At 38.4% G+C, this 97,031-nt stretch carries 85 protein-coding genes, 3 tRNA genes and 3 pseudogenes (1 of these 91 only partly in view); 61 read left to right on the top strand and 30 right to left on the bottom strand.

What is annotated here, in order from left to right; translation table 11 throughout:
• Positions 1 to 345 carry the start of a hypothetical protein gene (locus HDT10_RS05710; RefSeq protein WP_290881001.1) on the bottom strand. The gene continues 510 nt to the left of window position 1, outside the view, so only the first 345 of its 855 coding nucleotides appear in the window; its start codon is at positions 343 to 345; its stop codon lies off the left edge, out of view.
• A gap of 377 nt (positions 346 to 722) precedes the next feature.
• Between HDT10_RS05710 and HDT10_RS05715 the strand changes: the two genes are divergently transcribed.
• The 5 genes from HDT10_RS05715 to corA all read left to right on the top strand — a co-directional run bounded on the left by HDT10_RS05715 (position 723) and on the right by corA (position 5,544).
• A complete protein-coding gene (locus HDT10_RS05715) occupies positions 723 to 1,808 on the top strand; it encodes a flagellar basal body P-ring protein FlgI (RefSeq protein ID WP_290881004.1) in 1,086 nt (361 codons plus the stop codon).
• A gap of 10 nt (positions 1,809 to 1,818) precedes the next feature.
• Complete coding sequence (locus HDT10_RS05720; RefSeq protein ID WP_290881005.1) at positions 1,819 to 2,151, top strand: rod-binding protein; 333 nt, start codon at positions 1,819 to 1,821, stop codon at positions 2,149 to 2,151.
• Positions 2,148 to 3,167 (top strand): HAMP domain-containing sensor histidine kinase, encoded by a 1,020-nt coding sequence (locus HDT10_RS05725; protein ID WP_290881007.1) that lies wholly within the window; start codon positions 2,148 to 2,150, stop codon positions 3,165 to 3,167. The genes HDT10_RS05720 and HDT10_RS05725 overlap by 4 nt, the downstream gene beginning before the upstream one ends.
• Positions 3,168 to 3,298: 131 nt before the next feature.
• Positions 3,299 to 4,510 carry a phosphoglycerate kinase gene (locus HDT10_RS05730; protein ID WP_290881008.1) on the top strand — a complete coding sequence of 404 codons (1,212 nt, stop codon included), beginning with the start codon at positions 3,299 to 3,301 and terminating at the stop codon, positions 4,508 to 4,510.
• A gap of 80 nt (positions 4,511 to 4,590) precedes the next feature.
• A complete protein-coding gene (corA, locus tag HDT10_RS05735; protein WP_290881011.1) occupies positions 4,591 to 5,544 on the top strand; it encodes a magnesium/cobalt transporter CorA in 954 nt (317 codons plus the stop codon).
• A gap of 63 nt (positions 5,545 to 5,607) precedes the next feature.
• Here the strand turns inward: corA and HDT10_RS05740 are convergent, their stop codons facing one another.
• The 5 genes from HDT10_RS05740 to HDT10_RS05760 all read right to left on the bottom strand — a co-directional run bounded on the left by HDT10_RS05740 (position 5,608) and on the right by HDT10_RS05760 (position 10,026).
• A complete protein-coding gene (locus HDT10_RS05740; RefSeq protein ID WP_290881012.1) occupies positions 5,608 to 6,195 on the bottom strand; it encodes a thioredoxin family protein in 588 nt (195 codons plus the stop codon).
• Positions 6,196 to 6,243: 48 nt separating this feature from the next.
• Positions 6,244 to 6,855, bottom strand: coding sequence for a recombination protein RecO (recO, locus tag HDT10_RS05745; protein ID WP_290881015.1), 612 nt, complete (start codon positions 6,853 to 6,855; stop codon positions 6,244 to 6,246).
• Positions 6,856 to 7,196: 341 nt separating this feature from the next.
• Positions 7,197 to 7,766, bottom strand: coding sequence for a manganese efflux pump (locus HDT10_RS05750; protein WP_290881016.1), 570 nt, complete (start codon positions 7,764 to 7,766; stop codon positions 7,197 to 7,199).
• 3 nt (positions 7,767 to 7,769) lie between these two features.
• The gene (locus HDT10_RS05755; protein WP_290881019.1) at positions 7,770 to 8,555 is read right to left on the bottom strand and encodes a thiazole synthase; all 786 of its coding nucleotides are present in this window, start codon (positions 8,553 to 8,555) and stop codon (positions 7,770 to 7,772) included.
• 25 nt (positions 8,556 to 8,580) lie between these two features.
• A complete protein-coding gene (locus HDT10_RS05760) occupies positions 8,581 to 10,026 on the bottom strand; it encodes an NAD(P)H-hydrate dehydratase (RefSeq protein ID WP_290881021.1) in 1,446 nt (481 codons plus the stop codon).
• A gap of 91 nt (positions 10,027 to 10,117) precedes the next feature.
• Between HDT10_RS05760 and HDT10_RS05765 the strand changes: the two genes are divergently transcribed.
• The 9 genes from HDT10_RS05765 (at position 10,118) to trpB (ending at position 19,562) form a co-directional block, all read left to right on the top strand.
• Complete coding sequence (locus tag HDT10_RS05765; protein WP_290881024.1) at positions 10,118 to 10,570, top strand: hypothetical protein; 453 nt, start codon at positions 10,118 to 10,120, stop codon at positions 10,568 to 10,570.
• A 74-nt stretch (positions 10,571 to 10,644) separates the two neighbouring features.
• Positions 10,645 to 11,361, top strand: a complete 717-nt coding sequence (gene pyrH / locus HDT10_RS05770) for a UMP kinase (protein ID WP_290881027.1) — start codon at positions 10,645 to 10,647, stop codon at positions 11,359 to 11,361.
• Between the two features lie 17 nt (positions 11,362 to 11,378).
• Positions 11,379 to 11,597, top strand: coding sequence for a DNA-directed RNA polymerase subunit omega (locus tag HDT10_RS05775; protein WP_290881030.1), 219 nt, complete (start codon positions 11,379 to 11,381; stop codon positions 11,595 to 11,597).
• Between the two features lie 52 nt (positions 11,598 to 11,649).
• Positions 11,650 to 13,797, top strand: a complete 2,148-nt coding sequence (locus tag HDT10_RS05780; RefSeq protein WP_290881032.1) for a RelA/SpoT family protein — start codon at positions 11,650 to 11,652, stop codon at positions 13,795 to 13,797.
• Between the two features lie 15 nt (positions 13,798 to 13,812).
• Positions 13,813 to 15,027 (top strand): tyrosine--tRNA ligase, encoded by a 1,215-nt coding sequence (gene tyrS / locus HDT10_RS05785; protein WP_290881035.1) that lies wholly within the window; start codon positions 13,813 to 13,815, stop codon positions 15,025 to 15,027.
• A 17-nt stretch (positions 15,028 to 15,044) separates the two neighbouring features.
• Entirely contained in the window at positions 15,045 to 16,133 is a 1,089-nt protein-coding gene (locus HDT10_RS05790; RefSeq protein WP_290881038.1) for a nitronate monooxygenase, read from the top strand.
• A complete protein-coding gene (locus tag HDT10_RS05795) occupies positions 16,130 to 17,344 on the top strand; it encodes an N-acetylmuramoyl-L-alanine amidase (RefSeq protein ID WP_290881040.1) in 1,215 nt (404 codons plus the stop codon). Before HDT10_RS05790 ends, HDT10_RS05795 begins: the two co-directional genes overlap by 4 nt.
• 9 nt (positions 17,345 to 17,353) lie before the next feature.
• Positions 17,354 to 18,187, top strand: coding sequence for a hypothetical protein (locus HDT10_RS05800; protein WP_290881042.1), 834 nt, complete (start codon positions 17,354 to 17,356; stop codon positions 18,185 to 18,187).
• 172 nt (positions 18,188 to 18,359) lie between these two features.
• Positions 18,360 to 19,562: a tryptophan synthase subunit beta gene (trpB, locus tag HDT10_RS05805; RefSeq protein ID WP_290881045.1), complete on the top strand. Its 1,203-nt coding sequence runs from the start codon at positions 18,360 to 18,362 to the stop codon at positions 19,560 to 19,562.
• 120 nt (positions 19,563 to 19,682) lie between these two features.
• Here the strand turns inward: trpB and HDT10_RS05810 are convergent, their stop codons facing one another.
• From HDT10_RS05810 to HDT10_RS05820, 3 genes are all read right to left on the bottom strand, one after another.
• On the bottom strand, positions 19,683 to 19,820 hold the full coding sequence (locus HDT10_RS05810; RefSeq protein WP_290881046.1) for a hypothetical protein: 138 nt from the start codon (positions 19,818 to 19,820) through the stop codon (positions 19,683 to 19,685).
• Between the two features lie 63 nt (positions 19,821 to 19,883).
• Positions 19,884 to 20,018 carry a hypothetical protein gene (locus HDT10_RS05815; protein ID WP_290881048.1) on the bottom strand — a complete coding sequence of 45 codons (135 nt, stop codon included), beginning with the start codon at positions 20,016 to 20,018 and terminating at the stop codon, positions 19,884 to 19,886.
• Positions 20,002 to 20,859: a zinc ABC transporter substrate-binding protein gene (locus HDT10_RS05820; RefSeq protein ID WP_290881049.1), complete on the bottom strand. Its 858-nt coding sequence runs from the start codon at positions 20,857 to 20,859 to the stop codon at positions 20,002 to 20,004. Before HDT10_RS05820 ends, HDT10_RS05815 begins: the two co-directional genes overlap by 17 nt.
• A gap of 65 nt (positions 20,860 to 20,924) precedes the next feature.
• On the opposite strand from HDT10_RS05820, the gene HDT10_RS05825 reads away from it, so the two are divergent.
• The 22 genes from HDT10_RS05825 (at position 20,925) to HDT10_RS05930 (ending at position 41,928) form a co-directional block, all read left to right on the top strand.
• A tRNA-Arg gene (locus HDT10_RS05825) sits at positions 20,925 to 21,001 on the top strand.
• Positions 21,002 to 21,051: 50 nt separating this feature from the next.
• Positions 21,052 to 21,738 (top strand): TIGR00730 family Rossman fold protein, encoded by a 687-nt coding sequence (locus HDT10_RS05830; RefSeq protein WP_290881050.1) that lies wholly within the window; start codon positions 21,052 to 21,054, stop codon positions 21,736 to 21,738.
• A 119-nt stretch (positions 21,739 to 21,857) separates the two neighbouring features.
• Positions 21,858 to 23,045, top strand: a complete 1,188-nt coding sequence (locus HDT10_RS05835; protein WP_290881053.1) for a replication-associated recombination protein A — start codon at positions 21,858 to 21,860, stop codon at positions 23,043 to 23,045.
• Positions 23,042 to 23,716 (top strand): 3-methyladenine DNA glycosylase, encoded by a 675-nt coding sequence (locus HDT10_RS05840; RefSeq protein WP_290881055.1) that lies wholly within the window; start codon positions 23,042 to 23,044, stop codon positions 23,714 to 23,716. Before HDT10_RS05835 ends, HDT10_RS05840 begins: the two co-directional genes overlap by 4 nt.
• Positions 23,717 to 23,725: 9 nt before the next feature.
• Positions 23,726 to 25,117 (top strand): M20/M25/M40 family metallo-hydrolase, encoded by a 1,392-nt coding sequence (locus tag HDT10_RS05845; RefSeq protein WP_290881059.1) that lies wholly within the window; start codon positions 23,726 to 23,728, stop codon positions 25,115 to 25,117.
• A 61-nt stretch (positions 25,118 to 25,178) separates the two neighbouring features.
• Complete coding sequence (locus tag HDT10_RS05850) at positions 25,179 to 26,051, top strand: peptidyl-prolyl cis-trans isomerase (RefSeq protein ID WP_290881061.1); 873 nt, start codon at positions 25,179 to 25,181, stop codon at positions 26,049 to 26,051.
• A 20-nt stretch (positions 26,052 to 26,071) separates the two neighbouring features.
• Positions 26,072 to 26,596, top strand: a complete 525-nt coding sequence (locus HDT10_RS05855; protein ID WP_290881064.1) for an META domain-containing protein — start codon at positions 26,072 to 26,074, stop codon at positions 26,594 to 26,596.
• Positions 26,597 to 26,671: 75 nt separating this feature from the next.
• Positions 26,672 to 27,475, top strand: a complete 804-nt coding sequence (locus tag HDT10_RS05860; RefSeq protein WP_290881068.1) for a spermidine synthase — start codon at positions 26,672 to 26,674, stop codon at positions 27,473 to 27,475.
• Positions 27,472 to 28,080 carry a dephospho-CoA kinase gene (gene coaE, locus HDT10_RS05865; RefSeq protein ID WP_290881071.1) on the top strand — a complete coding sequence of 203 codons (609 nt, stop codon included), beginning with the start codon at positions 27,472 to 27,474 and terminating at the stop codon, positions 28,078 to 28,080. Before HDT10_RS05860 ends, coaE begins: the two co-directional genes overlap by 4 nt.
• Positions 28,081 to 28,124: 44 nt before the next feature.
• A tRNA-Ala gene (locus HDT10_RS05870) sits at positions 28,125 to 28,200 on the top strand.
• Between the two features lie 4 nt (positions 28,201 to 28,204).
• Positions 28,205 to 28,281 (top strand) — tRNA-Arg (locus HDT10_RS05875).
• 395 nt (positions 28,282 to 28,676) lie between these two features.
• Positions 28,677 to 29,759, top strand: coding sequence for an efflux RND transporter periplasmic adaptor subunit (locus HDT10_RS05880; RefSeq protein ID WP_290881073.1), 1,083 nt, complete (start codon positions 28,677 to 28,679; stop codon positions 29,757 to 29,759).
• Positions 29,760 to 29,775: 16 nt separating this feature from the next.
• Positions 29,776 to 32,901 carry an efflux RND transporter permease subunit gene (locus HDT10_RS05885; RefSeq protein WP_290881075.1) on the top strand — a complete coding sequence of 1,042 codons (3,126 nt, stop codon included), beginning with the start codon at positions 29,776 to 29,778 and terminating at the stop codon, positions 32,899 to 32,901.
• A complete protein-coding gene (locus HDT10_RS05890) occupies positions 32,894 to 34,318 on the top strand; it encodes an efflux transporter outer membrane subunit (protein ID WP_290881078.1) in 1,425 nt (474 codons plus the stop codon). Before HDT10_RS05885 ends, HDT10_RS05890 begins: the two co-directional genes overlap by 8 nt.
• A gap of 136 nt (positions 34,319 to 34,454) precedes the next feature.
• Entirely contained in the window at positions 34,455 to 35,375 is a 921-nt protein-coding gene (locus tag HDT10_RS05895) for a branched-chain amino acid transaminase (RefSeq protein ID WP_290881081.1), read from the top strand.
• Between the two features lie 9 nt (positions 35,376 to 35,384).
• Entirely contained in the window at positions 35,385 to 36,470 is a 1,086-nt protein-coding gene (locus HDT10_RS05900) for an SPFH domain-containing protein (RefSeq protein WP_290881084.1), read from the top strand.
• A gap of 10 nt (positions 36,471 to 36,480) precedes the next feature.
• Positions 36,481 to 37,179 carry a bifunctional phosphoribosyl-AMP cyclohydrolase/phosphoribosyl-ATP diphosphatase HisIE gene (gene hisIE, locus HDT10_RS05905; protein ID WP_290881086.1) on the top strand — a complete coding sequence of 233 codons (699 nt, stop codon included), beginning with the start codon at positions 36,481 to 36,483 and terminating at the stop codon, positions 37,177 to 37,179.
• Between the two features lie 28 nt (positions 37,180 to 37,207).
• The gene (locus HDT10_RS05910) at positions 37,208 to 37,732 is read left to right on the top strand and encodes a DUF2393 family protein (protein WP_290881090.1); all 525 of its coding nucleotides are present in this window, start codon (positions 37,208 to 37,210) and stop codon (positions 37,730 to 37,732) included.
• A gap of 2 nt (positions 37,733 to 37,734) precedes the next feature.
• On the top strand, positions 37,735 to 38,682 hold the full coding sequence (pdxA, locus tag HDT10_RS05915; protein ID WP_290881093.1) for a 4-hydroxythreonine-4-phosphate dehydrogenase: 948 nt from the start codon (positions 37,735 to 37,737) through the stop codon (positions 38,680 to 38,682).
• A gap of 96 nt (positions 38,683 to 38,778) precedes the next feature.
• Positions 38,779 to 40,119, top strand: coding sequence for an Asp-tRNA(Asn)/Glu-tRNA(Gln) amidotransferase subunit GatA (gene gatA / locus HDT10_RS05920; RefSeq protein ID WP_290881214.1), 1,341 nt, complete (start codon positions 38,779 to 38,781; stop codon positions 40,117 to 40,119).
• Positions 40,120 to 40,129: 10 nt separating this feature from the next.
• Positions 40,130 to 41,581 carry an IMP dehydrogenase gene (gene guaB / locus HDT10_RS05925; protein ID WP_290881095.1) on the top strand — a complete coding sequence of 484 codons (1,452 nt, stop codon included), beginning with the start codon at positions 40,130 to 40,132 and terminating at the stop codon, positions 41,579 to 41,581.
• A gap of 11 nt (positions 41,582 to 41,592) precedes the next feature.
• On the top strand, positions 41,593 to 41,928 hold the full coding sequence (locus tag HDT10_RS05930; RefSeq protein WP_290881098.1) for a hypothetical protein: 336 nt from the start codon (positions 41,593 to 41,595) through the stop codon (positions 41,926 to 41,928).
• On the opposite strand, the pseudogene HDT10_RS05935 reads toward HDT10_RS05930, so the two are convergent.
• From HDT10_RS05935 to rpmE, 14 genes and pseudogenes are all read right to left on the bottom strand, one after another.
• Positions 41,925 to 42,611: pseudogene (locus tag HDT10_RS05935) on the bottom strand (R.Pab1 family restriction endonuclease). The gene HDT10_RS05930 and the pseudogene HDT10_RS05935 sit on opposite strands and share 4 nt — an antisense overlap.
• A gap of 26 nt (positions 42,612 to 42,637) precedes the next feature.
• On the bottom strand, positions 42,638 to 43,690 hold the full coding sequence (locus HDT10_RS05940) for an N-6 DNA methylase (protein WP_290881101.1): 1,053 nt from the start codon (positions 43,688 to 43,690) through the stop codon (positions 42,638 to 42,640).
• Entirely contained in the window at positions 43,690 to 43,812 is a 123-nt protein-coding gene (locus HDT10_RS05945) for a hypothetical protein (RefSeq protein ID WP_290881104.1), read from the bottom strand. The genes HDT10_RS05940 and HDT10_RS05945 overlap by 1 nt, the downstream gene beginning before the upstream one ends.
• Before the next feature lie 114 nt (positions 43,813 to 43,926).
• Positions 43,927 to 44,502, bottom strand: coding sequence for an Hpy99I family type II restriction endonuclease (locus tag HDT10_RS05950; protein ID WP_290881106.1), 576 nt, complete (start codon positions 44,500 to 44,502; stop codon positions 43,927 to 43,929).
• The gene (locus HDT10_RS05955) at positions 44,493 to 45,308 is read right to left on the bottom strand and encodes a site-specific DNA-methyltransferase (protein WP_290881108.1); all 816 of its coding nucleotides are present in this window, start codon (positions 45,306 to 45,308) and stop codon (positions 44,493 to 44,495) included. Before HDT10_RS05955 ends, HDT10_RS05950 begins: the two co-directional genes overlap by 10 nt.
• 103 nt (positions 45,309 to 45,411) lie before the next feature.
• The gene (gene ilvD, locus HDT10_RS05960; protein ID WP_290881111.1) at positions 45,412 to 47,106 is read right to left on the bottom strand and encodes a dihydroxy-acid dehydratase; all 1,695 of its coding nucleotides are present in this window, start codon (positions 47,104 to 47,106) and stop codon (positions 45,412 to 45,414) included.
• Between the two features lie 165 nt (positions 47,107 to 47,271).
• Positions 47,272 to 47,772 (bottom strand): hypothetical protein, encoded by a 501-nt coding sequence (locus HDT10_RS05965; protein ID WP_290881113.1) that lies wholly within the window; start codon positions 47,770 to 47,772, stop codon positions 47,272 to 47,274.
• Between the two features lie 24 nt (positions 47,773 to 47,796).
• The gene (locus HDT10_RS05970; protein WP_290881115.1) at positions 47,797 to 50,292 is read right to left on the bottom strand and encodes a heavy metal translocating P-type ATPase; all 2,496 of its coding nucleotides are present in this window, start codon (positions 50,290 to 50,292) and stop codon (positions 47,797 to 47,799) included.
• Between the two features lie 11 nt (positions 50,293 to 50,303).
• Positions 50,304 to 51,515: an LL-diaminopimelate aminotransferase gene (locus tag HDT10_RS05975; protein WP_290881117.1), complete on the bottom strand. Its 1,212-nt coding sequence runs from the start codon at positions 51,513 to 51,515 to the stop codon at positions 50,304 to 50,306.
• A 19-nt stretch (positions 51,516 to 51,534) separates the two neighbouring features.
• Entirely contained in the window at positions 51,535 to 52,386 is an 852-nt protein-coding gene (locus tag HDT10_RS05980) for a hypothetical protein (protein ID WP_290881120.1), read from the bottom strand.
• A complete protein-coding gene (locus tag HDT10_RS05985; protein ID WP_290881122.1) occupies positions 52,380 to 53,309 on the bottom strand; it encodes a hypothetical protein in 930 nt (309 codons plus the stop codon). The genes HDT10_RS05980 and HDT10_RS05985 overlap by 7 nt, the downstream gene beginning before the upstream one ends.
• Entirely contained in the window at positions 53,296 to 53,982 is a 687-nt protein-coding gene (rlmB, locus tag HDT10_RS05990; RefSeq protein ID WP_290881125.1) for a 23S rRNA (guanosine(2251)-2'-O)-methyltransferase RlmB, read from the bottom strand. The genes HDT10_RS05985 and rlmB overlap by 14 nt, the downstream gene beginning before the upstream one ends.
• A 33-nt stretch (positions 53,983 to 54,015) precedes the next feature.
• Positions 54,016 to 54,849 carry a 16S rRNA (cytidine(1402)-2'-O)-methyltransferase gene (gene rsmI / locus HDT10_RS05995; RefSeq protein WP_290881128.1) on the bottom strand — a complete coding sequence of 278 codons (834 nt, stop codon included), beginning with the start codon at positions 54,847 to 54,849 and terminating at the stop codon, positions 54,016 to 54,018.
• 18 nt (positions 54,850 to 54,867) lie between these two features.
• The gene (gene rpmE / locus HDT10_RS06000; protein ID WP_138123170.1) at positions 54,868 to 55,071 is read right to left on the bottom strand and encodes a 50S ribosomal protein L31; all 204 of its coding nucleotides are present in this window, start codon (positions 55,069 to 55,071) and stop codon (positions 54,868 to 54,870) included.
• 139 nt (positions 55,072 to 55,210) lie between these two features.
• Here rpmE and hisS point away from each other — a divergent pair, with 139 nt between their 5' ends.
• Positions 55,211 to 56,515 (top strand): histidine--tRNA ligase, encoded by a 1,305-nt coding sequence (gene hisS / locus HDT10_RS06005; RefSeq protein ID WP_290881133.1) that lies wholly within the window; start codon positions 55,211 to 55,213, stop codon positions 56,513 to 56,515.
• Positions 56,516 to 56,586: 71 nt separating this feature from the next.
• Here the strand turns inward: hisS and HDT10_RS06010 are convergent, their stop codons facing one another.
• Complete coding sequence (locus HDT10_RS06010; protein ID WP_290881136.1) at positions 56,587 to 56,733, bottom strand: hypothetical protein; 147 nt, start codon at positions 56,731 to 56,733, stop codon at positions 56,587 to 56,589.
• 323 nt (positions 56,734 to 57,056) lie between these two features.
• Here HDT10_RS06010 and HDT10_RS06015 point away from each other — a divergent pair, with 323 nt between their 5' ends.
• Complete coding sequence (locus HDT10_RS06015) at positions 57,057 to 58,136, top strand: hypothetical protein (RefSeq protein ID WP_290881138.1); 1,080 nt, start codon at positions 57,057 to 57,059, stop codon at positions 58,134 to 58,136.
• Positions 58,137 to 59,978 carry a hypothetical protein gene (locus tag HDT10_RS06020; RefSeq protein WP_290881140.1) on the top strand — a complete coding sequence of 614 codons (1,842 nt, stop codon included), beginning with the start codon at positions 58,137 to 58,139 and terminating at the stop codon, positions 59,976 to 59,978. It begins immediately after the preceding gene.
• 110 nt (positions 59,979 to 60,088) lie between these two features.
• Here HDT10_RS06020 and HDT10_RS06025 read toward each other — a convergent pair whose 3' ends face one another.
• Positions 60,089 to 60,715 (bottom strand): superoxide dismutase, encoded by a 627-nt coding sequence (locus HDT10_RS06025; protein WP_290881143.1) that lies wholly within the window; start codon positions 60,713 to 60,715, stop codon positions 60,089 to 60,091.
• Between the two features lie 155 nt (positions 60,716 to 60,870).
• On the opposite strand from HDT10_RS06025, the gene HDT10_RS06030 reads away from it, so the two are divergent.
• The 15 genes and pseudogenes from HDT10_RS06030 (at position 60,871) to HDT10_RS06100 (ending at position 81,592) form a co-directional block, all read left to right on the top strand.
• Positions 60,871 to 62,628 carry a saccharopine dehydrogenase family protein gene (locus HDT10_RS06030; protein ID WP_290881145.1) on the top strand — a complete coding sequence of 586 codons (1,758 nt, stop codon included), beginning with the start codon at positions 60,871 to 60,873 and terminating at the stop codon, positions 62,626 to 62,628.
• Between the two features lie 55 nt (positions 62,629 to 62,683).
• Complete coding sequence (locus HDT10_RS06035) at positions 62,684 to 63,193, top strand: restriction endonuclease (protein ID WP_290881148.1); 510 nt, start codon at positions 62,684 to 62,686, stop codon at positions 63,191 to 63,193.
• Positions 63,194 to 63,277: 84 nt separating this feature from the next.
• Positions 63,278 to 66,002, top strand: a pseudogene (locus HDT10_RS06040) (DNA methyltransferase).
• Between the two features lie 4 nt (positions 66,003 to 66,006).
• Positions 66,007 to 66,366, top strand: a complete 360-nt coding sequence (locus HDT10_RS06045) for a hypothetical protein (protein ID WP_290881149.1) — start codon at positions 66,007 to 66,009, stop codon at positions 66,364 to 66,366.
• Positions 66,356 to 67,356, top strand: a pseudogene (locus HDT10_RS06050) (virulence RhuM family protein). The gene HDT10_RS06045 and the pseudogene HDT10_RS06050 overlap by 11 nt, the downstream one beginning before the upstream one ends.
• A complete protein-coding gene (locus tag HDT10_RS06055; protein ID WP_290881152.1) occupies positions 67,349 to 70,219 on the top strand; it encodes a DEAD/DEAH box helicase family protein in 2,871 nt (956 codons plus the stop codon). Before HDT10_RS06050 ends, HDT10_RS06055 begins: the two are co-directional and overlap by 8 nt.
• Before the next feature lie 79 nt (positions 70,220 to 70,298).
• A complete protein-coding gene (locus tag HDT10_RS06060; protein WP_290881153.1) occupies positions 70,299 to 73,283 on the top strand; it encodes a DEAD/DEAH box helicase family protein in 2,985 nt (994 codons plus the stop codon).
• The gene (locus HDT10_RS06065) at positions 73,273 to 75,138 is read left to right on the top strand and encodes a site-specific DNA-methyltransferase (protein ID WP_290881155.1); all 1,866 of its coding nucleotides are present in this window, start codon (positions 73,273 to 73,275) and stop codon (positions 75,136 to 75,138) included. Before HDT10_RS06060 ends, HDT10_RS06065 begins: the two co-directional genes overlap by 11 nt.
• 41 nt (positions 75,139 to 75,179) lie before the next feature.
• A complete protein-coding gene (tcmP, locus tag HDT10_RS06070) occupies positions 75,180 to 76,250 on the top strand; it encodes a three-Cys-motif partner protein TcmP (protein ID WP_290881158.1) in 1,071 nt (356 codons plus the stop codon).
• On the top strand, positions 76,250 to 77,050 hold the full coding sequence (locus tag HDT10_RS06075; protein WP_290881161.1) for a phage Gp37/Gp68 family protein: 801 nt from the start codon (positions 76,250 to 76,252) through the stop codon (positions 77,048 to 77,050). Before tcmP ends, HDT10_RS06075 begins: the two co-directional genes overlap by 1 nt.
• Positions 77,051 to 77,119: 69 nt before the next feature.
• Positions 77,120 to 78,535, top strand: a complete 1,416-nt coding sequence (gene cysS, locus HDT10_RS06080) for a cysteine--tRNA ligase (protein ID WP_290881163.1) — start codon at positions 77,120 to 77,122, stop codon at positions 78,533 to 78,535.
• 28 nt (positions 78,536 to 78,563) lie between these two features.
• Positions 78,564 to 79,361, top strand: a complete 798-nt coding sequence (locus HDT10_RS06085; RefSeq protein ID WP_290881165.1) for a sulfite exporter TauE/SafE family protein — start codon at positions 78,564 to 78,566, stop codon at positions 79,359 to 79,361.
• A 133-nt stretch (positions 79,362 to 79,494) separates the two neighbouring features.
• Positions 79,495 to 80,547 carry a hypothetical protein gene (locus tag HDT10_RS06090; protein ID WP_290881168.1) on the top strand — a complete coding sequence of 351 codons (1,053 nt, stop codon included), beginning with the start codon at positions 79,495 to 79,497 and terminating at the stop codon, positions 80,545 to 80,547.
• Positions 80,544 to 81,062 (top strand): hypothetical protein, encoded by a 519-nt coding sequence (locus tag HDT10_RS06095; RefSeq protein ID WP_290881170.1) that lies wholly within the window; start codon positions 80,544 to 80,546, stop codon positions 81,060 to 81,062. The genes HDT10_RS06090 and HDT10_RS06095 overlap by 4 nt, the downstream gene beginning before the upstream one ends.
• Positions 81,059 to 81,592: a hypothetical protein gene (locus HDT10_RS06100; RefSeq protein WP_290881173.1), complete on the top strand. Its 534-nt coding sequence runs from the start codon at positions 81,059 to 81,061 to the stop codon at positions 81,590 to 81,592. The genes HDT10_RS06095 and HDT10_RS06100 overlap by 4 nt, the downstream gene beginning before the upstream one ends.
• On the opposite strand, the gene HDT10_RS06105 is transcribed toward HDT10_RS06100, so the two are convergent.
• Positions 81,593 to 82,117 (bottom strand): phospholipase D-like domain-containing protein, encoded by a 525-nt coding sequence (locus HDT10_RS06105; protein ID WP_290881177.1) that lies wholly within the window; start codon positions 82,115 to 82,117, stop codon positions 81,593 to 81,595.
• Positions 82,118 to 82,205: 88 nt separating this feature from the next.
• On the opposite strand from HDT10_RS06105, the gene HDT10_RS06110 reads away from it, so the two are divergent.
• From HDT10_RS06110 to HDT10_RS06130, 5 genes are all read left to right on the top strand, one after another.
• Positions 82,206 to 83,960, top strand: coding sequence for a hypothetical protein (locus HDT10_RS06110; RefSeq protein WP_290881179.1), 1,755 nt, complete (start codon positions 82,206 to 82,208; stop codon positions 83,958 to 83,960).
• 5 nt (positions 83,961 to 83,965) lie between these two features.
• On the top strand, positions 83,966 to 84,580 hold the full coding sequence (gmk, locus tag HDT10_RS06115; RefSeq protein WP_290881181.1) for a guanylate kinase: 615 nt from the start codon (positions 83,966 to 83,968) through the stop codon (positions 84,578 to 84,580).
• A gap of 73 nt (positions 84,581 to 84,653) precedes the next feature.
• A complete protein-coding gene (carB, locus tag HDT10_RS06120) occupies positions 84,654 to 87,914 on the top strand; it encodes a carbamoyl-phosphate synthase large subunit (RefSeq protein WP_290881184.1) in 3,261 nt (1,086 codons plus the stop codon).
• On the top strand, positions 87,911 to 88,456 hold the full coding sequence (locus tag HDT10_RS06125; protein ID WP_290881186.1) for a hypothetical protein: 546 nt from the start codon (positions 87,911 to 87,913) through the stop codon (positions 88,454 to 88,456). The genes carB and HDT10_RS06125 overlap by 4 nt, the downstream gene beginning before the upstream one ends.
• Positions 88,457 to 88,460: 4 nt before the next feature.
• A complete protein-coding gene (locus HDT10_RS06130; RefSeq protein WP_290881188.1) occupies positions 88,461 to 88,916 on the top strand; it encodes a hypothetical protein in 456 nt (151 codons plus the stop codon).
• Here HDT10_RS06130 and metA read toward each other — a convergent pair.
• From metA to flgE, 4 genes are all read right to left on the bottom strand, one after another.
• On the bottom strand, positions 88,903 to 89,790 hold the full coding sequence (gene metA, locus HDT10_RS06135) for a homoserine O-succinyltransferase (protein ID WP_290881190.1): 888 nt from the start codon (positions 89,788 to 89,790) through the stop codon (positions 88,903 to 88,905). The two genes, HDT10_RS06130 and metA, sit on opposite strands and share 14 nt — an antisense overlap.
• An 8-nt stretch (positions 89,791 to 89,798) precedes the next feature.
• Entirely contained in the window at positions 89,799 to 91,097 is a 1,299-nt protein-coding gene (locus tag HDT10_RS06140) for an aminotransferase class V-fold PLP-dependent enzyme (protein ID WP_290881192.1), read from the bottom strand.
• Positions 91,098 to 91,481: 384 nt separating this feature from the next.
• The gene (locus HDT10_RS06145; RefSeq protein WP_290881195.1) at positions 91,482 to 93,533 is read right to left on the bottom strand and encodes a Cache 3/Cache 2 fusion domain-containing protein; all 2,052 of its coding nucleotides are present in this window, start codon (positions 93,531 to 93,533) and stop codon (positions 91,482 to 91,484) included.
• Between the two features lie 164 nt (positions 93,534 to 93,697).
• On the bottom strand, positions 93,698 to 95,947 hold the full coding sequence (gene flgE, locus HDT10_RS06150; RefSeq protein ID WP_290881197.1) for a flagellar hook protein FlgE: 2,250 nt from the start codon (positions 95,945 to 95,947) through the stop codon (positions 93,698 to 93,700).
• 390 nt (positions 95,948 to 96,337) lie between these two features.
• Here flgE and HDT10_RS06155 point away from each other — a divergent pair, with 390 nt between their 5' ends.
• Positions 96,338 to 96,460: a hypothetical protein gene (locus HDT10_RS06155; RefSeq protein WP_290881200.1), complete on the top strand. Its 123-nt coding sequence runs from the start codon at positions 96,338 to 96,340 to the stop codon at positions 96,458 to 96,460.
• 59 nt (positions 96,461 to 96,519) lie between these two features.
• Positions 96,520 to 97,031, top strand: a 512-nt coding sequence (locus HDT10_RS06160; RefSeq protein ID WP_290881203.1) for a filamentous hemagglutinin N-terminal domain-containing protein, incomplete at its 3' end; no start/stop codon positions are given.

Genomic DNA, 97,031 nt, shown 5'->3' on the forward strand with positions numbered 1-97,031 from the left:
ACCGACCGTATGCGTTATTTGCGACTCGCTGGACTCTTCAATAATGCCACGAAAAATAGTAAATTTTGACTTTATATCTGTCTTAACTTCCTCGCAAAAGCTCTTTTTATCGGGTTCTTTTGTATTGACTTGTATATCACTAGAATCTGTTTTTTTAGATTCAAGGATAAAGAGTGAGATTGCCTCACCATTCTCACCTTGTTCAAAATCTACTTCCAATCCATCTAGGCTATACTCATTTGCGTTTGCAAACTTGGATAAGTTTTGAATCTCATTTAATTTAAAATTATATCGTTTGCCATCTTCTGCCCTCAAGATTCCTTCTGCTAAGATTATACCTTTCATCAAATACCTTATTTAAGAAATTAAATGCGCCATTTTAGCATATTGTACAATGGACAATCCCTCAAAAAACCTGCTATAATTGCGAAACTTTATTAAGGAGAGTAAATGAAAAAGTTTTTAGTTTTGTTGGGAATTTTAGGCTTAATGTTTGCATTGAATGCGTGCAAAGGAAATGACTATCAGCACCCTTCCCACCGCAGTGGTCAGACAAAATAACTCCGAGTCAAGACTTTGGGATTCTACTACTAGAATCCTTAAGTTCGCAAACAAATTTTCTCAATCAATCCAAAATGAAATGACAAATTGATATAAAGTAATTGTGGAATAAAATTTGCTTCATCTGTTAATAGTTTAAGCGAGAAAAGGATATTCAAGCAATGAAACGACTTCATAAGATTCCAATGATTTTAGGCGCATTAATGCTCTTTGTCATTCCCTCTTTGGGTGCAAAAGTGGGTGATTTGGTTAATGTTGTAGGGGTGCGGGATAACCAACTCATTGGCTATGGCTTGGTTGTAGGTCTTAATGGAACAGGGGACAAAACAACTGCGACTTTTACAATGCAATCTATTTCAAATATGTTAGAAAGCGTCAATGTTAAGGTTGATCCTAATGATATTAGCTCAAAAAACGCCGCCGCGGTAATGGTAACGGCGAAACTGCCGGCTTTTGCAAGACAAGGCGATAAGATTGATATTGTCGTTTCTAGTATTGGAGATGCGAAATCCTTAGAGGGAGGCACTCTTTTGCTTACGCCTCTTAGTGGTTTAGATGGTAGAATCTATGCGGTGGCGCAAGGTGCGGTTGGAATCGGGGGTAAAAGTGAGAGAGGCGGGAGCGCAAACCATCCTCTTGCAGGAGTATTGCCCAATGGTGCTACGGTGGAGAGAGAAGTAAGCTATGACCTTTATAATAAAACACACGCAACCTTAAGCCTAAAAGAATCTCATTTCCAGAATGCAGTGCGCATTCAAACGCGGATTAATGCGACTTTCCCCAATCCACAAAATACAGAGGAATCCCAACAATCTCCTATTGCAACCGCAGTAGATCCTCGCACAATCAAATTACAACGTCCGCAAGAAATGAGTATGGTAGAGTTTTTGGCTCGTGTGCAAGAGATTGAGGTAGATACAATCAAAGAAGACAGAATCATTATTAATGAACGAACAGGAACGATTATTGCTGGTATGAGCGTAGAGGTTTCTCCTGTGGTGGTAACACATAATAACATTACAATCAAAGTAAGTAATGAACCAAACAATGACCCAGAGGCTGTTGATATGGGTAATGGTGCGACCTTTAGTGCGCAAGGTGCAATGGTAACAAGCGAAAACAACCCAACGATTTCAAGCGTAACGCGCGCATTGCAACGTATGGGAGCGACACCTAAAGATGTGATTGCGATTTTAGAAACAATGAAAAAAGCGGGCGCATTCAATGCGGACTTAGAGATTATATAAGGAGTTTCAAATGAATCTTGATTTTAATGGAATCGGTGGGGGATATTCTAAGGAGTTATTAGACGCGGCGAAATCAACGCCAAACATTATCAAAACTGACGATGATTCAAGACTTAGAGAACAAACCGATGCCTTTGAGGCGTTGATTATCAAAAATATGCTTGATACAGCTTTAAAAATGGACGAATCTCTTTTCCCTAAAGCTCCCGGACACGATATTTATGAGTCTATGTATCGTGATACTTTGGCAGATAGTTTAAGCGGAAGCTTTGGCTTTAGCGATTTACTTTATGATTATCTCAAAGATTTACAGGGCAAACAAGGCTTTAAGGGCGAAATGTGATAGACCAAAACTTGCTAGAATCTCTAAGTAGCAGTGATAAAGAATCCTTTGCAAAAGGCTTAAAGGAACTTATCACTCAAACTTATGAGGTAGAAAAAGAGTTTGTGGAGTTAAAAGCTCTTTTTGAAGAGGTTTTAGATGTTTTGCCAACTGCTGTTTGGGTATTAGAGCAAGAGGGTAAGATTTTTTATCAAAATAGCCTTGCGAGTGAGATTCCAGAGTTATTAGAAAAGCTTGATTTATCACAAAACAATCGACAAGAAATTGAGTTAGAATCTTTTGAAGAATCCAAAGTTTATTTGGTGCAAGCCAATCAAAAATTAAACAAACTGATTATTTCTGCCACAGATATTACAAGTGAAAAACGGCGCGAAAGGCTTGCTTCAATGGGGCAAATTTCTGCGCATTTAGCCCACGAAATTAGGAATCCTGTCGGTTCTGTGGCTCTTCTTGCTTCTACGCTTGCCAATCGTGTGGAGTTAAAAAACAAAACGCTCGTGCTAGAGATTAAAAAATCCATTTGGAGAGTGGAACGCATTGTGAAAGCGACTTTGCTATTCTCTAAAGGCGTGCATTGCAATAAGGCAAGAATCAATACCCAAAATATTGAAGACGAACTAAACGAAGCATTAGGGTATTATACTTATTCTAAAAATATTGACTTTCTTTTCAATTTTAAATGCGATTCCTTTGAGGCAGATTTTGACTTGCTTTGTATCGTGCTTCAAAATTTCTTATTTAACGCCATTGACGCAATAGAAGAAAGCGAAGATGAAAAGGGAATCATAGAGATTTGTTGCGTCAAAGATTCGCAAAATGCAATTTTTAGGATTTATGATAGTGGCAAACCAATTGAAAATCCAGAGATTCTTTTTGAACCTTTTAAAAGCACGAAGTTAAAAGGAAATGGTTTAGGGCTAGCGTTATCCTTGCAAATCATTGAGGCACACGGGGGTAGAATCTCTTTAATGGAGGGGGATAGAAAAGGGTTTGAAATCATTATCCCGCAATCTTAAGAAACCTTAAACGCGTAAAATTTGCACACTTTATTGAAAAATTAAATTTTGTTATACTTTTGTGCGGATATACAATAGGAATTAAGGCTTTTTGAGATAAAATTCTTTACTACACCAACAAAAGGGCAAAGATGGGCGATAATAATATTCAAAAAATGCAGAATGTAAAGAGTTTGCGTGAAGTCAATGTCAAAGACAAGCGCGTTTTGATTCGTGTAGATTTTAATATTCCAATGGATAGTGAATTAAATATTAGCGATGATACAAGAATCCGTGAGGCAATCCCAACGATTAATTACTGCATTGATAATGGGGCAAAATCCATTATTTTAGTGAGCCATTTAGGACGTCCGAAAGGCAGAAGTAACGAATTTTCATTGAAGCATATTTTGAAAAGATTGGAAAGGCTTTTATCCAAAGATGTTGTTTTTGTAGATCATTTAGACAATGCGCAAGTTACCTTAAATACATTGGTTGATGGCAGCATTGTTTTATTGGAAAATATCCGATTCTATGAGGGGGAGGAAAAAAACGAACCAGAATTATCACAAAAACTTGCTAACCTTTGTGATATTTATGTCAATGACGCCTTTGGGACAGCACACCGCAAGCATTCTTCTACTTATGGAATCGCAAATTATGCGAAAGAAAAAGTAGCAGGTTTATTGCTTAAAAAAGAAATTGATTCTTTTGCAATTGCGCTTTCAAATCCTTTGCGCCCTTTATTGCTTATTGTTGGCGGCTCGAAAGTTTCTTCAAAACTCACGCTTTTGAAATCCATTTTAGATGTAGTGGATAAAATTATTATTGGTGGGGCGATGAGCAATACTTTCCTAAAAGCAGTAGGCTACGATATGAAAAATTCCTTGATTGAAGAGAATTTATTAGAGGAAGCACGGAGTATTTTAAGAAATGCCAAAGAAAAAGGCGTGAAAATTTATTTGCCTGTGGATGTGGTTTCGACCAATGATTTAAAAGAACCTAAGGAAATCAAAATTAGCCCTGCACAAGATATTCCAGATGGTTTAATGGCGGTAGATATTGGACCTGCGACCGTGAAACTTTTTAATGAAGTCATTCGGGATTGTGAGACGATTATTTGGAATGGACCATTGGGCGTCTATGAGAATCAGAAATTTTCTCGGGGGACTTTTAGCATCTCCCATACAATCGCGGATACTTACTCGTATAGCGTGATTGGAGGAGGTGATACGGCAGATGCAGTGGATAAAGCAGGGAATAAAGACGGAATGAGCTTTACCTCCACAGGTGGGGGCGCAAGCCTAGAATTGCTTGAGGGTGCAGTATTGCCTGCATTTGAAGTATTGGATAAGAGAGTGTAAAATGGGAGAACCCCCTACGAAAAGAATGCGCTAAAGGAGATTCATAAGTCTCCTTTAGTTTTTGAAATTAGAGGTAGATTATGAATCTTTTTATTAAACGTAATGGTATGGTGGTAAGGGAAAGCATACAAGCTGTTGAAGCGGTGCAAGTAGATGCAGATATACTTTGGATTGATTTGTTGCACCCAACGGCACAAGAGATAGCTTATATTTCTAAAACATATTTGTTGGACATTCCAACCAAAGAAGAGCGAGAGGAAATTGAGGAATCCTCACGTTATTGGGAAAATAGTGAAACAGTAACGATTAACACTTACTTCTTAACACGTCCAAGTGAGGGAAATATCTTACATAACGAAACAATTACCTTTTTGATAACACATAATATTCTTTTTACTGTGCGGTATAGTGAGTTTAAGGTATTTGATGAAATCCAACAACGTGTGCTTGCAAGTCCTAAAAACTTTGAAGATGGGTTTGATTTGATTTCTAAAATTTTTGAATTGCGTGTAGAAAAAGATGCGGATATGCTAGAGAGTATCGCAAAGCAAACGCGTCTATTGCGCCGCTCTGTTGTGTTTGATAAGAAGTTAGGCGATGAAATCTTAGAGAATTTGTCCGTTTTGCAAGAAATGCACTTGAGCTTGCGTGATAGCTTGTTTGATAAAAGACTTGCGATTGCTGCATTGTTACGCACACGCAAGACAGATGTAGAGGTGAAAAAAGATTTAGGAATCGTGCTAAAGGACATTAACTCCCTTGTGGATTTTGCTAATGTCAATATGAATATTTTGGATAATATCCAAACGCTTTTCTCCAACCAAATCAACATTGAGCAAAACAAAATCATCAAGATTTTTACAATGGTAACCGTAGGAATGATGCCACCGACATTGATTGCTACGATTTATGGAATGAACTTTAAATATATGCCAGAGCTAGAATGGACTTACGCATATCCTGTGGTTTTGGTCATAATGATTATTTCCACGATTATTCCTTTTGTTTATTTCAAAAAGAAAAAGTGGATGTAAAAGAGGCAAGAGGGGAGGGCTAGGCTTTGGAATCCTTAAGATTGCTATAAAGATTAAAGCCCTCTACACTCCTATTTGTTTCCAATAAATTTGCAATTCTTGTGCGATTGTTTTAGAATCTTTGTCTTGTAGTGTCGGATTCGTTAAAAATTCCAAAGTCGCTAAAAGACGGTTTTTGGGCATAAAACCGGGATAAATAAACAATTCTTTCCCCTCCTTGCTTAAAAAAACAAGCGTGGGAGTAGGTTTAATATTATATTTTAAAGCCAAATCCGTGGTGCTTAAGGTTTGATTGAGGAAATCAACTTGATGTGTTTTGGTGTAACTCATATTAATATAATAAGAGGCATAATTAGCTTTTAAAAATTCTTTAATTTCGTGATTTTCTTTGATGAGATTCTTTAATCTATCGCAATACACGCAACCATTTGCCGAAAAAACTAGGAAATAAGGGAGATGTTGGCTTGTGATTTTGCTCGTTTCTAAAAATACATCAGAAACTTCCGCATAAGAGTTTCTATCTATATTCTCCATTGCCAATAATTGCTCTTTGGTATTGTTTGTGCCACTAGAGATAATCTCTTTGCCTACCTCTCCCTCACACGCGCTAAAAACTAATGAAATGCAGATGAGAAAATACAATTTTTTCATTTTTAATTCCTTATATTGATGTGCAATTATAGCCAAAAACGCCCATTTTTACATTCCTTGCATTAAGAGATTCCATAGATTATCCACTTCTATTTCCTCTAAAAACTCTCCTTGAAAAGCAAGCCATTGTGCAATGTGTGCTTGATTAAATGTCGCACCTTGCATACATTCCTTGTGCCCGCAGACTAATCCCCTGCCCAAGATAATTTCATTTTGCAAGGGTTGTTCGCAAATCAAGCAAGTTTGTAGTGTGTTGCCCCTCCCTTCAAAGTGTAACAATTTGGCGTATAGATTAAGAATCGCACGTTTGGGATTTTCCCTTTCTAGTCGCTTTGTGCCTTCTTCTAAATGTTCAAAATAGAAAGAATCTAAGCTCGTAATGTCCCTTAAGTGCGCATTTAAAAGGCTTAAGTATTGTTGCCAAAAATACCTTTTTTGTGTGTGTCTCTCCCAATCAAAGTTTAAATGGATTGGTTCTCTTAGTCGTCCAATCTCGCGCAAATCTTGCTCTATGGTAAAGTCAATTTTATGCCCTAAATGCACGACACTATGACGCGCACCATAGAATCTATAAAGTGTATAAAGTTGGCTTGATGTTAAGATTTTTACGAGTAAATCTTCTTCGCGCACGCGTAAGGTGTGTAGAATATAGCCTTGCAAAATCCGCCTTTGTAAAAATAGATGAGATTGTAGCATAAAATAAGAATTTTCATTGAATTTTATTTGCCATAAAAGACATAATGCAGTGTGTATTGTGCGGATTTCGCTTCTATTGATAATTCTATGGAATTTCCCAAAATACTTTGATTTAAATAAATTTTCTAAGTGATTCTATTTTGCAATTTTTATCCAAAGTACCCAAAGAAAGCAAGATTTAAGATTCTTTGGAAAGATTTGTCAGTATGGGATTCTAAGTTATGGATTGCCACGACTTGATAATCAAGCCCCATAATAGCATAAGATTAGATAAATTTGCTAAATGCTACGAATTGCAAGTGATTTTAAGTGTATAAAGTATGCTCTAAAAGCACTTTAAATCCGAGCAGAATCAAAATACACCCTGCACTGATTTCTAAAATACGTGTAGGGAATGTCGCGAAAGTCTTGCTCAAGATATAGGCGATGAAAACACAGATAAAGGTAACAATGCCAATCCAAGACGCACTACTAATCAAAGGGATATTTTGTGAAAATATCAGCACGCCCGCTGCGAGTGCGTCTATACTCGTTGCCACTCCAATGATGAGCAAAACCAATAATGAAAGGCTTTTTTGTGCTTGTTCCTCATCGTTGGAATTAGAATCCTTAATGATTTTTAGCCCTAAAGCTAAAAAGACGACAAAAGTAATCCAATGGTCAAATGTATCTGCAAAATGTGAGAATCTCTCATTGGCAAGCCATAGCATAGTCCAGCCAAGAATTGGCATTAGTGTCTGAAAAAATGCAGTAACGAATGCGATTTTTAATCCGTTTTGAATGCGCCATTTTTCGTATAATCCATAGGAAAATGCGACAACACACGCATCTACTGCAAGCGTAATTCCAAGTAAGAGAATCTCTAAAGAAACCATTGATTAAGAAAGATTCGCAAGTCCCTCTGTGGGAGAGCTTGCAGTCGCATAAGGTTTTTTGGGGATTCTGCCTGCAAGATAGCTTGCGCGTCCCGCACGCACCGCATCACGCATAGCTTGCGCCATAAGAATCGGATTTTTTGCCTGTGCAATGGCAGTATTCGTAAGTACGGCATCTGCTCCAAGCTCCATTGCAATCGCAGCGTCTGATGCACAGCCCACACCTGCATCTACAATCACAGGCACTTGGATTGCTTCTTTAATGAAACCGATATTGTAGCGATTCTGTATGCCAAGCCCACTACCAATAGGTGCGGCAAGTGGCATTACTGCGCTTGCTCCGGCATTTTCTAAATGCTTTGCCATAATTGGGTCATCATTACTATAAGCCAACACGCAAAAGCCATCTTTTGCAAGAATCTCACAAGCTTTGAGTGTTTCTAGTACATCGGGATAAAGTGTTTTTTGTGTATCGCCAATAATTTCTAGCTTAATAAAATCAATGCCAGTGGCTTCACGCGTGAGGCGAAAGAGCGCAATAGCTTCTTGTGCATTGGTGCAACCCGCAGAATTTGGCAAAAATTGAATCTTGCTTCCCTTGAAATAATCTAGCAAGTTTTCTTCTTTGGGATTCGTGATATTGACGCGCCTAATGGCAACGGTGATGATTTCTGCTTCAGAAGCTTTTGTGGCGTCAAAAGTCGTTTGAAAGTCTTTGTATTTGCCACTACCCACAATCAGGCGGCTTTGAAAGGTTTGCTTTCCGATTCTTAAAAGATTATCATTCATAAAGGATTCCTTGTTGTGTAAAATCTTAAATATAGCGGATTTGCTCAATTAAATCAAGGGGATTAAGCGAAAAGTCGTTGCAATTTTTCATAATCTCTTGCGCACAAAAGCTATGTAGCAAAACACCATTAATAGCCGAATCTAGTGGGGTGTAGCCTTGCGCTAAAAGTCCGCCAATGATTCCAGCTAACACATCGCCACTACCACCTTTGGCTAAGATATTTGTGCCAAAGGGATTAATATAAACTTCTTTGCCTTTGCAGATGAGTGTATTTGCACCTTTTAGCACTAAAACGCTATGGGGATAGGCTTGGCAAAACTCTAAGGCATAAGCAATTCTGTCTTGTTGCAAATCTTGTGTGGAGAGAGTGGCGATTTTTAATGTCTTTAAAATCTGTGTAAATTCTTTGGGGTGGGGCGTGAGAATGATTTGTTTGTGATTTGAAAGAATCTCTAAAAATTCAGAATGATAGAAAATATCCGCGTCAAGCAGTAAGGGAATATTCTGCGATAAATGCGAGAGGAAGCGCGGCAATGGATTCCCAATCCCTAATCCCATACCAAGTAAAATGGCATTTGTATTGTGCGGAATCTCTCTTGGATTCATTAGGCTAAAGGGTAGATTGGGGATTTTCTCTTCGGAAATGACGCTTACGAGCCCAGCCCCGCTTCTAAGCCCTGCAAGCGCGCTTAGAATCCCTGCTCCTGTTTTCTCTCCCGCATAGACGCATAAATGTCCAAAATCTCCCTTGTTGGTGTTTTGTACGCTTCTATGCGGTGCGATAAAATCACTTCTTTCTAATAATTTCAAAGGAGAATTGGGAGCAAAAACCTCCGCGCTCACGCCTAAATCTATCAAATGCACTTCGCCTACAAAGTCTTTTGCCAAATCGCAAAAAAGTGCGCACTTCAATGCCCCCATACTCAAAGTAAAGTCAGCCTTGAAAGCGGTTTTTCCACCAAGCGCACCAGATTGTGAGATTCCGCTTGGAATATCGCAGGCGATTTTGATTGCGTTGAGTTTGTTTAAAGTCTGCAAAATTTTCGTGGTTTCTAAGTCTAGTTCCCCCCTAAAGCCTGCACCAAAGATTCCATCAATCACAAGATTAAATGTTTCTGTCGTCTTTAAGGATTTGAGGAATCTTAAATTGATTTTGGAATTTGACTTTAATGTCTCTAGCCGTTTGAGTTGCATTGCGCATAGGGGGCTTTTTGTGCTTTTGGGTAAAAAGATAGAGACTTCACAGATTCCGCAGAGCATTCTTGCAAGAGCCAAGCAATCCGCACCATTATCGCCACTCCCGCATACAAACAATATTTTTAGTTTTTTTGTGGAATCCGTCAAAAAGCGACTTTTGATAAAATCGCACATTCCTCTTGCGGCATTTTCCATAAGTAATTCTGGGGGTAGATAGAAATGTTCTGTCGCATAGTGGTCTAATTCGCGTGTGTTGAAAAAGAGATTTTTCATTTTGGATTCCTTGAAAAAATGTAAAACTTTTGGAATCTTAACAAAATATGCTATAAATTCAATGTTAAAAAATATTTTATAAAAGATTTTTATGATTTTTAAGAGCGTTTTTTTAACTTTCTATCTTGTCCTTTTTGTGTCTTTTTGTCTTATAGGTTGTAAGGAAGATGAGAAGTCAAAAACAAACAAAGACAAAAACGCGACATTAGAAAATAATGCGACAAGTTTTTTAAATTCCAAGACAAAAGAGGAAGAGATTTCGCAAGAATCTCCTTTGCAACAACAACTAAAAAAGAATCTCAAAAGTCATTTAAATGATTTGAGTAGAGAACTACAAGATAAAAATTTAAATCATTTGCAATTAGAGCAAAACACAGGAATGCAAAAGCATATAGAGCGTTTTGAGAGTTTGCACGGGCGCAAAGACATTCCCAAGAATCATTCTTCGCAAGAGAGTTTGAATCAAAAAATACAAAAAGCCTATAACTTTCAGCAAGAGAGGATTGAGGAATTGCGTCAAAAAAATGATGAAATTAGCAAATAGCACGAAATTTACTAGATTATTAAGTAAGTTTTGATTAAAATTACAAATTTTGAAATTCAATTAAGGGCGAGTGTATGGCAAAACGCGTTTTGGTTAAATATTCTGGTGAGGCATTGTCTGGAGAGAGTGGCTTTGGGATTGAGAGCGGGATTTTGGACTATCTTACAAGAGAGATTAAAACACTTGTGGAGGCTGGAATTGAAGTTGGAATCGTTATTGGAGGCGGGAACTTTATTCGTGGAGTGAGTGCGTCTAAAGGGGGTTTGATTCGGCGCACAAGTGGAGACTATATGGGAATGCTCGCCACGGTGATTAATGGGGTGGCAATGCAAGAAGCATTAGAGTATTATGGTTTAGATGTGCGTGTGCAGAGTGCATTAGAGATTAAGGAAGTTTGCGAAACTTACATTAATAGACGCGCGATTCGGCATTTAGAAAAAGGGCGCGTAGTGATTTTTGTAGCGGGCACAGGGAATCCCTTTTTTACGACAGATACCGCAGCGACTTTACGCGCAGTAGAAATCGGCGCAGAAATGATTATCAAAGCAACAAAAGTTGATGGGGTGTTTGACAAAGACCCGGCAAAATTTGAAGATGCGAAAATGTTGCAACAAATCAGTTATGACCAAGCTTTAAAAGATAATATCAAAGTAATGGACGATACAGCTATTGCGCTTGCTAAGGATAATACACTTCCAATTGTAGTATGCAATATGTTGCGTGAGGGAAATTTACTTAAGACTATTCAGGGTGATTCTAACGCCGTGTATTCTAAAGTTTCTAACGATTAATCAAAGAAAGGAAAAAGATGAGAATTGAAGAAATAGCCTCTAAAGCACTAGAGCAGGTGAATGGTGATAGATATTTATTGTCAAATATTTTATTTACGAGAATTGATGAATTAAGTCGTGGAGCAAAACCGCTTGTAAATAAAGACATTAAAACCGACAAACTTTCTGATATTGCGTTGCTTGAAGTCGCAGAGGGCAAAATCAGCTTAGATAAAATTGAGGAATCGCAAAATTAATCTTGCAATGCAATGTAGTAAAGACTTTAAGAATCAGGCAAAAAGGTAAAATTTGGAATTTTTAAAACAAGTTGCAGAAATCACAAGCCCTAAAGCAGCGTTAGAATTGTTGTATTCTATGGTGGAGGAAACGCCAAATATCCAAAATGCAGTTGCCTTTGCCACACAGGCGCACGAAGACCAAAGGCGGAGAAGCGGTGAGCCTTATATTGTGCATCCTTTGCTTGTCGCGTGCATTGTAGCGTATTTTGGCGGAGATGAGGTGATGGTGAGTGCAGCACTTTTGCACGATGTCGTAGAGGATACAGAATGGACATTGGCAGACATTACGCGAGATTATGGCGAGGATATTGCTTCTCTTGTAGATGGTCTTACAAAGATTGTAGCGATTCGTGCAGAGGAATTGCCTGCCTCACATTCTAATGAAAAACTTGTTGTCGCAGCGTTGAGTTTCCGTAAAATGTTAATTACTTCAGTCAAAGATGTGCGTGTGCTTGTCGTGAAGCTTTGCGACAGACTACATAATATGCTGACACTTGGTGCTTTGCCACCCAACAAACAAAGAAGAATCTCGGAAGAAACGCTCGTTGTTTATGCGCCAATTGCTCATCGCTTGGGGATTTCTTCTTTGAAAAATGAATTAGAAGACCGCAGCTTTTATTATATTTTTCCTCAAGAATACCGCAAGATAGACGACTATTTTTTAAGCCATAAGCAAACGATTCAATTAAAGCTTAATGCCTTTATCCAAAAGGTGAGAAAGAGCCTTGTGCAAGAGGGAGTGCCAGAGGGTGATTTCAGCATCGCAAGTCGGATTAAACGACATTATTCCATTTATCTAAAAATGCAGCGTAAAGGGATTTCTATTGATGAAGTCTTGGATTTGTTGGCAATTCGTGTGATTGTAAAAACCCCTTTGGATTGTTATAAGATTTTAGGAATCCTGCATTTGAAGTTTAAGCCTATTATGTCGCGTTTTAAAGATTATATTGCCTTGCCTAAAGAAAATGGTTATCAAACGATTCATAGCACTTTGTTTGACGATTCGGCTATTTTTGAAGTACAGATTCGCACAGAGGATATGCACAAAAGTGCAGAATATGGAATCGCAGCACATTGGAAATATAAAACCGGTGGCAATAGCGGTCCTAGCCTTGATTGGCTGAATAAATTGCAGTTTCAAAATAATTCCATTGAGGAATTTTATGAATTAGTGAAAAATGATTTATATCGTGAAGATATTGTTGTTTTTTCGCCTGATGGAGATAATTATTCTTTGCCTATTGGGGCGGTGGTGTTGGATTTTGCCTATGCGGTGCATACAGAAGTGGGAAATCGTGCAAAAGAAGCTTATGTGAATAATCAAAAATCCTCCTTGCTAACGACATTAAAGAGCGGAGATATTGTCAAAATCATCACCGCAAAAGATACGATTCTGCGATGTTCTTGGATTGATGCGGTTAAGACTTCACGCGCAAAAAGCCAAATCAAAATGAATTGCGCAACGCGGATTAAGGAGATTGAACGCAAAAGCGCAATTAACATTATTGCAACTATTTTTGGCAAAAGCGCGGAAGAGATTGAGCAATTTATCCAGCAAAATGATTTAGAAGACACGATTTATCGTGCAACGACAGATGTCGGATTCTTAAAAGATGTCAAAAATCGTATCAAAAATTATTATAAGCGCAACGCAGGATTCCTAGAGCAAATCAAATTTAGAATTTTAAAGCTTAAGGAATTGCATTTTGATAATCTCATCATTGAGACAAACCACACGATTAATCAAGCCGTGTTTGATTATTGTTGCCACCCAAAGTTTGGCGATTCTATTATTGCGTTTAAAAGTGGTTCTAAGGCTTTTGTGCATCATAAGCTTTGTGAGCGGGCGTATTTGGAGATTCAAAAGGGTGTTAAGATGCTTTATATAGATTGGCTAGAGGACAAGTTGCACACTTATAAACTCATTATTGCGCTAGAAAATCAAAAGGGCGTGTTAGCCAATTTCCTAACTTTTCTAGCCAAGCACGACATTAATGTCTTGGGTGTGGAGCTAGGCTCGCAAAAAAGCACTTATGCAACCCACTGTGAATTGCGTTTTGAATCCAGCATCGCGGATATTAAAGAGCTCAAAAGTTTGTTTGGTAATAATTATAAAATCATAGAAGTGCAAGCACTCAAAGATGCGTATGCAGATTAAGAGATAGGAGTAGGTATGAACTTAGAATCGCAAATCAATCTTGCCTTAGAAGAAATTAGACGCGGCACACAAGAGATTATCGGGTTTGAATATATCAAGGATTTAGTCGGTGCATATTTCAAAGAGGGAAAGACTTTTAGTGTCAAGGCAGGTTTTGACCCGACTGCTCCAGATTTGCATTTGGGGCATACGGTGCTTTTGCAAAAGCTTGCAACTTTTCAAAAATATGGTGCAAAGGTTTATTTTCTCATTGGCGATTTTACAGGAATGATTGGCGACCCAAGCGGCAAGAGTGAAACGCGAAAGCCTTTAAGCAAAGAGCAAGTGCTCGCCAATGCAAAAACTTATCAAGAACAAGTAACCAAAGTGCTAGATAGAGACAAAATGGAAATTGTCTTTAACTCTTCGTGGTTAGATAAGCTTGGCACACGCGGAATGATTGAACTAGCGGCAAAATTTTCAGTTGCTAGAATGCTAGAACGTGATGATTTTGAAAAACGTTTCAAAAGTCAAAGCCCCATTAGTATTGTGGAGTTTTTTTATCCTTTGTTGCAAGGTTACGATTCTGTGGCATTAAATTGCGATATTGAATTTGGCGGAACAGACCAAAAGTTTAATTTGTTAATGGGAAGACAATTACAACGTGCGTATGGGTTGGATAAAGAGCAATCTGTCGTAATGGTGCCATTACTTGAGGGACTAGATGGAGTGCATAAAATGAGCAAAAGCTTAGGAAATTATGTCGGAATCACCCAAGAACCAAAAGAAATGTTTGGACGACTTTTGAGTATTTCCGATGAGTTAATGTGGCGATATTATGAATTGCTTAGCGCAAAAAGCCTACAAGAAATAGAATCCTTAAAGCAAGGTGTGGCAAATGGTAACTTGCACCCCAAGGCAGTCAAAGAAGATTTGGCAGTAGAGATTATCACTCGTTATTATGATGAAGAGCGTGCATTGAATGCCAAAGAGGAATTTGCAAGAGTATTTGCCAAAGAAGAATTACCAAGCACGATGCCAAAGTTTGATAAGCCCGATGGAATTTGGATTGCACAGCTTTTAAGCGAATGCGAACTCTGTGCGTCAAATTCGGAAGCCTTACGATTAATCAAGCAAGGCGGCGTGAAGTTAAATAGTGAGAAGATTGAGGATTCTAAGTTAAATTTAAGTAAAGGTGAATATATTTTGCAAGTCGGCAAACGCAAATTTGCTAAAATTATCATTCAATAAATTTCAAAAGGAAAAATATGCCACGCACATTAAAAGCACTTAAAATCGGAAAATACACCATTCCTTTACCTATCGTTCAAGGAGGAATGGGAGTAGGAATTAGCTGGGATAATCTCGCAGGTAGTGTGTCTAAATGCGGTGCTCTTGGCATTGTTTCGTGCGTGGGCACAGGATACTACAAAAAGAGTGCGTTTGTGCAAAAAGTGGTTAAGCATAGACCTTTTGATACATTGAATTTTTATTCCAAAGAATCTTTGATAGAGATTTTTAAAAATGCGCGTAAAATTTGTGGCGAGAATCCTTTAGGGGCAAATATTCTCTATGCGATTAATGAGTATGGACGTGTAGTCCGAGATGCTTGTGAAGCAGGTGCAAATATGATTATTACGGGTGCTGGATTGCCTACGAATATGCCAGAATTTACAAGCAACTTCCCCAATGTTGCCTTGATTCCTATTGTTTCTTCAGCCAAAGCCCTCAAGATTCTTTGTAAGCGATGGGAAGGACGTTATCAACGTATCCCCGATGCAGTCATTGTAGAGGGACCGCTTAGTGGTGGGCATCAAGGGTTTAGTTATGAGGATTGCTTCAAGCCCGAACATCAGTTGGAAGCCATTGTGCCTGAAGTGCTTGAAGAGAGTAAAAAATGGGGAGAGATTCCTGTGATTGCCGCAGGTGGAATTTGGGATAGAAGCGATATTGATAAAATGTTGGATTTAGGGGCAAGTGGAGTGCAAATGGGGACGCGATTTTTGGGAGCTAAAGAGTGTGATGCAAGATATTATAATGAACTAATGTTAAGAGTTAAAAAAGAAGATATTGAGCTGATAAAATCTCCTGTTGGTTATCCTGCACGTGCTGTGATTACAGGTATCATTAAAGAATTGCGTGAGGGGCGTCCCCCAAAAATAGCTTGTATAAGCAACTGCGTAGCCCCTTGTAAAAGAGGTGTAGAAGCCAAAAAAGTAGGATATTGTATTGCTGATGGTTTGGGAGATGGTTATTTGGGGGATTCCGTAAATGGATTATATTTCACAGGTTCTAATGGTTATCGGATTGAGAAAATCCAAAGTGTGCAAGAAATCTTAGATGAATTAAGCCAATGATTAGAATTTTTATTATCTTTTGCTTATTTTGTGGTGGATTATTCGCAGAGGTTAAAATTCTCTCGGTTCAACAACTGCAAAATGGTATTGCATTGAATTTTGATAAAAATGTTAAGAAAACAGATTTTAAGGATTTTTTACTACAAAACAAAGAAAAATTGCGCTATGTTTATGATATAGAATCACAACTACAAGGGAGTGCTAGGGTTTTTGAATTTCAAGGAGATGTGCAGATTAAGGTTGCGCAAAATTCTCAAGAAAAAGTGCGTTTAGTCATCACGAGTTCCAAGCAATTAAGTATTGATTTAAAGACAAATAAAAAACAAGCAATCTTTACGATTCCTAATGCGAAATTACCCCAGAGTGATTTTTCTATTGCCTCGCTTTTTGAACCACAAGCTTCCGATAAAAAACCCCCATTAGAATCGCAAAATAAGTTAAATCCAAAGCCCGTAGAATCCCAAAAGACAAGCACCAAAAAAGAAGAAAAAAAACCGCAGCCAATCAAAGTCGCTTCCAATCAAAATAAAAATAATCAAAGCAAAATGATAGTGATTGACCCCGGACATGGAGGCAAAGATTGTGGAGCAATGGGTGTCGATAAAGTATGCGAAAAAAAGATAGTGCTCAATATTGGGAAACATTTGCGTGATGAATTAAAAAAACGCGGTTATAGAACCTATATGACGCGTGATAAAGATGTATTTATTGGATTGCGACAAAGGACAAATTTAGCCAATAATAAAAATGCTGATTTATTTATTTCAATTCACGCAAATGCGATTCCAGAAAATAGAGCAAAATTTGAGGGTGTAGAGAGTTATTTTTTATCCACTGCTAGGAGTGAGCGAGCCAAAAAGGTTGCCGCATTAGAAAACAAAGACGACACGGAGGGAATGAATTATTTTTCTAAACAATCTTTTTTAAATACCCTCAATACGCAACGAATCGTAGCTTCTAATCGTTTGGCGATTGACATTCAATATGGTATGTTGCAATCCTTGCGCTCTAAATATAAAATTGTAGATGGGGGCGTGCGTGAAGGTCCTTTTTGGGTGCTTGTAGGGGCTGTTATGCCTTCGGTTTTGCTTGAAGTAGGCTATATTACACACCCAAATGAAGGGAAGCGACTAAACCAAATAGCTTTTCAAAAAACTATTGCCAAAGGTATTGCCGATGGCGTAGATGGTTATTTTCAAAAAAATCCCTAAAGGTTGATAATGCGAAAAATCACGATTCCTCACTTAGTATTTTCATCTCTCTATTTCATCTTAGCACTTTTTACTATTTTAATGTTAGCATTGACGAGTTTTACTCCAGACTTTAAGCATATGTTTCGGCTAACCACGCAACCCTTTGGAGTATATTTTGGAATCAGTACAATCTTGCTTACCTGTGGCGTTATTGTGAGTCTTTTTAATATCGTGCGCATTTATTATAGCCATTTGCCAAAATTATATAGTGCAATGATTAGCTTTGCATTATTGGTGTTTGTATTATTGCTTTATTATGAGCTTTTTGTAATGCGTAGGACTTATTTTGAACCTTTTTCCTTTGAGGATTCTTTGAAACTCGTGCAAGAAGACGCCTTTTCTAAAAGTTTATATCAAATGTTTGTAGATTATGCTTGCTATATTCTTTTTGTGATTTGTCCCGCAGCAATTTATTTATTGAATCTTTCTTTTGATAAAAGTATTAAGTTTGGTAAAATCTTGCAGCTCACGCAACCAAGTTTTAATGTAATGATGGGTGTTTTATTTGGTTTTGCAGTTTCGCCTTTTTTTAAAAGTGGCATAATGGGATATTTTGATTTGGCATTATTGGTTTTGGGACTTGGATTAATACTGTATTGTTGCGTTAAGAGAAGTAGATATTTTGATTCTTATGAGCTGTTTAACCTCTTTTTGCTCTTAGTATGCGTGCTGATTATTATGTTTTCTTCTCATAGTTTTGTCGATGGCGAATCGTATTTTGAGGTGCGCAAGGCATTTTATGCGTTAGTTTTGTTTGGTTGGTGTAGTGTATGGATGATGAAGCTTACGATTCGACGTTAAGTTTGATTTCAAAATTTCTTTGTTAGAATAAACTAATATTAAAAAGGAGGATAGATGCAATCAAGTTTAAAACTTATTCCCTCTTTTGTCTTCGCTATTTGGTGGGGCAGTCGCCCCTAATTTTATTCTTCTTAGTCTAATCTTTCATATTTTTATTTTTAAAGGATATTCAATGAACAAACCTTATTTAAAGCAATTTCCAGATGAAAATGGATTTTTTGGAAAATTTGGAGGAAGTTTTGTGCCAGATTCTATTAAGCAAGCAATGGACGAAATCAATGTAGCTTATAATTTGATTGCACAAAATAGTGATTTTATTGCAGAGCTTCGCAAGATTCGGGAAACTTTTCAAGGACGTCCAACACCGATTTATTTTGCCCATAATTTGACAAAAAAATATGGTGGTGCAGGGATTTATTTAAAAAGAGAAGATTTAAATCACACCGGCGCACACAAATTAAACCATTGTATGGGAGAGGCACTGCTTGCGAAGTTTATGGGCAAAAAGAAGCTGATTGCAGAAACAGGAGCAGGGCAACACGGGGTGGCTTTGGCGACAGCAGCAGCATATTTTGGATTGGAATGTGAAATCCATATGGGAGAAGTAGATATTAAAAAAGAACACCCTAATGTAGTGCGTATGAAAGTCTTAGGCGCAAAAGTGATTCCGGTTACCTTTGGCGCAAAAACGCTCAAAGAAGCGGTGGATTCTGCCTTTGAATCTTATTTGAAAGACCCGAAAAACACAATGTATGCGATAGGTTCTGTCGTAGGTCCGCATCCTTTTCCTAAAATGGTACGAGATTTTCAGGCGATTGTAGGTGTGGAATCGCGTGAGCAGTTTTTAAAAATGACGGGAGAGCTCCCCGATATTGTATGCGCTTGTGTGGGGGGAGGAAGTAATGCAATGGGAATCTTTAGCGGCTTTATTGAAGATGCAGTAGAACTTGTGGGTGTCGAGCCTCTAGGCAAGGGAAGCGCGCTAGGAGAACACGCGGCGTCTTTAAGATATGGAAGTGAGGGCATTATGCACGGATTTAACTCTATAATGTTAAAGGACAAAGGCGAAGAGCCAGCCCCTGTGTATAGTGTCGCAAGCGGTTTAGATTATCCAAGCGTGGGACCAGAACACGCGTATTTGCACAGCATTGGACGCACAAAAGTCGCCACGATTAGTGATAAGGAAGCTATTGATGCGTTTTTTATGCTTAGTAAAAATGAGGGGATTATTCCAGCCATTGAGTCTAGCCACGCATTGGCTTATGCTCTCAAAGTCGCTCCAGATTTGAAAGGACAAAAGATTCTAGTGAATTTAAGCGGTCGTGGAGATAAAGATATAGACTTTGTCGTAGAAAATTTTGGTTATGGGGAGTGATAAGGAATCGCTAGTTTGCGATTCCGTTGTAAAACCTAAAGTATGCTACATTATAGATTTGCACGGTGAGTGCCTCGCACATACACCTTTAACGAGAATTGGCAATGATGAATTTTAAGCTTAAATTGCGTTTTCTATCATATCATTGCGAGGCAAAGCCGAATTTGCTACTTGCGTCATTGCGAAGCCTTTGTAAAAAGGCTGTGGCAATCCATAACTCTGCATACATTGCAGATTCAACTGATTCCATTGATCCAAAATCTCGCCCTTAACTTTAAGGATTCCAAAGATTCCATTGTTTTATTTTTCTAAGGTTCAATATTATAGATTGCCACGCATTTTTTCCAAAATGCTCGCAATGACAGAGTAGTAGAATCGTGAATAGTGTTTCATTGTAGATTGCCACGATTCACAAGTTGCGCGTAAAGATATAGAGATTCTATTCTGTGAGCGCATTTTCCCTTAAGGTTCTAGCAAACTTTAAAAGATTCTCACCCCAAGGAGTTTGCAGTGGCGAAAAGAATCCAAGCTGCGCACCACTTTCTTTTGCGATAAATTCTGCGGCTTTGGTAGAAAATTCAGGTTGGGCAAAAATTATCTTAAGTTTATTTTCTTTGATGGTTTGAATGACTTTAATCATTTCCTGCATTTTTGGGCTTTTTCCCTCAATCTCAATAGAAATTTCTTCTAAATGATAATCTCTAGCAAAATATCCAAGCATTGGGTGAAAGACTACAAACTTTTGGTGTTCTTCTAGGGCACTTAAAATCTGTTTGAGTTGTGTATCGGTTTGGTTGATTTCTGTAATTAAAGCTTGATAGCCTTTTGTATAGTCTGCCTTTGGGTCTAAGGCTTGCAGGGCTTTGTAAATATTGCTTGCAATTTGTTTGGCATTTTGAGTAGAGAGCCAAATATGTGTGTCCCCTTCTGTGTCAAAATCCTCATCATTTTTTGTGTGCGAATGAGAGGAATGAATCTTTGCGATTCCTAAACTATTATCGTAAATTTCCATTGTTTTGTTTTGTGCTTTAAATCGTGGAAGCCAAATCTTTTCAAACTCAATCCCAATGCCAAAATAGGCTAGTGCAGAATTAAGATTCGCAACATCTGAAAATTTTGGTTCAAAATCGTGCGGATTGATGCCAGATTGAATCAGAGAGAGCACTTCATATTTATCCCCCGTGATTTTTTGCACAAATTCTTGCTGCATAGGAACACTTACGACAATAATTTGTCTTGGCTCTTTGCAAAACACAATTTGACTTAAGAAGAGTAGAATCCAAAACGCATTTTTCACTATTACTCCTTTTAGTAATTATTAAATTTTTTTGGGATACTATTATATATTATTTTTTTGCAAATGCGTTCATAGCTCAATTGGATAGAGCATCAGACTTCGGATCTGAGGGTTGGGGGTTCGACTCCCTCTGAGCGTACCACTACGACTTTCTTAACATTTATCAATCTAACAATATAAAAAGGCTAAATTATGGATTTAGGTGCATTAGAAATAGAAATCAAAGAGGGATTAAAAACTTTAGAAAATTTAGAAAATATCATTACGATTTTCGGTGGAGCGCGTATCAGTAGAGAGAGTAAGGATTATCAGTCGGTTGTGAAGTTGGCGCGAAAACTTGCAGCAGAGGGTTATTCTATTATGACAGGTGGAGGACCTGGTATTATGGAAGCAGCGAATCGTGGGCTTATAGAGTATAAAAAAGATTTAGAATGTGGCGCGTTTGGCAAAAGTCAGCCTTGCAATCTTGAGGATTCAAAGGCAAATCCTCCGAGCGATTCTATTGTTTCTATTGGCTTAAATATTAGACTGCCTTTTGAACAGCAGATGAATCCTTATGTGGAAGTGCCACTAGAATTTCAAAATTTTTTTAGCAGAAAGTTAGTTTTTAATTATAATTCTACTGCATTTATTGTAGCAGTTGGAGGCTTTGGAACTTTAGATGAATTAAGCGAAGTTTTGGTGCAGATTGCCACAGGCAAACACAAAGAGATTCCGGTGATTCTCTATGGCAAAGATTATTGGAGAGGATTTATCCAATGGCTAAAAAAGGCAATGTTGAGAGCCGGCGCAATCTCTAAAGAGGAATTAAAATTAATCCAAGTTGCAAATAAGCCCAAACAGGTTTTAAAAATTTTAAAAAATAATCAAAAGAAATAGCTCTGTGTTAAAATACAGGGTTATCTAAGCCATACATCATAAAAAGCACCATAAATGCAGCGAAAATCCCAAGCAACAAAGGAATGAACTTTGACATACTTTTCCTTAAAAGAATAAAAATGAAAGACTTAGCATACAATAAAAGACCTAAAAGTTTTCAAGATTTTATTGGACAATCACATCTTTTTGGAGAAAATGCACCCTTTATGCGTCTTATTTTGACGCATAAGATTCCGCATAGCTTTTTTTTCGGACCTCCTGGAAGTGGCAAAACAAGTGCGGCAATTTTGATTGCTAAAACAATGGATTTCCCCTTTTATTCTCTGAATGCTACGAATTTTAAAGCAGAGGATTTGCGTGGGATTTTGAAAAATTATCAAAATACCCTACAAAAACCCCTCATTTTCATTGATGAAGTGCATCGCCTCAATAAAACGCAACAAGAAATGCTCTTGCCTATTATGGAGAATCATCAGGCTTTACTTTTGGGTGCTTCCACAGAGAATCCTTATTTTGCACTCACTCAAGCGATTCGTTCGCGTTCTATGGTGTTTGAATTTTATCCTTTAAATAAGGAAGATTTAGAAAAAATTTTAGAATCCTATTCGCTTAATGCAGAGGTGAAAGACTTTCTTGTCCAAACGAGCGGTGGAGACGCTAGGGCAATGCTGAATCTGTTAGATTGTGCATTAGCCACAGAATTACCTTTAAATGTAGAATTATTGGAATCTTTTCGTAAAACTTCATTGAGTGGCACAAGTGAATTAGATACACATTATAATCTCATTTCCGCAATGATTAAGAGCATTCGGGGAAGCGATGAAAATGCAGCTATTTATTATCTTGCGCGTTTGATTGCAGGGGGAGAGAATCCAGAATTTATTGCGCGCCGCCTCGTGATTTTAGCAAGCGAGGATATTGGTAATGCTAATCCTAATGCGCTCAATTTGGCTAATTCTACGATGCAAAGCGTGGCAAAAATTGGCTATCCCGAAGCAAGAATTATTTTGGCACAATGCGTTATTTATCTTAGTTGCTCTCCTAAGTCCAATAGTGCTTATAAGGCAATTGATGCTGCAATATCTTATGTGGAGAAGCACCCAAATGAGCCGATTCCACCGCATATTTTGCAATTTCACAAAAACTACCTTTATCCTCATAATTTTGGGGGTTGGGTGGAGCAGAAATATTGGGATAAAGATTTGGAGTTTGTGCAATGGCTTCCCAAAGGTTTTGAGAAAACTTTGAAAGAATGGTTAGACAAAATTAAGGGAAAGGTAGCCAAGGTAGAATCGGAAGAGCAATGAGAATCGCGAGTAGTTACGAGTTATTAGAGCATCTTAAGTCTCAAAATTTATTACCAAATATGGACAAAAACATTTCTGCAGCAGAGTTAGAATCTCTCAAAGAGATTTGGTGGTGGCCTAATGCCTTGAGCTTTGAAGTGATTATTGGAGCGATTCTAGTGCAAAATACGCGTTGGGAGCAGGTTTTTGTCGCACTAGAGAGGTTGAAAGTCAAGGGTTTATTGGATTTAGAAGTTTTAAGCGAAGTTTCATTAACCCTTTTGCAAGATTCAATCCAAAACATTGGATTTTATCGTCAAAAAGCAGTAAGAATCCAGAGGATTTGTCAGAATATTTTAAAGGATTTTGGAGATTATGCAAGCTTTTGTGCGCAAGTTTCAAGGCAATGGCTCTTAAGTCAAAAAGGGATTGGCTTAGAAACTTGTGATGCGATTTTATGCTATGCTTTAGGAAGAGAGGTAATGGTTGCAGACCATTATACTTATAAATTACTCCAAACTTATGGCTATACTTTAGAATCTTATGAGGGTTTGCAAGATTGGTTACAAGGTGGAGTCATAGAAAATTACGATAAAGTTTGCGCGCTTTATGGCTTTAAAATCCCAATAAATTTGCTATTTGCAAGATTTCACGGAAAGATTGTAGAGTATTGCAAAAATCATAAAATTTAAGGAAAGATTGTGCAAAAATATGAAAATTTTGAACCCCTAAAGGTATTTTTGGAAATTTGTGCGATTCCGCACGCAAGCTTTAAAACAGAGTTGCTCAAAGAATGGATTATCCAAGAAGCGCGAAAATTCGGGGCAAATGTGCAGTGCGATAATACGGGTAATGTGCTTTGCACGAAAGGTTCTCCTAAACTATGCTTACAAGGGCATTACGATATGGTTTATGTAGGAGAATCTGCGAAGTTTCAAGTCAAACCAAAGTTTGTCAAACGTGAGGGCAAAGCATTTTTGTGCGCAGAGGATTCTAGTTTGGGGGCGGATAATGGAGCGGCTTTAGCCTGTATGTTGCTTGCTTTGAGGGATTGTCAGCACATAGAATGCTTATTTACGATAGATGAGGAAGTGGGAATGCTAGGTGCGAGGGAGATTGCATTGACTCTCCAGTCTCCTTATATGCTAAATTGCGATAGTGAGGAGATTAGCGAAGTGGTGTATTCGTGTGCGGGAGGGTATGATTTGGAATGCAAGGCAAGATTCAAAACTCTCCCAATCCCTAAGGATTGCGAATTGATAGAAATCTATACACAGGGATTTGTTGGCGGACATAGTGGGATTGAAATCCACAAGGGGATTCCTAATGCAATCATAGAATTAGCCAAGGTGGCTAAAGCCTTAGTAGAATGTGGCGCACTTATCATAGAGTTTTTGGGAGGTGAGAAAAGAAACTCTATCCCTGTTAATGCGACTTTATTAATTGCGATTCCACAGAGCCAAATCATACAATGTAAGGAAGTGATAGAGAGAATCCAAACGCGAAAATTAAAAGATTCTGCATATTTTGAAATAACACCAATCAAGCTAGCACAGCTCAATGCAGAAAGGCAAAGATATTTTGATATGTGTCCGCTATTAGAGGCACTTTTGGGCATACAAAATGGTGTCATCGTTGCCGATAAAGGTGAGCCGATTCTCTCAAGCAGTCTTGGAATCCTGCAACAAACATCTAAAGGCGAGGAAGTGCAGGTGCATTTTATCGCAATGGGACGCGGCAATCAAGAATCTTTAATGCAAGAAAATATTACAAAGGAAAAAGAGAAGTTGCGAGCATTGGGGTTTGATGTGGAATTGCTAGATTATTATGCCCCTTGGGAAAGAGAAGAAAGCGAACTATTAAATGTAGTTTGGGAGATTGTTAGTAAGCATAATCCTAAGGCAAAGCTAAAAAGCATTCACGCAGGGCTTGAATGTGGAATTTTGAAGCAAAAATATCCTGCAATCAGTTTTGTCTCTATTGGTCCTACGATTTTACATCCACATTCTGTCAAAGAAGAAATGGATTTAGAAAGTTTTGTGCAATTTGAGAAGATTTTAAAAGAAGTCTTAAAAAGATTCCAAGCATTTTAGTGAAATCCTAAAGAGATTCTGCTAAAATTACGCGAAATTTAGATTGCATAGGAAATCCCAAATGATAAAAAATCAATGGAATTTAAACTTTTTCTGTCCGCTTGTCTGCTTTGGTGTCTTGATGTTCCATTCTAGTTTGTTTGCCGCCCCCTCCCTTGTCAATGGGATTGCATTTTTTGTAAATGATTCTCCTGTTACTCTAATGGAAGTATATAGGATACAGCAACGCGATAAGGTTTCGCAACAGGTTGCGATAGATTTATTGATTAATGACCGCTTGCATAGAGAAGAAATTGACAAGAGAAAAATTGTCATTAACGAAATTGAGATTCAAGATGAGATTGCACGAATCGCAAAACAAAATAAAGCAACATTGGAACAGGTTAAAAGTTATATTATAGGTAATGGTGGGAATTGGGAACATTATAAAGAAGAAATCAAACGCAATTTGCAAAAAAGAAAACTTTACCAGTCTATTACACAAGAGGGCTTAAGAATGGTAGATGAAAAGGAGCTAGAGAATTATTATTCTACTCATAGGCAAGAGTTTTCTATCCCTCAAAGCATTGAAGTGGTAAAGTATTTTAGCAAAGATGCACAAGCACTTGAAAAAGTCGTCCAGAGCAATGGCAAAGTGATTCCAAGCAGTGTGCAAAAAACAAATGAAGTATTGCAGACGATAGAGTTGCATCCCCAAATTGTCCAAGCTTTCACACAAGGGGCGGTGGGTAGATTTACGCCAATTTTTCCGATTTCTGATGAATTTGTTGTTTTTGTGATTAAATCCAAAAATAATCCCGCTCTTTTGCCTTATGAGAACGTGCGCAATGTCGTGATGCAAAAAATTATGGAACAAAAAGAGGATTATTTGATTTATGAGTATTTTGAGAAGTTACGTTCTAATGCAAGAGTAGATGTTGTGCGTTTAAATTAAAGAGATAAGGTTATTTAAAAATGAAAAGAGTTTTTAAAATAGGGGAGTTTTGTATGGTGATGAGTGCGGTTGCAGGTGTGTTTATGGGTTGTGCAGGGAATTCTATCACACCCAATGAGCCGAAGTTTTCTCAATGCTATAACCAAGAAACCAACACGGCTAAAAATTGTGAAACAATGAACTTCAAGGAGCTTTTAGAATCTAAAGAAGAGTGGAAAATCCATTCCTATCATTTCAAGGGCAATACGATTACTTTAGAAAAACAAGTAGAGAACTCCCCGATTTTGCGATTCCATAATCAAGAAATCAATGGCACATTGGGGTGCAATCAGTTTTTTGGAGGCTATTTAATAGAGGGTAATCATTTCAATCCAATCAATATTGGAATGACGCGCAAAATGTGCGAGCCTAAAACAATGGAACACGAAGACACTATGGTGCGGAATTTTTTAAATACTCCTACGAAAATTCTTGTTGTAGAGGAAGTTAAGGGAATGAGTAAAATTTTCTTTATCGGCAAAGATTTCTATATAGTCTTAAATTAAAAGCATAAGTTTAAAGATATTTTTACCAAAATTACAATAGGCTTTAGATTTTAAGATTAATGAAAAAGGCAAAGTATGTGGATTACGAAATCCTATAATGATAAATTCCAACAAGAATATAAAATAGAGCGTAAATTACACGAAATTAAGGGCGAAAGGCATACTTTAGAGCTTTTTAATTCTGAAGCATTTGGCGAGATTGCTTTGCTAGATGAGGGAATGTTGCTTCAGAATATGCTTTGTGTACAAAGTGAGTTTTTGGCGCATCTTCTAGCTTGTTCGCATAAGTTCCCTAAACGCGTGCTGATTGCAGGAAGTTTCAACCTAGAAATTGCGTTTGAATTTTTACGTCATCAAAATTTATATGTAGATTTTTTGCAATTTGATTTGAAAGTATTAGAATCATTAGTTAGCTTTTTGCCCCATTATAAAGAAGTAATGGAATCCCCATATTTCACACTGATTCCACAACAAAGCAAGGAATTTTTAGAGCAAAACTCAAAGGAGAGCAAAGCAAGTTATGATATTGTCTTGCTCTTAGATTCTAAGCAAAATGCTCAAGACTACCAAATGCTTTTAGATGAAAAAGGAATTTTGATGATAAAGTCCCCACAGATTTTATTAGAAACTTTGGAAGTCAAGAAATTATTAGAATCCTTAGGAGATTTTAGGGTTAAAATGCCGTGTTTTGCACCTTTGTCTCTTCTGCAAGATTGCTATATTTTTGCCTCTAAACTCTACCACCCCACAGCAGATATTCAGTTGCAACGCGCGGATATGCTAGAGGGTTTGCAGTATTATCACGCAAATTTGCATTTGAGTGCATTTACCTTGCCAAAATCTGTCAAAACTGCACTCTTGGGAGTGGCTAAAAATTGAGTTTCACGCACGCTATTGCTTTAAGCGGTGGAATCGCAAGCGGTAAGAGCACGGTGGCTTCCCTGCTTAAACTCTATGGATATTGTGTGATTTGTGCAGACCAAATTGCACATAGGGTATTAGAAACTAGCGCGAAAGAAGTGCTTGAAGTGCTTGGCGATGGAATCTTAAATTCTAACCCAAAGGATTCTGCCAAGATTGACCGCAAAAAGCTAGGGGCGATTGTCTTTGCCGATAAGCAAGAAAGAGTGAAATTAGAATCCATTTTGCACCCAAGAATCAAAGAGGAAATCACATTGCAAGCACAAGTGCAGGAAAGCAAAGGGATTCCATATTTTATTGATATTCCCTTATTCTTTGAAACAAAGCATTATCCGATTTCACATTCTTTGCTGATTTATACGACAAAAGAATTACAGCTTGAACGTCTTAAAGAGCGTAATGGTTTGAATGAACAAGAAGCACTAAGCCGTATAGAATCGCAAATGCCGCTAGAAGATAAACGCGCAATGGCGAGTTATGTGATTGATAATTGTGGCACTTTAGAAGAATTGCAAAACGCAGTAGAAATTTATCTGCACTCTTTGCAGGAGCTTAAAACTTGATTTAAGCTTTGTTTGTTATAATTGCGCCCTTTAAGTCAAGTGTAGGGGTGTTAGCTCAGCTGGGAGAGCGCAACGCTGGCAGCGTTGAGGTCAGGAGTTCGAACCTCCTACACTCCACCATTGTGCGTCCGTAGCTCAGCTGGATAGAGCAACAGGTTGCGGTCCTGTAGGTCGGGGATTCGAATTCCTCCGGGCGTACCACTCTCTATTTCTTACTTGAGATTAGACTTCCAAATCATAATGGAATTTCTTTTGCAAATCTTTAATTTTTTAAGCTCATCATCTCAATAAAGCCAAGCAGATTTAAGCTTGATTTGTTTGATTAAGATAAATTTTGTGTGCGCGAGAATCTTGCTAAAAATCACAATTTATTTTTTGTTATTTATGGAATGTATCATCTTGAAAGAAAAATAAATAATGAAAGTAGTAAAATCTAATATCAGAAAATACTCTACTTTTTATTTTTTTTTAATTTTTTTTGGTTAGAATCATTTTTCCATATATTGTGTAATACTTAAATTACATACATTTTAGAAATAGTAACGAGGCGTAGAATAAGATTCTATGGCTTTGGAATCAAGTTTAAGTGAGAGAAAATGAAAAATTATCTAAAAATAGTCTCCAAGTTGTCTTTTGGTATGCTTTGTGGTGTCGTATTATTAATGGGTTGTTCTAAGGAAAATAATAATGCGCAGCAGCAAAATATGGCAATGCCTGTCAGTACATATAGTGTCAAAAAGCAAGATGTGCCTATTAATTTTGAATATCCCGCGAAGCTAACGAGTTTGCAAAGCGTCGGAATCTATGCACGCGTGGAGGGGGTTTTATTAGAACAACATTTTGTTGAGGGTGGATTGGTTCAAAAGGGTGAGAAACTCTTCAAGATTGAGCCCGACAAATACCAAGCAGCAGTTAATATGGCACAAGCAGCTTTTAAAGCCGCACAACGTGATTGGATTAGAGCACAAAAACTTTTCAAAAACAAAGCACTTAGCCCAAAAGAATATGATTCTGCGCAATCTGCGTATGAAAATGCACGTGCAAACTTAGATACTGCAATGATTGATTTAAATTATACCAATGTCATCGCAACTGCAAGTGGTAAAATCAGTATGAAACGTTATGATATTGGGGATTTGGTAGGCAAAGCAGGTGCGGATAATCTGCTTACAACGATTACGCAATTAGACCCAATCCACGCAGAATTTTCTATTCCAAGCAATGATTATTATTTCTTGCGCACTTTGGATTATGAAAATGTCAAGGTAATTTATCTGCTTCCTGATGGCACGCCTTTTGATAATCTTGGCAAAATGGATTTCATTGATAGTGTCTTAGAGGCAAGCACGGCGACAATTAAAGCACGTGCAATTGTAGAGAATCCCGAGCATTTGCTAGTTCCAGGAGAATTTTCACGCATTCGTTTAGACGGAATTATTGCAAAGGATTGCATTGTGATTCCACAAGTTGCGTTAATGCAAGACGCTAAAGGAAGTTTTGTGTTTAAAGTTGTAGAGGGCAAAGCCCAGCCAACCCCTGTGGTTTTGGGCAATAATGTTGGTAATGATGTTGTTATTAAAAGCGGTCTAAATGACGGGGACATCATCATTACGAACAATTTGATTAAATTGCGTCCGGGTGCTCCTGTAACTCCGATGAATCAAGCACCAAAGCCTTAAAAGAAAGGGTTTTGTAATGTTTTCTAAATTTTTTATTGAACGTCCCGTTTTGGCAATGGTAATGTCTATTATCATTGTGATTTCTGGGGCTTTATCCGCTTTTTCTTTGGCGGTTGAGGAATATCCTCAAGTAACGCCTCCACAAGTTGTTGTGAGTGCGACTTATCCCGGTGCGAGTGCAGAAGTGATTTCTAGCAGTGTTGCGAGTGTGCTTGAAAATAGTATCAATGGGGTAGAGAATATGATTTATATGCAGAGTTCTTCTACCTCTAGTGGCTCTTTGAGTATTAATGTATATTTTACCAATGAGACAGACCCAGACCAAGCCGCAATCAATGTCAATAACCGCGTCCAAGCAGTATTGAGTAAATTACCTCAAGAGGTGCAAAGATATGGTGTAACCGTGGATAAAAGAAGTTCCACGATTCTAGCGGTGTATGCCTTGTTTTCTGATATGCCTAATCAAGATGAAACTTATATTGCAAACTACGCTTCTATCAATATCTTAGATGAGTTGAAGCGCGTGCCGGGTGTAGGGGATGCGACTTTGTTTGGTTTGCAAGAATATTCTATGCGTATTTGGCTTGCACCAGATAAATTGCTTAAATACAATCTTACGCCATCAGAAGTGATTGGATTAGTTCAAGAGCAAAACTCGCAATTTGCCGCAGGATACTTTGGGCAAGAACCAATGCAAAATAATTTGGAATTTACTTATAGTGTAACGACAAAGGGACGTTTTAGTGATGTAAAAGAGTTTGAGGAGATTTTGATTAAGACAAACGAAGATGGTTCTGCCTTGCGTCTTAAGGATATTGCGCGGATTGAGTTAGGGGCAGAGGATTATAGCTTGAGCGAATATTACAAAGGCAAGCCTGCTATCGCCTTTGGTGTCTTTTTGCAACCCGGAGCAAACGCACTTAATGTTGCAGATGGTGTGTCCGAAAGATTAAAGGAACTATCAAAAGATTTCCCCGATGGTTTGCAGTATGCGATTTCGTATGATACAACCCAATTCGTGAAAGTGTCTATTGGAGAAGTGATTAAAACTTTCGTAGAGGCAATTCTCCTTGTTGTGATTGTCATTTATTTCTTCTTGCAAAACTTTAGAGCCACGATTATTCCTGTGATTGCAGTGCCTGTTTCCATTATCGGCTCTTTTGCAGGAATGTATTTGTTAGGATTCTCTATCAATTTGCTTACGCTTTTTGGGTTGATTCTTGCGATTGGAATCGTAGTAGATGATGCGATTATCGTAATTGAGAATGTGGAGCGGCTCATTCATACCGAAAAACTCCCTGTAAAGCAAGCCACGATTAAGGCAATGGAGGAGATTCAAAGCCCGGTAATTGCGATTGTATTAGTACTCTCCGCCGTGTTTATCCCTGTGGCATTTATCGGAGGATTTTCGGGAGAAATCTATAAGCAATTTGCCGTAACGATTGTTATCTCTGTAATTATTTCTGGATTCGTTGCTTTGACTTTGACACCTGCGCTTTGCGTTTCGATTCTTAAAACCAAAGAGCCTAAGCCTTTTTATATCGTCAAGCGATTCAATGATTTTTTTGATTGGCTTACACATAAATTCACCGACAAAGTTGCGCACACGATTCGGCGTGGAAGTTTATATGTGATTCTTTTTGTGGGGCTTCTTGCTATCACCGTTGGACTTTTTACGCGTGTGCCAAGCGGGCTCGTGCCATCAGAGGATAAGGGAACATTATTAGTTTCTATGCAGCTTCCGCCCGCGACAGCATTGAATAAAACTTCACAAATGGCGAATTTCGTAGGCAAAACTGCAATGGATAATCCAAATATAGAGGGGATTATGACACTAGCGGGTTATGATATTCTCTCTAGTGCGGTAAAAAGCAACGCGGGGACAGCTTTTGTCAAACTAAAAGATTGGAAAGAGAGAAAAAAAGCCGAGCAACACTCTCAAGCCTTAGCAGGTTCAATGACAGGGCAATTAATGCAATATCCGAGTGCAATTATCTTTGCACTCAATCCCCCACCCATTATGGGATTGAGTTTGACGGACGGGTTTGAAATGTATATTCAGAATCGCACAGGAGCTTCAACAGAGGAATTACAGAAAAACACTCAACTCGTGCTAGAGGCTGCGGCAAAACGTCCAGAGCTCACAGGTGTGCGCACGACTTTGAGTGTGAATGTGCCACAATATCATGTGGATTTAGATAGAGAAAAAGCCAAAGCAATGGGTATCAATATCAATGATGTCTTTACAACGCTCCAAGCGACTTTCGGGTCGTATTATGTCAATGATTTTAATCTTTTTGGGCGCACTTATAAGGTAAATGTGCAGTCAGAAAGCCCCTTCAGAGAAACGCCAGAGGATTTGCGCAATGTCTTTGTGCGCTCTAACAACGGAGAGTTGGTGCCTATTAGTGCGCTTGTGCGGTATGAGCGCGTGATTGGTCCAGATATTTTAGAGCGATTCAATCTTTTCCCAGCGGCAAAACTTATGGGAGATGCGACACAAGGTTATTCTTCAGGTGATGCGTTAGCCGCAATTGAACAAGTCGCAGAGGAAGTTTTACCAGAGGGGTATTCTGTGGCGTTTTCGGGAAGTTCTTATCAAGAGAAAGCAACGAGTGGAACAGGAACGATTGCATTTATTTTTGGGCTTGTTTTTGTTTTCTTGATTCTAGCGGCGCAGTATGAACGATGGTTGATGCCTTTAGCGGTAGTTACCGCTGTGCCTTTCGCGGTATTTGGTGCGATTTTAGCAACTTGGCTTAGAGGGCTCAATAACGATATTTATTTCCAAGTTGGATTAATTACTCTGATTGCTTTAGCGGCAAAAAATGCGATTTTGATTATTGAGTTTGCAATGCAAGCAAGAGAGCACGAGGGAAAAGACATTTACGATTCTGCGGTAGAAGCAGCGCGATTGCGATTCCGTCCTATCGTAATGACTTCACTTGCTTTTACGATAGGGGTTTTTCCTCTTGTGATTAGTAGCGGTGCGGGGGCGGCAAGTCGCCACGCGATTGGAACGGGAGTTGTAGGCGGAATGCTTGCGGCGACTTTCATTGCGACTTTCTTCATCCCGCTATTTTATACTTATTTTGCGAGACTTAGCGAATTTATCGCAACTTTTAGGAGCAAACATGATTAGGGTTTCTAAAATTTGTTTTTATTTTATCTTGCTTGGTATTCTAGGAAGTGGGTGTTCGCTTTCGCCTACCTATGTGCAGCCACAAACAAACTTGCCAGATTCTAAGGAAGCAATAGAATCTGCGGAAGAAATAAGAATTTCACAGAAATGGTGGGAGGATTTTGGAGATGATACTCTCAATCGTTTTGTAGAAGAGGCATTAAGAAACAATTATGATTTGCTTGTCGCTATGCAAAGAGTAGAGCAAGCGCGTAGTCAGTGGAGCTATGCAAGAAGCGACCGTTATCCTAGCATTGGTGTGCAGGGGGAGGGAACAAAGAATCGCAAAAACCAGGCACAAAGACAATTAGAAAATTATAATAACTTTTCTTTAAGCGCGATTCTAAACTATGAAATTGATTTGTGGGGTAGGGCAAGAGATGCCGATAGAAGAGCCCTAGCGCAATTATTTGCAATCAAAGCAAATCGTGATATGGTGCGTTTAAGCCTCGTAGCCAATGTTGCGGAAAGTTATTTTGGAATCCTAACGCTCAATAATCAGGTGCAAATCTCCAAAAACACTTTAAAAAGCCGAGAGGAAAATTACGAATATCGTAAAAAAGAGTTTGATGTAGGTAAAATTTCAGAGATTGATATGCAGCAAGCCAAGTCTGAAATGGCGAGTGTGCGTGCGCAGTTGCAAAGTCTTTTAATGGAACAAAATTCTGCTCAAAGTGCATTTTTGATTCTACTTGGACGTGATGGCGCGGGTGTGTTTGCTAATGAGATTCCAAAAGAACCGCGTCCTTTGCCTAATTCTCCTAGTGTGGGAGCAGGCTTGCCCTCTACTATCTTGGAGAAACGACCAGATATTGAAGCGGCAGAGCAGAATCTCAAAGCAGCCAACTTTAATATTGGAATCGCTAGAAGTGCTTATTTTCCAACGATTTCATTAACAGGGTTGTTTGGCTATGTCAGTCCGCAACTGAATGAGTTGATAAGAACCTCTAATTCTACTTGGAACTTTGGGGGAAATTTCGTTGGGAATTTGCTTGATTTTGGGCGTACAAGTGCAAATGTAGATTTAGCCAAATCGCAATATGAAGAGATGATTTTGAATTATGGACAGACTTTGCGTATAGCGTTTGGTGAAGTAAGAGAAAGTTTGTTTAACTACCAAATGACGGGCGAAAAATTGGTGAGTTTGGACGAACAAGTTTTGGCGTTAAAACGCACATTGGAGCTTGCAAATTTGCGCTATGAGGAGGGATACACGAGTTATCTTGAGGTGCTCAATACACAAAGCTCGCTTTTTGGTGCAGAGCTAAACCAACAAAGTGCAAAGTTAGAGACTTTAAGTGCTGCTATCAATCTCTATAAAGCCTTTGGTGGTGGTTGGGATAAAGAAACTTATCAAGAAGACCAAGTAGAAGATTGACTTTGCTTTGAGATTCCAAAGAAAGAATCTTAAAGCAGGATTCTGCAAGATTGGATTGCCTTGTCATTTTTTTAAGCAAGATTTTGTTATGCTATTTGCCCAAAAAGCAATTTGTTTAAATATTTAGGAGTTTATAATGAACGAAGCAAAATCAATTTGGATGGATGGAAGATTAGTTCCTTGGAAAGAGGCAAATGTCCATATTTTAACCCACACGCTACATTATGGAAATGGTGTATTTGAGGGCACTAGAGCTTATAAAACCGATAAAGGTATGGCGATTTTTCGTTTGCGTGATCATACGAAGCGGCTTTTAAACTCTGCTAAAATTGTCGCAATTAGTGATATTCCTTATAGTCAAGAGGAGATTGAGAAAGCACAGATTGAGCTTTTAAAGGACAATCATTTCACAAGCAATACTTATATTCGCCCTTTGATTTATCTAGGTTATGGTGTGATGGGGGTTTATCACAAAAAAGCCCCCGTGAAAGTGGCGATTGCTGCGTGGGAGTGGGGCGCATATCTTGGAGATGAAGGACTAGAAAAGGGGATTCGTGTCAAAACTTCTTCCATAGTGCGAAATCCTGCCAAATCACTTTTTGGTAAGGCAAAAGCGTGTGGAAATTATCTTAATTCCCAAATGGCAAAATTTGAAGCCATTGAGTGCGGTTATGAAGAGGCTTTGCTACTTGATGATAATGGAATGATTGCAGAGGGAAGCGGCGAATGCTTTTTCATCGTGCGCAATGGACGCTTGATTACCCCTCCAAGTGATAGCGTGTTAGAATCTATCACGCAAGATTCTGTGATACAAATTGCAAAAGACTTAGGAATTGAAGTAGAAAGACGCAATATTACACGTGATGAAGTCTATATTGCAGAGGAGGCGTTCTTCACGGGAACAGCCGCAGAGGTTACGCCGATTTGTGAATTAGACGCACGCGTGATTGGAAGTGGCAGACGAGGGGAAATCACACATAAACTTCAAAATGCGTTTTTTGATGTGGTTTATGGGCGCAATGAAAAATACGCTCATTGGCTCACTTACATTCATTAAAGGTTGTGTATGCCGATTGATTTAAATGAACATCTAAGACAAAAGAATAGAAATTATAATAATTCAAACAATGAAAACAACCCAAATGATGGGGGAGACAATAAAAAGAATAGGAATCGTGGATTCCAAACCCCTAGAATGCCAAACTTCAGTATGCCAAATGACAAGAAAATGGCGGGATTATATGTATTGGTGATTTTTGCAGTTTTACTCTTTTTGCTCAAACCCTTTACGATTATCAATAGTGGAGAAGTGGGTGTAAAAATTACCACAGGGGAGTTTGACCCCACTCCATTACAGCCGGGCATTCATTTTTATATTCCGGGCATTCAAAGAATCATTGCAGTCAATACAAAAGTAAGAATCGCAGAATTTACAAGTGTAGAGACTTCAAACTATCGTAGCCGTGATGAGGGAAGCTTGAGAAATCAAGCCATTAGTGTATTGGATTCTAGGGGCTTATCGGTATCCGTAGAGCTTGCGGTGCAGTATCGCTTAGACCCTTTGAGTGTGCCTCAAACCATTGCCACTTGGGGGCAAAATTGGGAGGAGCGGATTATTACGCCTGTGATTCGTGAAATCGTACGTAATGTTGTAGGAAGTTTCCCTGCAGAGGAATTGCCTACAAAACGAAACGAAATTGCGACACTCATTGACCAAAAATTCCGCGAAAATATCAATGGGCTTGAGAATCGTCCTGTAGAATTAGTTTCTATCCAATTAACTGAAATCGTATTGCCTGTTGCGATTAAAGAACAGATTGAGCGCGTGCAAGTTGCGCGTCAAGAGGCGGAACGCGCAAGATATGAAGTTGAGAGAGCGAAACAAGAAGCGGAGAAAAAAGCCGCTCTTGCCAAAGGGGTTGCCGATGCAACGATTATTGAAGCAGACGCTCAAGCCAAAGCGAATCGCTTGATTAGCCAAAGTCTCAATTCTCCACTTTTGCAGTTGCGTCAGATTGAAGTGCAAGGGAAGTTTAACGAAGCCTTGCAAAACAATCGTGATGCAAAGATTTTTTTAACGCCCGGTGGAGCAACGCCAAATATTTGGTTGGATTCTAAAGATACGCAACGCGCAACTTCTGTGAGCAACTAAGGAATCTTAAGTGCAAGCAATTCTTAAACAAATTGCGTGGGAAAAACTCAATGGTTTGATTCCAGCTATTGCGCAAGATTACAAGACGCAAGAAGTTTTAATGCTTGCCTTTATGAATCAAGAGGCTTTAAATTTGAGTTTGCAAAGTGGATTTGCGCATTACTTTTCACGTTCTAAACAGCGCATTTGGAAAAAGGGCGAGCAAAGCGGACATACACAAAAAATTCATAAAATTTTGCTAGATTGTGATAAGGATAGCCTGCTTTTAAAGGTTGAACAAAAGGGTGTGGCTTGCCATACAGGCGCAAAAAGTTGCTTTTTTCATTGCATTAATCAAGAAAACATTATAGAGGATTCTGCTTCAGATTCTAAAACGGATATGAGTGTAGTTTATGGGGTAGTAGATACACTCTATCATACTTTACAAATGCGCAAAAATGCGGATTCCAAGACCTCTTATACCGCTTCACTTTATGCCAAAGGAGAAAATACGATTGCTAAGAAAATCGTTGAAGAGGCTGCAGAACTTGGGTTTGCTATCAAGGATAAAGATTCCAAAGAAATTATTTATGAGGCGGCAGATTTGCTTTATCACGCACTTGTAGGGCTTAGCTTTAGGGAGATTTCTCCTGATTTAGTCAAACAAGAGATTGCGCGCCGCTTCGGCTTGAGTGGAATTGAGGAAAAAAATTCACGCAAGGAAAAATAAAAAGGTTTCAAATTAAATTATGAATGAAATGAAAAATTATTTGATGGCATTATTGGATACTGCAAATTATTTTTCTCTGCCTGATTATTTGGTGCTTAGTTGTATTTTTCTTGCGATTTTGTTATTTTTTCTTTTGAGTGTTGCATTTCGGTTTAACGCGTTGATTGCTAGCTTGACTTTTGTGATTAGCGGAATCTTGCTTTTTAGCTCTCCTTTTTTGTATCAAACAATGATGGAATCTTATCTCAAGCAAATAGACCTCACGCTTTTTCATAATGAGAAATTGCAATATGATGAGGTGTATTTTGTTGAAGGACAATTTACTAATGTGGGTTTGTTGGATTTTAGAGGTTGTGTATTGAGTGTGAATTTTATCCCCGTAGGGCTTAAGAAAGCAAAACTTCTCAAATATAAAATCAAGCCTAAATTCCTTCATATAGAAAATTACAAAACCCCACTAAAAAAGTTAGAATCTATGGAGTTTAAACTGATTATCCCCTCGCCGCAAGCCAATACGAATTTTACTTTAGAGACTAAGGGAGCGTGTTATTAGAGATGAAAATCGCAATCAGTGTTGGAGACTGTAATGGGATAGGATTGGAGATTCTACTAAAAAACCACAAGACAATCTCTAAAGTTTGCACTCCTCTTTATTGTGTGGATAAATCTTTGTTGCAAGAAGCTGCTGAAAAGCTTAAGAGGAGGTTACCTAAGCACCTAAAGTGCATTCCACCAAATGCGAAGATTCCGCTCATTACTCCCGCAGAGATTATTCAAGAAAGCGGGGCTTACTCTTATGCTAGTTTTTTGAGTGCTTTGAATCTGACACTTCAAAAAAGGGCAAAAGCACTTGTTACTCTGCCAATCCATAAAAAAGCTTGGCAATTAGCAGGGATTCCTTACGCGGGGCATACGGAAGCTTTCCGTGATTTGCTAAAGTCAAAAGACAAACCGCAGGAAGCCATAATGATGCTAGGCTCGCCTAGACTTTATGTCGCACTTTTTACTGACCATATTCCACTCAAATGCGTTCCACAATTCATTGAAACAGAATCGCTAAAGAAGTTTTTGCTCCAACTCGCACCCCATATTACTAAATCTCCCTGTGGTGTGCTTGGACTCAATCCCCACGCAGGAGATTTTGGCGTGTTAGGCGACGAAGAAGAGCGGATTACACAAGCCATTAAGGAAGCCAATGCTATGCTCAATCAAACGCTTTTTGTAGGACCACTTGTGCCTGATACCGCATTTGTTGGCAAGCATTTGCGTTATTATGTCGCAATGTATCACGACCAAGGCTTGATTCCACTCAAAACATTGTATTTCAAAGAAAGCATTAATGTAACGCTCAATTTACCTATTATTCGCACCTCTGTTGATCACGGCACCGCCTTTGACATTGCTTACCACAACAAAGCAGATTCTACAAGCTATCTTAATGCAGTAAAAGAAGCAATTTTTCGTTTCAAAGTGCGCAATAAGCAAGGGATTCTGCAAAGTTAAATATTTTTGCCAGAATAAATTTAACCACTTTTCAACAAAACTTCCCTATAATTCCAAAATTTTTATAATCCATTGCGCGGGAGGATTTAAATGAGTATTCCAACACTACAAGATGCGTTGAAGCTTGATATTGAGGGCATTAAGGAGCTAAAAAACACACTAAGAGAAAATATCAAAGCAAGCTCTTTGAATGCCTATATTGGAGAATTGCAGGATTATGAGAGCACATTTCTACCTATTGCTATCAAAGACAATATTAATGTAAAGGGTTGGGAAATCACTTGTGGAAGCAATATTTTGCAAGGTTATATTGCGCCTTACAATGCGACGGTGATAGAGAATCTCCTTAAATCCTCTTTTGCTCCCTTTGGACGCACGAATATGGACGAATTTGCAATGGGAAGCACGACAGCAAGTAGTTTTTATGGTAGGACGCTCAATCCCAAGAATCCTAATAAAGTCCCCGGCGGTAGCAGCGGAGGAAGTGCCGCAGCCGTAGCGGGTGGAATCGCACTTGCCGCGCTTGGAAGTGATACGGGCGGAAGTATCCGACAGCCCGCTAGTTTTTGTGGTTGTGTGGGATTGAAGCCTACTTATGGACGCGTAAGTCGCTATGGGCTGGTGGCTTATAGTTCAAGCCTAGACCAAATTGGACCAATTACACAGAATGTTACAGATTGTGCGATTCTGTATGACGCGATTGCGGGTTATGACAAAATGGATTCTACAAGTGCGAATTTGGAATCTCAAAACACTTTCAAAAACTTAAACCCCAATCGTAAAATGACAATAGCGATTCTGCCAAATCTCTTGAAAGACGCAGACACAAATATCCAAAACGCTTATCAAAAAACAATTGAAACACTAAGTAAAAATGGGCATAAAATTGTGGAAAAGGAAATGCTAGATACAAGTTATATCATTTCTGCTTATTATGTGATTTGTACCGCGGAGGCAAGCTCTAATCTTGCGCGCTTTGATGGCGTGCGTTATGGGAATCGCGCAAAGGAAATTAATAATCTTAAAGAATTATATCTAAAGACGCGTTCGCTTGGCTTTGGCGATGAAGTCAAACGTAGAATCTTACTCGGTTCTTTCGTGCTAAGTAGTGGCTATTATGATGCTTATTATATTAAGGCACAAAAGGTGCGCACACTGATTGCGCGACAATATAATGCAATTCTGCAAGATTGCGATGCGATTCTTTCTCCTGTTGCGCCAAGTGTGGCATTTGGGTTTGAGGATTGCAAGACGCCTTTGCAAATGTATTTGGAGGATATTTACACGATTGGAATCAATCTTGCCGGGCTTCCCGCACTTTCGCTCCCCGTAGATGAGGAGGAGGGATTGCCCATTGGTATGCAGCTAATTGGTAAAGCCTTTAGCGAACAAACCTTGCTTGATTTGGCGTTAAATTTAGAAAATACCTTACATTAAAGGAGCAACGATGAGAATTAGAATGCGCGCATTAACATTTGAAGATGTGTTATTAGTCCCTGCTTATTCAGAGATTTTGCCTAAAGAAGTTTCTTTGCAAACAAAATTTTCCCGCAATATTGCTTTAAATGCTCCTTTGGTTTCTGCTGCAATGGACACAGTTACAGAATATAGCACCGCGATTGCTATGGCAAGAGTCGGGGGGATTGGAATCATTCATAAGAATATGGACGAAAAATCACAAGTAGCACAGATTAAAAAGGTTAAGAAAAGCGAAAGTGGCGTGATTATTGACCCAATTTATATTAGCCCCGATTCTACTTTGTTTCAAGCCAAAGCTATCACGGATAATTATAAAATCTCTGGTGTGCCAGTCGTAGATGATAGTGGAAATTTGATTGGAATCCTAACGAATCGTGATATGCGCTTTGAAACGGATTTGAATCGCCGCGTCCAAGAGGTGATGACGAAAGCTCCATTAATTACCGCAGCAGTTGGAACGAGTTTAGAGGAAGCACGCAATATTATGAATAAACATAAAATTGAAAAACTCCCTTTGGTAAATGAGAAAGGAATCTTAAAAGGTTTAATTACGATTAAAGACATTCAAAAACGTATTGAATATCCAAACTCTAATAAAGATGACTTCGGACGCTTGCGTGTGGGGGCGGCGATTGGTGTTTTCCAATACGACCGCGCTAAAGCCCTTGTAGAAGCGGGGGTAGATGTATTGGTGCTAGATTCGGCACACGGACACAGCAAAGGAATCTTAGAAACGGTCAAAGAAATCAAAAAGCATTTGGCGGTGGATATTGTCGCAGGAAATGTCGCAACAGCAGAGGGTGCGCAAGCCTTGATTGACGCAGGGGCTGATGGTGTAAAGGTAGGAATTGGACCGGGAAGTATTTGCACTACAAGGATTGTTGCGGGCGTGGGTGTGCCACAAATCACTGCGATTGATGAGGTGGCAAAGGCTTGTCAAAAGGCAGGGATTCCGGTAATTGCTGATGGAGGCATTAAATATTCTGGAGATATTGCAAAAGCCCTAGCCGCAGGGGCTTCTAGTGTAATGATTGGAAGCATTTTAGCGGGCACAGAGGAATCCCCGGGAGAAATGATTATCTATCAAGGCAGACAATACAAAACTTATCGCGGTATGGGGAGTTTGGGTGCGATGAATAAAGGAAGTGCGGATAGATATTTCCAAGAGGGAACAGCACAAGAAAAGCTTGTGCCAGAAGGCATTGAGGGACGCGTGCCTTATAGGGGAAAAATTACGGATATTATTCATCAAATGTTAGGTGGCTTGCGCTCCTCTATGGGTTATTTGGGTTCAAAAGATATTCCGACATTGTGGGAAAAGGCAGAGTTTGTAGAAATCACGCAAAGCGGGCTTAGAGAATCTCATGTGCATGATGTAATGATTACCAAAGAAGCACCCAACTATCACATTAATCATTAGGAAAAGTCTAAATGGCAAAGTTGCTTTTTGGTTACAGTTTGTATCACGCAAGCACGCAGGATTATGAGGCAATCTTGACGAAGTTGCGGACAGAATTTGCTGCAAATAAGCCAGAACTTTATTTGAATAATCCAGAATACTTGCTTTTCGTCCCCACGAGTGCGGAATGGCAGAAAGAAATCGTGGCTTTGATTGCGAAGCTCAAGGCATTTATGAATGCGGAAATAGAGCATTTGCGTGGCAATGGAAGCAATGCGCATATCGTCTATCGCTTTGGAATCCTAGAAATGGAAAGTGCGTTTTTTCAGTTCCCGCCAGATTTGGAAGATGAGGAGGAAGAATCCTAAAATTGTCTGTATGATTCTTTGTGAAGTAAATAATCTAAAATTTGCAAACAATCGTATTGGTGTGCTTTACTCAAAAGCCCAAAGATTCTAAATATTTGTATGAAAATTATAATATTTTATTCTGTTATTTCTAAGTAGCCGCATTCATTGCTTTGAATATTCCTACCAATAAAGCTTTGGTTGTTGCAATCTTTTAGGCTACTTAATGCAACACAAAAATATAGCATTGGCATTGTGCCTACTGCAAATTGTTTTTCACGTACAACAATTTCGCAAAGCAAATCATTGTTTTGAAATTTATGTATCAGTAAGGGATAGCTTACGCTCGCTTTCAAAAACTCTATACCATTGAGATTATCATTCACAAAGTTAGTCCTTGTGATTGTTTCTTTTTGCTCTATAAAGTCTTGATAATTTAGTATGCTAGTTTGTAATTCTGCAATATCCTTATGGGCTATCCATTTTTCATATAATGCGAAATCTAAAAATTCACTCAATTCATAAATTTGTTTTGTTTTTCCATTTGCACCAATGAAATGGCAAGCTTCATTTTTCTTCACAACTTTATCATATCCTATTTGCCATTCAATATAGTGTTTGGGCGTCATAATGGTTTGTGTCGGTGCGACAGGGATTCCATAATCACTAAAGGCAAATCTTTCTTTAATCCGAATTTTGCCCATAGCTTTACTCAATGGAAATTTGTATTTTAAATTTTTCGTATATATTCCTTGAATAATTTTTCAAAGTACTCTTGCACGCATGCATTGGTCTTAGAATCCATAAAGGCATCTGCAATCTTGAGAAACTCCTTGTGATTAATAAAAATATCCAAATTACCGAAATAGTAAGGAAGTTTGTCGGCGAATTTCTTAAAATGATGAATGTAATAGTAGTATTGTATGTTATCTTGAAATACACGAATAGAGTTTGCGCCGCATTGCGTCATAAAAGTTTGATTGCGTTTGAGCGCATTAATATCTCGTAAGGTGTGAAAATAAGCGATTTCTTTACGTTTATCCTTTGGGTTTGGATACTTTTTGACATAATTGCTGATAAAATCAAAATCACTTAATCGCAGTTTTTGCCCGTCATCTGTGCTAAATTGGTAATTTTTGATAAAATCATAATCCATTCCCCGATTATCTTTTGTGTAGAGGGCGATAATTATGGGAAAGAAAGTTTTAGAATGAGGGGTGAAAATTTCCGAGCTAATGATAAGCCCGTCAAGCAGAGTATATTGTTCTTTAAAAAATTTCAATGCCTTGAAATTACTCTCTTTAATCAGATACGAGAGTGGGTGAAGTACGCAGATGAAATCTGGTTTTAAGAGGGCATAAGAGCGCAAGAATGAAATTCCTAAATCCCTGTGCGCGAGAGTTTTATCTATATCAAAAAGTTGCTGTTTAATGCCATTATTAATAATGGAAGTTTTATCATTATAGGGTGGATTTCCAATGATAATGAGATTTTCATTTTCAGAGATTCCAAATTTATGCCGCGAAACATTTAACAGGGAATTTGTTGCAATCGTGCGGATTTTAGAATGGACTTTTTGTAGGGCAATCTCATCAATATCTGTGCCTAAATATTGATAATTACCGATGAAAAAATCTCCATAGCCACAAGCATTGTCAAAAAGCAAAAAGTCCTTAAGATTCACTCTTTTTTCTAATAGCTCATAGGCTTTTTGGACAATGTTTTTGGGTGTATAAAACGAACCAAGATTAACGGCTCGTTCTTTGCTTAGGTGTTTTTGCATTATCTCTTATCCCGCGATTTTATATCTCTGTCTTCAACACCACGCCATTTGCGGCATTGCTCACAAGCAGCGCGTAGCGGCGCAACCATTTGTTTGGAATCTCCTTTTTGATAGGCTTCCATTTGCCTTGCGTGATTTCAAAAACTAAAGTCTATTTCATATAAATCCTTTGTTCAGCCTTGTCGCCAATGTCATTAAGGCTAGAATCTAATATACAATTCTCTAGGCTTCGCATATTATTTTTCATATTGCCTCAAATATTCTATTACTTTTTCTAAAAATTTTGGATTATCTTTAAACCTACCAAGTCCAGTATTGCAACTATCGCATATCCACTCTCTACCTTCACCTGTTTCATGATTATGGTCTCGAACAAGATTTGCTGTAATTCCTACAATGCTTCTTTTTTCACAAATTGGACACGTGAAAACACTGCCTTTTGGTGGCGCAAGTTTGTCCATTCGTTTCTTTTCAGCAACAGAAAGCTTTATGCCATCAATTTGTTTTCTACATTCTCTGCAACTTGGTCTTGTAGTTTTGTTGCCTTTTGCATCGGTTTGATTTATCTCAAAATCATTGGTGTTTTTTAAGATATGACAAATATTACAAATTTTAACATCAAATCCCTTTCCTGTTTTATAAATATCAATAGATTCCAAATCTTCATATTTCATTTTCTTAATCTCATTGACACCTATAAATAAAACCATTGCAAAATTTCCATTAAGAGCCTTAACAACACCAATAGAATTTTTTGCTATATTATCAACTTGTTTATTTGCAATCACAAAACTATCAATTTTTAAACACATAGGATATTCCTATATTTATCTAATCTTTTTCTTGCCATTTCAATATATTCATGGCTTATATCTACTCCTATAAAATTTCTTTTAGCTAAAAAAGCCATTTTGCATGTTGTCCCAGAGCCACACATCGGGTCAAATACAACATCTCCTTCATTGCTCCACGATAAAATATGGTCAAGAGCGAGCTGCTCGGGATATACAGCGGGGTGTTGAAAGGCTTCTTTGTCGTTCGTTGTTCCTCCAAGTCCTACAGCATAATACCAAATATTTGTTCTTGTTTTTTCTTTTTTTAGCTCTTTAAGAACCTTATTGTTCTTGCCATCTGACTTTTTATTTGCCACTAACATTTCAAAACCACTTCTTGCCGTTTCTTCTTTGAGCGGGTTAAAGGATTTTGGTTTTCCTTTGGAAAATACAAACATATATTCATGGTTATTTGTATAAGCATTAGAACGCATAAAAGGCGTATTTTTTTTTGCATATATCATTGTATCGTGTACATTGAAACCGATTTCTTGAAAATATAAAGCCTGCTTGAAACTTGTTAGGCTTTTGTTGCCGTTTTTGATTTTATCTCCTACAACCCAAACAACAACACCGCCATTTTTTGTAATTCTAAAAATCTCATTGGCAATATTTTTAAAATCGAAGTTGTATCCATTATAATCTCTCAAATCATCATAGGGTGGAGATGTTACAATCAAATCAACACAATTGTCGCTTACATTATTTTGCATAAAATGCACACAATCATCTACATAAAATTTATTCAATAAATGATGATGGTTTTTGTAGGTTACCCGTGTCATTTTTATCCTTTTCGCCTCAACGTAACATATTCATGGTTTTGCCATGATATATATCTTGCAAAAAATATATTAATATTTGCAACATCAAAAATCACTATATTCTTCACATCTCCGTCCTCAGCACCGCGCCATTTGCCGCATTGCTCACAAGCAGTGCATAGCGGCGCAACCATTTGCTTGGAATCTCCTTCTTGATGGGCTTCCAACGCGCCTTACGCGCCTCCAAAACAGCAGAATCCACGAGCAGCTCGAGCGTCCCCTTGCTCACCGAAATCGCGATTCTATCGCCATCCTCAATCAACGCAATGAGCCCCCCTTCTGCCGCTTCGGGGCTGACATGCCCAATGCAGCCCCCACGTGTCGCGCCGCTAAAGCGCCCGTCCGTAATCAGCGCAACCGACTCGCCAAGCCCCATTCCCATAATCATACTCGTGGGCGCGAGCATTTCCTGCATTCCCGGTCCGCCCTTTGGTCCCTCGTAGCGAATCACAACGACATTCCCAGCCTTGACCTTGCCACCCGCAATGCCCTTAATCGCCTCGTCTTGCGAGTTGAAGCACACCGCGCTGCCCTCAAACTCTTTCATCGATTCTGCCACCGCGGCGACCTTGAGCACAGCGCCCTCGCGCGCGAGGTTGCCATAGAGAATCTTCAATCCCCCCACTTGTGAATACGCATTCTCATTGTGGCGAATGATATTTGAGTCGACAATCTCCGCACCCGCAATGCGTTCGCCCAGCGTCTCACCAGTAATCGTGAGTGCGTCAAGGTTAAGCACCGATTCCTTGCGCTTCGCCACCTCGTTCATCACCGCCGAGACGCCGCCGGCGCGGTGAATGTCTTCCATGTGAATCGTGCCAAGCGCGGGCGCAATCTTGGCGATATGCGCGACTTGGCTCGCAATTGCGTTTATCGAATCGAGGCTGAAATCGACCCCCGCTTCTTTGGCGACTGCGAGCATGTGCAAAATCGTGTTCGTGCTTCCGCCCATCGCCATATCCACGACAAACGCGTTATGCACGGCTTTGGCGTTTAGGATATTGCGGAATCTAAATTTCTCGCTCAAAGCGGAATCAAGTGCAATCTCCACGATTCGGCACGCAGCTTTGCGCAAGAGCTCCTCGCGTTCGGGCGTGAGGGCGAGAATCGTGCCATTTCCGGGCAGTGCGACACCCATCGCCTCACAGAGCGTGTTCATCGAGTTTGCGGTAAACATTCCGCTACAACTCCCACCGCTTGGGCACGATTTACACTCGATTTCATATAATCTTTTTTCGTCAATCTTGCCCGCAGCAAACGCGCCGACAGCCTCGAAATTGGAATTGAGGTCGAGAATCGTCCCGTCATCGAGCCGCCCCGCGCGCATCGGTCCGCCGCTGACAAAGATTGTCGGGACATTCACGCGCAGCGCGCCCATCAGCATTCCGGGCACGATTTTGTCGCAATTGGGAATGCAAATCATCGCGTCTAGCGCGTGTGCGTTCATCATCGTTTCAATCGAGTCCGCAATCAGCTCGCGACTTGGCAGCGAATAGAGCATACCGCTATGCCCCATCGCGATGCCGTCATCAACGCCGATGGTGTTAAACTCAAACGGCACGCCGCCCGCCTTGCGAATCTCGTCCTTGACGATTTGCGCGTATTTGTTCAAGAAAAAATGCCCGGGAATAATGTCAATATAACTATTTGCAATACCGATAAAGGGTTTGTTAAAATCCTCATCTTTTAGCCCTGTGGCGCGCAAAAGGCTTCTGTGGGGGGCTTTTTGGTATCCTTTTTTGATGATGTCGCTTCGCATATAATTCTCCTTTGTGTTGAAGTAAAGATTCTAGCAAATTTTGCTTTAGAATTCTATTTGTGAATTGATTTTGCCGAAAGATTAGAGATTGCTTTATCTTTTTTAGCAATTTAGTGTCTTAAGATGATAGTGCAAAGCCAATGCAAGGATTGGCGATAAATGGAATCAACTCAAATCTAACTCAAGTTTATAAGTGTATGTAAGATGTTCAATTTCTGGTTTAGCATTAATGAGAAATTGGATTCTTTTTGAATCTTTTTCGCGTTGTTTAAGTCTCTCTATTCGTGTCTGTTCTTCACAAGTAATGCGCACTAAAATGTCCGCAAACTCTATGCGGCGGATACTTGAGCCAATACAAAAGACGAGTTTGACATACCAAGGAAGGAATCTAAAAAATGGTTTGAGATTATCTACTTCTGCGGGGGGGGGGGCTTTTATTTTTGGACGAATAATGAAGAGATTGAGGCTCATTACATTATCATCAATCACTGCGATTTGATAAGGCTTGAAATCACCAAAACCTTGTTTTCTTAATTTTCCTCCAAGAGTGCTTTTGCCACAACCGCAAGCACCGCAAATGGCAATCTTGATTTTGCCATCGGGGGGGGGGGCTTTTTGTAGAATATCTCTACAAAGCATATTAAGCTGTTGGTAAAATTCTGTCATTTTTAGACTTTCCTTATTTTGGATTTAATCTTTGATTCGCATACTATTGCCTACGACAAGCAAGGAGCTAAGCGACATAGAGAGTGCAGCGATGAGTGGAATCACAAATCCAGCCATTGCAAGTGGAATCGTGAGGGTATTATAAAGCAAAGAAAGAATGAGATTTTGCAAGATGAAACGATAGGTTTTGCGTCCCAAGCGGAAAGATTCTGCGATTCCTTGCACACTATCATCAAGCACAACCACATCGCTAACGCTAATGGCTAAGTCAATTCCCCCACCCATTGCAATTGCAATGTCGCTTTTGCCTAGCGCGATAGAATCGTTGATTCCATCTCCTGCCATTACAACCACTTTGTCCTGTTGGTGTAGCTTGTCAATGAAATTTGCTTTATCAAGAGGGCTTTGTGCCGCATAATATTCTGTGATTCCAACCGCTTTTGCCACATTTTGACAAGCCCACCCGTTATCGCCGCTTAAGAGAATGCAGGTAATGCCTTGTGATTGGAGTGTTTGGATTGCCTCTTTTGCATCTTGTTTGAGCGTGTCTTGTAGGGTGAATTGTGCGAGAATTTTAGAATCTTTGGCAAAATAAAATACGCTTGCCTGCGCGCCCATTAAGGAAGACGGAATCGTAACTTGATGCTCTCTTAAAAGGGCTAGATTGCCTCCTAAATAGGTATTTCCTTGCATTTTTGCTACGATTCCGCGCGCATTAATTTGCGTCATTGAATCTAGTGTGATTTCCTTGCCTTTACCGATAAACTCTAGCACGGCTTTGCTTACAGGGTGGGCGTTTTGTGTGAGCATTGCGCGTAAGGTTTCAGATTCTGCAATTTCTAGTGAGTTTGTAGGTGTGAAATATTGCACTTCAAGCACCTTTAGCTTACCCTCCGTTAATGTACCTGTTTTGTCTAATACTAGGACATTTGCTTTGGCAATGGTTTCTAAAAAACGCGCTTCCTTGAAAAGAATCTTGTGCTTTAAGGATTCGCTAAGTCCAATGAGTGAGGCAATAGGTGTCGCAAGGGCAAGCGCGCAAGGGCAAGCAATGATTATCACAGAAATCATTACCATTAAAGAGCGTTCAAAAGGCGCATTGAGCACATATTCCCAGACTAAAAAAGTGCCAAAGGCTAGAGAGAGAATGACAAGCGAGAAATAACGCGAAATATGATTGGCTGCTTCTTGAATCTTGGGGCGCGCATTGAGAGAGTTTTCTACTAGCCCTACGATTTTCATCATCAAAGAATCTTTGAAAATTTTGCTTACTTGATAGTTGAAAGGACAATTAAGAGCCAAAGAGCCGGAATAAATGGAATCCCCTGTCTTTTTGATTCGTGGCAAAGATTCTCCACTCATAGCACTTTCATCACAGAGGGCTTCTGCGCTTAGCAAAACGCCATCTAGTGCAACGCGCTCCCCGGGTCTTACTTGCACAATATCGCCCACGCGCACAGATTCTATCGCAGTTTCTTGGAAAGATTCTTGTGCCTGCGAATGAGGGGTGTCCGAATCATTTTTCGCTTGTGTAGATTGTTGTGTTTGGTTGTCTGCCTCCGTCTTTTGTGGAATCTGCAACACGCGCACGCTTAGAGGCATTTGGGCATTGAGTTTATCTAGGCTATCTACTGCACTTTTTTTACCTCGCACTTCCAAGAATTTTCCAATGAGCACAAAGGTAATAATCATCGTTACCGATTCAAAGTAGGTTTCACCCCCTTTAAAACTCGCGTAAATAGAATAAAGATAAGCCAAACTTGCCCCACTAATTACGAGTAAATCCATATTGGGAGTTTTGTATTTGAGCGCAATCCACGCGCCACGCCAAAAAATTATCCCGCTAAAGAACATTACAGGCGTAGAGAGTGCAAACCCTGCGAAGTTCAAGATATTGCGCATCTCGTTTGAGATTCCGCTGAAATATCCTGCGTATTGCGCGACAGCAATCCACATAATATTCATCACACAAAAGATTCCAACTACCATTTTGATATAATAATCACGTTTTTCTTTTTGGGCATAAACTTCTTGCAAACGCGGGTCATAAGCGTGTGCATTATAGCCGATTTGCCGAATCGTTTGAATGATTTGGGAGATTTTTATCTGTTTGGGGTCATAAAGAATCGTAGCTTTGTTGTTGGTATAATTGATATTGACTTTTGCGATTCCATTGGTTTGGGCGAGGATTTTTTCATTTAGCCATACGCAGGCAATGCAATGGATTCTTTCTAAAATAAGAGAAATTTCGCACAGATTGTCTTTGGTATGGACATAACGTTCAAAAAATGGCGGAGAATCAAAGGATTCTAGGCTTTCATTCTGTAATGCCTCGCTAGCTGGTTCTAATGTGTTATTGCCTAGTTTGCTATAAAAATCCTCTAATCCCGCGCTATTTAAAAGATTATAAACTCCCTCGCAACCTTTGCAGCAAAAATACCTCTCCACTCCCTTTATTGTCGTTTTGATGAGCACTGATTCATCAAATTCTAAATGGCAATGGTCGCAAGATTTTTTCATAGAGGCGATAATTATGCTTCAAATTGCTTTAAGAATTTCTTGAGATTCCTTGCAGCTTGACGAATCCTATTTTCGTTTTCTATCAGAGCAATGCGGACGTAATTGTCCCCGTGATTGCCAAAGCCAATGCCGGGGCTTACTGCGATTTTTGCTTCTTGTAATAGACGTTTAGAAAACTCCATACTGCTTAAATGTTTCACACAATCTGGAATCTCTGCCCAAATAAACATACTTGCTTTGGGTTTTGTCATTTTCCAACCCGCAGCACTGAAGCTTTCAATCAGCACTTCCATACGATGTTCGTATTTATGAGCAATCTCTTGGACGCAAGTTTGGTCGCCATTAAGAGCAATCGTAGAGGCGATTTGAATCGGGGTATAGAGTCCATAATCTAGCCAACTTTTGATTTTCTGTAATGCACCAATCAGTTTTTCATTACCCACCATACAGCCAACCCGCCAACCAGCCATATTATAGCTTTTAGAGAGTGTGTAACTCTCCACCGCAACATCTATCGCACCTTCTACTTCAAAGATAGAGGGAGCGACATAGCCTCCAAAACTCAAATCCGCATAAGCAATGTCGTTTAAAATATAAAATCTTTCTTGTTTGGCGAGTTTGACAAGCCTTTCGTAGAATCTCTTATAAACTACCACTGTGGTAGGATTGTGTGGGAAATTGGTTACCACGAATTTTGGCTTGGGCATTGTATTTTTGAGGGCTTTTTGCAAGGATTCAAAATAAGCCTCTTCGTCCAATTCATAATTTTCATTCCATTTTAGCCCAAAGGTTGCCACATTTGCACCTGCTAGCATAAAAGCATAATAATGAATCGGATAGGCGGGTTCTGCTACGATTGCAGTGTCGCCGGGGTTTGTAATGGCTTGCACTAGATGCACATAGCCCTCTTTAGAGCCCATAGCAACGCAAACTTGTGTATCTGGATTGAGAGAGATTCCGTATTTGCGCTGATAAGTATCTGCAATCGCAAGACGCAGTTTATAGATTCCTTTACTTGCGGAATAGCCGTGATTTTTGGGTTTATGTGCTGCTTCACAGAGTTTCTCAATGATATGGTTTGGGGTTGCGCCATCAGGATTTCCCATACTAAAATCAATCACATCCTCGCCTTCTTGGCGCATTTTTAATTTGATTTCATTAATGGCAGCGAAGACATACTTGGGCAATCTTTTGATTTTTTCAAATTCAATTTCTTCAAACATCTTTTCTCCTTATTTGGATTTATTTTAGCATAACATCTAATCCATTTTTGGTTGTAATGGGCAAATAGGTATCAGTGATTTTCACAAACATTGCTCCCTTTGGAATCTCTTTTTGAATGGTTTGTGAGGATTTTTGGCTGCTTGTGATTTCTAAAATATTTAAATTTTTATCAAAAAATATCAATTTGGGATACCATAAGACCCCATTGCTTGATTTGACTTCTAGACGTTTGCCTTGCTCAACTTGATACCAATACTCGCCTTTTAAATTTGCTTTGTGATTTGTCTCATTGGTTGTCAATTTGGTGGCTTTTGGATATTGGAATGTATTATTGGTAATCGTGTAATTCCATTGGTGAATGCTGCTTCGTTCGATGCTTTGCACTCTATAACCATAATGATATAATTTTTCTTGTAAAAGCGTTGGGTCAATTGCATATTCTGTGTTCATAGAGAGAATGAATTTAAATTTCTGCTCCTCTAGCAAACTTTCTTTGAGTAAGAAATAATAATATCCCATTTCATTTAATATATCATATAATATGCTTGTAAAAGTTGCTGGATTTTCACTTACGGTAAAAGATACTTCAAGCTCCATTGGTTGTTTAAAAGTTAGCTTTAAGAGTCCATTTTGTTTGAGTGTATTAGAAATTTTATATAAATCTGGCTGCTTTGCGTCATTTAAAAAATACCCCTGATTGCTAAAAAGTCGTTGGATAAACTTTTGATTTGTCTTATATTCTTGCACTCCTAAAAGTTGCATTACTTTGTAGTCAATCGGATTTTGCATTACAGGAGTTTGTGCATAAAGTTGGATTGCAAGCAAGTCAAAAAGAATCGCAAAGATAAACCATTGAGAGATTTTTACCACCCTAATCCCCTCGTGTGTTGGTTGTATTGAGCAAGCGTAATTTCACTGAAGTTTCCTGCTTCATCTACCATAAAGAGCATTTTTTCTGCTTTATTATAATTGGTGAGTTCGCCATCAAGATTTAAATTGAGCATTCCGTGTCCTGTGATAATGGTCTGCGGACGCGTTAAATCAATTTCAATGGCATTGCTTGTGAGGAGCGAATCTTTTTTTTGTGTATCCAAATAAACGATTCCAATCCAAACATTAGAACGTGGGATAATTTCTAGCTTTCTTGCCTTTGTAGCTTTGGTTGGCTCAACTTGCGTGGTTTGTGTGGAATCTTGTTCTATATTAGTTGTTTGTGGCAATTCATTCATAGGTGCAGAAGCCGATGCGTCTAAAGAATGATTCATTGGTAGTGGTTCTGTATGAGAGAGTGTATCAGCATTGTTTGTTGCGTTATTTTCTGCCTCACTTGTGCTTTCAATCTGACTTTCTGTGGTATTTTGAGTGGTTAGAGATTCCGTCTGCACTGATTTTTGAGTAGTGGAATCTTTGGTTGGAATAAGATTGTTAGCGAAATTAGTATAGACATAGAATCCAACACCCAATAAAAGAATTGCAATCGCTACTAAAATAGTGTATTGTTTGGAGTTGTTTTGTTTTGTGATTTCGTGTGTAATCTTGAAGTTGATGATGGTTTCTAAATTTTCTGTTTTTTGTTCGTGGCTATTGCAAAATTCATTATATTCGTCTTGCCACTTTTGTAAATCTACATTATACTCTCGCTCTAAAATTTTTACGAGTCCGATTGTTGTCGTGTGGTCGTGTAATTCTTCAAAGTTAGAATCCAAGATACATTGGATTTTATTTAATGCCATATGCGTATGCTTGGAAATTTCTTTCGCCCCGATTTTTTTTAATTTTTCAATATCTTCCATTGATGATCCTATCTATTAAAATTGCCCCCGCTGTGCTCACATTGAGAGAATCAAATTCTCTTTTTTGCGGAATGGTTAAATTTGTATCCATTTTCTTTAAGATTTTATGACTTAAGCCTTCCATTTCATTGCCCAAAAATAATGCTTTTTTGCCCTTTGGTATTTGCGTTAGATTCGCACCCTTTGGACTTGTTCCATAAAGAGTAAAATGAGCCAATTTAAGCTCATTGGCAACATCTAGCGCATTATGCACCACTGCAAAAGGCATATCTAGCATTGCGCCTGCACTTGTGCGCAACGCCCCTTCTTGCTTCAATTCCTTTAAGCCGCAAATAACGATTCCATCTATTCCAAGCACATAACTACTGCGGAAGAGTGCCCCAAGATTCCCTACATCGTTAATGCCACACAGCACAAGCACGAAAGACATTGTTTTAATCGCGTTAAATTCTAATGGTTCAAGAGGGGAAATCTCTAGCAAATAGCCTTGATGATTGCCCCCTTTTGCTAAGGCTTGCGCCTTTTTGGAATCTATGCGCAATAGAGGAACATTAAGCTTTGCAAAAGCGTTAAATTGCCTTTTATCAATCTCTTTTGCAAGGTAAATGGTTTGTATTTTTTCGCAATGTTTTAAAAGAACAAGTTCAGCAATGCGCTTCCCATAAACAATCATTGATTTTATCCTATTTTTTCTTAAAATTTTTGTTTATTTTGTTAATTGTGCATAATATTCACTTGCATTTCCGCCTTTTAATTTTGCCAAAATTTTTGCTTTGATTTTGGGCGGAATCTCTAAGTTGAGCAACATTTCTTGTGTCAAAACTTTTTCTTCTGGATTTTGGGGTGCTTTCTCAAGGACAATCACCCATTCACCCTTGAGAAATGCAGAATCTTGAGCGTAATTTTGTAAAAAGGATTCTTGAATTTGCATCAGTGTGCCTTTGAAGGTTTGTTGGTATTTTTTGGTGAGCTCTTTTGCCAAAAATACTTCGCGTTTGGAATCAATTTGTGTCATTAATTCTAAAGTCTCTAGCAATCTATGCGGAGATTCGTAAAAGACAATGGGATAAAGACTTTTAAAGGCTTGTTGCAAGGCTTGCAATCGTTCTTTTACCTTGTGTGGCAAGAATCCTAAGAAACTAAATTCTTTCTCTATGATTCCGCTAAAGGCAACTGCTAGGGTTACCGCGCTAATCCCTCCTAAAACTTCATAAGGCAGATGATGGCATTGTAAAAATCTGACGAGTTCTACTCCGGGGTCGCTGATGCAGGGCATTCCCGCATCGCTTAAAAAACCAATGTTTTGGTTAAAAAAATCTAATGTCATCTGACTTAAAAATTGGGATTGGTTATGCGTGTGAAAAGCGAAATATTGATAGTCTTTTGCAGGCAAAAGATTGCGTTCAATCAGTAATGTAATGAGCTTTTTACTCATTCTTGTATCCTCGCACAAAAGCACTTCGCATTGCTGCAAAGCCTCTAATGTACGTAGTGTAATGTCTTGTAGATTACCAATTGGAGTTGGCAGAAAAGTAACCATATTCCAATCAATAAAGGATTATTTGAGATTGTATCTTTGTTTGAATTTTTCAACTCTTCCCGCAGTATCTACAACCTTATCAGAGCCTGTGTAGAAAGGGTGGCAGAAAGAGGAAATATCAATTCTTAATTCAGGTTTGACACTCATTACTTCAATTTGTTTTCCGCTTGTAACACAAGTTACTTTGCAGGGGACATATTCGGGGTGGATTCCTTTTTTCATAAAACAAGCCTTTAAAATAATTCAAAATAAAGTGCGAATCATATCTAAAAAATACTAAGATTTAGCATAAATTTTAAAAATCTTTAGCATATTTTTGTTAAACTTTTTGCTTTATTTTAGATATAAAATCGGAGCAAAAATGATTACCCCACGCACTTTAAGTGGTTTTAAAGACAGGCTTCCTAAGGAATCTTATGCGAAGTCAAAAATGCTAAAAAGCATTGTAGAATCCTTTGAAAGATTCGGCTTCTCTCCTATTGAGACGCCACATTTAGAATATGCAGAGATTCTAAAAAAACAAGGCAGCGAGGAAATCCAAAAAGAAATGTATCATTTCCTAGACCACGGGGGGCGCGAAGTAGCCTTGCGATTTGATTTGACCGTTCCGCTAGCGCGCTTTATTTCACAATATAAGAATGAATTAGGCTTGCCTTTTAAGCGGTATTGTATCGGTAATGTGTTTCGTGGTGAGAGGGCGCAAAAGGGGAGATATAGGGAATTTACACAATGTGATTTTGACTTTATCGGCACGCGAAGCATAGGAAGTGATGCGGAGATTGTCCAAGTGATTTATCAGACTTTGCGTCATTTGGGCGTGGAGCATTTTACGATTCATCTCAATAATCGCAAAATCTTTAATGGCTTAATGGAATCTTTGGGCGTAGAGGCACAAACGATTGAAGTGCTAAGGATTATTGATAAGATTGACAAAATCGGACGAGAGAGCGTGTGCGAGGAATTGCAAGCTAAAACCTCCCTAAGTAGTGAAAATATCGTAATGCTTTTGGATTTCATTGCGCAAAGACAGCAGGGAAGCGCATTAGAATTTTTGCATAAGTTAGAATCCTATAAGACACTTAGTGCGACTTTAGCGGAGGGTATCAATGAGCTTTTCGCACTTTGCGAGCTATTAGAGCCTCTGATTCCTCAAGAATTTTATCAAATCAACCTTTCTATTGCGCGTGGGCTTGGGTATTATACGGGAATCATTTATGAGACGACATTGGACGATTTGCCAAGCTTGGGTTCTGTTTGCTCGGGCGGACGTTATGATAATCTGACACAAAACTTTTCTAACGATTCTTTAAGCGGCGTGGGCGCGAGTATTGGGCTAGATAGAATGCTTGCAGGGCTGGAGGAGCTAGGCTTGATACGCAGTGAAAATGTCGCAAATGCCTTGCTGATTCCACTTCAGAGCCTAAAATATGGTTATTTTGTTGCACAAAATTTGCGTGAATTGGGCTTAAAGATAGAAGTCTATCCCGAGATTGTGAAACCCAAGAAGTCTTTTGCCTATGCGAATACTAGAGGATATAAATATGTCATCGTGCTAGGTGAGGAAGAGGAATCTCAAAGGACTTATACACTTAAAAATATGGAGAGCGGGGAACAAAAATATCATTTAAGTTTGGAATCCCTTGTGGAGTGTTTGCACAATGCTTAGGGGGCTTTGGTAGAGATTCCATTGTAAAGTGTTCTGTATGTTTGATTTATGGATTGCTTCGGGCTTTATCCTCACAATGACGTAGTAGTTGGCTTTGCGTCATTGTGAGACGCACAAAGTGCAATGAAGTGATCTATAATCGTGCATACTTGCGATTCTGCCACTGCGTCATTGCGAGGAGTGTAACGACGAAGCAATCCATAATTAAGCACATTCATAATTCTGCCACTTCAGTCATTGCGAAGCCTTTGTAAAAGGCTGTGGCAATCTATAATCTTGCAAATAGAGTTTTTACAATGGAATCTTTAGAAATCTTAGGGTAGTGCATTATTATAGATTGCTTCGTCTCTCACTGCGTTCGTTCCTCGCAATGACGACAAGCTAAACACTTCAGTACTTGCAAGCAAGTCTTTAAACCTATGGGCAATCCATAATACAGAATCCCATAAAATAATAATCCTCCCTTAAGTTTTGCGTCAAAATACCGATATTAATGCTATAATAAAAGAGTCTTAAAGTTAAATTTAAGAAGGAATTGGCGATGAAAAAGGCTTGTTTGGCTGTATTTCTATGTGTAGGCTTGGCATTAGGTTTAAATGCGATGGAGATAAATTTACCCAAAAATGCCAAAATTGGTAAGACTTTGGAGGGCAAAGCACTTCAAGAAGTGCTACAAAAAGTAGCAAATAGCAAAAAAGGGTTGATAGAGAAAAGCAAAGGCGAAATACAAATAAAAGGTATTGTAGATGTGAATTCTTTTACTTTTAATCCTGATACAGATATTTTGGTAGAGGTTACAGATTCTAGCAGTTCGCAGATTTTGTATTATTTGGCAGCAAAAAAGAACAAACAAACTTTTTGCACTCCAATAAGACAGGGTGAAGAGGAAAATAAAAATAATAGTTGGATTCTGCCTTTAGCAAATAGCGACGAATGGGGAGAGATTAGGAAAGCCTACGATGGAGTTTTTCAAGCAGATAATACAGGGGGACCAAGAACCGCAACCAATAGCGCGGGAATGTGGATATATGCGACTTCTTACAAAGATTTTGCAAATGCAATAATATTTTCACGTAATTATAGTGGGAATGGACCAAAGAGGACAGACTACTTTCACGCAGTGATTAATGCAGATGGAACATTGCAAATTACCTCCGCTTTGACTCCTACTTCAGTGGATAGAGTTTATACTACAAAACCCTATCCGCTCAATGAATGGGTGTATATCCAAGCGTTTCAACAGGCAAATCTTTACACAATAGGCTGGAAGACAGCAACAGATGAGGAGAGGAAATCTAAGACTTTTACAAGGAATGTAGATTTAGAAGGTAAAGATTTTGACAATATTTTTAATTATGTAAATCCAAATTCTTGTGTGCCTGTGAAAGAATTTTTTTGGCAACCCGGCATTTATATGTTTGAACTTATGAATAATTATAATGCAAAATCTAAACTTATCAGACAAAATAGGCAAAATGTCTTTGGATTAGACACGGAACTTGTAGATAATATCAATGCTGTGATAATGGAGCAACCCTCATTTTTGGCAGAGGATTCTTTCGTTGTGTATGCTGATAGCGATGATATTGTAATAGACATTAGAAATGCAATAGGACTTTAAATGTATTTGGGAAAAACTGGTGATTTAAAGCATTTGTTTGCAAATGTAAATTCTGATGAGGCATTAAAAATAAAAAATAGATTAAACATTAAAAATAAAGTAGAGCTAGATGAAAATGGGAAGCCAAAAATTATCAACGGAAAGTATCAATGGAACGCAGAATATAGAGCAGAGTTGAGAGACTCTGCCAACAAATCCGCAAATAATTTTCTAATGTCTCATTCTAGTTTTCAGAGCTTTAATAATCGCAATATTGTCAATTTTACAAATCTAGTAGGCAAGAATGTGTGGAGTTCTCGAGGAAGTCAATATACCTTTAACATCGGACACTTTAATAATGAGAGAGGCGATTATAGTTCTGTATTTTCAAGAAACAATGGTGCTTATTATACAGGCAGTGATTATTTGCAACTAAATGCACTTGCGGAATCTACGAAGCTAAAAACCGCAATGGGAGATGCGGAAGTTTTCTTGGATATGTTTGACGATAACGATTCTTTAGGTGTGGGTGATGTCGGGAAGCTTGGGAATCTCTTTAACTTTGATAGCAATAATGACGGATTTTTAGACAGAGAGGACGCGCTATTTTCTAAGCTGAAAATTCGTGTAGATAAGGGCAATGGAGAAGTAAGAATCGCAAAATTAAGTGATGTGGTTAGCAGAATAGATTTGTATGATTTCATCAAGGGCTATGATAAAAGTATAGGGTATGATGGGCTAACTCTAGCGCAAATCAAAGAATATCGCTCAAACTTTCACTTTAGCAAGATTCCATATGATAAAAAACTAAGTCCTTATGAGGATATTCGCGCATTTAGGGGGCAGGAAATGAGCCTCTTCCCGCCCGAGCAACATTACAAAAAGATAGACCAAAAAGACATTCGGGCGATGTTTGAGGCTTATGGGGATAAAGAGGGTTGGATTAATTTAAAAGACAAGGAAGTCAATGAAGCCCTTTTTGCAAGTGGGGAGTTTATCACAAATTTCGCTTACAAAAAGACGAATCTAGCAGGAGTAGAAGTGCTAGAGGAGTTTAAGGTGGTAGATAGACTAGATGATGGCTCACGTCCATCGCCTTTTTATGAGGGGACAAATATACGCGAGTTTGAGGAAAAATGGAATCGGATTTATGGTAAAAATCGCCCAAGCTATGAGGAGCGGTATAAAGAGGCATTTGCGAAGCTGTATGATGACTATTATGCGGCGAAAAATAGCTTTATGGGCGCAAAAGAGAGTCTGCTTAATAATGAGCTAGTAGATAGTGCTATAAAGGATAAAGTAGAATCACTAGAGGAATCTACTCAAATGAGTGCAATCAAGCAGGAGTTTTATAATATTGCTGGAATAGAATTTAGTGAGGAGCGGTTAGAGAGCATAAAAAACGCATTAGATGACCCAATTTTGAGCAAGGAAGTCGTAGCGGCTATGCAAGATGCAGATGCGGTAACTTCTATGAGGCTTGAAAAAGATGGGCGGATTCTACTTCGCTTTGATTCGGGACGCGAGATTCTAGTAGAGGGACTTTATAATGAGACAGGAGAGCTTTATATCACCAAAAGAGGCGAGAGAGCAAGTATAAGCTTGGCGGCACAAAGTATGAATGATGAGGAGTTAAGCAAGATTGACTTTAGCGAATATGGAATCAAGCAAGGTGATGACATTGTAAGCCTGCAAGACATTGGTGCGCAAATGATTCATAAACTAATGGACAATAATAATAAATTTCTAGGATTCGCGATTTCTGTTGCTGGACAAAAGCAAGAAATGATAGTGGAGAATCTCTATAATCTCTATACAATTAATCATCTGAATAAAGAGCGAAGTTTCGCATTAGAGGCTTAAAAGTAGCATAAGAGTTTATACTATGAGGAAGTTTTATACTTAGGTTTATGATTGTGCTTTGAACCCAAGCAGGATTCCTTAAGAGAATCCTAAGGCTTGGAATCTACAAATTAGGAATGAAGAGACTTTGTGTATTCTTTGACGGCTTCTAAACCATTTTTCTTTGCTGCTTCTAACACTTTAGAAACAAATTCCCAATTAATATGATTAAAAAACTGCTCTAAATATGCCGGACGCGCGTTTCTGTGGTCAATATAATAGGCGTGTTCCCATACATCTACGACAAGCACAGGGATTAGCTTATCAGTTACAGGAGTTTGTGCGTTGCTAGTTTGTTTGATTTCTAGCTTTTTGGTGTCAGGATTATAGACAACCCAGCACCAACCAGAGCCAAAAAGTGTTGTAGCAGCATTCAGGAATGCTTCTTTAAATTTTGCCAAATCCCCAAAACTAACCTTGATAGCTTCCTCTAGCTCCGCACTTCTTGCGCTTGTTGCAGGAGTAATGCAATCCCAATAAAAATCGTGATTATAGACTTGTGCCGCGTTATTGAACAATCCACCTTGTGCTTGAGTGAGAATCTCAAACAAAGATTTGCTTTCAAACTCTGTGCCTTTAATCAGGTTGTTGAGATTGTTGATGTAGGTTTGATGGTGTTTGCCATAATGATATTCGCAGGTTTCTTTACTCACTAAGCCCGCAATTTCTGAAAATGGTAAGGTTCGTAATTTAAACATGGTTTTTCCTTAAAATAAATTAAAACATAAAGTTTTGAGATGAAATTATAGCGCAGAAAATCTAAGATTTCTGTATTTAATTCTCGCAATGCCTTGAAATTTTTAAACTAATGTTTTGTAAAATTGACTAATTTTCTTTCATTAAGGATTCTAAAATGGCAGTGGTCTTACAAATCGGAGCAGGTGGCGTTGGCGGCGTTGTGGCGCACAAAATGGCGATGAATCGCGAGGTGTTTTCGCGCATTGTGCTTGCCTCGCGCACGCTCGAAAAGTGCCGCGCAATCGCAGATTCTATCCGCGCGAAAGGCTTGGGCGAAATTGAGATTGATGCAGTTGATGCGGATAATGTGGAATCCCTTGTGGCTTTGATTGAGAAATATCGCCCAAAACTCGTGGTGAATGTCGCGCTTCCTTATCAGGATTTGGCGATTATGGAGGCGTGTTTGCGCACAAAGACACATTATTTGGATACTGCAAACTATGAGCACCCAGATTCCGCGCATTTTGAGTATAAGGAGCAATGGGCGTATGACGCGCGTTACAAAGAAGCGGGGATTTACGCGCTGCTTGGTAGCGGCTTTGACCCGGGTGCTACGAATGTCTTTTGTGCGTATGCGCAGAAGCATTATTTTGACGAGATAGAGAGCATTGATATTTTGGATTGCAACGCGGGCGACCACGGCTATGCGTTTGCGACAAACTTTAATCCTGAAATCAATTTGCGTGAAGTAAGTAGCAAGGCGCGGTATTGGGTTTCGCGTTCAGCTTGTAGCGACTTTTTAGGGAGTGCAGCGGACGCTTCGTTGCGATGTATGTCTAATACATCTCACTCGCTTACCTCGCACAACCCTAAAAATTCATCTACAATCTTAGAACGCGAGGCGCAAAGTTTGGAATCCCGAACGGATTCTGCCATTTCTCTTGTCTCCCAAACCGATTTGAGCCTCAATCCCGACTTGCAACAAGACACGATTTACCGCAAGTTTGAGCGTGCAGAGAAGCATTTTGCGCTTGAATCGAACACGCAAGATTTGAAGGTTGAGGGATATTTTGGCGGGCAGTGGCGCGACATTGCGCCTTTGGCTTTGATGAAAGAATGGGATTACCCCGAAGTAGGCGCGAAAAATAGCTATCTTTTGTATCACGAGGAATTGGAATCTTTGGTGCGCAATGTGCGGGGGCTCAAGAGAATCCGCTTCTTTATGACCTTTGGCGAGAGCTACCTCACGCACATGAAATGCCTCGAGAATGTCGGGCTTTTGCGCGTGGATTCTGTGCTGCACAAGGGCGGGTTTATCGTGCCTATCGAGGTGCTAAAGACCTTGTTGCCCGACCCTGCGAGCCTAGCAAGCCGCACGAAGGGCAAGACGAACATCGGCTGCTATATGCGCGGCGTGAAAGACGGCAAGGAGCGCACGATTTATATTTATAATGTATGCGAGCACGAGAAATGCTACGCGGAAGTGAATGCGCAAGGCGTGAGCTATACGACAGGCGTGCCTGCGATGATTGGCGCGAAGTTGATATGCGAGGGTAAGTGGGGCGTTGGGGCGAGCAAGAATGTGTCTCTTACTCAACCTTCGCAGGAGCTTGAAAAATCCTCAATCGATAGGCGCACAGACTTATCTCAATTGGATTTTTCGGCGCAACCTGCAAATCTTAAGCAAGATACACATTCTTTAGATTCTAATATGGAATCTTTCAATGCCGAGCGTTTGGAGTTTAATAAAGATATGCCACAGGGAGGCGAGGCGCAAGGTGTGGATTCTGCACGAGGTGCGGGTGTGTGGAATATGGAGCAAAACGACCCAGACCCCTTTATGCGTGAGCTAAACAAGCAAGGATTACCCTATGTCGTGCTAGAAATAGAATCTAATGGAGAGGCAAAAGTGCTAGAAGATGGGAGAGGGTGAAACTTGCTTAATGGTGCTATGGCGTTTGAGTGTTTAGAGGAATAAGGAATAGTTTGTGGAAATATTGTTTATATCAGCCCTTGTATTGATGATATTTTATGCTTTCTCCAAAAGACGCAATTCTATTGACGGGGATTCTGAATGCTCTAGCGACACTCAAGCAAAATATAAAACTCGCAAGGTTTCTAGTAAATCACAAAACAAGCAAAAAGGCGATAAATACGAATTGCAAATTGTTAGGCATTATAAACAGCAGGGTTACAAGGTATATCCTAAAGGACTTAAGGAGGGGCGGCGCGATAAAGGCATTGATATAATTGCATATAAAGGCAAAGATGCACTTTTGATTCAGTGCAAGAATTGGGAGCATTCACAAGTGAAGCAGGAGCATTTAAGAATCTTTTTGGGCGATTGCACCGCATACATAGAGCAAAATCAAAAGATTTTTGCTAAAAGAAGTGTTCGCCGAGTGTTTATAACGAGTTGTGAAAGTGTGGATTATGGGGTAAAAAAATTTTTGGAAGAAAACGATATGGAGTATAAGATTATTCCTTATTTTGCGTGAAACTCGCTTAAACAGCATTCAATCAAGAATTAAGCCCAATCTCGTTAAAATACCGCAAAGTAAAGGCATAAGGGAGCGTTGCGTATGGATTACAAAAAAGCATTTTATTCTAAGTTAGAGGATTGCTATTTGGGTGTGAAAATCAAGGATTTTCATCAAGGGAATATTGCTAAAAGTGGCTTTAGCAATCTGCTTAAAATCAAAGAGCAATATTTCACCCATATCAAAGCCTATTTAGAATCACAGATTGAAAGCGAGCCACTCTCACATGATATTTACAATAAGCTTTTTACTTTCTTTGATAGCTATTTGAATGAGAGCGGCACGCCATTTTTCACCGATACGCCTATCTATAAAAATATTTATGCCAAAATCTATACCAACTCCAAAGACACGAGTTTATTCTACAAAACACAGAATCTCTACTATGTCAAATCCGACACACTCTACCAAAGCCTCACTTTAAGTGATGAAAAGCAAGGCTATGAAGTCGTATTTGATGCGAGTGAATATAAGCAAAATACCGATAACACTAAAAACAAAATTATTTTTAAATTTGCAGGTGTTGAAAGTATAAGTGGTGAAACAAATGATGAGGGCAAGCCACAGATTCTTATCAAGGTTAGCAACCAAAAAGACCTGTTTCCCGAGCTTAACAATGTCTTTAAGCAAAATTCTAATGAGTTTAGTGAGGAGTTTTTAAAGGATTTAAAACAAAATGCAATCTTGAAAGATTCTAAAATCAAAATCAACGAAGAGGAGCTCAAAAAAATCTTTAGGAGCTACAAGAAGCAAAGCGAAATAGACTTCTTTATCCACAAAAATGCTACTACTTTTCTAAAAGAGCAGTTTGATTTGTGGATGTTTGGCTATCTCTATAAAGAAAGCGCGATTCAAGAATGGAATCCAGACATCATAGCGCATTTGCAACGCATTAAAAATATCGCCTATGAGGTGATTAGGCTTATAGGGGATTTTGAAAATGAGCTAAAGGCTGTATGGCTAAAGCCCAAATTTGCTAAGAAAACAGAATATGTTTTTAGCCTTGATGTGGTTTTAAATCAAATCGCACAAAGTGCAAACCTTAGAGGCGTTGTCGGGGTGGGGGGAGAGTTTGAGAGGGGGGAGGGAGCGACTTCGCAATTCAAGCCCCTCCCCTCTCTCATAAAAGAATTTTTAGGGTTAATAACAAACGACAAAGGCTTTGAATCTCAAATCAAAGAATGGCAAGAATTAAATCTCGTTGATGAGGATTTTAACAAAGAGGATTTATTGAGTAATGACAAATACCGCTATCTCCCCATTGACACAAAGCACTTTACTAAAGAGACAAAATACAAGATTCTAGGTAGTTTTGAAAATTTGGAATCTATCCTTAATGGTGAGCTAATAAAGGCGGATAACTTTCAAGCCTTGAATACTCTAATGCCCAAATATCAAGGCAAAGTAGATTTGATTTATATCGACCCGCCATTTAACACAGGAAGCGACTTTGAGTATAAAGACAAATTTCAAGATAGCACTTGGCTTTCTTTAATGAATGGAAAATCGTTTGGAGTTGGCAAGGGAGTTGCTAAGTAGTGAGGGGAGTTTTTATTTGCATTTAGATGAAAATGCAGATTATTTAGGAAGATTGCTTATTGATAATATTTTTGAATCCTTAGAATGTAAAAAAATTACATTTGATACAAATGCTACAAAGGATGAAGAAGCGGATTTATTTGGATATAAAAGTTTTGGCAATAATTTTGCCCTTAAAAGTTCTACAATATTTTTTATTAAAAAATGCCAAAGTATTTTTAATAAATTGTGGAAACCAAATAGAAATACAACACAACTAAATATAGGACAATTAGATTTAATTGCAAAAGCTAAAAATAATTCACCGAAGAAAATTGAAGACTTTGATTACTTTGTAGAAAATTATAGTAATGGCAAGTTGGTAATGAAAAAAATAGAGCTAGATTCCGAAAAAATATATCCAATCGGAGATATTTGGAATGACATATATTCTTTCACTCAGTCTGAAATGAGAGTAAGTGAAAATATTTCATTTTATAGCTCACAAAAACCAGAAAATATGTTGCGCAGAATTATTCAATCTAGTTCAAACCAAAGTAATATTGTGCTTGATTTTTTTGCAGGGAGTGGCACGACCTTAGCAGTGGCGCAAAAGCTCGGGCGCAGATGGCTAGGTGTGGAAATGGGGGAACATTTTTACGAAAAATATACTGCATACAACAAAGAAAACAAACAAGATGAATGTCGGCTCGGGTTGTTGGGTAGAATGAAAAATGTAGTGGCTGGAGATAAAGATTTTTTTGCAATAGATAAAAAAAGACGCTCCCATTTATCAAAAAGCTTAAATTATCAAGGTGGCGGGGCATTTCGTTACTATGAATTAGAATCCTATGAAGAGGCTTTGAGCCATTGTGAATATGTTCTAAAAGATTCTTATCATTCTGAACCTGCTTTAGGTGAAGAATCTCATAAACTCGGACAACACGAGCTTTACAAAGGCAAAGACTATGCCAAAGCTGAAGCAATACTCGACTACCGCAAATCCCGCAAACTCATTGATAGGTTACATAAAGGCGAGATTGTATGCCTAGATATGCACACAGAGTATCGCCAAGATTTTGATATATTCCAAACCATAGCAAACCTTATGGGGTGGAAAATCAAGCGATTGTTTTTGGATTCTAAAGGCATAGAATCTTGTGAGTTTGATAATGGTGAGATTCTAAACTTAGATTCGCTAGATTTAGCCAAATACCCAAAACTGAAAAATCTAATATGGTGGGAGTAGAGGAATGGCAGAAAATAATCATACATCACAAAATATTATTGAAAAAATAACAGGGTTTGATTGTGCTTTAAAACTTATAGGATATACAATTATTTTAATGTTAGTAAATTCCTGTATTGATAAGATTTCAGAACCAAAGCTTAAAAAACAAGAAAAATTTTATAAAGAGGTAATGCAACAACAATGCAGAGAAAGAATCGGAGAAAAAACGATTGAAATCATTAAAGAACTTTCTGCAAGCGACAATCCAAATGCAAGTGAGGCTATTAAATCAATAGAAACAATACATCAGCAGCTTTTAGATGATTGCAATAATTTTATCATAAGAGAGATAGAAAATAATGGGAGTCAAAATGCAAAATAATCTCCTCCTCTACACCACACAAGATAAAAAAGTCAAGGTTGAACTCCATGAACTAGGTGAAAGTGTATTTTTAGCCCAAGATGCTATGGCAAAACTTTTTGACACCTCAAAATCTAGTATCAGTGAGCATATCACAAATATCCTCAAAGAGGGGGAATTGCAAGCAGATTTTAGTTTTCGGGAAATCCGAACAACTGCTCGTGATGGCAAATCCTACAAAGTGAAATTTTATTCTCTTGAGATGATTTTAGCTGTGGGTTTTCGTGTGCGAAGCAAGCGAGGGGTGCAGTTTAGAATCTGGGCAAATGAGCATTTGGCAAGCTATCTGCAAAAGGGCTTTGTGATTGATAGTGAGCGATTAAAAAATCCAAATGGCAGGACGGATTATTTTGATGAACTCTTAGAACAGATTCGTGATATAAGGGCAAGTGAGAAAAGGTTTTATCAAAAAGTGCGAGAGCTTTTTGCTTTGAGTGCAGATTATGACCCAAGCGATAAGGCAACACAGATGTTCTTTGCACAAACGCAAAATAAGCTTTTATATGCGACTACACATAAAACCGCAGCAGAGCTGATTTGCGAACGAGCTAATGCAAAGGAGCTTAATATGGGGCTAACAAGCCAGAAAGGCAATATTGTGCGCAAAGGCGATGTGATTATCGTTAAAAACTATTTGAGTAAAGAGGAGCTAGATATTCTCAATCGTTTAGTCAATGTGTTTTTAGAATCCGCAGAGCTTAGAGTGAAGGACAAACAAGCTTTGACAATGGGGTTTTGGAAGCAAAATGTGGATTCTTTGCTTGAGGCAAGGAAATTTTAAAAGATAATGGTAGTATTTCTAATGCACAAATGGAGCAAATCGCCTATGAGCAGTATGAAAAATTTAATCAAAAACGCAAAGAGGAAAATTTGCTTAAAGCACAAAAAGAAGATGAAGAAATTTTGGAATCTACCTATAAAGCACTGAGAAAAGGAAAAGCAAATGAGTAAAACAAAATCCACAACACAATCAGCACAAAAAGAATTGATTCTTAAAGAAATCATTGCGCCAAAGATTCAAGATGGCGAATCTTTGCTAGGTGGCTTTGATTTGCAGAGTTTTTCGCATACTATTTCTTTGCAAGATTATCAAATCTCTGCGCTTAATAGTGCTATAACTGCCTTAAACTTTTATACGCAAAATGCTAATGAACTATATCAATGTTATTGTGATTATGGAGTAAAAGATATTGCAAAAGAGCAAATCAATACCGCAAGCTTTTGGATGGCAACAGGGAGTGGCAAAAGTATCGTGATGATAAAGCTGATTGCGCTTTTACATAGCCTAATGACAAATGGCGATTTTCCTAAAAAGCCGATTATGCTTCTTGTGCCAAATGATAAGATTTTAGAACAATTTAAGGCTCATATTGCAGAATATAACGCCCACCAAAGCAAGGCTATCAGCATTAAAGATTTAAAGGATTATGAAAATGCAGCGGCTTATGCTTCACTCTTTGATGAGAATATTGTTTTTATTGGACGCAGTGATTTGCTAGATACGAGCGAAAATGTCGGCAAGGATTCTAAGGCAAAACGACTGAATTACAAAAATTTCTTGAACAAAGAAGGCTGGATTGTGCTTCTTGATGAGGCGCATAAGGGTGATAGTAAAGATTCTGTGCGTAAAGCTTACATTAGAGAGCTCGCAAGGGGCTTAGATTCTAAAGAATCTGATAATCCCAAAGGCTTTATCTTTAATTTCTCCGCAACCTTTAGCGATAGTTTCGACTTACAAACATGCGCATTTAATTACAATTTAGAGAAATTTAATCTTCAAGGCTATGGCAAAAATATTGCAGTGTTAGATTCGGACTTGAAATCCTTTAAAGAATTGCAAGGCAATGAGGAGCAAATCAATAGAATCTTGGAAAGTTTTATCTTATTTTGTGCGATTAAGAAGCATAGAGAAAATATAATGAAAAAATTTGGTGCATTTCAAAAAGATAAGAATCTTAGCTATCACAAGCCGCTAATTATTGCGGTTGCCGATAAAGTCAATACAGCAGATGCAGGAATCAAGCTCTATTTTGAAGCCATTTTGCAAATCCTAAAACTTGATAGAGATATTACAGATATTGCACAAAATCTTTATGAAACACTCCAAAACCAAAACTTGTATTTTGATAAAAACATGAGTTTAGATAAGGACTTTTTGAATCTGATTTTGGCAATGGATTCTAAAACTCTAAGACAAGAAATATTCTATGCTTCGCAAAGCTCTATGATTGAGGCGTGTAAGATAAAGGGCAATACCAAAGAGATTGTCTTTAAATCTAAAAATGCTAAAGAGCCTTTCTTGCTTTTAAATATCGGAAGCATTCGAGAATGGGAGAAGCAATATCTAAGCAATCTTGGTATCGAGAGTGGAGAAGATATTACTAATGGATATTTTCAAAACATTAATCATAGTGACTCGCCCATACAAATTATGATGGGGAGCAAAGTCTTTAGCGAGGGTTGGGATAGCAATCGCGTGAATCTGATTTGCTTTATTAATATTGGTAGCAAAAATGCAAAGAAATATGTCTTGCAAACCATTGGTAGAGGTGTGCGGATTGAGCCTTTTAGGGGAGTGAGAAAAAGGCTTACGCAATGCGATGTGTTGGATTATCATCAAAAAGAGAGCTTATGTAAGGGGAGCTTGGGTATCGAAACACTCTTTATTATGGCAAGTCAAAAGGAGGCGATTAAAGGGATTTTAGACGGGATTGAGGAATTTATTCAAAATCACCCCTTAAGTGGCTTTAAAAGAAACAAAACCTTTCAGCCTCTACTTGTGCCAAAATATAAAGATTCTGGAGAAACGCAGAGAATCTACCATATCTCCCAAAGCGACTTTAATGCTCTCCAAGATTATATAGAATCCTTTGATGAAGATGTTTTATTGTTGCAGACAAATCTTAAGGCAAATGATTTAGGATATTCTACACTTAGGAAAATACAGGCAAAAATGAGTGATGTAGATAGGGAAGATTCTATTAAAATTATCGGAGATACCAAGCAACTTGAGGCGAAAAATGCCTTAAGAATTTTGGATACTTTCTTTCATTCTGCACAGCAAAAACTTGATAGATTTGAAAGCTTGCAAGATGAAATTTGTCATTATCAGAAGTTTAGCTCTACTCTTGATTTTATTGTTGTAGAAGAAATTAACAAAAAGATTAAGGAGCTTGTGTCGGCAAGAAATACAGAGACAAGGGAGGATTTAGAATCTAAAGGAGTGCCAAAAGAGTATATAGAGACAATCCTACAATCACAGCAGAGCAAGAAAAAGACTGAAGTCTATGGATATATTTTAGATTCTAGCTTGCAAGAACATTATTATAATCCCCTAGTGATTGATAAGAAAAATGATAGTAGAATTGTTTATGCGATTAGAGAGCCAAGCGAGATAGAGTTTTTACGAGATTTGCAGAAATACTTGCAAGAAAACAATAATGCCCTCAAGCAATACGAATGGTGCTTTAGTAGGATTGTAGAAAATGTGGATTCTATCTATATCCCCTATTTTGATGAGGAGAAGCAAGATTATCGAAAGTTTTATCCTGATTTTATCTTTTGGCTTAAATCAAGGCAAACTCATGCATATAAAATCTATTTTATCGACCCAAAAGGCTTGAGGCACGAGGCGAATGCACGTTATAAGCTACAAGGTTTTAAGAATATTTTTGGGAAAAATTCACTTCATTTTGATAGTTTTCATATTGAGGTATTTTTATTTTATTACAATAAACAAAATTATTCCGTTTCAAATATGGAAAATCATATCAAATCTACCATCGCAGAGCTTTTTTCTTCAAGGCTTAAGTAATAAATAAGATTGTAAGCATTCCTTTGCTATAGTTCCCTTATTTTAGGCGATGAGATGGAGAAGCTCTAGGAAGGTAGGAATGATTTTTGAGAGACAAGATTATCAGCAAGAATGCATAGGCAATATTATTTCTGTATTAGAAGACTTTGACTTTGACACACATAATGCAGAAAATCTTAAAAATTGTTTAAACAAATTCTATACCACGCATACTATGCCCTTAAAGAATTTAAGCAATAAGCTTAACCTTGATATTCTTATGGAGACAGGCACGGGAAAGACTTTCACTTATCTAAATCTCATCTTTGAACTTCATCGCAACTTTAAACAAAATAAATTCATTATTTTTGTCCCAAGAAAAGCAATTTTAGAATCTGTTAAACAAAACATTAAACTTACCAAAGATTATTTTTATACACAATACAATAAACACCTTAAAGCCTATGTGTATAGCGACACAAAGAGCCAATCAGCTATTATTAATCATTACATTAAAAATACCGATGAACTCTCTGTGTTAATCCTTACAAATAGTGCTATTGACAAAAAGGATAATATTTTAAATAGGAGCAGTGAAGCACTTTTTAATGTAGAAAGCATTTTTACAAATATTGCTAATCTAAAGCCAATTAGCATTATCGATGAACCCCATTTGCTAAAGGGCGAGGCATTTAATAAATATTTTTCACAGATTAATTCCTTGTATTTTCGCTTTGGTGCGACCTTCCCTAAGGAAAAAGAATATGAGCTAAGCAATATCGTTTATTGCCTTGATTCTATGAGTGCTTTTAACAATTATCTTGTGAAACAAATACATACACATACTATCATTCAAGACAACGATAATCCTTATCTCATTAGAGCTAATAGCAAGGAAAGATATGCAATTTTTTCTTATTTTGTTAATGGAGTTGAGAAGCAAAAAAGAATTAACCTCAATCAAGATTTAGGAGATTTAGATTCTAAGTTTCGGGGAAGTTGTCTAACAAGAATCACTAAAGATAAAGTGTATTTAGATAATGGAGAGATAATCCAAACTAAAAGAGGCTATGTTTTACAAGAAAGCGAAATTACCTTATTGTTACAAAAAGCTATTGATTTGCATTTTGAAAAAGAGGTGGCTTTATTCCAAAGAGGCATTAAGGCTTTAAGCTTGTTTTTTATCCCTAGTATTGAGGATTTTAGGGGTGAAGAGCCTTTTATCAAAAAAGAGTTTGAGAGAATCTATAAGCAAAAACGAGAGGAAGTTTTAAGGCAGAATCTTTCGCAAGATTATAGGGATTATTTAAAGAATGATTTTGATGAAGAGAATGTTTTACGCGTGCATCAAGGGTATTTTAGTGGTGATAGTTTAAACATAACCAAGAAAAAAGAAAGCAATAAAGAAAATATCGAAGCAAGTGATATAAAAATGATTTTAGAGGAAAAAGAAAAAATCCTTTCATTTAAAACCCCTTTACGATTTATCTTTAGCGTATGGGCGTTGCAAGAAGGTTGGGATAACCCAAATATCTTCACGCTTACCAAATTAGCAAATTCCAGCAGTGATACAAGTAGGCATCAACAAGTAGGCAGAGGATTAAGGCTTTGTGTGAATAATGAGGGCAAACGCATTACGCATTCTTTTATGGATTATAACGATAATGAATTTTTTGCTATCAATTATCTTGATATGATTGTAAGTAGCGAAGAAAGAGGCTTTATCGAAGGGTTACAAAAAGAGATTGAAGATTCTAGCTTTTCTTTGAGTAGTGATATTTTAAATAGAGATTTTTTAAAACATTTAAATTTAAATGAGCGTCAGATTGATAGATTATTGATGAAATTAGAAGATTTGGGTTGTTTGGAGTTTGATTTGGACAATGACCTTTATAGAATCATAGCTCCAATCTATGAAGCAATGCAAAACGATACTATCAAAGAGCTTTTAGGAGAGCATTATAGTAAGATATTAGAGGCATTTAAACCAAGAGAGAATAAACGCGACTATGTAACAGATGCCAATAAAACTAATGAAAAAATAAACATTAAACAAAACCTTGCAAAAGAGTTTAAAGAACTATGGCAAAGCATTAACGTCCAAGCAAGAATTGTCTATAAAAACATCAACCAAACGCATTTGATAGAGTCTATTGTAGAATCTTTTAATGCGAAGTCTATCTCTAAAGAGCATATTCTTTATGAGAAAAAAGTCTATGATAGCAAAAATAATAGAATCATTACAGAAAAAATAGAAAGCATAGGGATAAAAGACTATTCACATACTTTGCATAAAAATTTACCGCAATTACTTATTGAGTTTGCTAAAGCAAGTCAAAAGCGGAGTAATGAAGAGCTACCTTTACAGTTTTTGTTAGAGATTTATAATCATCCACAACTAAATAGACAAAGTTTTATCAATTCTCCTAAAGCAGCATTCCAAGCTTTGCAAGATTGCATCAAAGAAGAATTGCATAAAAACTTGCTCCAGTCTGTAAGCTATGATTTCTCACAAAACACCTTTAGCAATCAGAGATTCCAAATCCTATATTTCGCAGATGGCACACCAAAGCCAAGCATTGAAAAGCACATACTAGGTAAATATATCGCCAAAAACAATGGGCAAGATTGTCTCCCAAGTGATAAGTATCTCTATGATAAGGTAGTATGTGATTCTAAGATTGAAGAGGAAATAAGCCTAGAAAATACCATTAGTTTAAGTGATAGCAATTCTATTCTTAATCACCAAATAGAAGTTTTTGCCAAACTCCCTAAACTTAGTATCCCCACACCTTATAAAAACTATGAACCTGATTTTGCCTATCTGCTCAAAGACAACAAAGGACAAAAAATCTTTTTTGTGTGTGAAAGTAAGGGTTATGAGCGAGAAGAGGATATACCCGAGCCAGAGCGTAAAAAGATTGATTATGCTGAAAAGTTTTTTGAAAAACTAAGCAAGAGTATGCAGGATAGAAATATTAAAGTGCTTTTTCATACCCGCATAAACAAACAAAGCTTACTACAAGTTTTGCAAGAGGTAATGCAAAAAGCAGAGTTTTCAAAGGAGAGTGAGAATGATAAATAAAGATAAAGCAAAAGAACTAGGTATGGAGATTATAGATTCCCAAAAAGAGCAAAACCCACTCTATGAAAATCTTAAAGCAAACTTCCCCCAAACCATTAATGCCGATGGTGTGGTGAGCCTTAAAGCCATCGCAACACTTTTAGGCTTAAGCGAGAGGGCAGATATTCAAGGTTATGAGCTAACCTTTAGCGGTAAGGGTTTAGCTAATGCTCTTTATTCTACCCCTTGTGTTAAAGAGTTAAAGTTAGAGTGCATTTATCGCTCAAACGCAACGCATACACGAAATACTATTATTAGAGGGGATAATTTAGATGTGCTTAAACTCCTAAAATCCGCCTATAGTGAAAAAATCAAAATGATTTATATCGACCCACCTTATAATACTAAAAATGACAATTTCATCTACTCCGATGACTTTAGAGAGGATTACAAGGCTATTTTGCGTGAAGTGGGTTTGCTACTTGAAGATGAAAAGGGTGAATGGGTAGAATCTGAAGAGCTAAGATTCTTCCGCAATATCACAGGGAGCAAATCCCATAGCGGTTGGCTTGCCTTTATGCTTCCGCGTCTTAAGCTTGCAAGGGATTTGCTTAGAGAGGATGGAGTGATTTTTATCTCTATTGATGATAACGAACAAGCTAATCTGAAGATTCTGTGTGATGAGATTTTTGGGGAGGAGAATTTTGTAGCGGATTTGATTTGGAATAATAAATATACAACTTCAAATGACACAGATATTTCTTATCAACACGAACATATCTTAATCTATTCAAAAGATAGAAGTAATTTTAAGTTGGGGTTATTACCTAGAACAGAAAAACAAGATAAAGATTATAAAAATAGGGACAATGACCCAAAGGGTGCGTGGAAGCCAACACCAATTCACGCTAGAAGTGGCAACACAAACAACATGTATAAAATTACTTTTCCAAATGGGATTGAGTGGGAAGCACCAATAGGACGTTATCCTAGATATTCAAAGGAAACTCTTTTACAGCTTTATGAAAATGGAGAACTTTATTTTAATTCGAATGGTGGTATAGACAAAAAAACATATTTAAACGAAGTGAGACAAGGTGTTACTTGTGGCACAATGTGGGGTTATGATGAAGTTGGACATACACACGGAAACAATGAAGAGATTGCGGAAATTTTAGGAAAAGGTATTTTTAGCGACCCCAAAGGAACTCTTTTATTAAAAAGAATCATAAGGCTTTCAACTTCCACAGATTCAAACGACATAATCCTTGACTTTTTCGCAGGGAGTGGGACAAGCGCACAAGCGGTAATGGAACTTAATAGCGAGGATGGAGGCAATCGGCAGTTTATTTTGGTGCAAATTGATGAGCCCATAAAAGAGGATAAAAGTAAAGTCGCCTATGACTTTTGCAAAAATGAGCTTAAGAGTGAAAATCCCACAATTAGCGATATTACGATAGAGAGGGTGAAGAGAGCAGGAGCAAAAATCGCTAAAGAGTATAAAGACTTCAAAGGCGATTTAGGCTTTAGTGTGTATAGTCTGTGCGATAAACCTAGCCTAGCATGTGATGAAGAAGGGCATTTAGAGTTGCTTACAGGACGAGAGGGGATAATTCCCAGTGATATTGCTAGAAACTTAAGCCTACAATGTGGCAAGGGTCTAGATAGAGAGCTAGAGTGTATCATAGAAACTAAACTCTATAAATGTGATGATGTCTATTGTGTGGTGGAGTGCGATAAAGAAGTCTTAGAGATTCTAAGTCATACCAAGAATGAATATATTTTCATTGATGGTTATGCCTCTTTAGAGTTAGAAGAATTTCTAAACCTTCAGAATAGTGCAGATATTGATGAACGACTAAGGATAGTGTATTAATGTAAAATTGGGATAAAAGCAAAATTTCTGGTGAGGATAAAATGGCAAAAGACATGCATGCTGAAGAATGGGATAGTGCAACATTAACTAAGTTAGCAGTATTTGAGCAATACATTTACGATTGGCTTAATGTAACTGTAAATTATCAAAGAGGTTTAAAATTTAATACTTTAGAAATCTATGATTTGTTTTGTGGCAGCGGATATGATGGGACAAACACGCATAAAGGCTCACCACTTCGCATTCTTGATGCGGTATTAAAAAGAAATTGTAAAGACAAAACAATAAAAGTTTATTTTAATGATAAAGATGAAAACAAAATTAAACAACTTAAATTTATTGTTGAAGAACAATATCCTAATTTAGAATCTAAGAACATAGAGATTAAATGGACTTTTATAGATACTAAGGATTATAAAATTTTGTCTAAAAATTATTATAAGCTTATCTTTTTAGACCAATATGGAATCCGACACATTAATAAAATTGAAGAATTTTTAGCAAAAGGAACAGATATATTGATATTTATTTCATCTGGACATATCAGAAGATTTTTGGAAGGTGAGGGATTTAAACGTTATATTGATTCTGGGTATATATCTAAGCAAGATTTTGAAGCTAAAACAAACTATGAAACTCATAGAGTTATTGCACAATATTTTAAACAAAAATTTCAACAATTTTTTATTTCTCCTTTTTTATTAATTAAAGATAATGGAAATATTAATGGAATTATTTTTATTTCTACACATCCAAAAGGACAGGAGCAATTTTTAAAAACTGCTTGGAAAATAGATGAAAATTTTGGTGAAGGAAATAAAAACATTGATAGAGATATTACAAAAGAAGAAGGTAGTTTATTTTATAATAAAGATGCAGTAAGTGAAAAAGAGAAAAGATATAAAGAGCTTTTGGTTGATTATTTGAAAGAATATAGAAGTAATATTGATATAAAAATTTTTGGAATGGACAATGGTTTTTTAGCAAAACACACTAATAAGATTTTGGATGAATTAAAGAATAACTTAGAGTGTGAATATTGCAAAAATTCAAAAAGAGGCTTTCACTTAAATGAAAAGGATATAAGAGTAAGAATAAGGATAAAATCATAATGAAATCTACCAAAATCGAATGGACACAAGCAAGTTGGAATCCAACCATTGGTTGCGATAAAGTAAGTGATGGTTGCCAAAATTGCTATGCAGAGGCAATGGCAAAGCGTCTTCAGGCGATAGGCAATAAAGATTATAAAGATGGATTTAAATTTAAAATGCTAGAACATCGTTTGAATGAGCCATTAAAGAATAAAAAACCTACACTTTATTTTGTAAATTCTATGAGTGATTTGTTTCACAAAAAAATGCAAGTTGAGTTTTTGGATAGGGTTATGCAAATTATACGACAAACGCCATATCATCAATACCAGATTCTAACCAAACGCCCCCATAGAATGTTTGAATATTTTGAGGGAAAAAAATATTCTGAAAATTCTGCTTTAAATAAAGAAAATAAAGAGATTTTTGGAGATGGTATGATGCGTGATATTCCACCAAATGTGTGGCTAGGAGCAACCGTAGAATCAAGCAGCATTAAACACAGAATAGATTGGATTCGTAATTTGCAAGCAAATATTAAATGGCTTTCGTGTGAACCTTTGCTTGATGATTTAGGGGAGCTTGATTTAAGAGGGATTGATTGGGTTGTTGTCGGAGGAGAGAGTGGCTTTAAAGCAAGAGCAATGCAAGAATCTTGGGTGTGGAATATTCAAAAACAATGTGAAGAACAAGGTGTCGCCTTTTTCTTTAAACAATGGGGAACTTGGGGGAGCGATGGCATTAAACGCAATAAAAAAGAAAATGGTGCTTTGCTCGGTGGTAGATTGTATAGAGAATATCCAAAGTTTAAAGTTTAGAAACCTATATTTAATCATTATCCCGCCTTTTTCTGCTATACTTTCCCTTTAAATTGATAGGGGAAAGTGATGATTAGAATTTATGATAGCAAATTAAAAGAAAAAGTAGAATTTATACCCATTAATCCGAAAGAAGTGCGCATTTATGTCTGTGGTCCGACGGTTTATGACGATTCGCATTTAGGGCACGCTAGAAGTGCCATTGTGTTTGATTTGTGGCGCAAACTCCTGCGTGAATATGGCTATAAAGTGATTTTTGCCAAGAATTTCACCGATATTGACGATAAAATTATCAACAAATCCTTGCAAAGTGGCTTGAGTGTAGAGGAGATTACGCAGACTTATACGCAAAAATATTTAGACGAAATGGAATCTTTGGGCGTGGAACGCGCGGACATTGAACCCAAAGCGACACAAAGTCTCCCAAGCATTTGTGCAATGATTCAAACCCTGCTGGATAAGGGATTCGCCTACCAAACACAAAATGGCGATGTGTATCTATCTGTTAGCAAAGACGCGCATTATGGGGATTTAAGCGGTAGAATTGCCGATGAGGAATCCAAAAGCAGAATCCAAAATAGCGAGCAAAAGCACGATGCAAAGGATTTTGCTCTATGGAAGAGTTACAAAGGCGTAGGCGATGTGGGTTACGATTCGCCCTTTGGTAAGGGGCGTCCGGGCTGGCATATTGAATGTAGTGCAATGATAAAGGAGCATTTAGCACTTGGGGGTGAATATGCGATTGACATTCACGGAGGTGGGGCGGATTTGCTTTTCCCTCATCACGAAAATGAAGTTTGCCAAACGCGTTGCGCCGATGGACAGACTTTAGCGAAATATTGGATTCACAATGGTTTTGTAACCATTAATGGTGAGAAAATGGCAAAGTCTTTAGGAAATAGCTTCTTTATCAAAGACGCCTTAAAAAATCATAATGGGGAGGTTTTGCGATTCTATCTCCTTAGCACGCATTATCGCGCAGGATTGAATTTCTCCGAAGAAGATTTACTTGCAAGCAAGAAGCGGCTAGATAGGCTTTATCGGCTCAAAAAACGCATTGCGCAAATGCAGCCTAAGGCACAAGATACAGAATCCAAAGACAGCCAAAGTGCCTTTAGTGAAGCATTTTTAGAGGCTTTGAGTGATGATTTGAACATTTCTAAAGCCTTGAGTGTTTTAGATGAACTCATTGCTAATGCAAATGAAATGCTTGACAACAAACAAAAAGACAAGATTCCACAAATCTTAGCAAGTCTCAATTTAGTCGCAAGAGTTTTAGGCGTAGGCATTCAAGATTCCTTTGAATATTTTAAACTTGGTATAAGTCAAGAAAGACGCGCAGAGATTGAATCTCTGATTGCAAAGAGAGCGGAATATAAAAAAGCAAAAGATTTTCAAAATGCAGATAAAATCCGAGAGAATTTGCGCGCAAATGGGATTGAGATTATGGATACTCCTAGTGGTTGTGAGTGGGAAAGAATATAGAGCCTATGCGATTTTTTAAGGGAAAAATATGGAAACTTTAAGCGACTTCGTTAGTCTTTTTGGAATCGCGCTAGTTGGGGGGTTTGGACATTGCATTGGAATGTGTGGCGGAATCGTACTCGCCTTTAGCGGCAAGTTGGCTAATAATAACGCAAGCAAGGGGCGTCTTGTGGGATTCCATTTGCTCTATAATCTAGGACGCGTTAGTACTTATGTTTTGCTTGGTGCATTCGTGGGTGCGTTAGGGAGTATGTTTAGCCTCAATGGCACTTTGCGCGGCGTACTCTTCTTGATTACAGGTGTTTTAATGGTCTTAGCAGGGCTTTCGCTTTTTGGGAAGTTGAAATTCTTAACACTTTTAGAACATTCTGTGCAAAATTCCAAGTGGTATCAGACACGATTCCAAAACGCTTTGAATCTCCAAAGCCCTTTAAGTCTTTATCTATTAGGAATCCTCAATGGTTTATTGCCCTGTGGATTTGTCTATGCGTTTTTGTTTATTGCGGCATCTTCTGCGAGCGTTTTTAAAGGCGCATTGGTAATGTTGATTTTCGGGATTGCCACGATTGTGCCTCTGCTTATTTTTGGGCTTTTGGCAAATACGATTCTTTATAAACCTTTGGTGCGTAAGTTTGCAATGAATCTTGCTGCGATTGCGATTGTTGTTTTTGGTGCATTGATGATTGAAAAAGGCGTGAAATTCTTGCAAAATCCAGAAATGACACACAAAATGCACACAATGCAAGATTCCCACACTCCAACAAATCCAATGGAATCCCATAACAAAGAGCCCGTCCATCAACCAATGGAGGAATCCCAACATTAATGTATCAAGGAGTGGAAGTTTGCAGAATCTTGCGAATGCAATTCAATAAAAAACATAATATTTGCTTAAAAAGTCTATTTTTTAAGCCAAAATTGCATACTATTAGCAATGCGAGTTTAAGTTTGGAGTAATTATGAATTTGGTTAAAACAATTCGTCCTTTTTTCGCCACCGTGATTGCTGGTATTGAGCTAGACCACAAGCTATGTAGCGTGGCGGTGAATTTTTATCGCAGAGGACATCTCCTACAAACACAGACGAAAGAATTTAAAACAAATCCGGGCGAGTTGCCCATTCAAGCTGTGCGTCATATTAAAAAAATCCGAGCCAAAAATCCTTTTACCTATGTTTCAACCTTTTCTTGCTCTATCACGCAAGGAGTGATTAATTCCGACAAAGAAAGTGAATTTCAAAAGCACGGCGTGGATTGTAATGAGGTAGTGTATAAACGTTTTGATAATAATTGGTCTGTTTATGTTCCCAATGAGGGAATCGCAGAGACAAAAAAACGTTTTTTAAAGCTTGGTGCGGATTTTGTCATTTCTCCTTTTATGGTGCTTTATCGTTTGGCAAAAGATACCTTTCAAGATTCTTGCAAACTCTATGTGCTTTTCCAACGTTCCAATATGACTTTGATTGTTACCAAACAAGATGCGGGTGTGCTATTTGGCGGTTATTATGTGCTAGAAAGTGAGATTGATTTGGGATTGTCCGTTGTTAAACATTCCCTAAGCGAAGATGAAGATGATATACGAAAGACGGATATTGAATCGGATTTGCAAAGTGAGTTAAGCGATATTGATAATGTTGTGGATTTGGAGAGTGAGAGTAGCAATGATGATGAATTGATTAAGGTTTTGAAAAATGATGAAGGAGAAGACGAATCCCATGAAAATATTGAGAACCCCGAACAAGGAGATGATTTAGATGATTTTTCACGGATTAATACAGCGGCAAAATTTATCCAATCCGCCCTTAGTGAGTTTTATAGCAACGAGCTTTACAATAGTGAGTTTATTAATGAAATTGTGATTTTTAACCCGCACGATATTGCGCAAGAGACACTCCAGCAAATCCAGCAAATCACAATGCTAGAAGTGCAAGTGCTCCCCTGTGATATTGCCAAAGAGTTGGCAATTTTGGGCTATGAATCCTATAAGTTTTTTGAATCAAAAGGGCAAGTATGAATTATAGTTTCACGCAACCGGGCAAAAAAACAATTCTCAAGAAAGTTTCGCGCATTTGGTGGGGCTATATTTTCCTAACACTTTTTATCTTTGGTGGTTTTGTCGCAATGCTAAAAGTGCAAGGATACTTTATGCAGCAGAATGAAAAAGCCGCCGTAGAAATGCAACAACAGATGTTAAAACAGATTAAAGAATATCAAGAGATAATGATTATAGAAGAAGAAAAAGTGCAATTTGAAGCCTATATCGCAAGCCAAAATAAAATGCTAAAAGAAAGTGTGGAAAACCTCTTTGATTTAATTCCCGAGCAAATCACATTAAACAAAATACAAATGGAGCAATACCAACTCACACTCTATGGCACAACTCCTTCTAAACAAATTTATACTTTCTTGCTTGAAGTTCCCTTGCGGTCAATTTTCAATCAAAGTCGCGCAGATTTTTATATGCTGCCCAATGGCTGGTATAATTTTGTCTCTATTAGCAAATTAAATCAAGAGGAAGCACAGCCATGAGAGCATTTTTTGCGCAGATTGATTGGATTCGCAATACTTTCTTTTTTGTTTTTTATTTTTTTATGGTGATTATTGTTTTTTTAGCAGTAGTCAAACCGCAATTAGATATTTTTCGCAATACGAATGCCCAATATCGTAAAGAACTTTATGTGCAAAGTCAAATAGAATCCCAACGCGATGCAGAAATGCAAAAACTTATCAATTATCAAAATCAAAATGCGCATACGCTTAGAAATTTTGAGCATCAAATTACACAAAGGGAAATTGAAGAGAAGTTAAGGATTATTTTTGAAAATGCTGGTGTGGTTGCAGATGGCGCGCCTATCTTAGAGGAAAAATATTTTAAACAACGTTTTATTATCAGTGGTCGCTTGCAAAACATTAATAAACTTAAAGAAGCATTGGGTATGACACAATCTCTGCCCGGTATCGTGCGTTTTAATTTTCCGATTCACATTGAAAGAGAGGGTGCAGAGTTGGTTTTTTCTTTCCGATTGGACGCTTATTTCTTAAATCTTAACACGCATTAATTAATATTTTTCACATTCTAAAAACATTGCTTCAAAAGCATTTTTTGCCTTAGCAATAGAATCTTTATCTTGTGTGATTAAAAGAGTTTCGTAGTTGGTTTCAAAGGCACTTTTAGACCAATTGGCTGAACCTAGAATCAGAGAATTTTCATCACTAATTGCCATTTTCATATGCATTAATCCATAGAATTTATTGTTATAAGAACGTTTGCCCTCTAGCAAACATGTTTCTATATTTTTGAGTTTTGCTAGATAGCCAATTGTAGATTTGTTAGGGTCTTGGTTGCTCTTTTTATCATAAATGATTCGGACTTTAATGCCTTTTTTTGCGGTGTCGCGGATTGCCTTGCTAATTTCACGATTTGTAAAGCTATAAATGGCGACATCTAATGTTTTTTGTGTGTTTTCAATCGTGGAAATGAGAGTTTGGAGTGCTGCTTCTTGCTCTTGGGGCATAAAATATAGCTTATCTGCCCATACAAAATTTGCAAAAACACTAAGAGTTACTAAAACTTTTTTAAACATTAAGACTTCCTTGCAAAATTAAGATACAAATTGTTAAAATTTTAGCAATTCTTTGTTTAAAAACTAGACAAAGCAAAAGGAAGCGTCTATGAAACTATACCTTGTCAGTAAAAATCCTATGATTAGCAAACTTGTGGCACTAAGCGTATCTAAGCTTGGCATAGAAATGGAAGAGTCTCAAGCAATTAATTTAAATAAAGGTGCAGAAATTGTATTAATAGATGACGAATGTTTTGACCAAGAATTGTTTGATTCTTACAAGACAGAAAATTCTGAAACAAAATTTGGTTTATTTTATGCCAAATCCACAGAACGTTTGGAGGGCTTTGATGAATATATCCAAAAGCCATTTTTGCCAACAGACCTCGTAAAAACCCTAAGTAAAATTTCTGGAATCACACCGGTAGATAGTCAGCAGATACATAAAGATGATGATGAGGAATTGGATCTTGGGGGGGTGGAATCTTTGGATAATTTAGAGGACGAGTTAGACCTTTCAGGCTTTGATGATTTGCAATTAGATGATGAGGAGTCTTCAATGGAATCTGGTTCAGGTGAGGAGCAATTAGATTTCGGCGCAGAGGAGGGTATAGAAGAGGCGGTAGAAAATCCTGACGCTCCATTAGACTTTGGTGCAGAAGAGGGGATAGAGGAGGCTGCAACAGAATCGGGCGAGGAGCAATTAGATTTCGGCGCAGAGGATTTAGAGGAAGAATCCCAAGACTTGAATGTATTGGATAAGGGTGATGTGGAAGAGATTAAGGATTTGCTCTCTAGTGAGGAGGAATCCCCCAAGCAAGACGATGCGTTATTGGATTTAGATAAAGAATTAGATATGGGTAGCGATTCAAGTGCAAGTGAGGATTTAGACTTCGGCGATTTACAAGATGGGCTTGGTGGCATTGAAGCATTAGGAGAAGAGACGGAATCTCAAGATGAAGATGTGCAGCTAGAGGGTTTAGATTCTGAAGGCATTACGGGAAATAGTGCGGATTTTACAGAGAGTGGCGGAGAAGATGACTTTGCATTTGACGATTTGGATACAAAAGAACCAGCAGAAGACTTGGAAGCCACAGATTTAACCCAAGCAACTCCAGAGGAAGCAGAATCTGATATGGGGTTGGATAATCTAACGAGTGAAATGGATTCGGAAAACACGCAAGATTTAGGAGATTTGAATGTGGATTCTTTGGATTCTACGTCTTCAGATGATAACGCATTGGGAGGGATTGGAGAAGTCGCAAATGAATTAGGCGATTCTGACTTTGGCGCATTGGATTTGCCTAGTGAAGACTTGGAGGCGACAGAGGAAGCAGAAACAACGAGCGAGGATTTGGAATCTTTAGGAGATTTGGGCGAGATGGCGGATTCTAGCGATTTGGGCTTGGAGACTTCAGAAGAAGTTGCGCTTGACACAGGAGAAACAGAATCTCAAGAGATAGCGGAGGAGACATTAAGCGAAGCGGAATCCGAAGAGAGTTTGGAGATTCCAGAAAGTCTAGGCGAGGATTTAGATTTAACTCCACAAGATGATATGAATGCGGAGGAAGTAGAATCTTTGCCCGAAGCAAGTGCGTTAGATTCTAGCCTAGATGAGTTTGATAGTTTGAGTGAGGAGGGAATGAGTGAGGCACTAGGAGAGCCAATTACCAAAGCTCCCAATCCCGCACCAATTGTGCCAAGCACTGAAGCAGTAGCAGATTCTACATTGCCAAGCAATATTCAAGCAAATTCGTTAGAATCCCTCATTGGCGCATTGCAGGCTTTACAATCCCAAAACCTCAAAGATTTACTTAGTGGTGCAACCATTAGCATTAATATCCAATTTCCTAAAAAAGATTAGAATCTATGAAGCACAAAGGAGCGATTCTAATCCTCTCTGGTCCTAGTGGCGCAGGCAAAAGCTCATTATATAAAGTCTTGGCTAAAGAGTTTCCAAACCACTATTTCTCCATTTCCTCTACGACACGTCCAAAGCGAGAAAGTGAGATAGAGGGAGTGCATTACCATTTTATTGACAAACAAGCCTTTGAAAATGGAATCCAAAAGGGAGAATTTTTAGAATGGGCAGAGGTGCATGGGAATTATTATGGCACTTCCAAGCAGCAAGTTTTGCAAGCATTAGAGGAAGATAAGCTTGTGATTTTTGATATTGATGTGCAAGGGCAGGCGAATCTTAAGCAATCTTTTCCTTATCATACGACAAGTGTTTTTATCACAACACCCAACAAAAGCGTCTTAAAAGAACGTTTAAAGGGACGCGGAAGCGAGAGTGCAGAAGTGATTCAAAGACGTTTAGAAAACGCACGCGATGAGGTAAAAAATCTGCCCAATTTTGATTATTTGATTATTAATGAGGATTTAGAGGATTCCGCGCAAAAGTTGATTTGTATCGTCCGAAGTGCTTTTTGTAAGGCAAGTTTATACCAAATCCAACCTTTTTTGCAAAATTGGGAAAAATAAAATTTCTCGCAAATTTTTAAGTCATAAAACGCTAGAATTATGAAATTTTAACCCAAAATTCAAGAAGGATTCTATGCCAAAGCGAAATGACATTCAAACCATTCTATTAATCGGTTCAGGACCAATTATCATAGGGCAAGCGTGCGAATTTGACTACTCTGGCACGCAAGCCGCGAAAACACTCAAAGAATTAGGCTATAAAGTCGTATTGATTAATTCCAATCCCGCTACAATTATGACTGACCCGGAGTTTGCCGATAGAACTTATATTGAGCCTATCACAGAAGAGGTTGTTGCAGATATTATCCAAAAGGAAAAAGTAGATGCGATTTTGCCTACAATGGGTGGGCAAACAGCACTAAATATCGCAATGAGTATGTTTGAAAAGGGTATGCTAGAGGGCGTGCAATTTCTTGGGGCGAATCCCGAAGCCATTAAAAAGGGAGAGGATAGACAGGCTTTCAAGGAAGCAATGCTAAAAATCGGTATGGACTTGCCAAAATCCCGCTATGCTTACACATTAGAAGAAGCACTAGAAGCGGCGAAAGAAATCGGATTCCCTCTCATTATCCGTGCAAGCTATACACTAGCGGGTGGAGGAAGCGGCGTAGCCTATAATATTGATGAGTTTAAAAGCCTAGCGCAAAATGGTTTGGAGATTAGCCCAATTGGCGAAATTCTGGTTGAAGAATCCCTGCTTGGTTGGAAAGAATTTGAAATGGAGGTGATTCGGGATAGGGCGGATAATTGCATTATTGTTTGCAGTATTGAAAACCTAGACCCAATGGGTGTGCATACCGGAGATTCTATCACGATTGCCCCCGCACTGACGCTAACAGACAAAGAATACCAACGAATGCGTGATGCTTCTTTCGCTATTTTGCGTGAAATCGGCGTAGATACCGGCGGAAGCAATGTGCAATTTGCCATTAATCCTGACACGGGTAGAATGACGGTGATTGAAATGAATCCACGTGTTTCGCGTTCCTCTGCCCTTGCGTCTAAAGCGACAGGGTATCCGATTGCCAAAGTCGCTACTTTGCTTGCCGTAGGCTTTACTTTAGATGAGATTAAAAACGACATTACCGGCACTCCAGCAAGCTTTGAACCAAGTATTGATTATATTGTAACCAAGATTCCACGTTTCACTTTTGAAAAATTCCCCCAAGCAGATTCTACATTAACAACTTCTATGAAGTCTATCGGCGAGGTAATGGCGATTGGCGCAACCTTCAAAGAATCTTTGCAAAAAGCCCTCAATAGTTTAGAAACAGGAATCTTTGGCTTTACACCCATTAGTAATGACTTGAGTGTGATTCAATATGAAGTGCGCCGTCCCAATGCAGAAAGGTTGCTTTATATCGCCGATGCGTTTCGCTGTGGAGCGAGTGTAGAGGAAGTGCAAAAATGGTGCAGGATTGATTCTTATTTCTTGAATCAAATTGCAGAAATCATCGCATTAGAGCAACAAATTTCTTTTGAGAAGTTAAACGATGCACAGTTTTTGCGAGAAGTAAAAATTTGTGGGTTTAGTGATAAAATGCTTGCCTTTTTAGTCAATCAAAGCGAATCGCTAGAATTGCGCGAAGAAGACATTTATGCTTTGCGTCAAAAAGCCAATATTGCCTTACAATACAATGAAGTGGATACTTGTGCGGCGGAATTTTCTACAAAAACCGCTTATTTATACTCCACAACTCCATTAGATGACGCACAAAACCAAGAGATTCCGCAAACCAATAAGAAAAAGGTGCTTATCATCGGTGGCGGACCTAATCGTATCGGGCAGGGGATTGAGTTTGATTATGCTTGTGTGCATGCGAGTTTTGCATTGCGTGATATGGGTTATACAAGCATTATGTATAATTGCAATCCAGAAACCGTGAGTACTGATTATGATACCAGTGATGTCTTGTATTTTGAACCCATTACCTTTGAACACGTGCGCAGTGTGATTGAGAGAGAAAAGCCCGATGGGGTTATCGTGCATTTTGGCGGACAGACTCCTTTAAAACTCGCAAAGAAGCTAACAAAAATTGGCGCAAAGATTATCGGAACGAGCGCAAAAACCATTGACATTGCCGAAGACCGCAAGAAATTTTCAAAGTTTGTAGAAGAAAATGGGCTCATTCAGCCCAAAAATGGCACAGCCTATACTAAAGAAGAAGCCATTAACATTGCTCAAGATATAGGATTCCCTGTGCTTGTGCGTCCAAGTTATGTGCTAGGTGGGCGTGCAATGCGGATTGTTTATAATATGAATGAATTGCAAGACTATATGAGCGAAGCCGTCAGCGTCAGCGAAGATTGTCCTGTGTTAATTGATAAATTTTTGAATAATGCCATTGAATTAGATGTAGATATTATTTGCGATGGCAAGGAAGTTTATATTGCGGGTATTATGCAGCACATTGAGGAAGCGGGAATCCATAGTGGCGATTCGGCTTGCTCTTTGCCTTCAATTAGTTTATCAGAGGAAAGAATCAGAGAAGTAGAGGAAACCACTGCAAAGATTGCTAGAAATTTGGGTGTCGTGGGGTTGATGAATACGCAATATGCGATTTTTGAAAATAGGCTTTATTTGATTGAAGTCAATCCTCGCGCAAGTCGCACCGTGCCATTTGTAAGCAAGGCTACCGGGATTCCGCTTGCCAAAGTCGCAACAGAAGTGATGATAAATGGCGATTTGAAATCTGCCTTAGCACATTATGATAAATTTCAAAAAACAGAATACAAAAATGGCTTGTATAAACCAAAGGAATCTAAGCATATTGCAGTCAAAGAATCTGTGTTTCCGTTTAACAAACTAAGTGGGGCAGTGATGGTGTTAGGACCAGAAATGCGCTCGACAGGGGAAGTTATGGGGATTAGTGAGAGTTTTGGGCTAAGTTTTGCCAAAAGTCAGTTGGCTTGCAAAAACTCACTTCCAACCAATGGAAAAGTTTTTATTTCACTTCGTAGCGTGGATAAATCACAAGCGGTTTCACTTGCGCAGGATTTGCAACATTTTGACTTTCATCTTTGTGCGACAAAAGGCACAGCGGAAGTCTTGCAAAAGGCTGGAATCTCTTGCGAGGAAGCATTAAAGATTAGCGAAGGGCGTCCTAATATTGGCGATATGCTCGCAAATGGAGAAATTGCTTTGGCAATTAATACGAGTGATGAGGCTTCTAGCAAAGACGATACAGATAAGATTCGCACGCAAGTTTTGCGCAATAATGTGCCTTACTTTACCACCATTGAGGCTGCACGCGTGGCAGTCTGTGCGATTAGTGAGTTAAAGTCTCAAAGCCCCAATACTGCTAAAGCGATTCAGGATTATCTTAACCAATGACCACAGAATCGCTAGCAAAGCAATCTTATAAGGTTGGCTTTTGGGGAAGTAGCGAGAATGCGCCAATTTTTTTGGCTCAAAGTGATACGACTGCAGGGTTTTTGTGCTCTAGTGCTACAAAACTCAATGCGATTAAAGGACGTTTGGAATCTCAAAACGCACTTTTGACATTGGATTCTTTTAAGAAGCTTAAAAGCCTTGTGCGCCCTCCCAATCAATACAAAAACAAGATTCGCAAGAGTGCGCGAAAGACTTTTGTGTATAGAGGGAGACACGCTTTAATGTCAAAGGATAGTTTCCATACAATGCTTGCGATTCGTGTGATTAAGCCTGATAGATTCCGAAGAATCTCTCACGCGGATTTTTTGCAATTCTTTCCCTTTTTGTATTCTAGCTCTGCAAATGCGCATAAGAAAGGCTTTGCATTGGGCTTTGCGCTCCAAAATGCAAATGTGATTATCCTAGATGAGCGGGGTTTAAAAGAATCCAATCCCTCCAAAATCTATAAAGTCTCAAATCATCATCTCAAGTGTATAAGGTAAATCTATGAAATTCGTCTCCTCTATTATCGTAAGCTTTCTGTTGGTTTTTCTGCTGTTCGCTATTTTTTGGGCGACAATTTTTAGCGGATATATTCAATATTATGGCATTGCAGTATTTTTCAATCCGTTCTTTTTGAATGTTTTTAACCCCATTGCGTTTGTTATCCTTGTCGCTATTTTTGGGATTGGTTTTGCGATTCCCTTTATTGACAAGGTTTTTAAGATTCTTTTTGTCGCACTCTTGGGAGGAACGCTTTTGTTGTTTATCCCAAGTCTTGGACGCGCAGCAGGGGAGATTTTTTTGTCAAAAGACTATACTTTGAGCATTCAAGGGGCAATGCAAACGATTCATAGTCTGTATGAGGATTCGCGTTATATTGTTTATTTGAGTGAGGATTCGGAAGATTTTGAGACACGCAAGCGGAATCTCGTTTATTATGAGAAGCCTAACTTAGAATAAAGGGCGTGTCTTGATAAACTGCAAAGTTTAGCCAATTTGCAAACAACATACTTGCGCTTGAACGCCAAATAAACATTGGATTGTTTTTTGCGTCATAATAGTGGAGGGGTGGGGTGATTTCTAAACCAAGATTCAAGTCGCGTTTGTATTCCAAATCTAAGGTTTCTTTAGAATATTCGGGGTGTCCTAAGATAAAAAAGTCTTTTTCGTCTTTGAGTGCCGCAATGCCGCTGACTTCTCCCTCAAGCAAGATTTTTAAATGTTGATTAGTGCGCACTTGGGATTCGTTAATGCCAGAATGCCTAGAATGTGGAATCTTGACAATTTCATCTAACCCATTAAGAAGCAAGTCTTTTTCTACGCAAAAATGGTCAAATACTCCAAAAAGTTTAGAATCTAAAGGGATTTTTTGGATTTTGTGAAAATAGTGCAATCCCGCCATTGCTCCCCAGCAAAGATATAAGGTGCTCGTGCAATTTTCCTTTAGAAAATCCATAATGCGCATAAATTCTCCCCAATACTTCACTGCTTCAAAGTCTAAATGCTCAATCGGAGCTCCTGTAACAATCGCCCCGTCAAATTTGCGATTCTTAATGTTTTCAAAATTGACATAAAAACGTTCCAAGTGAGACTTTGGGGTGTTTTTCCCTATATAGCTCGCAGTAGAAAGCAGGGTGATATTGACTTGCAAAGGAGAGTTTGCAAGCAGGGAGAGGATTTGGTTTTCTGTCTCTATTTTGGTTGGCATAAGGTTGAAAATCAGCACCTCTAAAGCGCGAATATCTTGGGATTTCGCGTGATTGTAACCCATAATAAACGCATTTTGCTTGAGCAGTGAGAAAGCGGGAATATCCTCTGGAATCACTAATGGCATAAGAATCCTTATTTCTCTAGTGCTTGCTTCAAGTCGGCAATCAAGTCTAGCGGAGATTCTAATCCAATGCTTAAGCGAATCGTGCAAGGCGTAATGCCAGCAGATTTCAACTCGGCTTCATTGAGTTGTGAATGCGTAGTGGAAGCAGGGTGAATCACAAGAGATTTGGAATCCCCGATATTTGCCACGATTGCGAAAATCTCTAGTGCATTGCAAACCCTTTTTGCTTCCTCATAGCTAGAGACTTCAAAACTCAAAAGCCCGCTTGCATTGGAATTAGTGAAATATTTTTTCAGTAAATGATGATAGGAATTGTCCTCCAATCCGGGATAGAATACATTTTTGACTTTTGGGTGTTGTTGTAAGAATCGCGCAACCTCTAGTGCGTTTTGGCTATGTTTTTTGATACGCAATTCTAGCGTTTCTAGTCCTTGCAAGATAATCCAAGCATTTTGCGGAGAGAGTGTCGCGCCAATGTTGCGTAACCATTCTGTAATCAGTCGGATTCCAAAGATTGGCAGAGCTTCTGCAAGTGAAGCATACACAAGTCCGTGATAACTTTCATCGGGCGTATTGAACGCAGGATAACGAGGATTTTTCACAAGTAAATCGTTTAATCCTTTGCGCTCAATCACGACACCCCCTAGCGCGCTTCCTTGCCCATTGACATATTTGCTAAGGCTATAAACGCAAACATCTACTCCGAAGTCAAAGGGTTTGTGCAAAAATGCAGTTGCCACGGTGTTATCACAAATCGTTACGATTCCATATTTTTGGGCGATTTTAACGATTTTTTCTACATCGGCAATTGCAATTTGTGGATTGGAGAGGCTCTCAAAGAAAATGACTTTTGTTTTCTCATCAATCGCAGATTCTAAAGTGCCCTCAATATCGTCAATATCAAACGCTTTGGATTGAATCCCAAAACGTTTAAGCGTATGCACGATGAGCGTTTGCGTCCCGCCGTAGATTTTGTTAGAATACACGATACTATCGCCGTTTTGCGCAAGGTTGGCTAATGCGTAAAAAATCGCAGCAGTTCCGCTCGCAGTAGCGACTCCAAACGCTCCACCCTCAACGGCTGCTAGGCGGTCTCCTAGGATTCTGTAAGTTGGATTTGTGAGCCTAGAGTAGATATTGCCAAGCTCTTGTAAGCCAAATCTTGCTGCGGCTTGTTCTAAAGTCTCAAAACTATAAGCGGTGTTTTGGTAAATCGGCACGCTTAAGGTGCGCTCTTTATCATAAGTGTAGCCTGCGTGCAATGCGAGTGTTTCTTGTGTGTAGTTGTGGTGAGGTAAATTTGCCATTTTTATTTCCTTGTATTTAAAATTTCGTGGAATTATATCATAAATTTATAAAAATACAATATGTATTTATAAATTTTATAAAATAATTTAATGGAATTGGTTTTATTCTTGAGATTCTGCGAAGTTTGCCACCAAGTCCTTGCAAGAGGTGTTGCCTCGTGGCAATTCAAGCAAAAGAATCTTACGAGACTTCATAGTTGGATTAACTTAAAGTGCAAGATGATAGATTGCCACGAATGCTTTTTAGCTCTCGCAAGGATGCAAAATAGAATTAAAGGTTGGATTCTGGATTGTTGCGCTGATAATTGGCTTGATAAAAGGGATTTGTGCTTGGAAGATTGCGACAGCCCCCAAGGGCTTTGCAATTATAAGAGGTTTGAAGTGTTAAAATTTCTTTTTATTGACATCATCAAAAATCTTATTGGCAATGTCATCTACGGAATTACTAATGTCTTGCGCGCGACTTGCAACCTCTACATTTTGTGAGGTGGTATGTTCTAATTGCGCGACTGCCCCGTTAATTTGCCCGATTCCTAAAGTTTGTTCTTTGATAGATTCGCTCATATCATTGATACTTTGCACGAGAATATTTACATTTGCCTCAATCTCGCTTAGTGATTTTCCTGTTCGTTCCGCTAGTTTGCGCACCTCATCAGCAACAACAGCGAATCCTCTTCCGTGTTCTCCAGCCCTTGCGGCTTCAATCGCGGCATTGAGCGCAAGCAAGTTGGTTTGGTCAGCAATATCACGAATCACACCCGTGATATTGCGAATATCGTTTGCCTGATTGCTGACATCGTTTGCGCGACTAGAGACATTTTCCATAGAGGAGCTGATTTCCTCCAATGCAGAAGAGGTTTGTTGTAAGGAAGCGGCTTGGGCTTGTGAGCCCTCGTTAAGATGAATCACCGCTTGATTCAAGTCTTTTGCGCTTGTTTCTAGCTCCTGTGCAAATCTTGAGGAAGTGCGTAGCATTTCTTTGATATTTTCTCCTAAATGATTGGTTGTCGTCTCTACGCTTCCTTTTGCATTTGGTATTTCTGTGGTGAAGTCTAAATCAATATAGCTTTTAAAGACGCGTGAAATCTCATTCATATTGCTACCGATTTTGTGTTGTAGAATATCTAGCATATTGTTGAGCACATTTTTTAGCTCTATGAGTTGTGGATTATGAGGATTCTCTACGATTCTTGCGGTTAAGTCTCCTTCCTCTATTGTCTTAGCGGTTTGTGCGGATTGGGCAATGGCGATTTTGTCTTTTTCTAAGCCGTGTTGGACTTTTTCAATATTTTTGTTAATCGCAATTCTCATTACTCCAAGCTCGTCTTCTGCTTTAGGCTTAGTGAGTAAGGGTGGATTGGGTGTTTCGTGATTAATGTATTTTAAGAAATCGAAGAGCAATTCAGAAATGCTATTGATACGACTAAGCAAAGAGAATTTGATAATCAAGAAAGACGCAAGCAAAAGTGCCAAAAGAATAATGATAATACTTGCCACGATGAGAAGTTCAATTTTTTCATTGGTTTCTGTGAAATCTTTGAGAAGCACTTCTGTTAGGATATATAAATCCAAAGTGTCATTATAATCTACATAGGATTTGTATTCATTTCCATTTGCAGCATAATCAATTTCTCCTGTTTTTAAATCTTGCAAATAGGGATAATCACTTGGTTTGCCTGTTTTTCCAAAGATAAAGGAATCATTCTTTTTGTCCAAAATCGTGATTTTTCCTTCTTTTCCAATGTGCATATTGCTTAGCTTTTGTGTAATCAAATCATAAAAATCTTTTAAGTTATACGCAACAAATAAAATCCCAATGGTTTGCTTATTTTCATCTAAAATGGGTTTATAGATAGACATATAATCTCTACCCACAAGGCGCACTTTCCCACGAAAGATACTCGGATTGCTCTTTGTCATTTCGGCATACGCAGGGTGGGAGGCATTAATGGAAGTGCCTACGACTCTATTTCCTGCTTCATCTTTCAAAGAAGTAGAAATGCGCACAAACTCATTATTATCATTGCGCACAAAAATTGTCGCTACTCCCCCTGTGAGCTTGGAAAAATTATCTACTAAGTCTGTATCGCCTACAAGATTGATTCCATTAAACATTAGACTAGGCACACTTTTTTGATTAATCGTTGTAAAGTTCCCAAGTCTATAACTATTAGCCCTTGTTTCACCATAACGAGTGGAGAAGTCGTTTTCAAAAAAGTTCAGTGAATTATCTGCTTCTTTGATGATTTGGTTAGAAACGACTTCAAAGTTTCCCTCAATGATATGTCCCATTTGGTTGATTTGTAATTCTAATTGACTTTGAGTAAATCTATCCATAACAATTTGAATCAATAATACGAAAGGCACAGCAATCACTAAGGCAATAACGACTTGAATACAGGAAAACTTTTTCCCCACAGAGAGTTTATTCCACATATTAATCCTTTCTGAAAAATGAATAAAAAACTTAAAATTATACTTAAGAAACACTTAAGAAAAGGTAAATTTAAAAATTCATCGCTCGTGATTGTTTGTTTGGAATCTTAAAGAGAGAATATCTCCCTACCCAAGCGCAAGACTTGCGCTAGGAAGTTGCTAAATTATTGTTTTAGCTGCAAGAGGGTGTTAAGGATTTGGTCAGAAGTCGTAATAGACTTAGAGCTTGCTTGGAATCCACGTTGCACCACGATAAGTTGTGTCAAGCCTCTACTTAAGTCGGTGTTACTCATCTCAAGTTTAGAAGCTTCAATGCTCGCTCTTCCTCCTGTTCCTGCTGCTCCAATGGTTGCATTTCCAGAGTTTGGAGATTCGGAATAGAGATTGTTACCTTGTTCTTGCAAGCCCTCGTAGTTGGCAAAAGTCGCTACCGCTACTTGCGCAAGGGCTAGGTTTTGCCCATTATCAAAGACACCAATCATTGTTCCAGTCGCGTCAAAGTAGAAATCTTTCAAGATTCCAGAGGCATAACCATTGCCCCCCACTTCATTGGCTTGGGATTCTTTCGCTGTGCTTGTAAGTCCATCATAGCCGCCGCCTGTTCCAAAGTCTAGGTTGATTGCTTGTGGGAATCTCGCCCCATTGTTTGGTTTGAATTGAATCGTAGAGGGGTTGAATCCTATCAATTCTCCTTGCTCACCAAAGGTTACATTTCCGCCCTCAAGGACATTTGGACGCTGTGCTGTTGCACCGAGTAATTCCGCAGGTTCGGGCACAATGATACGCCAATTCCATTGGTTACCTTGCACTTTGACAAACTCAATTTGGAATTCGTGTTTGTTCCCAAGACTATCAAAAATCTCTACGGTTTGCCCATAGTTAGCCATTCTAAAGCCACCTGTGCTTGTTACATTTCCACCCTCTACTAAAACACCTGTGTTCATTCCTTTCATTTGGTTTTTGAAAAGCACATTGGTGGTGTTGAGAGTGTCATTATAACCAGAAACAAAGATATTCAAGTTATCATAAGCTGAAAATTGGTCAGTTCCGGGGACTAATCCGTCTTGTTTGTTGTTGATTTCAAATTGTCCTGAATTGTTCAAAATCACGCTTACGCTGTAATTGCTTTGTCCAAATCCAGCAGCGATTCCTGCTGCTGCTGCCGCAGAATCTCCACCAAATGCTTTGACTTTATTAGCGTCTTGTTGGATAATTGAGCGCAAGTCCTCTGTGGTTCTGAATTGTCCAGAAGTGGAATCCGCATCGGTTTGTGTTGTGTAAATATACTTAAATGCAGTGGTTACGGTTTGGTCTGCATTAAAGCCGCCCATTCCATCGTCAAATCCACCATTAGCAAAGATTCCGTTATCAAACCCTGTCGCACGAATGTTTTTGTTTGTGCCATCTCCGTCAAGTTGGTTGAGGTTTTGCAAAATCAACATTCCGTTTTGTGTCAGAGCCTCTACACCTGTTTTGTCTTTGACATTGTTAATTGCCACTTGTGCAGCTAGCAAATGAGAAGAGCCAGAAATCGCTGCGTTATTTGTCCAAGTAATAGTTTGTCCATTAATAGTAACAGTGGTTGTAATAGGACCTGCGGCAGGATTTGGGTCAAGTGCTATGCGGCTTGAAGTCGCTGTCTGATAGCTTACCCAGATTCCTTGTCCCTCTTGTAGCATTAAAGCCTCTCCGCTTGCGTCAAACATTACTCCCATATCTTGTTCTACTTCAAGTTGTTTATCATTAGTATCATAGATTCTATCCAATCCACCAGAGATATAGTTGTTTGCCGCAGTGCTATCTAGTGGGCTTGGGCAAGTGATGTTTTCGGTTTTTCTTCCGCTTGTGAGGTTGATATTACCTGTTACGATAGTGGTTGCTTTAGCCGGAATTGTCATACGTGGGTCAATCGTGATATTTTTGATAGGACCGGTAGAATCTACGCGGTTGATTTCTCCGCTACCGCAAGAACAACCCAACTTAGAAAGGTCTCGCACCCAACCTTGCACGATAAAGCCGCTTGTTGTAACGAGATTCCCTACCGCGTCAAAAGAGAATGCTCCATCACGAGTATACATTCTTGTATATCCTGCGTTGTTGCTCACAACAAACATACCATTTCCACTTAGAGCCAAGTCCGCTTTCCTATCGGTGTTTTGCATAGAACCTTGTGAAAAGACTTTCGTTGTAGTGTTGATACTTGTTCCAAGTCCTACGGAGTAATCATTCACCCCGCCATATCCTGCATAAGGAATCGTAGCAGAACGGCGAGTTTGGCTTACCATTGTAGAAAAATCTGCACGAGAATATTTAAAACCATTTGTATTGACATTGGCGATATTGTTAGATTCTACATCAAGGGCGACTTGATGTGCTTGCATACCGCTTACACCTGACCATAATGAACGTAACATTTGTAATCCTTTATCAAAAAGTATTTTGCAAAGGGTAAAGCAACTAGCGTTCCACTTTTTGACTAACTCTAAAGATTGAATAGGAATAAGGATTTGTTTGCAATGCGAATTAGCCTAGAATCTTAAACGAGGGGAATCAATAGGATTTAAGTAGGATTTGAAAATATGGGCAAATTTTCTACATAAAGACACATTTGTCTAGTTCCGATTCTTATTTTAAAAGCTTTTAATATGGCATATAGATAGAATATAGCTTAAATTGATTAAAATTATAGAGTGATGATGAACCACAAGAGCTATTTATTTTAGGAAGCGAATTAGATTATTCACTTATTTGCCGCTTTCTTCAGTTTTTTTGTCGCATTTGCCTTTGCACAAAGCAATGCTATTGTGGTTGATGGAGTGGCACATCAAGGCAAGGGTGCGCCTCATATTGTCCAATCCTCTAATGGAACAGATGTTCTAAATATCGTTAAGCCCACAGCAGGCGGTGTATCACATAATAAATTTTAGAATATAATGTATCTGAACAAAATCTCATCTTAAATAACCATACCTATAAAACCGGCATTTTGCAGGGTAAAAGCACGCTTAGTGGCACAGTTGCGTTTAATCCAAACTTTGGCACAGGAAATGCCGCACGAATCATTTTAAATGAGGTAACATCAAATTCCACTACCGCTTTAGAGGGATATACGGAGATTTTTGGGCAGAGGGCAGCATTAGTGATTGCCAATCCAAACGGAATAACAGCAGCCGGAGCAGGTTTTATAAACCTCTCTCGTTTGACTATGGTAACAGGTAAGCCAAATATGGTTGGGGGCAAACTTCAAGATTTTACAATCTCACAGGTTGGAACGATTAGCATTAAGGGGAAAGGCGAGCAGGCTTTTGGCTTACATATTCTAGAAAGTCCCGCGGAATTAGTTTCTAATGCGGTGAAAATTGCGGGTAATATTTATGTTGATAATGACCAAGAATTAAATATTAAAACCGGTAATCATCAATATGATTACAATACCAAGCAAATAACTTCCAAAAATGACATAGCAGCGCAGTCTATATTAGCACTAGATAGTTCTGC

This window comes from Helicobacter sp. (assembly GCF_014799995.1).
In the GTDB taxonomy this organism is placed as follows: Bacteria; Campylobacterota; Campylobacteria; order Campylobacterales; family Helicobacteraceae; genus Helicobacter_D.

What these genes read in the sequence shown, in the direction of transcription:
- HDT10_RS05715 (WP_290881004.1), top strand. Translation starts at nt 723, where the DNA reads ATGAAACGACTTCATAAGATTCCAATGATTTTAGGCGCATTAATGCTC.
- HDT10_RS05720 (WP_290881005.1), top strand. Translation starts at nt 1,819, where the DNA reads ATGAATCTTGATTTTAATGGAATCGGTGGGGGATATTCTAAGGAGTTA.
- HDT10_RS05730 (WP_290881008.1), top strand. Translation starts at nt 3,299, where the DNA reads ATGGGCGATAATAATATTCAAAAAATGCAGAATGTAAAGAGTTTGCGT.
- corA (WP_290881011.1), top strand. Translation starts at nt 4,591, where the DNA reads ATGAATCTTTTTATTAAACGTAATGGTATGGTGGTAAGGGAAAGCATA.
- HDT10_RS05740 (WP_290881012.1), bottom strand. Translation starts at nt 6,195, where the DNA reads ATGAAAAAATTGTATTTTCTCATCTGCATTTCATTAGTTTTTAGCGCG.
- HDT10_RS05750 (WP_290881016.1), bottom strand. Translation starts at nt 7,766, where the DNA reads ATGGTTTCTTTAGAGATTCTCTTACTTGGAATTACGCTTGCAGTAGAT.
- HDT10_RS05755 (WP_290881019.1), bottom strand. Translation starts at nt 8,555, where the DNA reads ATGAATGATAATCTTTTAAGAATCGGAAAGCAAACCTTTCAAAGCCGC.
- HDT10_RS05760 (WP_290881021.1), bottom strand. Translation starts at nt 10,026, where the DNA reads ATGAAAAATCTCTTTTTCAACACACGCGAATTAGACCACTATGCGACA.
- HDT10_RS05765 (WP_290881024.1), top strand. Translation starts at nt 10,118, where the DNA reads ATGATTTTTAAGAGCGTTTTTTTAACTTTCTATCTTGTCCTTTTTGTG.
- pyrH (WP_290881027.1), top strand. Translation starts at nt 10,645, where the DNA reads ATGGCAAAACGCGTTTTGGTTAAATATTCTGGTGAGGCATTGTCTGGA.
- HDT10_RS05775 (WP_290881030.1), top strand. Translation starts at nt 11,379, where the DNA reads ATGAGAATTGAAGAAATAGCCTCTAAAGCACTAGAGCAGGTGAATGGT.
- tyrS (WP_290881035.1), top strand. Translation starts at nt 13,813, where the DNA reads ATGAACTTAGAATCGCAAATCAATCTTGCCTTAGAAGAAATTAGACGC.
- HDT10_RS05790 (WP_290881038.1), top strand. Translation starts at nt 15,045, where the DNA reads ATGCCACGCACATTAAAAGCACTTAAAATCGGAAAATACACCATTCCT.
- HDT10_RS05795 (WP_290881040.1), top strand. Translation starts at nt 16,130, where the DNA reads ATGATTAGAATTTTTATTATCTTTTGCTTATTTTGTGGTGGATTATTC.
- HDT10_RS05800 (WP_290881042.1), top strand. Translation starts at nt 17,354, where the DNA reads ATGCGAAAAATCACGATTCCTCACTTAGTATTTTCATCTCTCTATTTC.
- trpB (WP_290881045.1), top strand. Translation starts at nt 18,360, where the DNA reads ATGAACAAACCTTATTTAAAGCAATTTCCAGATGAAAATGGATTTTTT.
- HDT10_RS05815 (WP_290881048.1), bottom strand. Translation starts at nt 20,018, where the DNA reads ATGCGCTCACAGAATAGAATCTCTATATCTTTACGCGCAACTTGTGAA.
- HDT10_RS05830 (WP_290881050.1), top strand. Translation starts at nt 21,052, where the DNA reads ATGGATTTAGGTGCATTAGAAATAGAAATCAAAGAGGGATTAAAAACT.
- HDT10_RS05835 (WP_290881053.1), top strand. Translation starts at nt 21,858, where the DNA reads ATGAAAGACTTAGCATACAATAAAAGACCTAAAAGTTTTCAAGATTTT.
- HDT10_RS05840 (WP_290881055.1), top strand. Translation starts at nt 23,042, where the DNA reads ATGAGAATCGCGAGTAGTTACGAGTTATTAGAGCATCTTAAGTCTCAA.
- HDT10_RS05850 (WP_290881061.1), top strand. Translation starts at nt 25,179, where the DNA reads ATGATAAAAAATCAATGGAATTTAAACTTTTTCTGTCCGCTTGTCTGC.
- HDT10_RS05855 (WP_290881064.1), top strand. Translation starts at nt 26,072, where the DNA reads ATGAAAAGAGTTTTTAAAATAGGGGAGTTTTGTATGGTGATGAGTGCG.
- HDT10_RS05860 (WP_290881068.1), top strand. Translation starts at nt 26,672, where the DNA reads ATGTGGATTACGAAATCCTATAATGATAAATTCCAACAAGAATATAAA.
- HDT10_RS05880 (WP_290881073.1), top strand. Translation starts at nt 28,677, where the DNA reads ATGAAAAATTATCTAAAAATAGTCTCCAAGTTGTCTTTTGGTATGCTT.
- HDT10_RS05885 (WP_290881075.1), top strand. Translation starts at nt 29,776, where the DNA reads ATGTTTTCTAAATTTTTTATTGAACGTCCCGTTTTGGCAATGGTAATG.
- HDT10_RS05890 (WP_290881078.1), top strand. Translation starts at nt 32,894, where the DNA reads ATGATTAGGGTTTCTAAAATTTGTTTTTATTTTATCTTGCTTGGTATT.
- HDT10_RS05895 (WP_290881081.1), top strand. Translation starts at nt 34,455, where the DNA reads ATGAACGAAGCAAAATCAATTTGGATGGATGGAAGATTAGTTCCTTGG.
- HDT10_RS05900 (WP_290881084.1), top strand. Translation starts at nt 35,385, where the DNA reads ATGCCGATTGATTTAAATGAACATCTAAGACAAAAGAATAGAAATTAT.
- HDT10_RS05910 (WP_290881090.1), top strand. Translation starts at nt 37,208, where the DNA reads ATGAAAAATTATTTGATGGCATTATTGGATACTGCAAATTATTTTTCT.
- pdxA (WP_290881093.1), top strand. Translation starts at nt 37,735, where the DNA reads ATGAAAATCGCAATCAGTGTTGGAGACTGTAATGGGATAGGATTGGAG.
- guaB (WP_290881095.1), top strand. Translation starts at nt 40,130, where the DNA reads ATGAGAATTAGAATGCGCGCATTAACATTTGAAGATGTGTTATTAGTC.
- HDT10_RS05930 (WP_290881098.1), top strand. Translation starts at nt 41,593, where the DNA reads ATGGCAAAGTTGCTTTTTGGTTACAGTTTGTATCACGCAAGCACGCAG.
- HDT10_RS05940 (WP_290881101.1), bottom strand. Translation starts at nt 43,690, where the DNA reads ATGCAAAAACACCTAAGCAAAGAACGAGCCGTTAATCTTGGTTCGTTT.
- HDT10_RS05945 (WP_290881104.1), bottom strand. Translation starts at nt 43,812, where the DNA reads ATGGAAGCCTATCAAAAAGGAGATTCCAAACAAATGGTTGCGCCGCTA.
- HDT10_RS05950 (WP_290881106.1), bottom strand. Translation starts at nt 44,502, where the DNA reads ATGTGTTTAAAAATTGATAGTTTTGTGATTGCAAATAAACAAGTTGAT.
- HDT10_RS05955 (WP_290881108.1), bottom strand. Translation starts at nt 45,308, where the DNA reads ATGACACGGGTAACCTACAAAAACCATCATCATTTATTGAATAAATTT.
- ilvD (WP_290881111.1), bottom strand. Translation starts at nt 47,106, where the DNA reads ATGCGAAGCGACATCATCAAAAAAGGATACCAAAAAGCCCCCCACAGA.
- HDT10_RS05965 (WP_290881113.1), bottom strand. Translation starts at nt 47,772, where the DNA reads ATGACAGAATTTTACCAACAGCTTAATATGCTTTGTAGAGATATTCTA.
- HDT10_RS05970 (WP_290881115.1), bottom strand. Translation starts at nt 50,292, where the DNA reads ATGAAAAAATCTTGCGACCATTGCCATTTAGAATTTGATGAATCAGTG.
- HDT10_RS05975 (WP_290881117.1), bottom strand. Translation starts at nt 51,515, where the DNA reads ATGTTTGAAGAAATTGAATTTGAAAAAATCAAAAGATTGCCCAAGTAT.
- HDT10_RS05985 (WP_290881122.1), bottom strand. Translation starts at nt 53,309, where the DNA reads ATGGAAGATATTGAAAAATTAAAAAAAATCGGGGCGAAAGAAATTTCC.
- rlmB (WP_290881125.1), bottom strand. Translation starts at nt 53,982, where the DNA reads ATGATTGTTTATGGGAAGCGCATTGCTGAACTTGTTCTTTTAAAACAT.
- rsmI (WP_290881128.1), bottom strand. Translation starts at nt 54,849, where the DNA reads ATGGTTACTTTTCTGCCAACTCCAATTGGTAATCTACAAGACATTACA.
- rpmE (WP_138123170.1), bottom strand. Translation starts at nt 55,071, where the DNA reads ATGAAAAAAGGAATCCACCCCGAATATGTCCCCTGCAAAGTAACTTGT.
- hisS (WP_290881133.1), top strand. Translation starts at nt 55,211, where the DNA reads ATGATTACCCCACGCACTTTAAGTGGTTTTAAAGACAGGCTTCCTAAG.
- HDT10_RS06010 (WP_290881136.1), bottom strand. Translation starts at nt 56,733, where the DNA reads ATGAATGTGCTTAATTATGGATTGCTTCGTCGTTACACTCCTCGCAAT.
- HDT10_RS06015 (WP_290881138.1), top strand. Translation starts at nt 57,057, where the DNA reads ATGAAAAAGGCTTGTTTGGCTGTATTTCTATGTGTAGGCTTGGCATTA.
- HDT10_RS06020 (WP_290881140.1), top strand. Translation starts at nt 58,137, where the DNA reads ATGTATTTGGGAAAAACTGGTGATTTAAAGCATTTGTTTGCAAATGTA.
- HDT10_RS06025 (WP_290881143.1), bottom strand. Translation starts at nt 60,715, where the DNA reads ATGTTTAAATTACGAACCTTACCATTTTCAGAAATTGCGGGCTTAGTG.
- HDT10_RS06030 (WP_290881145.1), top strand. Translation starts at nt 60,871, where the DNA reads ATGGCAGTGGTCTTACAAATCGGAGCAGGTGGCGTTGGCGGCGTTGTG.
- HDT10_RS06045 (WP_290881149.1), top strand. Translation starts at nt 66,007, where the DNA reads ATGGCAGAAAATAATCATACATCACAAAATATTATTGAAAAAATAACA.
- HDT10_RS06055 (WP_290881152.1), top strand. Translation starts at nt 67,349, where the DNA reads ATGAGTAAAACAAAATCCACAACACAATCAGCACAAAAAGAATTGATT.
- HDT10_RS06060 (WP_290881153.1), top strand. Translation starts at nt 70,299, where the DNA reads ATGATTTTTGAGAGACAAGATTATCAGCAAGAATGCATAGGCAATATT.
- HDT10_RS06065 (WP_290881155.1), top strand. Translation starts at nt 73,273, where the DNA reads ATGATAAATAAAGATAAAGCAAAAGAACTAGGTATGGAGATTATAGAT.
- tcmP (WP_290881158.1), top strand. Translation starts at nt 75,180, where the DNA reads ATGGCAAAAGACATGCATGCTGAAGAATGGGATAGTGCAACATTAACT.
- HDT10_RS06075 (WP_290881161.1), top strand. Translation starts at nt 76,250, where the DNA reads ATGAAATCTACCAAAATCGAATGGACACAAGCAAGTTGGAATCCAACC.
- cysS (WP_290881163.1), top strand. Translation starts at nt 77,120, where the DNA reads ATGATTAGAATTTATGATAGCAAATTAAAAGAAAAAGTAGAATTTATA.
- HDT10_RS06085 (WP_290881165.1), top strand. Translation starts at nt 78,564, where the DNA reads ATGGAAACTTTAAGCGACTTCGTTAGTCTTTTTGGAATCGCGCTAGTT.
- HDT10_RS06090 (WP_290881168.1), top strand. Translation starts at nt 79,495, where the DNA reads ATGAATTTGGTTAAAACAATTCGTCCTTTTTTCGCCACCGTGATTGCT.
- HDT10_RS06095 (WP_290881170.1), top strand. Translation starts at nt 80,544, where the DNA reads ATGAATTATAGTTTCACGCAACCGGGCAAAAAAACAATTCTCAAGAAA.
- HDT10_RS06100 (WP_290881173.1), top strand. Translation starts at nt 81,059, where the DNA reads ATGAGAGCATTTTTTGCGCAGATTGATTGGATTCGCAATACTTTCTTT.
- HDT10_RS06105 (WP_290881177.1), bottom strand. Translation starts at nt 82,117, where the DNA reads ATGTTTAAAAAAGTTTTAGTAACTCTTAGTGTTTTTGCAAATTTTGTA.
- HDT10_RS06110 (WP_290881179.1), top strand. Translation starts at nt 82,206, where the DNA reads ATGAAACTATACCTTGTCAGTAAAAATCCTATGATTAGCAAACTTGTG.
- gmk (WP_290881181.1), top strand. Translation starts at nt 83,966, where the DNA reads ATGAAGCACAAAGGAGCGATTCTAATCCTCTCTGGTCCTAGTGGCGCA.
- carB (WP_290881184.1), top strand. Translation starts at nt 84,654, where the DNA reads ATGCCAAAGCGAAATGACATTCAAACCATTCTATTAATCGGTTCAGGA.
- HDT10_RS06125 (WP_290881186.1), top strand. Translation starts at nt 87,911, where the DNA reads ATGACCACAGAATCGCTAGCAAAGCAATCTTATAAGGTTGGCTTTTGG.
- HDT10_RS06130 (WP_290881188.1), top strand. Translation starts at nt 88,461, where the DNA reads ATGAAATTCGTCTCCTCTATTATCGTAAGCTTTCTGTTGGTTTTTCTG.
- metA (WP_290881190.1), bottom strand. Translation starts at nt 89,790, where the DNA reads ATGCCATTAGTGATTCCAGAGGATATTCCCGCTTTCTCACTGCTCAAG.
- HDT10_RS06140 (WP_290881192.1), bottom strand. Translation starts at nt 91,097, where the DNA reads ATGGCAAATTTACCTCACCACAACTACACACAAGAAACACTCGCATTG.
- HDT10_RS06145 (WP_290881195.1), bottom strand. Translation starts at nt 93,533, where the DNA reads ATGTGGAATAAACTCTCTGTGGGGAAAAAGTTTTCCTGTATTCAAGTC.
- flgE (WP_290881197.1), bottom strand. Translation starts at nt 95,947, where the DNA reads ATGTTACGTTCATTATGGTCAGGTGTAAGCGGTATGCAAGCACATCAA.